The organism is Methylobacterium hispanicum (assembly GCF_022179285.1).
Taxonomy (GTDB): domain Bacteria; phylum Pseudomonadota; class Alphaproteobacteria; order Rhizobiales; family Beijerinckiaceae; genus Methylobacterium; species Methylobacterium hispanicum.
The window spans coordinates 54,508-165,518 of the sequence record NZ_BPQO01000003.1; the positions used below are offsets into that span (position 1 = coordinate 54,508).

Annotated in this window: 108 protein-coding genes, 1 tRNA gene and 2 pseudogenes (1 of these 111 running past the window's edge); 61 read left to right on the plus strand and 50 right to left on the minus strand. The window is 71.4% G+C overall.

Going from position 1 to position 111,011, the window contains the following annotated elements:
- Positions 1 to 209, plus strand: the 3' end of a protein-coding gene (flhB, locus tag MFF56_RS04250; protein ID WP_066921470.1) for a flagellar biosynthesis protein FlhB. 859 nt of this gene lie to the left of the window's left edge; the window shows 209 of its 1,068 coding nt (coding positions 860-1,068); the start codon falls outside the window, past its left edge; it ends in the stop codon at positions 207 to 209.
- A gap of 68 nt (positions 210 to 277) precedes the next feature.
- Here flhB and MFF56_RS04255 read toward each other — a convergent pair whose 3' ends face one another.
- From MFF56_RS04255 to MFF56_RS04270, 4 genes are read right to left on the minus strand one after another with little or no spacing between them, the layout of a single operon-like run.
- The gene (locus tag MFF56_RS04255) at positions 278 to 1,084 is read right to left on the minus strand and encodes a formylmethanofuran dehydrogenase subunit C (RefSeq protein ID WP_066921468.1); all 807 of its coding nucleotides are present in this window, start codon (positions 1,082 to 1,084) and stop codon (positions 278 to 280) included.
- Between the two features lies 1 nt (position 1,085).
- Positions 1,086 to 2,018: a formylmethanofuran--tetrahydromethanopterin N-formyltransferase gene (gene fhcD / locus MFF56_RS04260; RefSeq protein ID WP_066921466.1), complete on the minus strand. Its 933-nt coding sequence runs from the start codon at positions 2,016 to 2,018 to the stop codon at positions 1,086 to 1,088.
- 60 nt (positions 2,019 to 2,078) lie between these two features.
- Positions 2,079 to 3,728: a formylmethanofuran dehydrogenase subunit A gene (locus MFF56_RS04265; protein ID WP_066921464.1), complete on the minus strand. Its 1,650-nt coding sequence runs from the start codon at positions 3,726 to 3,728 to the stop codon at positions 2,079 to 2,081.
- Positions 3,728 to 4,786: a molybdopterin-binding domain-containing protein gene (locus tag MFF56_RS04270; protein ID WP_066921461.1), complete on the minus strand. Its 1,059-nt coding sequence runs from the start codon at positions 4,784 to 4,786 to the stop codon at positions 3,728 to 3,730. The genes MFF56_RS04265 and MFF56_RS04270 overlap by 1 nt, the downstream gene beginning before the upstream one ends.
- A 410-nt stretch (positions 4,787 to 5,196) precedes the next feature.
- On the opposite strand from MFF56_RS04270, the gene MFF56_RS04275 reads away from it, so the two are divergent.
- From MFF56_RS04275 to fae, 7 genes are all read left to right on the plus strand, one after another.
- Positions 5,197 to 6,210, plus strand: coding sequence for a beta-ribofuranosylaminobenzene 5'-phosphate synthase family protein (locus tag MFF56_RS04275; protein ID WP_238229569.1), 1,014 nt, complete (start codon positions 5,197 to 5,199; stop codon positions 6,208 to 6,210).
- A gap of 65 nt (positions 6,211 to 6,275) precedes the next feature.
- Positions 6,276 to 7,169, plus strand: coding sequence for an NADP-dependent methylenetetrahydromethanopterin/methylenetetrahydrofolate dehydrogenase (locus MFF56_RS04280; RefSeq protein ID WP_066923571.1), 894 nt, complete (start codon positions 6,276 to 6,278; stop codon positions 7,167 to 7,169).
- Positions 7,170 to 7,230: 61 nt separating this feature from the next.
- Entirely contained in the window at positions 7,231 to 8,373 is a 1,143-nt protein-coding gene (locus MFF56_RS04285) for an ATP-grasp domain-containing protein (protein WP_238229570.1), read from the plus strand.
- Positions 8,370 to 9,338 carry a methenyltetrahydromethanopterin cyclohydrolase gene (gene mch, locus MFF56_RS04290; RefSeq protein ID WP_066925581.1) on the plus strand — a complete coding sequence of 323 codons (969 nt, stop codon included), beginning with the start codon at positions 8,370 to 8,372 and terminating at the stop codon, positions 9,336 to 9,338. Before MFF56_RS04285 ends, mch begins: the two co-directional genes overlap by 4 nt.
- Positions 9,339 to 9,577: 239 nt before the next feature.
- Entirely contained in the window at positions 9,578 to 10,486 is a 909-nt protein-coding gene (locus MFF56_RS04295) for an ATP-grasp domain-containing protein (RefSeq protein ID WP_066921710.1), read from the plus strand.
- Positions 10,486 to 11,379 carry a triphosphoribosyl-dephospho-CoA synthase gene (locus MFF56_RS04300; RefSeq protein ID WP_082773004.1) on the plus strand — a complete coding sequence of 298 codons (894 nt, stop codon included), beginning with the start codon at positions 10,486 to 10,488 and terminating at the stop codon, positions 11,377 to 11,379. Before MFF56_RS04295 ends, MFF56_RS04300 begins: the two co-directional genes overlap by 1 nt.
- 249 nt (positions 11,380 to 11,628) lie before the next feature.
- On the plus strand, positions 11,629 to 12,141 hold the full coding sequence (fae, locus tag MFF56_RS04305) for a 5,6,7,8-tetrahydromethanopterin hydro-lyase (RefSeq protein ID WP_066921708.1): 513 nt from the start codon (positions 11,629 to 11,631) through the stop codon (positions 12,139 to 12,141).
- Between the two features lie 165 nt (positions 12,142 to 12,306).
- Here fae and MFF56_RS04310 read toward each other — a convergent pair whose 3' ends face one another.
- Both MFF56_RS04310 and MFF56_RS04315 read right to left on the minus strand, forming a co-directional pair.
- Positions 12,307 to 12,618, minus strand: a complete 312-nt coding sequence (locus tag MFF56_RS04310; protein WP_066921706.1) for a hypothetical protein — start codon at positions 12,616 to 12,618, stop codon at positions 12,307 to 12,309.
- Positions 12,619 to 12,822: 204 nt separating this feature from the next.
- A complete protein-coding gene (locus MFF56_RS04315) occupies positions 12,823 to 13,323 on the minus strand; it encodes a phasin (protein WP_066921704.1) in 501 nt (166 codons plus the stop codon).
- Positions 13,324 to 13,644: 321 nt separating this feature from the next.
- Here MFF56_RS04315 and MFF56_RS04320 point away from each other — a divergent pair, with 321 nt between their 5' ends.
- Positions 13,645 to 16,704, plus strand: coding sequence for an ATP-binding protein (locus tag MFF56_RS04320; RefSeq protein ID WP_238229571.1), 3,060 nt, complete (start codon positions 13,645 to 13,647; stop codon positions 16,702 to 16,704).
- A gap of 31 nt (positions 16,705 to 16,735) precedes the next feature.
- Here the strand turns inward: MFF56_RS04320 and MFF56_RS04325 are convergent, their stop codons facing one another.
- The 6 genes from MFF56_RS04325 to cutA form a co-directional block, all read right to left on the minus strand.
- Entirely contained in the window at positions 16,736 to 17,335 is a 600-nt protein-coding gene (locus tag MFF56_RS04325) for a cysteine hydrolase family protein (protein ID WP_066924776.1), read from the minus strand.
- Positions 17,336 to 17,745: 410 nt separating this feature from the next.
- Positions 17,746 to 17,910 (minus strand): hypothetical protein, encoded by a 165-nt coding sequence (locus MFF56_RS04330; protein ID WP_197430671.1) that lies wholly within the window; start codon positions 17,908 to 17,910, stop codon positions 17,746 to 17,748.
- 121 nt (positions 17,911 to 18,031) lie between these two features.
- Complete coding sequence (locus MFF56_RS04335) at positions 18,032 to 18,229, minus strand: hypothetical protein (RefSeq protein ID WP_066924778.1); 198 nt, start codon at positions 18,227 to 18,229, stop codon at positions 18,032 to 18,034.
- Between the two features lie 43 nt (positions 18,230 to 18,272).
- Positions 18,273 to 18,635 (minus strand): DUF6481 family protein, encoded by a 363-nt coding sequence (locus MFF56_RS04340; RefSeq protein ID WP_238229572.1) that lies wholly within the window; start codon positions 18,633 to 18,635, stop codon positions 18,273 to 18,275.
- Between the two features lie 123 nt (positions 18,636 to 18,758).
- Positions 18,759 to 18,968, minus strand: a complete 210-nt coding sequence (locus tag MFF56_RS04345) for a cold-shock protein (protein WP_066921866.1) — start codon at positions 18,966 to 18,968, stop codon at positions 18,759 to 18,761.
- A gap of 614 nt (positions 18,969 to 19,582) precedes the next feature.
- Positions 19,583 to 19,906 (minus strand): divalent-cation tolerance protein CutA, encoded by a 324-nt coding sequence (gene cutA, locus MFF56_RS04350; RefSeq protein ID WP_066921868.1) that lies wholly within the window; start codon positions 19,904 to 19,906, stop codon positions 19,583 to 19,585.
- A gap of 88 nt (positions 19,907 to 19,994) precedes the next feature.
- Here cutA and MFF56_RS04355 point away from each other — a divergent pair, with 88 nt between their 5' ends.
- The 3 genes from MFF56_RS04355 to MFF56_RS04365 are packed head-to-tail and all read left to right on the plus strand — an operon-like array spanning position 19,995 to position 22,945.
- Positions 19,995 to 20,759: an NAD kinase gene (locus MFF56_RS04355; RefSeq protein WP_066921870.1), complete on the plus strand. Its 765-nt coding sequence runs from the start codon at positions 19,995 to 19,997 to the stop codon at positions 20,757 to 20,759.
- A gap of 56 nt (positions 20,760 to 20,815) precedes the next feature.
- Positions 20,816 to 21,661 (plus strand): class I SAM-dependent methyltransferase, encoded by an 846-nt coding sequence (locus tag MFF56_RS04360; RefSeq protein ID WP_238229573.1) that lies wholly within the window; start codon positions 20,816 to 20,818, stop codon positions 21,659 to 21,661.
- Between the two features lie 12 nt (positions 21,662 to 21,673).
- The gene (locus tag MFF56_RS04365; RefSeq protein ID WP_066921872.1) at positions 21,674 to 22,945 is read left to right on the plus strand and encodes a glycosyltransferase family 4 protein; all 1,272 of its coding nucleotides are present in this window, start codon (positions 21,674 to 21,676) and stop codon (positions 22,943 to 22,945) included.
- A gap of 197 nt (positions 22,946 to 23,142) precedes the next feature.
- Here MFF56_RS04365 and MFF56_RS04370 read toward each other — a convergent pair whose 3' ends face one another.
- Positions 23,143 to 23,496: a DUF3140 domain-containing protein gene (locus MFF56_RS04370; RefSeq protein WP_066919643.1), complete on the minus strand. Its 354-nt coding sequence runs from the start codon at positions 23,494 to 23,496 to the stop codon at positions 23,143 to 23,145.
- A gap of 208 nt (positions 23,497 to 23,704) precedes the next feature.
- Here MFF56_RS04370 and prfB point away from each other — a divergent pair.
- Positions 23,705 to 24,833 (plus strand): peptide chain release factor 2 gene (gene prfB / locus MFF56_RS04375; protein ID WP_156453976.1). Its coding sequence is split into 2 segments (ribosomal slippage): positions 23,705 to 23,773 and positions 23,775 to 24,833, totalling 1,128 coding nucleotides; the frame shifts between segments, so codons are not numbered across the junction.
- A gap of 378 nt (positions 24,834 to 25,211) precedes the next feature.
- On the opposite strand, the gene acnA is transcribed toward prfB, so the two are convergent.
- The 4 genes from acnA to argS all read right to left on the minus strand — a co-directional run bounded on the left by acnA (position 25,212) and on the right by argS (position 32,744).
- Positions 25,212 to 27,911 carry an aconitate hydratase AcnA gene (gene acnA, locus MFF56_RS04380; protein WP_066926645.1) on the minus strand — a complete coding sequence of 900 codons (2,700 nt, stop codon included), beginning with the start codon at positions 27,909 to 27,911 and terminating at the stop codon, positions 25,212 to 25,214.
- Between the two features lie 503 nt (positions 27,912 to 28,414).
- Positions 28,415 to 29,422 carry a beta-N-acetylhexosaminidase gene (nagZ, locus tag MFF56_RS04385; protein ID WP_238229574.1) on the minus strand — a complete coding sequence of 336 codons (1,008 nt, stop codon included), beginning with the start codon at positions 29,420 to 29,422 and terminating at the stop codon, positions 28,415 to 28,417.
- A 217-nt stretch (positions 29,423 to 29,639) separates the two neighbouring features.
- Positions 29,640 to 30,956, minus strand: coding sequence for an SPOR domain-containing protein (locus tag MFF56_RS04390; protein WP_238229575.1), 1,317 nt, complete (start codon positions 30,954 to 30,956; stop codon positions 29,640 to 29,642).
- Positions 30,957 to 30,989: 33 nt separating this feature from the next.
- Positions 30,990 to 32,744 (minus strand): arginine--tRNA ligase, encoded by a 1,755-nt coding sequence (gene argS / locus MFF56_RS04395; protein ID WP_238229576.1) that lies wholly within the window; start codon positions 32,742 to 32,744, stop codon positions 30,990 to 30,992.
- Positions 32,745 to 33,072: 328 nt separating this feature from the next.
- Between argS and MFF56_RS04400 the strand changes: the two genes are divergently transcribed.
- A complete protein-coding gene (locus MFF56_RS04400) occupies positions 33,073 to 33,585 on the plus strand; it encodes a hypothetical protein (protein WP_238229577.1) in 513 nt (170 codons plus the stop codon).
- A gap of 22 nt (positions 33,586 to 33,607) precedes the next feature.
- Here the strand turns inward: MFF56_RS04400 and MFF56_RS04405 are convergent, their stop codons facing one another.
- Positions 33,608 to 34,855, minus strand: coding sequence for a deoxyguanosinetriphosphate triphosphohydrolase (locus tag MFF56_RS04405; RefSeq protein WP_066918343.1), 1,248 nt, complete (start codon positions 34,853 to 34,855; stop codon positions 33,608 to 33,610).
- A 191-nt stretch (positions 34,856 to 35,046) separates the two neighbouring features.
- On the opposite strand from MFF56_RS04405, the gene MFF56_RS04410 reads away from it, so the two are divergent.
- Positions 35,047 to 35,373, plus strand: a complete 327-nt coding sequence (locus tag MFF56_RS04410; protein WP_066918341.1) for a HesB/IscA family protein — start codon at positions 35,047 to 35,049, stop codon at positions 35,371 to 35,373.
- Between the two features lie 169 nt (positions 35,374 to 35,542).
- On the opposite strand, the gene MFF56_RS04415 is transcribed toward MFF56_RS04410, so the two are convergent.
- Entirely contained in the window at positions 35,543 to 39,898 is a 4,356-nt protein-coding gene (locus MFF56_RS04415) for a translocation/assembly module TamB domain-containing protein (protein WP_373324020.1), read from the minus strand.
- The gene (locus MFF56_RS04420; protein ID WP_066927031.1) at positions 39,898 to 41,829 is read right to left on the minus strand and encodes an autotransporter assembly complex protein TamA; all 1,932 of its coding nucleotides are present in this window, start codon (positions 41,827 to 41,829) and stop codon (positions 39,898 to 39,900) included. The genes MFF56_RS04415 and MFF56_RS04420 overlap by 1 nt, the downstream gene beginning before the upstream one ends.
- An 881-nt stretch (positions 41,830 to 42,710) precedes the next feature.
- On the opposite strand from MFF56_RS04420, the gene MFF56_RS04425 reads away from it, so the two are divergent.
- The 3 genes from MFF56_RS04425 (at position 42,711) to MFF56_RS04435 (ending at position 44,159) form a co-directional block, all read left to right on the plus strand.
- Entirely contained in the window at positions 42,711 to 43,091 is a 381-nt protein-coding gene (locus tag MFF56_RS04425) for a DUF6481 family protein (RefSeq protein WP_066927027.1), read from the plus strand.
- A 205-nt stretch (positions 43,092 to 43,296) separates the two neighbouring features.
- Positions 43,297 to 43,587: a hypothetical protein gene (locus MFF56_RS04430; RefSeq protein ID WP_066927026.1), complete on the plus strand. Its 291-nt coding sequence runs from the start codon at positions 43,297 to 43,299 to the stop codon at positions 43,585 to 43,587.
- Between the two features lie 341 nt (positions 43,588 to 43,928).
- Positions 43,929 to 44,159 carry a hypothetical protein gene (locus MFF56_RS04435; RefSeq protein WP_238229579.1) on the plus strand — a complete coding sequence of 77 codons (231 nt, stop codon included), beginning with the start codon at positions 43,929 to 43,931 and terminating at the stop codon, positions 44,157 to 44,159.
- 40 nt (positions 44,160 to 44,199) lie between these two features.
- Here MFF56_RS04435 and MFF56_RS04440 read toward each other — a convergent pair whose 3' ends face one another.
- Positions 44,200 to 44,496, minus strand: coding sequence for a PilZ domain-containing protein (locus MFF56_RS04440; RefSeq protein ID WP_066927025.1), 297 nt, complete (start codon positions 44,494 to 44,496; stop codon positions 44,200 to 44,202).
- 193 nt (positions 44,497 to 44,689) lie between these two features.
- Positions 44,690 to 45,730, minus strand: coding sequence for a glutamine synthetase beta-grasp domain-containing protein (locus MFF56_RS04445; RefSeq protein ID WP_066927023.1), 1,041 nt, complete (start codon positions 45,728 to 45,730; stop codon positions 44,690 to 44,692).
- 449 nt (positions 45,731 to 46,179) lie between these two features.
- Between MFF56_RS04445 and MFF56_RS04450 the strand changes: the two genes are divergently transcribed.
- The gene (locus tag MFF56_RS04450) at positions 46,180 to 46,365 is read left to right on the plus strand and encodes a DUF2735 domain-containing protein (RefSeq protein ID WP_066927022.1); all 186 of its coding nucleotides are present in this window, start codon (positions 46,180 to 46,182) and stop codon (positions 46,363 to 46,365) included.
- Between the two features lie 67 nt (positions 46,366 to 46,432).
- Here the strand turns inward: MFF56_RS04450 and MFF56_RS04455 are convergent, their stop codons facing one another.
- From MFF56_RS04455 to MFF56_RS04475, 5 genes are all read right to left on the minus strand, one after another.
- Positions 46,433 to 47,374 carry a glutaminase gene (locus tag MFF56_RS04455; protein WP_066927020.1) on the minus strand — a complete coding sequence of 314 codons (942 nt, stop codon included), beginning with the start codon at positions 47,372 to 47,374 and terminating at the stop codon, positions 46,433 to 46,435.
- A 24-nt stretch (positions 47,375 to 47,398) separates the two neighbouring features.
- Positions 47,399 to 50,164, minus strand: a complete 2,766-nt coding sequence (locus MFF56_RS04460) for a molybdopterin-dependent oxidoreductase (protein WP_066927018.1) — start codon at positions 50,162 to 50,164, stop codon at positions 47,399 to 47,401.
- On the minus strand, positions 50,164 to 50,985 hold the full coding sequence (locus MFF56_RS04465) for an FAD binding domain-containing protein (RefSeq protein ID WP_238229580.1): 822 nt from the start codon (positions 50,983 to 50,985) through the stop codon (positions 50,164 to 50,166). The genes MFF56_RS04460 and MFF56_RS04465 overlap by 1 nt, the downstream gene beginning before the upstream one ends.
- Positions 50,986 to 51,076: 91 nt before the next feature.
- On the minus strand, positions 51,077 to 51,352 hold the full coding sequence (locus tag MFF56_RS04470) for a YiaA/YiaB family inner membrane protein (protein ID WP_066918500.1): 276 nt from the start codon (positions 51,350 to 51,352) through the stop codon (positions 51,077 to 51,079).
- A gap of 57 nt (positions 51,353 to 51,409) precedes the next feature.
- A complete protein-coding gene (locus MFF56_RS04475; RefSeq protein ID WP_066918498.1) occupies positions 51,410 to 52,117 on the minus strand; it encodes a PspA/IM30 family protein in 708 nt (235 codons plus the stop codon).
- A 117-nt stretch (positions 52,118 to 52,234) separates the two neighbouring features.
- Here MFF56_RS04475 and MFF56_RS04480 point away from each other — a divergent pair, with 117 nt between their 5' ends.
- The 8 genes from MFF56_RS04480 (at position 52,235) to MFF56_RS04515 (ending at position 60,406) form a co-directional block, all read left to right on the plus strand.
- Positions 52,235 to 52,960: a TetR/AcrR family transcriptional regulator gene (locus MFF56_RS04480; RefSeq protein WP_238229581.1), complete on the plus strand. Its 726-nt coding sequence runs from the start codon at positions 52,235 to 52,237 to the stop codon at positions 52,958 to 52,960.
- A gap of 179 nt (positions 52,961 to 53,139) precedes the next feature.
- Positions 53,140 to 54,816, plus strand: coding sequence for a methyl-accepting chemotaxis protein (locus MFF56_RS04485; RefSeq protein ID WP_238229582.1), 1,677 nt, complete (start codon positions 53,140 to 53,142; stop codon positions 54,814 to 54,816).
- Positions 54,817 to 55,219: 403 nt separating this feature from the next.
- Positions 55,220 to 56,011, plus strand: coding sequence for a guanitoxin biosynthesis heme-dependent pre-guanitoxin N-hydroxylase GntA (gntA, locus tag MFF56_RS04490; protein WP_238229620.1), 792 nt, complete (start codon positions 55,220 to 55,222; stop codon positions 56,009 to 56,011).
- Positions 56,008 to 56,952 carry a methyltransferase gene (locus MFF56_RS04495; RefSeq protein ID WP_066924529.1) on the plus strand — a complete coding sequence of 315 codons (945 nt, stop codon included), beginning with the start codon at positions 56,008 to 56,010 and terminating at the stop codon, positions 56,950 to 56,952. Before gntA ends, MFF56_RS04495 begins: the two co-directional genes overlap by 4 nt.
- 3 nt (positions 56,953 to 56,955) lie before the next feature.
- The gene (locus MFF56_RS04500) at positions 56,956 to 57,882 is read left to right on the plus strand and encodes an L-histidine N(alpha)-methyltransferase (RefSeq protein WP_238229583.1); all 927 of its coding nucleotides are present in this window, start codon (positions 56,956 to 56,958) and stop codon (positions 57,880 to 57,882) included.
- 110 nt (positions 57,883 to 57,992) lie between these two features.
- Positions 57,993 to 58,502: a ferritin-like domain-containing protein gene (locus MFF56_RS04505; RefSeq protein WP_066922319.1), complete on the plus strand. Its 510-nt coding sequence runs from the start codon at positions 57,993 to 57,995 to the stop codon at positions 58,500 to 58,502.
- A complete protein-coding gene (locus tag MFF56_RS04510; protein WP_238229584.1) occupies positions 58,499 to 59,530 on the plus strand; it encodes an SDR family oxidoreductase in 1,032 nt (343 codons plus the stop codon). The genes MFF56_RS04505 and MFF56_RS04510 overlap by 4 nt, the downstream gene beginning before the upstream one ends.
- Positions 59,531 to 60,406: an alpha/beta fold hydrolase gene (locus MFF56_RS04515; protein WP_066922321.1), complete on the plus strand. Its 876-nt coding sequence runs from the start codon at positions 59,531 to 59,533 to the stop codon at positions 60,404 to 60,406. It begins immediately after the preceding gene.
- Positions 60,407 to 60,585: 179 nt separating this feature from the next.
- Here the strand turns inward: MFF56_RS04515 and hmpA are convergent, their stop codons facing one another.
- Positions 60,586 to 61,815, minus strand: a complete 1,230-nt coding sequence (hmpA, locus tag MFF56_RS04520) for an NO-inducible flavohemoprotein (protein WP_066922323.1) — start codon at positions 61,813 to 61,815, stop codon at positions 60,586 to 60,588.
- A gap of 106 nt (positions 61,816 to 61,921) precedes the next feature.
- Here hmpA and MFF56_RS04525 point away from each other — a divergent pair, with 106 nt between their 5' ends.
- A complete protein-coding gene (locus MFF56_RS04525; protein ID WP_066922325.1) occupies positions 61,922 to 62,371 on the plus strand; it encodes an Rrf2 family transcriptional regulator in 450 nt (149 codons plus the stop codon).
- 4 nt (positions 62,372 to 62,375) lie between these two features.
- Here the strand turns inward: MFF56_RS04525 and MFF56_RS04530 are convergent, their stop codons facing one another.
- Positions 62,376 to 62,774, minus strand: a complete 399-nt coding sequence (locus MFF56_RS04530) for a hypothetical protein (protein WP_066922327.1) — start codon at positions 62,772 to 62,774, stop codon at positions 62,376 to 62,378.
- A gap of 158 nt (positions 62,775 to 62,932) precedes the next feature.
- Between MFF56_RS04530 and xseA the strand changes: the two genes are divergently transcribed.
- Together xseA and MFF56_RS04540 are read left to right on the plus strand one after the other, a co-directional pair.
- A complete protein-coding gene (gene xseA, locus MFF56_RS04535; protein WP_238229585.1) occupies positions 62,933 to 64,642 on the plus strand; it encodes an exodeoxyribonuclease VII large subunit in 1,710 nt (569 codons plus the stop codon).
- A gap of 43 nt (positions 64,643 to 64,685) precedes the next feature.
- Entirely contained in the window at positions 64,686 to 64,874 is a 189-nt protein-coding gene (locus MFF56_RS04540; RefSeq protein ID WP_066926446.1) for a hypothetical protein, read from the plus strand.
- 13 nt (positions 64,875 to 64,887) lie between these two features.
- Here the strand turns inward: MFF56_RS04540 and MFF56_RS04545 are convergent, their stop codons facing one another.
- Entirely contained in the window at positions 64,888 to 65,673 is a 786-nt protein-coding gene (locus tag MFF56_RS04545) for a GNAT family N-acetyltransferase (protein WP_066926444.1), read from the minus strand.
- 221 nt (positions 65,674 to 65,894) lie between these two features.
- On the opposite strand from MFF56_RS04545, the gene MFF56_RS04550 reads away from it, so the two are divergent.
- Positions 65,895 to 66,122, plus strand: coding sequence for a DUF4170 domain-containing protein (locus MFF56_RS04550; RefSeq protein WP_066926442.1), 228 nt, complete (start codon positions 65,895 to 65,897; stop codon positions 66,120 to 66,122).
- A gap of 188 nt (positions 66,123 to 66,310) precedes the next feature.
- Positions 66,311 to 67,258 (plus strand): ribose-phosphate pyrophosphokinase, encoded by a 948-nt coding sequence (locus MFF56_RS04555; protein ID WP_066926440.1) that lies wholly within the window; start codon positions 66,311 to 66,313, stop codon positions 67,256 to 67,258.
- Positions 67,259 to 67,364: 106 nt separating this feature from the next.
- On the opposite strand, the gene MFF56_RS04560 is transcribed toward MFF56_RS04555, so the two are convergent.
- Entirely contained in the window at positions 67,365 to 68,153 is a 789-nt protein-coding gene (locus tag MFF56_RS04560; RefSeq protein WP_082773301.1) for an aldolase, read from the minus strand.
- Positions 68,154 to 68,456: 303 nt separating this feature from the next.
- Here MFF56_RS04560 and MFF56_RS04565 point away from each other — a divergent pair, with 303 nt between their 5' ends.
- From MFF56_RS04565 to MFF56_RS04600, 8 genes are all read left to right on the plus strand, one after another.
- Positions 68,457 to 69,170, plus strand: a complete 714-nt coding sequence (locus MFF56_RS04565) for a DUF1013 domain-containing protein (RefSeq protein WP_066926133.1) — start codon at positions 68,457 to 68,459, stop codon at positions 69,168 to 69,170.
- A 296-nt stretch (positions 69,171 to 69,466) separates the two neighbouring features.
- Positions 69,467 to 71,179 carry a 30S ribosomal protein S1 gene (gene rpsA, locus MFF56_RS04570; RefSeq protein WP_066926130.1) on the plus strand — a complete coding sequence of 571 codons (1,713 nt, stop codon included), beginning with the start codon at positions 69,467 to 69,469 and terminating at the stop codon, positions 71,177 to 71,179.
- A gap of 333 nt (positions 71,180 to 71,512) precedes the next feature.
- Positions 71,513 to 72,490, plus strand: coding sequence for a signal peptide peptidase SppA (gene sppA / locus MFF56_RS04575; RefSeq protein ID WP_066926127.1), 978 nt, complete (start codon positions 71,513 to 71,515; stop codon positions 72,488 to 72,490).
- Positions 72,491 to 72,555: 65 nt separating this feature from the next.
- Complete coding sequence (locus MFF56_RS04580; protein WP_066926124.1) at positions 72,556 to 72,867, plus strand: integration host factor subunit beta; 312 nt, start codon at positions 72,556 to 72,558, stop codon at positions 72,865 to 72,867.
- Positions 72,868 to 72,919: 52 nt separating this feature from the next.
- Complete coding sequence (locus MFF56_RS04585) at positions 72,920 to 73,282, plus strand: lipopolysaccharide assembly protein LapA domain-containing protein (protein ID WP_238229586.1); 363 nt, start codon at positions 72,920 to 72,922, stop codon at positions 73,280 to 73,282.
- Positions 73,283 to 73,308: 26 nt separating this feature from the next.
- A complete protein-coding gene (locus MFF56_RS04590) occupies positions 73,309 to 73,998 on the plus strand; it encodes a phosphoribosylanthranilate isomerase (protein WP_066924966.1) in 690 nt (229 codons plus the stop codon).
- A 53-nt stretch (positions 73,999 to 74,051) separates the two neighbouring features.
- Positions 74,052 to 75,293: a tryptophan synthase subunit beta gene (trpB, locus tag MFF56_RS04595; protein WP_066924964.1), complete on the plus strand. Its 1,242-nt coding sequence runs from the start codon at positions 74,052 to 74,054 to the stop codon at positions 75,291 to 75,293.
- 101 nt (positions 75,294 to 75,394) lie between these two features.
- Positions 75,395 to 75,471, plus strand: a tRNA-Met gene (locus MFF56_RS04600).
- Positions 75,472 to 75,571: 100 nt separating this feature from the next.
- Here MFF56_RS04600 and MFF56_RS04605 read toward each other — a convergent pair.
- Entirely contained in the window at positions 75,572 to 75,802 is a 231-nt protein-coding gene (locus tag MFF56_RS04605; RefSeq protein WP_066922122.1) for a hypothetical protein, read from the minus strand.
- A 497-nt stretch (positions 75,803 to 76,299) separates the two neighbouring features.
- Here MFF56_RS04605 and MFF56_RS04610 point away from each other — a divergent pair, with 497 nt between their 5' ends.
- Together MFF56_RS04610 and cuyB are read left to right on the plus strand one after the other, a co-directional pair.
- The gene (locus MFF56_RS04610) at positions 76,300 to 77,193 is read left to right on the plus strand and encodes a LysR family transcriptional regulator (RefSeq protein ID WP_066922124.1); all 894 of its coding nucleotides are present in this window, start codon (positions 76,300 to 76,302) and stop codon (positions 77,191 to 77,193) included.
- A 59-nt stretch (positions 77,194 to 77,252) separates the two neighbouring features.
- Complete coding sequence (gene cuyB / locus MFF56_RS04615; RefSeq protein ID WP_066922126.1) at positions 77,253 to 77,963, plus strand: cysteate racemase; 711 nt, start codon at positions 77,253 to 77,255, stop codon at positions 77,961 to 77,963.
- A 470-nt stretch (positions 77,964 to 78,433) separates the two neighbouring features.
- Here cuyB and MFF56_RS04620 read toward each other — a convergent pair whose 3' ends face one another.
- Together MFF56_RS04620 and MFF56_RS04625 are read right to left on the minus strand one after the other, a co-directional pair.
- On the minus strand, positions 78,434 to 78,688 hold the full coding sequence (locus MFF56_RS04620) for a hypothetical protein (protein WP_156453699.1): 255 nt from the start codon (positions 78,686 to 78,688) through the stop codon (positions 78,434 to 78,436).
- Positions 78,689 to 78,942: 254 nt separating this feature from the next.
- The gene (locus MFF56_RS04625) at positions 78,943 to 79,176 is read right to left on the minus strand and encodes a hypothetical protein (RefSeq protein ID WP_066922140.1); all 234 of its coding nucleotides are present in this window, start codon (positions 79,174 to 79,176) and stop codon (positions 78,943 to 78,945) included.
- A 1,667-nt stretch (positions 79,177 to 80,843) separates the two neighbouring features.
- Here MFF56_RS04625 and MFF56_RS04630 point away from each other — a divergent pair.
- Positions 80,844 to 81,062, plus strand: a complete 219-nt coding sequence (locus MFF56_RS04630; RefSeq protein WP_066922142.1) for a hypothetical protein — start codon at positions 80,844 to 80,846, stop codon at positions 81,060 to 81,062.
- A gap of 91 nt (positions 81,063 to 81,153) precedes the next feature.
- Here MFF56_RS04630 and MFF56_RS04635 read toward each other — a convergent pair whose 3' ends face one another.
- Positions 81,154 to 81,732, minus strand: a complete 579-nt coding sequence (locus MFF56_RS04635) for a PAS domain-containing protein (protein WP_238229587.1) — start codon at positions 81,730 to 81,732, stop codon at positions 81,154 to 81,156.
- 328 nt (positions 81,733 to 82,060) lie between these two features.
- On the opposite strand from MFF56_RS04635, the gene MFF56_RS04640 reads away from it, so the two are divergent.
- From MFF56_RS04640 to MFF56_RS04665, 6 genes are all read left to right on the plus strand, one after another.
- Positions 82,061 to 82,330: a hypothetical protein gene (locus MFF56_RS04640; protein WP_238229588.1), complete on the plus strand. Its 270-nt coding sequence runs from the start codon at positions 82,061 to 82,063 to the stop codon at positions 82,328 to 82,330.
- Between the two features lie 140 nt (positions 82,331 to 82,470).
- On the plus strand, positions 82,471 to 82,926 hold the full coding sequence (locus MFF56_RS04645; RefSeq protein WP_066922544.1) for a Ros/MucR family transcriptional regulator: 456 nt from the start codon (positions 82,471 to 82,473) through the stop codon (positions 82,924 to 82,926).
- Between the two features lie 283 nt (positions 82,927 to 83,209).
- Positions 83,210 to 83,584, plus strand: a complete 375-nt coding sequence (locus tag MFF56_RS04650) for a VOC family protein (RefSeq protein ID WP_066922546.1) — start codon at positions 83,210 to 83,212, stop codon at positions 83,582 to 83,584.
- A gap of 213 nt (positions 83,585 to 83,797) precedes the next feature.
- Complete coding sequence (locus MFF56_RS04655) at positions 83,798 to 84,544, plus strand: histidine phosphatase family protein (protein WP_238229589.1); 747 nt, start codon at positions 83,798 to 83,800, stop codon at positions 84,542 to 84,544.
- 30 nt (positions 84,545 to 84,574) lie between these two features.
- Positions 84,575 to 85,459, plus strand: coding sequence for an NAD(P)H-hydrate dehydratase (locus MFF56_RS04660; protein WP_066922548.1), 885 nt, complete (start codon positions 84,575 to 84,577; stop codon positions 85,457 to 85,459).
- Between the two features lie 114 nt (positions 85,460 to 85,573).
- Positions 85,574 to 86,578 carry an SDR family oxidoreductase gene (locus tag MFF56_RS04665; RefSeq protein ID WP_066922550.1) on the plus strand — a complete coding sequence of 335 codons (1,005 nt, stop codon included), beginning with the start codon at positions 85,574 to 85,576 and terminating at the stop codon, positions 86,576 to 86,578.
- Between the two features lie 480 nt (positions 86,579 to 87,058).
- On the opposite strand, the gene MFF56_RS04670 is transcribed toward MFF56_RS04665, so the two are convergent.
- Positions 87,059 to 87,484: a response regulator gene (locus MFF56_RS04670; RefSeq protein WP_066922556.1), complete on the minus strand. Its 426-nt coding sequence runs from the start codon at positions 87,482 to 87,484 to the stop codon at positions 87,059 to 87,061.
- A gap of 223 nt (positions 87,485 to 87,707) precedes the next feature.
- Here MFF56_RS04670 and MFF56_RS04675 point away from each other — a divergent pair, with 223 nt between their 5' ends.
- The 3 genes and pseudogenes from MFF56_RS04675 to MFF56_RS04685 all read left to right on the plus strand — a co-directional run bounded on the left by MFF56_RS04675 (position 87,708) and on the right by MFF56_RS04685 (position 89,659).
- Positions 87,708 to 87,929 (plus strand): hypothetical protein, encoded by a 222-nt coding sequence (locus MFF56_RS04675; protein WP_066922552.1) that lies wholly within the window; start codon positions 87,708 to 87,710, stop codon positions 87,927 to 87,929.
- Positions 87,926 to 88,380 (plus strand): annotated as a pseudogene (locus tag MFF56_RS04680) (LexA family protein). Before MFF56_RS04675 ends, MFF56_RS04680 begins: the two are co-directional and overlap by 4 nt.
- Positions 88,377 to 89,659 (plus strand): annotated as a pseudogene (locus MFF56_RS04685) (Y-family DNA polymerase). The pseudogenes MFF56_RS04680 and MFF56_RS04685 overlap by 4 nt, the downstream one beginning before the upstream one ends.
- Positions 89,660 to 89,697: 38 nt before the next feature.
- On the opposite strand, the gene MFF56_RS04690 reads toward MFF56_RS04685, so the two are convergent.
- The 4 genes from MFF56_RS04690 to MFF56_RS04705 form a co-directional block, all read right to left on the minus strand.
- Positions 89,698 to 90,213: a GNAT family N-acetyltransferase gene (locus tag MFF56_RS04690; protein WP_238229590.1), complete on the minus strand. Its 516-nt coding sequence runs from the start codon at positions 90,211 to 90,213 to the stop codon at positions 89,698 to 89,700.
- Between the two features lie 744 nt (positions 90,214 to 90,957).
- Positions 90,958 to 91,221 carry a hypothetical protein gene (locus tag MFF56_RS04695; protein WP_066919045.1) on the minus strand — a complete coding sequence of 88 codons (264 nt, stop codon included), beginning with the start codon at positions 91,219 to 91,221 and terminating at the stop codon, positions 90,958 to 90,960.
- A gap of 443 nt (positions 91,222 to 91,664) precedes the next feature.
- Positions 91,665 to 91,967, minus strand: coding sequence for a hypothetical protein (locus MFF56_RS04700; protein ID WP_066919043.1), 303 nt, complete (start codon positions 91,965 to 91,967; stop codon positions 91,665 to 91,667).
- A gap of 209 nt (positions 91,968 to 92,176) precedes the next feature.
- On the minus strand, positions 92,177 to 92,398 hold the full coding sequence (locus tag MFF56_RS04705) for a hypothetical protein (protein WP_156453510.1): 222 nt from the start codon (positions 92,396 to 92,398) through the stop codon (positions 92,177 to 92,179).
- A 401-nt stretch (positions 92,399 to 92,799) separates the two neighbouring features.
- Between MFF56_RS04705 and MFF56_RS04710 the strand changes: the two genes are divergently transcribed.
- The 8 genes from MFF56_RS04710 to MFF56_RS04740 all read left to right on the plus strand — a co-directional run bounded on the left by MFF56_RS04710 (position 92,800) and on the right by MFF56_RS04740 (position 99,635).
- Positions 92,800 to 93,408, plus strand: coding sequence for a hypothetical protein (locus MFF56_RS04710; protein WP_066919041.1), 609 nt, complete (start codon positions 92,800 to 92,802; stop codon positions 93,406 to 93,408).
- A 79-nt stretch (positions 93,409 to 93,487) separates the two neighbouring features.
- Positions 93,488 to 94,108: a hypothetical protein gene (locus tag MFF56_RS04715; RefSeq protein WP_066919039.1), complete on the plus strand. Its 621-nt coding sequence runs from the start codon at positions 93,488 to 93,490 to the stop codon at positions 94,106 to 94,108.
- Between the two features lie 527 nt (positions 94,109 to 94,635).
- Positions 94,636 to 95,952 carry an oxalate/formate MFS antiporter gene (gene oxlT / locus MFF56_RS04720; RefSeq protein WP_066919037.1) on the plus strand — a complete coding sequence of 439 codons (1,317 nt, stop codon included), beginning with the start codon at positions 94,636 to 94,638 and terminating at the stop codon, positions 95,950 to 95,952.
- 726 nt (positions 95,953 to 96,678) lie between these two features.
- Positions 96,679 to 96,888: a MerR family transcriptional regulator gene (locus MFF56_RS32260; RefSeq protein ID WP_373324026.1), complete on the plus strand. Its 210-nt coding sequence runs from the start codon at positions 96,679 to 96,681 to the stop codon at positions 96,886 to 96,888.
- A gap of 445 nt (positions 96,889 to 97,333) precedes the next feature.
- Positions 97,334 to 98,509, plus strand: a complete 1,176-nt coding sequence (locus MFF56_RS04725; protein ID WP_066919035.1) for a hypothetical protein — start codon at positions 97,334 to 97,336, stop codon at positions 98,507 to 98,509.
- A gap of 475 nt (positions 98,510 to 98,984) precedes the next feature.
- Positions 98,985 to 99,152 (plus strand): hypothetical protein, encoded by a 168-nt coding sequence (locus tag MFF56_RS04730; RefSeq protein WP_197430444.1) that lies wholly within the window; start codon positions 98,985 to 98,987, stop codon positions 99,150 to 99,152.
- Positions 99,112 to 99,375: a hypothetical protein gene (locus tag MFF56_RS04735; RefSeq protein WP_238229591.1), complete on the plus strand. Its 264-nt coding sequence runs from the start codon at positions 99,112 to 99,114 to the stop codon at positions 99,373 to 99,375. The genes MFF56_RS04730 and MFF56_RS04735 overlap by 41 nt, the downstream gene beginning before the upstream one ends.
- Positions 99,376 to 99,470: 95 nt before the next feature.
- Positions 99,471 to 99,635, plus strand: coding sequence for a hypothetical protein (locus MFF56_RS04740; RefSeq protein ID WP_156453524.1), 165 nt, complete (start codon positions 99,471 to 99,473; stop codon positions 99,633 to 99,635).
- Positions 99,636 to 99,669: 34 nt separating this feature from the next.
- Here the strand turns inward: MFF56_RS04740 and MFF56_RS04745 are convergent, their stop codons facing one another.
- From MFF56_RS04745 to MFF56_RS04765, 5 genes are all read right to left on the minus strand, one after another.
- On the minus strand, positions 99,670 to 100,818 hold the full coding sequence (locus MFF56_RS04745; protein WP_066919293.1) for an alpha/beta fold hydrolase: 1,149 nt from the start codon (positions 100,816 to 100,818) through the stop codon (positions 99,670 to 99,672).
- 265 nt (positions 100,819 to 101,083) lie between these two features.
- On the minus strand, positions 101,084 to 103,651 hold the full coding sequence (locus MFF56_RS04750) for a TonB-dependent receptor (RefSeq protein WP_238229592.1): 2,568 nt from the start codon (positions 103,649 to 103,651) through the stop codon (positions 101,084 to 101,086).
- Between the two features lie 121 nt (positions 103,652 to 103,772).
- Positions 103,773 to 104,717, minus strand: a complete 945-nt coding sequence (locus MFF56_RS04755) for a FecR family protein (RefSeq protein WP_066919297.1) — start codon at positions 104,715 to 104,717, stop codon at positions 103,773 to 103,775.
- A 100-nt stretch (positions 104,718 to 104,817) separates the two neighbouring features.
- Complete coding sequence (locus tag MFF56_RS04760; RefSeq protein ID WP_066919320.1) at positions 104,818 to 105,327, minus strand: RNA polymerase sigma factor; 510 nt, start codon at positions 105,325 to 105,327, stop codon at positions 104,818 to 104,820.
- A gap of 244 nt (positions 105,328 to 105,571) precedes the next feature.
- A complete protein-coding gene (locus MFF56_RS04765; protein ID WP_156453525.1) occupies positions 105,572 to 105,832 on the minus strand; it encodes a hypothetical protein in 261 nt (86 codons plus the stop codon).
- Positions 105,833 to 105,880: 48 nt separating this feature from the next.
- On the opposite strand from MFF56_RS04765, the gene MFF56_RS04770 reads away from it, so the two are divergent.
- Complete coding sequence (locus MFF56_RS04770) at positions 105,881 to 107,131, plus strand: flavin-containing monooxygenase (RefSeq protein WP_066919299.1); 1,251 nt, start codon at positions 105,881 to 105,883, stop codon at positions 107,129 to 107,131.
- Between the two features lie 240 nt (positions 107,132 to 107,371).
- Here the strand turns inward: MFF56_RS04770 and MFF56_RS04775 are convergent, their stop codons facing one another.
- The 5 genes from MFF56_RS04775 to MFF56_RS04795 form a co-directional block, all read right to left on the minus strand.
- A complete protein-coding gene (locus MFF56_RS04775; RefSeq protein WP_066919301.1) occupies positions 107,372 to 108,304 on the minus strand; it encodes a 2-hydroxyacid dehydrogenase in 933 nt (310 codons plus the stop codon).
- Positions 108,301 to 108,756: a type II 3-dehydroquinate dehydratase gene (locus MFF56_RS04780; RefSeq protein WP_066919303.1), complete on the minus strand. Its 456-nt coding sequence runs from the start codon at positions 108,754 to 108,756 to the stop codon at positions 108,301 to 108,303. Before MFF56_RS04780 ends, MFF56_RS04775 begins: the two co-directional genes overlap by 4 nt.
- A 63-nt stretch (positions 108,757 to 108,819) precedes the next feature.
- Positions 108,820 to 109,767, minus strand: a complete 948-nt coding sequence (locus tag MFF56_RS04785; RefSeq protein WP_066919305.1) for a LysR family transcriptional regulator — start codon at positions 109,765 to 109,767, stop codon at positions 108,820 to 108,822.
- 71 nt (positions 109,768 to 109,838) lie between these two features.
- Complete coding sequence (locus MFF56_RS04790; protein WP_066919308.1) at positions 109,839 to 110,513, minus strand: DUF1028 domain-containing protein; 675 nt, start codon at positions 110,511 to 110,513, stop codon at positions 109,839 to 109,841.
- Complete coding sequence (locus tag MFF56_RS04795; protein ID WP_066919310.1) at positions 110,510 to 110,932, minus strand: RidA family protein; 423 nt, start codon at positions 110,930 to 110,932, stop codon at positions 110,510 to 110,512. Before MFF56_RS04795 ends, MFF56_RS04790 begins: the two co-directional genes overlap by 4 nt.
- Between the last annotated feature and the right edge of the window lie 79 nt (positions 110,933 to 111,011).

Genomic DNA, 111,011 nt, shown 5'->3' on the forward strand with positions numbered 1-111,011 from the left:
CGGTCTGCGTCGCCAAGGGCGTCGATGCCCTGGCCCTGCGCATCCGCAAGGTCGCGGCCGAGCACGACGTGCCGGTGCTGGAGAACCCGCCGCTGGCCCGCGCGCTCCACGCCACCGTCGAGATCGACCAGGAGATCCCGGCCGAGCACTACCGGGCGGTGGCCGAGGTGATCGGCTTCGTGATGCGCCTGCGCCGCCGGGCGGCGTGAGGCGGCCTTCCGCCCGTCCGGGGAAATGGAGGGCGGGAGCGCGGCGGCTTAAGGCCGCCGCGTCGCGACTACGCCGCGACCCAGAGCTCGCCCTTGCCGATCGTGGCGAGGTCGCCCGAGTAGCGCTTGGGCACACCATTGGGCGCATTGGCGAGCAGGTCGGCGTGGCGGGCGCTCACCGGGCGGAGCGACTTGGCGAGCAGCCGCAGGTAGACGAGATCGAGCGCCCCGGTCTCGACGAAGGTCGGCATCAGGCTGCCGTGGCCGCCCACCACCAGGGTGCCGCGGCGCATGCCGTAGCCCGGATGGTCGCCGACCGTGCCCGCCGCGATCGTGCCGGCGATCATCCGCGCGCCGGCAAAAGCGCCCGCCCGCTCGACCACGATCAGGCCGCGGCGCATGCTGTCGCCGAGGTAGTCCCCGGCGCTGCCGCGGATCACCAGGGTGGCGCCGTCGAGGCCGACCTTGGCGGCGTGGACCGCCCCGCCCGCATGGTCGCCGGCATCGCCCTCGATCACGATGGTGCCGCCGGTGGCGCCCGAGCCCGCGAAGGGCCCGGCATTGCCGGTGACGGTGAGGCTGCCGCCCGCCATGCCGGCGCCGAGGCGCTGGCCGACATCGCCCTCGACGCGGATCGCGCCCTCGGACATCGCGGCGCCGACCCGGTCGAGCCGCTCGTGGCCGCCCGCGATGGTCAGCGTGTCGGAGCCGTCGAGCGCGACCGTGAAGCAGTCGCCGAGCACCAGCCCGCGCCGGGTGGTGCCGACGACGAGGCGCTCGGCATCGCCCTGGCTCAGGCCCGAGAGCGCCAGCGGGTTGACGGCGAGGAAGTCGAGGCGCTCGGGGGGCGCCTCCCGGAGGGTGAGGACGGGCATCTCAGGCCTCCTTCGCGAGCAGGTCGCGCAAGTGGTAATGGTGGCGCCCGAGATTGCCGCCGTAATTGCCGGCCGTGACCGCCACGAGGCCGTGGGCGGCCCCGACCTCGGTCGCCGCGTGGAGCGCCGCCCGCATCGAGTCGGAGACCCCTTGCGAGGTCAGCGCGTCGATCACGATCTCCAGGACCACGTTGCACTCGGGCGGCAGCCGCGAGCCGGCCCGACCTTTCAGCGTCGGGCAGTAGGCGTCGTTGGTCGAGGCCATCATCCCCTTGGTGCGCCCGCCGACCTTGGAGCCCGAGCGCACGATGCCGCCCGGGAAGGGCAGGATCGCGCCGGGCACGGCGGCGGCCGCCTCGACGGCGATCTCGGCGACCTTCAGCGTGTCGGCATGCTTCCGGCCGAGGAACAGGAGGTTGCCGCCGCCGACCGCGCCATCGACCGCCCGCACGAAGTCCTCGCACAGGAACTCGCCGTCCATGACCGGGATGCGCCAGTAGCGGCGCAGCTTGCCGGTCTCGTCGGGCAGGCGCTTGGCGACCGCGAAGCCGTCGCCGAAATAGCGGATCGCGCCGCCGAGCTTGATCTTGGTCGGCCCGTCGACGCCCGCGTAGGCCGCGGTGCCCGGGCAGGTCAGGATGCACTGGCCGACGCGCTTGATCAGCTGGTCCTTCAGCCCGTTCGGCTCGAAGCCGAACAGCAGGATGCGCACGCCGGGGCGCCCGTCCGGCGTCTCCTCGGGGGAGAGCTCGGCGTCGATCCCGGCCTCGGCGCCGCAGCCGATCACCGAGGTGGCGAAGCCCGTCATCACGGTGGCGGCGATCATCGCCCAGCGGGCGGTGTCGTTCGTCACGATGAGCGCGGTCCCGGCGACGTCGAAGGCCTCCGCGAAGGTGTCCTCGACCGGGATGCCGTTGAGGGTGAGGTGCGTCATCTCAGCCATGGTTCGAAAGCCGCATCGGCCCCTCGGATCCGCGGAGCATCCGCGACAGCGTCACGTCCGGCATGCCACGTCCTCGAACACGGGCTTGTCCGTCGCGAACGCCGCCTCCGGCACCGCGAAGCTGTCGAGGCCCTGGCCGTAGCGGTCCTGCAGGTAGGTCTCGGTGCGCCGCTCCATCGCCCGGTCGGACTCGACGGTGAGCGCGAGGGACCGGCCCGCGCGCCAGTCCACGACCTGCCCGTCCTCGACGATGACGTGGCCGTCCTTGAGCACGAACTTCGCCGCGGTGAACATCGCGGTCCGGTCCGGGTCGTCGCGGTAGATCGCGATGTCGGCGCGGCCCCCGGCGCGCAGATGCCCGCGGTCGTCGAGCCCGAGGAGCTTGGCCGGTCCCGAGCGGGTGAGCTGGGCGATCTCCGAGAAGGTGTACTCGCGCTCGATCGTGGCGATCTCCGAGCGCTCCTTCACGATCCCCGGCAGCGTCGCGATCTCGCGGTCGCGCGCCTCCTTGTCCATCAGCAGGTGGATGATGCGCGGGTACTGGGTGAAGGGACCGCCGTTCGGGTGGTCGGTGGTGAGGATCGTGCGCTCGGGGTCGCCCGACAGCAGCATGATCTCAAGGCCGATCGCCCATTGCAGCGAGCTCGTCGGACCCTTCGGCCGGTAGAGGAACGGCACCACGCCGCCGCCCTCCGCGTCGCCCGCGTTCAGCACCCACTTCTTGGGCTTGGCGCCCTTGCGGCCGCCGAACTGGCGCAGGATGTCGAGCGAGACGGTGACCGTCTGGCCGAACACCACCTGCCCGATGTCGAGGCTCGCCTGCGGGTTCGTCATCATGGCGTCCACGATGCGCCTTGCCGCCGAGCGGAAGCCGCCGGTCATCGGGTTCTCGGGATCCGAGACGCCGTAGGCGTAGAACTGGGCGTGCGCGAAGTGGATCCGCCGCCCCTCCGCCGCGTCGAGCGTCGCGACGAGCGAGTCGTCGGCGCCGGGAAGCCCCAGGTTGTTGCAGTGGACGTGCAGCGGGTGCGGCACGCCGATCTCCTCGACCGCGTCGAGGAGCGCGCCCATGATCTTGCGGGTGGACAACCCGTAGCAGGGGATCTCGTCGTCGAGGCTGAGCTTGAGCGCGCCGTCCTTGAAGGCCGAGGCGCCGCCCGCGTTGATGCACTTGACCCCTAAGCCCCGCGAGGTCGCGACGTTCAAGGCCACGAGGTCGCGCACGGCCGCCCTGCCCTCGCCGTCCCGCAGGATCTGCAGGAGGTGGTCGTCGTTGCCGAGCACGGTGAGCGCGCCGCGGTCGAGCAGCGGGATGTCGGCGAGTTCGAGCTGGGTCGCGAGCGCGTGGACCGGCGGCATCGCCGGCTCGACGGCCGTGGTGTAGCCCATCCGCGCGTAGGTGGCGCCGATCCAGCCGGCCGCACCCCCCGCGTGCGCGAAGGGATGGCCCTCGGGCGCCGCCTCGCTGACGTAGAGCTCAGGCAGCAGCAGGCGCGAGGTGACGACGTTGCCGCCCGCGATGTGCGAGTGCACCTCGACGCCACCCGCCATCACCACGCAGCCGGCGGCGTCGAGGGTCTGGTCGGGTTTGCGGTCGCTCGGCGGCGCGACGATGCGGCCGTCCTCGACCCAGACGTCGCCCACCGCGTCGCGGCCGGCGGTCGGATCGACGACCCGGCCGCCCTGGATCCGGATCAGCATCAGGCGTCCTCACTGTTCGCGACGGCGCTCCGGCCGGCGACGGCGCCGCGGCCGGCGACGGCCGCCGCGATGCGCGCGATGATGTCGGCGGCGGTGGGCAGGTCTGCGCCCTGCTCGGGGGCGCGGTAGCTCAGGCCGGCGCGGCCCTCGTTCCAGAGCACGCCGCCGGTCTCCCGGCCGGGCTCGCCCACCCGGATCACCACCTCGGCGAGGTCGGGCGCGGCGTCCGCGCCGACCAGCGCCACGGTGGGCAGGGTCTTCAGCCACGTGGGCCGCGGGGTCGGCAGGCTGGCGAGCCAGAGCGCGGCGTCGGCCTCGCCGGCCCGCGCCTGCCGGTCGGCGTCGAAGCGCCAGGGATCCTGCTCCGGCACGCGCCGGCCGAAGCCGACGCGGGTGGCCTGCCCCGTGGTCCAGGCCGCGACCTGGAGGGCGGCGCGGTCCTGGGTGCCGTCGCTGACCGAGAGCGCGAAGCAGCGGGTGGACTCGTTGAGGTCCATCGCCAGCCCCTGCAGCATCTCGATGCCGAGCGTGCCGAGCTCGCCCGGATCGTACAGCACGGCGCCGTAGAGCGCGGAGGCCATCGCCCGGGCGGTCTCCGCCATCCCGGCGTCGGAGGTCATGTGGCCGCGGGCATGCGCCCGCAGATGCGCGATCTGGACCGCGAGATCCTGGTTGCTCCGGAGATGGTGGATGCTGCGCTCCGCGCCCGCGGCGCGCCCGCGGACCGGCTTCGTCCCGCGCAGCCGCTCGACGAGCGGGCTCTTGAGGGGAGCCTCGCCCACCACGAGCACCGCGTCGGCGCGGCCCGCCACCTCGGCGGGCGGCGCCTGCATCGCGCCGACCCGGGCCAGCGCGCCGAGATCGGCGTAGGTCGCGTCCCCGCCCGCGGTGTCGACCGATGCGCCGATGCGTCCGGCGAGATCGTAGGCGGCGCGGATCGCCGCCACCTCGGCGTTGAGGCCGGCGAAGACCGGCGCGTGCGCGGACGACAGGAGCCGTGCCGCCGCCATCACGGCGGCGTCGGCGTCGGTCGCCCCACCCTTGACCCAGGCTGCCATCCACCCTCGCGTGTTTTATCGTTGGGCCGCGCGCATCGCAGGCTGTCGCTGCGCGGGGGCGGTCGCCTAAGACCGATGCCGCCGGGCCGCGCGGTCGGGCCCGGCGTGCCGGAATGGCCTGCCCGCCGGACGGGCCGCGCCCCTGGTCAGACCACGGCGCAACCTCTGGCGGACGGCATCCGGGCCGCCTCGCGGTCAGGTTTGCATCGCGCGGCCCCGGCAGGCAAGGCCCCAGCGCGCCGAATCGCATCGCGAGGCCCGCCGGTTGCCCGGCGGGCGCCCGCATGGGAGAAGCCGGCGCCCGCCGATCGGGGCCTGTCTTCGGAACCCGTCCACGGAACCCGTCCACGGAACCGCCGGGCGGCGCGGGCGCTCTAGCCAGACCACGCGACGAGCCGAGGAGAGACCGGGTGCCCGAACTGCCGAGCCGGAGCGAGCCCGCGGCGGGACCGGCGACCGCCGTCACGGTCGAGGCCCCGGCCCGGCTGCATTTCGGCTTCCTCGACCTGCACGGGGGCCTCGGGCGCCGCTTCGGCAGCATCGGGCTCGCCATCGACGCGCCCGCCCTCAGGCTCACCGCCGAGCCCGCGCCCGAGCCATGCGCCGAGGGGCCGGAGGCGGAGCGGGTTCTCGGCTACATCCGGGCGGCCGCCGCCCATCTCGGGGTGGGCGCGGGCGTGCGGATCCGGGTCGCGGAGGCGATTCCCGCCCATGCGGGCTTCGGCTCGGGCACGCAGCTCGCGCTCGCGGTCGCCGCGGGCCTGGCCCGGCTGCACGGCCGGCCTTTCGCGCCGGAAGACTTTTCCAACGCCCTCGACCGCGGCAACCGCTCGGGCGTGGGCCTGTGCGCCTTCACGGAGGGCGGGCTGATCGTCGATGGCGGCCGCGACGCGACCGGCGCCCCGCCCCCGGTCGTCGCCCGCCTGCCCTACCCCGAGGCGTGGCGGGTGGTGCTGATCCTCGACGCGGGGATGACCGGCGTGCACGGCGCCCGCGAGGTCGAGGCGTTTCGCGATCTCCCGCGCTTCCCCGAAGCCCAGGCCGCCGAGATCTGCCGGATCGTGCTGATGCAGGTGCTGCCGGCCGCCGTCACCGCCGAGCCCGAGGCCTTCGGCGCGGGCATCACGACGATCCAGCGGCTCGTCGGCGACCATTTCGCCCCCCACCAGGGCGGCCGCTTCGCCAGCCCCGCGGTGGCGCGGGCGCTGGCCCGGGTGGCCGAGGCCGGGGTGGCCGGCTACGGGCAATCCTCCTGGGGTCCGACCGGCTTCGCGCTGGTGCCGAGCGAGGGGCAGGCGCGGGCGCTGGTGGCCGACCTGGAGGCGGCGCTGCCGGGCGCGGGGCTGCGCTACGTCGTGGCCCGGGGACGGAATACGGGCGCGACGGTGACGGGCGGGGAGGGCCCCGCTCCTCTCCGGGCTTGACCCGGCCCCCGCCTTCGGTCTTCGCAAGGCAGGCGCACGCGCCCACCAAGAACGAGGAGACGACCATGGCCCGCTCGATCCTGCACATGCTCACGCCGCTCAAGCACATGAGCCCCTTCGACGTGAACATGGCGATCGATGCGGGCTTCGAGACCATCGTCACCTACACGGACGTGACGCTGCCGGACGTCGTCTCGCTGACCCAGGACTCGATCTTCTCCCGCGCCCCCGAGGACGGCGTGCGCACGGGCTTGTTCATCGGCGGCAAGAACGCCGAGGACGCCCTCGACATGGTGGACCGGGCGAAGAAAGCCTTCGTGCCCCCCTTCGCCAACCACATCTTCGCCGACCCCGCCGGCTCCTTCACCACGGGCGCCGCGATGGTGGCGCAGGTGGCGCGCGCGCTCCGCCAGCGGCACGGCACCGATCTCAAGGGCAAGCGCATCGTGATCTTCGGCGGCGCCGGCGTCGTCGCCTACGTAGCGGCGGTGATCGGGGCGCTCGAAGGGGCCAAGACCGTGCTCGTCGGCCACGACGGCGAGGAGCGCGTCTCGAAGATCGCCTTCACCATGAAGTGGCGCTTCGGCATCGAGGTCGGCGCCGTCGACGGCACCGCGCCGGAGGACCGGCGCCGGGCGATTGCCGATGCCGACGTGATCCTCTCGGCCGGGCCCGCCGGCATCCCGATCCTCTCGGCGGAGGATCTCGAATCCGCGCCCAAGCTCCTCGTCGCCTCCGACGTCAACGCGGTGCCGCCGGCCGGCATCGCGGGCATCGACGTGAACGCGGTCGATGTGCCCCTGCCGACGGGCAAGGGGATCGGCATCGGCGCGCTCGCGGTCGGCAACGTGAAGTACCAGACCCAGTGCCGCCTGTTCCGCCGCATGCTCCAGGCCGACCAACCGCTCTGCCTGGATTTCCGCGACGCCTACGAACTCGCCGTCGAGGTGACGGGCTGAGCGGGGACGACCGAGCGACGATCTCCCTCCCCCCTCCGCGGGGGGAGGGAGGATCACGCCCGTGACCGACGCCATCCTGATCGCCGCCCAGTCCGGACGGGCGCTGGCCGAGGCTGCCCGGCGTGCGGGCCTGCGCCCGCTCGTGGCCGACCTGTTCGGGGACGCCGATACCCTCGCGCTGGCCGAGGCCTACCGCCCCCTGCCCGGCCGCTTCGGCGCGGGACGGCTCGGCGGGACGGTGCTCCTCGACGCCCTCGACGATCTCGCGGCGGCGGCCGGTACCCGGCCCATCGGCGCCGTGCTCGGCAGCGGCTTCGAGGACGCGCCCGACCTGATGGCGGCGATCCACGCGCGCCACGGCCTGCTCGGCGCCGCGCCCGACGCGGTCGCCGCCCTGAAGGATCCGTTCCGCCTCGCCGCGCTCTGCGCGGAGCTCGCCGTCCCGCACCCGGCGGTCGCGGTGGAGCCGCGGCCCGACCCGGCGAACTGGCTGGTCAAGCGCGTCGGCGGCTCGGGCGGCAGCCATATCCGCCGGGCGGGGCGGGGCCGGGCCCCGCCGGGCGCCTATTTCCAGGCCCGGGTGCCGGGCCGGCCGCACGCCCTGAACGTCCTCGGCGACGGGCGCGGGATCCGCGTGCTGGCGCTGACCGAGCAGTGGTGCGCCCCCTCCCCGCTCCGCCCGTTCCGCTACGGCGGCGCGCTCGCCCGCGGCGCGGCCGAGCCCTCGTCCGTCCCCCCGGACATCGCCGCGGAGATCGCGGGCGCCGTCGCCCGGCTCGTCGCCCGCACGGGCCTGCGCGGGCTGGCCAGCGCCGACTGCCTCGTCGCCGCGGAGGGCTGGTGGCTCACCGAGATCAACCCGCGCCCCGGCGCCACCCTCGACGTGCTCGACCGGCGCGCGACCCCGCTCATCCTCGCCCATCTCGCGGCGAGCCGCGGAGGCATGCCGCCGCCCGATTCGCAACCGGCAGATGCGGCAGCCGCCGAGATCTGTTACGCGGACCGGGACCTCGCGCCCGTGCCGGCCCACGCCTGGCCGGACCACGTGCGCGACCGCCCCCGCGCCGGCACCACGGTGCGGCGGGACGCGCCGCTCTGCACCGTGCTCGCCACGGGCGCGGACGCGGCGGAGACCAGAGAAACGCTGCGGGCGCGGGCGACGGCGTTGCGGACCGCGCTCGCGCAGGAGGAAGCCCCCGGATGAGCACCCAGTACCCGAGCCTCAACGCGCTGAGCGCCCCCCTGGTCGAGCGCTTCGTCGCCGACGCGGGCCTGCTCCGGCTCGACGTCCGCCAGGAGCCCGGCGGCGCCCGCATGGTCGATGCCGGCGCCAGCGCCCGGGGCTCGATCGAGGCGGGCCGGCGCATCGCCGAGATCTGCCTGGGGGGCCTCGGCACCGTGAGCATCAGCCCGACCGGGCCGATCGCCGCCTGGCCGAACTCGGTGGTGGTGCACGCCGCCGACCCCGTGCTCGCCTGCCTCGGCAGCCAGTACGCGGGCTGGAGCCTCGCGGACGAGACGGGCGATTCCGGTTTCTTCGCCCTCGGCTCGGGGCCCGGCCGCGCGGTCGCGACCGTCGAGGAGCTCTACACCGAGCTCGGCTACAAGGATTCGGCCACGCACACCGCCCTGGTGCTGGAGGCCGCGGGCGGTCCCCCGGCGAGCGTCGTCGCCAAGGTGGCGGAGGCCACGGGCGTCGATCCTCAGAACCTCACCTTCATCTTCGCACCGACGCAGTCGCTCGCCGGCGCCACCCAGGTGGTGGCCCGCGTGCTGGAGGTGGCGCTCCACAAGGCCCACACGGTCGGTTTCGACCTGCACGCCATCGTGGACGGCATCGGCACCGCCCCGCTCTCGCCGCAGCACCCGGACTTCATCAAGGCGATGGGGCGCACCAACGACGCCATCATCTACGGCGGCCGGGTCCAGCTCTTCGTGGACGCGGACGACGCCGACGCCCGGCAGCTCGCCGAGCAGCTGCCGTCCACCACCTCGGCCGACCACGGCGCGCCGTTCGCCGACATCTTCTCCCGGGTGAACGGCGACTTCTACAAGATCGACGGCGCCCTGTTCTCGCCCGCCGAGGCCATCGTCACCTCGGTGCGCACCGGCGCCACCTTCCGGGGCGGGCGCCTGGAGCCGACGCTCGTCGAGGCCTCGTTCGCGTAAGCGCGCACGCGGTTCCCAGCCGTCGGGCCGGAACCGCACCGCGCCCCCTCTCCCGTGCGGGAGAGGGTTGGGGTGAGGGACGAGAACTCTACGGACAAGGCGCAACGCCGCCGCGGCCAGGGCCAGCCCCATCCGGACAGTTCTCATCCCTCACCCTGTCCCTCTCCCGCTCGGGAGAGGGGACCCGCGCCCCGTTCGGCAAGCGGACGCGGGTCGATGTCCCGAATTTCGGACCCTTCATGCGCATCGGGCTCGCGGCCGACAACGGCACCTGGCACAAGAACCGCCTGCTCGGCGCCTTGCGCGCGCTCGGCGTCGAGCCGGTGCTGTTCTCGCTCGCCGACGTGGCGGTGGTGACCGGCGCCGCCGAGCCGCTGCGCGTGCCGGGCTTTCCCGACGCCCTGCCGGACGGCGTCCTGCTGCGCACCATCGCGGGCGGCACCTTCGAGGCCACCACGATGCGGCTCGGCGTGCTGCACGCGCTGGTGGCCTCCGGCGTCACTGTCTGGAACCACCCGGTCGCGATCGAGCGCTCCGTCGACAAGGCGGCGACCTCGCTCCTCGTCGCGCGGGCCGGCCTGCCGACCCCCGAGACCTGGGTGTTCTCCCGCCGCGAGGCCGCCGCCGACCTCGTCGCCCGCGAGGCGCGGCCGGGCCGGCCCCTGGTGCTCAAGCCCCTGTTCGGCTCGCAGGGCGAGGGGCTGATGCTCGTCGAGCGCCCGGAGGACCTGCCCGACGAGGAGGCCGTGTCCCGGGTCTACTACCTGCAGCGCTACGTGCCGCGCGCCGACGGGCTCTGGCGCGACTACCGGGTCTTCGTCTGCGAGGGCCGGGCGGTGGCCGGGATGATCCGCGAGGGCGACGGCTGGATCACCAACGTGCACCGGGGCGGCCGGCCGCTCGCCTGGGCGATGCCCGCCCGCGCGGCCGAGCTCGCCGAGGCCGCGGCGGCGGCCGTCGGCGTCGACTACACCGGCATCGACCTCGTCGAGGACGGGGCCGGCGGCTACCTCGTGCTGGAGGTGAACTCGATGCCCGCCTGGTCCGGCCTGCAGCAGGTCTGCGAGGCCGACATCGCGACGGCGGTCTGCCGCGGCTTCCTCTCGGCGGTGCGGGGCGCGCACCGCCCGGCGCGGGTGGTCGCCTGATGGGGCTCGCCCCCGCCCTGGTCGCCGCGCTCTACCGGTCGGCCTGCCTCGCCGAACTCGACGCGCTGAAGCCCGGCAACGTCCACGCCTACGCTGCGGGCCACCGCATGGCGGTGGCCGACTTCGTCACGAGCGCCGAGGTCTCGGCCCCCCCGCTCGCCGCCGCGGGCGCCCGGGTCGGGGCCCGGGTGCTCGGCGCCGTCGCCGCCACCATGGAGGCGGTCGGCCAGAACACGAATCTCGGCATCCTGCTGCTCTGCGCCCCCCTCGCCCGCGCGGCCGAGCGGGCGACGAGCGTCGCCGCGGTGCTCGCCGACCTCGACGCGCGCGATTCGCAGGACGTCTTCGCGGCGATCCGCCGGGCCGGTCCCGGCGGCCTCGGGCAGGCCGGGCGCCACGACGTCGCCGAGGCGGCGCCCGCCTCCCTGCTCGACGCCATGGCGGAGGCAGCCCCCCGGGACGCGATCGCCCGCGCCTACGTCACGGATCTCGCCGACATCGACGCGGTCGGGCTGCCGGCGCTCGCCGCCGCGCGGGCGGCGGGGCTCGCGCCGACCTGGTGCACCACCGCCGTCCACCTCGCCTACCTCGCCGCGGTGGAGGACAGCCACGTCCGCCGCAAGCACGGGCCCGCGGTCGCCGCCGCGGTGCGGGCGGAGGCCGAGGCGCTCCGGGCCGGGCTCGATCTCGGCGCCGCGCCGGTCGCGGCGCTCCTCGCCTTCGACCGCGACCTGAAGGAGCGCGGCATCAATCCGGGCACCAGCGCCGACTTCACGGTCGCGACCCTGTTCGCCGACGCCCTGCGCACGGCGCGCGCAGGGGGGCACGCAGGGCTGCACGCAGGAGCGCGAGAGGGCATCCCGGCGGCCCGCGATAACGCGGATGGGACTTGACGGCGCGCCCCGTTTGTCCCTGGCAATCCGTGCCCGGCGGCCCCGGCCGGCCCGCGCAAAGATTTATCGATTTCAGCGCCTTGCGCAGGGTTGTGACAGGCAGGGCCCCGCTGTAGGGTCCGCGCCGCTATCCGGGCAAACCGGTGCGGCCCCACGAGGCGCCGCGCGTCGCAAACAAGGATGGCTCCCCGGCTGCGGCACTGCCCCAGGCCGCGGCCTTAAACTTGGATTTCCAGGGAGAGACCCCGAATGGCGAAGATCACCAAGGTTCAGGTCGGCGAGGCTCTCGTCGGCGACGGCAACGAGGTCGCCCACATCGACCTCATCATCGGACCGCGCGGCTCGCCGGCCGAGACCGCCTTCTGCAACGGCCTCGTGAACAACAAGCACGGCTTCACCAGCCTGCTCGCGGTCATCGCGCCGAACCTGCCGTGCAAGCCGAACACGCTGATGTTCAACAAGGTCACCATCAACGACGCCCGTCAGGCCGTCCAGATGTTCGGCCCCGCCCAGCACGGCGTCGCCAAGGCCGTGCAGGACTGCGTCGCCGAGGGCATCATCCCCGCCGACGAGGCCGACGACCTCTACATCCTGGTCGGCGTGTTCATCCACTGGGAGGCGGCCGACGACGCCAAGATCCAGCAGTACAACTACGAGGCCACCAAGCTCTCGATCCAGCGCGCCGTGAACGGCGAGCCGAAGGCTTCGACGGTGACCGAGCAGCGCAACTCGGCGTCGCACCCCTTCGCCGCGAACGCTTAGATCGGGGACAGTCCTGGGCAGAGCGCGCCTCCGCCCGCACCGCGGGGCCTGCTCCAGCGACTGGCATCCATCTTCCTCGGCCGCTAGGGCGAGGCCTCGAAACGGGACGGCGGGAGCCGTCCCGTTTTTCGTTTCCGCGGGCCCTCTCGGGCTGTCCCGCGCGGGTCAGGGCACCACGCGGCCGACCGCGGTCTGGGGTGCGCTGAGCGGGGCGAGCGGCAGGTCGCAGAAGCAGCGGGCGCCCAGCGGGCGCGGGCCCGGCAGCGGGCAGGAGAAGGGCTGCGGGCCGCTCAGGCCGCGCTGGACCGCGTCGCAATTGTATCCCACGGCCCGGCGCGGCGGTGGCGGCGCGTAGGGGCGCTCCTCGTAGTAGCCCCGCCGCGGCGGCCCGTCATAATATTGCGCCTGCGCGCTCCCGGCCGCCAGAAGTCCGGCGAGCACGCCCGCCGCCAGCCTCAATCCGCGGATCTGCCGCATGGCTCTCTCTTGCTCCTGCACCGGCGGGATCGCCGAGTCCGGGACCCGTCTTCGCGGCAATGCGGGCGAAAGTGCGGGCGCAGGTGCGCGCGGACGGGGGGGCCGACGCGGAACGGCCCGCCGCGGAGGACCGGGCGGGCCGTCGATGGCGGGCGCTCGCGCCCGAACCGGTCGGAAGGGCCGCGCGGGGCACGGCCTCCGGGCTCAGTAGCCCGACTTCTCGGCGGTGTTCTGGGCGGCGTGCTGCGCGTCCTGGGCAGTCTGCTGCGCGGCGCTGGCACCCTGCTCCATGGCCTTGCGGGCCTGATCGGCGCCCTCCTGCATGGCGCTCTTGGCGCGCTCGGCGCCCTGCTGCATCGCGCTCTGGGCGAGGCCGCTGAACTCCTTGGCCTGCGACTGGATCGCCGCGAACTGGCTGCGGACGAACTCGGCCTGGTGCTGCATCGCCTCCTGCAGGTCGCGCGAGCGCACGAGCTTCTGGGCGAGGTCGAAGGCGGCGTTCACGTTCTGCTCGGCGTACTCGAAGCCGCGGGCGGAGACGTCCTGCGCGTTGGTCCGGGCGAGCTCGGCCGAACCCTGCACGCTGTCGGCGGTGCGGCGGGCCGCGCCGATGAAGCTGTCGAAGGCCTTGCGCGCCTGCTCGACGCTCTTCTCGGCGAAGTCGCGCATCTCGGCGGGCACTTCGTAGGTCGGGTTGGTGTTCATGTCGTCTCCTCTCGTTCGCGCCCGCAGGACGCCCTGCAAGGACGCATTGTGCAGTGCACAAATAGCACGTGCGGCGCCGAATGCCAGCCCCCGACGCCACCTTGTCGGCGCCATTAAGGTTGACATGGCCTAAACGTGTGACGCGACATTGAAGTGTCCAGCGGGCGGCCCGCCCGCGGCGCTAAGAAAGACTGCCGACGTCAGGCTTTTGCCGTTAAACGGGTCCGGATGGCCGGGGGCGCAGGGTTGAACGACAGGGAAAGCAGCGGCTCCGGGTCGGCATCCGCGCCGGAGGACGGCGATTCGGGCACGATCCGGGACATGAACTGGGACGTGGGTTCGGACATGGGCTCGGACTTGGGTTCGGACGCGGCCCGGAACGGCGCGGCGGGCCCCGCCGACATCCGCCTCGTGCTCGCGGAGGATGGTGCGCGGGTGCTGCACGCGACGCCGGGCGCGGGCGCGCTGCTGCGCGCGCTCGCGCCGGCGGGCACGCTCCCGTCCGCCCTCGCCCGGCAGATCCGGTCCGGGAGCGGTGCGGGCGCTCGGATGCTGCGCCTGCGGCTCGACCCGCGCGGGATCGCCCCGCCGACCCTCTGCCGCACCCTGCCCGGACGGAGCCCGGACGGGCGCGCTCTGATCCTGCTCGCCGTGATCGGACCGCTTCCGGCCCTGCGCACCGCGCCCGCGCCGAGCGACCGCCCGGCTGAACCGCTGGCCGAACCCCCGGCCGCCCCCGAAGGTCCGGCCGACCCGCGCGACGCGGATCGCGACCCCGCACCCGTCGCGCGGGCCGCCCCCGACCCCGATGTGCCGGCCGACCCCGCATCGGCTGCGCCGCGCCCGGGCGACCGGATCCTCTGGCGCAGCGACGCCGCGGGCGCGCTCACGCAGCTCTCCGGCGGCGGCGCGCTCGCCGGCCTCGTCGGCGCGTCCTGGGACGCTCTCGCCGCGTCGGGCCGGCTCGGCGAGGCGGGGTCCTTCCTCGACGCGCTGGCGCGGCGCCGGACCTTCCGCGGGCTCGGGGTGGTGCTCGTGCTCGACGGCGTCTCGGTCGCCGCAGACCTGTCGGGCGCGCCCCTCGGCCGGGCGGGGCAGGCCTTCCAGGGCTACGGCGGCTTCGGCATCGTGCGCGCCGTCGAGGCGCGGGAGGTCGGCCGCCCCGCTGAGACCGGCGTCGATGCGGCCCTGACCGGGACCTGCGCGCTTCCGGAGGCCGGATCCTCCGAGGCCGGAGGCGCGGCGGAGGCTCCGGATCCGGCCGATGCCCGCCCCGAATCCGCGCTCGCCGGGGCGCCCGCATCCCCCGCAACCGCGCCGCCGCAGGCCGCTCCCCTCGCCCCGCCCTACCCGCTGGCGCCGCCCTTCGGGCGCGGCCTGGGCGCGGATCCGGTCACGATGGCCACGATGGCCGCGCCGCTCCTCGCCGCATGGCTCCAGCAGGACTGGTTCGGTCCGCCCGCCCGGCCGGCCGCGCGGGCGCCCGCCCCCGGACCCGAGGCTTTGCCCGACGCTTTCCCCGCGGCGGGCGTCCCGCCCGAGCCCGAAGGCGTGCTGGAGCAGGATGTCGCGCCCGAGCCGGAGTTCCCGTCCGAGCATGCGCCCGGGCCGGACCTCGTCTCGGAAGCGGACCCGGCCCCGGAAGCGGAAGCGGATTCCGTGCCGGAGCCGGATCTCGCGCCGGAGCCCGAGGCCCCCGCATCCGCCCTCACGGTCAGCGAGCACGACGCCTTCCGGGAGATCGCGCGGGCGCTCGGCGTGCGCTACGCGGGCGACGCGGCGGACGACGCGGCCGAGGCGGCGTCCGCCGACCCGGCCGGGCGGGGCGCGGTGGTGCCCTTCTCGTTCGCCGCGGCCCGGTCCGAGCCGGAGCCTTCGGCGCTGCTCGACGGGGTGCCGGGACCGCTCCTGCTCCACCGCGGGCCCGAGATCCTGGCGGCCAACCGGGCCTTCCTCGACCTCGCGGGCTATCCGGACCTCGCCGCGCTCCGGACGGCGGGCCTCGCGCGGCTGTTCCCCGATCCGCTGCCGGAGCCGGGCCGGACGCCGCCCCCGGAGGGCGCGGTGCGTATCCTGGAGACCCGCGGCGGCACCCGGCGGACGGTCGCGCTCGCGCGGGGCGCGATGCCGTGGTCCGGCGGTCCCGCGGACAGCCTCCTGCTCCGCCCGCTCGCGGATGACGCCGAGGGAGCGCCCGGGGGAGCGCCCGGGGGAGCGCCCGGGGGAGCGCCCGAGGCGGCGCCCGTGCCGGCATCCGCGATGGTGTCCGGAACGGCGGTCCGCCCGCCTGCCCCGGTGCCCGACCGGGACGTCGAGCCCGACGCGGACGCGCTGCGCGCCGTGCTCGACGCGGTGGCGGAGGGCGTCGTCGTGGCCGACGCGGCGAGCCGGGTCCTGGCGCTCAACCGGGCCGCCGCGGACCTCCTCGACCGCGACCCGCGCGCGGCGCTGGGCGCGGCGCTGGACGACCTCGTCCCGCCTGATCTGGCAGGTGCCCTCGCAGGTGCCCTCGCCAGCGCCCTGGCGGAGCCGGACGGGCGCTCCGTCGCGATCGCGGAGCGCGGCCTCGCCGTGCGGGCCGCGGTCCTGGGCGGCGGGCGGCGGGCGCTGCTGCTGCGGCCCGCGCCGGAGGCGCCGCGGTCCGAGGGGCCGGGCTTCGTGGCGCGTTTCCTCACCCAGCTCGACCGCGAGATCCGTGCCCCGCTCACCGGCATCCTGGGCTTTGCCGACGTGATGCTGAAGGAGCCCTACGGGCCGCTGGGCCATGCCCGCTACCGCTCCTACCTCAACGACGTGCGCTCCTCGGGCGAGCAGGTGCTGGGGCTGGTCGCCGACCTCGTCGATCTCGCCACCGTCGAGACCGGAGGGCTGCCCCTGAGCCGGCGCCCGCTCCCGCTCAACGACCTCGTCGCGGCCTGCGTCGCCGAGATGCAGGCCGAGGCCGCCCGCGGCCGCATCGTGCTGCGCACGAGCTTCGCCGAGGATCTGGCGCCGCTGGAGGCCGACGAGCCGTCGCTGGCACGTGCCGCGCGCCTCGTCATCGGCAACGCGATCCGGCTCACCGGCGCGGGCGGGCAGGTCATCGTCTCGACGAACCCGGCCGAGCGCGGTGCCGTGGCGCTGCGCGTGCGCGACACCGGGACGGGGATGAGCCCGGAGGAGATCGCCTTCGCGCTGGAGCCGTTCCGCGGCGGCCGTCCCGAGTCCGGCGGCCCCGACGGGGCCCCTGCGGCCGGCGGCGGGGCCGGGGGCGGTCTCGGCCTGCCGCTGAGCAAGGCGCTGGTCGAGGCCAACGACGGCCGCCTCTCCATCTCCAGCCGCAAGGACGAGGGCACCCTGGTCGAGATCCTCCTGCCGGGCCGCGCGGCCCGGCGGGCCTGAGGGGCGGCCGCCCGGGCCGCCCGGTCCCGGCTCAGCCCCGGATGTCGGCCTGCCGCGCTGCGACCACGGCGAAGAGGTCGGCGAGGGCGGCCAGGCTCGCCGCCTGGACCTGTCCGGCCGGGACGACCGACCCGTCCGGCGCGGGCAGGTCGCGGGTGGCGGTCGCCGAGGCGACCACGGTCGGGCGGAAGCCCAGGCTGAAGGCGCTGCGCGCGGTGGAGTTGATGCACATGTGCGTCATGAAGCCTGCCAGCACCACGTCCTTCACGCCCGCCGCCTCCAGCCGCGCCTGAAGGTCGGTGCCGACGAAGGCGCTCGGGTAGGCCTTCGTGATCACCGGCTCGCCGGCCCGCGGGGCGACCTCGTCGCTGATCCGGCCGATCGGCGCCCCGACGTCGTAGGGCGAGCCCGGCCCGGCATCGTGCTGGATGTGGAGGACGGGGATGCCGGCCTCGCGCGCCCGCGCCAGCAGGGCGGCGGCCTCGCGGAGCGCGGGCTCGACGCCGTCGAGCCGCATCACGCCCTCGCGGTAGGTGTTCTGCAGGTCGACCATCACGAGGGCGGAGCCCCCGAGCGGTGCGGGCTCCGGGTCGAGGCCGGAGAGGCCCCGCAGGGTGACGAGATCCGACATGCCGCTTCTCCCTTCGCGACCGATGCGTTCGCTCGGGCACCGGTGTCGGGGCGGGACCCTATCACCGGCCGCCCGGACGACATCCTGACCATAGGTGCAACGGGGCGCCAGGGCTTCGTTCCGGCGCGCGCATGCGCCCCGTCCGCTTCCGGCACGGGGGCGGACTCGGCAGGCGCGAATTTGGCAGGCGCGAGTTTAGCAGGGGCGGACTTGGCGCTCTGGAGGAACGAGGCGCCGTACAGGGCGAGGGCGGCGATGAGGACGAGCGAGAGCGTCAGGCGCATGGAAGCCTTTTCGAGCCGGGCTTCGGGTGGCACGCGCGGGCCCCATCGTCCCGCTGGACCGGCCTCAGCCGCGGCGGACGACGCTCCGGCCGGCCGCGCGCGACGACTGGGACCGGGCGGGTCCGCTCACGCCGACGGCTTCGGACCGGGCTTCGGACGGCGCGGCGCGCTCCTGCGGTGGTCGTCGGCCTTGCGCGGGTCCGGCTTGTTGGCGAGGAGCCGCTTCACGCGCTCGTTGAAGTCGTCCGTCGAGACGGATGTCGCCCGGCCTGTACTGGGTGTGCGTGCCATGTCCGGCCTCCATCGGCGCCCAAGGCACAGGATTGCGCGGAGGGAACGATTGTAGGTGGTCGCATGGACTCGGCTTTACGAGGCCGGGTCCGTAATAAAACCGTCTGAAACATGCGTTTCATCAGGATGCGAGGGTGATCTCACCTTCGCGCATCACGCGCTCGCCGGCCGCGGACTTGACGCGGTACGAGACCTCGCCCGTGCGATCCTCCGGCATCAGGCGCACCACGACGAAGAGGGCGCCCGGGACGCTCGCGGGCTCCGCGTAGCCGATCCGGGACTGCCTGACGTGCTGACCGACCTTGAACTTATGGGACATCGGACCTCCTCGAGGATCTCGGTTGAAGAGGCGCCAGGCCCCTTCAGCGGCGGGCCTTGGCCTTCCGGGCGGCGAAGCGCGCGTCGCGGGCGGCCTTCTGGGCGGCGGCGAGCTGCGCCTGCTGCTCGGCGCGCTCGGCGGCCAGGCGTGCGACTTCGGCGGCCTGGCGCTCCAGCGCGGCGGCTTCCTCGGCCGCGCGGCGGGCCTCGGCTGCCTGGCGCGCCGCCTCCCGCTCCGCCATCCGGACCTCGCGGGCCTGAACGACCGACCGGCGGGCCGCCTGCCGCGCGAGGACGGCCGGGTCGTCGGCCCCGGGCCGGGCCCGGAGACGGGCGATGGTCGCCTCACGCGCCTTGGCGGCTGCGGCGAGACGATCGACGAGCTGGTTCTCTTTGAATTGACCCATGTGGACTCCCTGGACGGGCCGCACCCGCGGCGGATGGGAAAGCCGGGGAGGCCGCTCCGGTCGAAGCGGCCTCCCCGGCGTCGGTCCCGCCGAGACGAGGCTCGGGCGGAACGCGGGCCTGCCTCAGGCGGCCTTCAGGTTTCCGGCCGACTGCTTGCCGGTGCGGCGGTCTGTCTCCATCTCGAAGGAGATCCGCTGGCCCTCGCTGAGGGTCTGCATGCCCGACCGCTCGACGGCCGAGATGTGCACGAAGACGTCCTTGCTGCCGTCCTCGGGCTGGATGAAGCCGAAGCCCTTGGTGCCGTTGAACCACTTCACGGTGCCGATGTTCATGGGAATGCCTCTGGTCTGGATGTTGGTCTGGGTGTCTGGTCGGATCGTCGATGCGCTCCGGCGACCGTAGGGTCAGCCGATGGCGGCCAGCACGATCCTGCGCAGTTCTTCGCGGGTCAGGCCGCAGGATTGGGGGCTCCACGGCGCGGGGCCGAAGACGGGCCGCACGGCAGCCTGCGGACGGAGCTGTGCCGTCGCGGGCTTCGGATCAGGAATGGGATGCATGCATGTCCATGGGCCGTGTCGGCTCTGGGCGCGGCACGGCGGGCGTATTTCGGAGCGTTGCACGACGCGGCGTGCAGCGGGCGCGCTGCGGTTCGTGCAGCGATCAAACGTCGATGAAAGCGGAAAACCGGACTCGGCGCTCGATCAAGAGCAAGAGAGCGGGCCGACAGGATCTGGTCCGATGCATCGATACGTACAGATCTGCGGCCGAATTATCAAGCGAAATTTCAGAAACACGCCGCCTTTTATTTGTTTTTCGCCATTGGAGCCGGCCGAATTTCAGCGGTTTCCGCGTTGGAAATCAGGCGCGTGGGCCCATCCATCGGTTCGGATCCGACAGCCCTCGTCCTCCCGCATTGTCCGCAGCGGGGTCGTGTGGGGGCTGCCGGTCAGGCCGCGCCCGTCTCGGCCAGGATCCAGGCGAGCGTGCCGGGATCGGCCGCCTCCACGGGCAGGTGCAGGATGATCGGCGTCTCGTAGGGGTGGCGCGCCTTGAGCGCCGCCGCGAGTTCCGGCCCCAACCCCTCCCGGCTCTTCACCAGGGCGACGACCTCCGCGCCCCGCTCGACCGCGCCCTTCCAGGCGTAGACCGAGCGCATCCCCGGCAGGACGTTGACGCAGGCGGCGAGCCTGTCGCGCACGAGGCTCTCGCCGATGTCGAGCGCCGTCTCGGCATCGGCGAACGTGGTATAGACGAGGAGCGCGCGCTCCATGCTATGGCTCTCCGCAGAGGATGGAGCCGGGATTGAGGCGAGCCGGCGCGCCGGCGTCAACCCGGGGATGAGGGTGGATCCGACGCGCATGCGCTTCCAGAAGATCGCCTTCATCGCGAGCCCGACCCCGGATGCGCGCGAGGCCGCCGACACCCTGATGCGGCGCTACGACAACGTGCCCCCCGAGGAGGCCGACGTGGTGGTGGCGCTCGGCGGCGACGGCCTGATGCTGCAGGCGCTGCACCGGTTCATGGACGGCGCCAAGCCGATCTACGGGATGAACCGCGGCACGGTCGGCTTCCTGATGAACGAGTACCGGCGCGACGACCTCTTGGAGCGCCTGGAGGCGGCCCACCGCAGCGTGATCCATCCCCTGCTGATGGAGGCGCACGACACCGAGGGGCGCAGCCACACCGCGCGGGCGATCAACGAGGTCTACCTGCTGCGCCAGACCCACCAGACCGCCAAGCTGAAGATCGCGATCGACGGCCATGTCCGGCTGGAGGAACTGATCGCCGACGGCGTGCTCTGCGCCACCGCCGCGGGCTCGACCGCCTACAATTTCTCCGTCGGCGGCCCGATCCTGCCACTCAACGCCAAGCTGCTCGCGCTGACCCCGATCTCGGCCTTCCGCCCCCGGCGCTGGCGCGGCGCGCTCCTGCCCGACTACGCCCGCATCCGGGTCGACGTGCTCGACGCCGCCCACCGTCCCGTGGCGGCGGTGGCCGACCACACCGAGTTCCGCCGGGTCTGCACCGTCGAGACCTGGCTCGACCGGGGAACCGAGCTCGTCCTGCTGCACGATCCCGGCCACAGCCTCGACGAGCGCATCCTGCGCGAGCAGTTCGGCTGACATCGTCGCGATCGGGTCTCGTTAACCCTCGATCTTTGCGGAGTGTTGAGCCGCCCGTGGCCAGTCTCGGCGACCAGACGCCGAAGGCCGCGCCCATGAACATGCACATGAACATGCATCCGACCTTCCTCGACCCCCAGCCGACCGCGTCCGCGCCTGCCGGCCTGCGGGCGGTCGCCGACGGGCTCGGCTACGCCTCGGACTGGAACTGGGCCTGGGAGAACTACAAGCCGATGGTGCTGGCGCTGGCGAAGGCCCACGGCCTGCGCCGCCACCTCGAGATCGGCGGCGGGCGCGACCCGCTCTTCACGCCGGACGAACTCGGGGCTCACGGTCTCGCGGTCACGCTCAACGACATCTCCGAGCACGAATTGATGCTGGCGCCCCCGGCCTTCGCCAAGCTCTGCTGCGACATCGCCGCCCCCGACACGGTGGCGACGGTGGGGCGCGAGCGCTTCGACTTCGCCTATTGCCGCATGGTGATGGAGCACGTGCCGGACGTGGCCCGGATGTGGCGCAACGTCCACGACATCCTGACTCCGGGCGGCGTCGCGCTGAGCTTCTTCCCGACCCTGTTCGCGCCGCCCTTCGTGCTCAACGAGCTGATGCCCGAGCGCCTCTCCCGCGCGATCGTCCACACCCTCTTCCCGGACCGGCACGACGACGGCGACAACCCGAAATTCCTGGCCCATTACAACCTCTGCCGCGGCTCCGAGGCACCGCTGGTGCCGCTGCTCCGCGAGATCGGGTTCCGCGAGGTGATCGTGCTGCCGTTCTACGGCTACAGCTACTTCTGGAAGATCCCGGTGGTGAAACAGGTCGACGCCGCCTTCACCCGCCTCGCCCGCGCCCGCGACTGGCGCACCTTCACGAGCTTCGCCTACGTGGTGGCGCGCAAGTAGGAGGCTGGCCCCGTGCAGATCGTGCTGGTGGCCGACCACGCCTACATCAACGGCGGTCAGGCCAAGGTCGTGGTGGAGAGCGCGCTGGGGCTGGCCGCCCGCGGGCACGCCGTGACCGTCTTCGCCGCGGTGGGGCCGGCCGACCCCAGGCTCGCGGAAGCCGGCGTGGCGGTGGTGCTCACCGACCAGGCCGACGTGATGAGCACGCACTCGCTCACCCGGTTCGGCGCGCAATGGCTCTGGAACCGCACGGCGGCCGAGCGCCTGCGGGCGTTGCTCTCCGGGCTCGACCCGCGCGCGAGCGTCGTCCACGTCCACGGCTGGGCCAAGGCGCTCTCGCCCTCCGTCGGGCCGGTGCTGCTGGGCTGCGGCCTGCCGGTGGTGTTCACCCTGCACGAGTACTACCTCGCCTGCCCGAACGGCGGCTTCTACGACTATCCCGTCTCGGCCCCCTGCCATCGGACGCCCGGCGCCCCGGCCTGCCTCGCGCACAATTGCGACTCGCGCAGCTACGCCCGCAAGCTGATGCGGGTCGGTCGGCACTGGCTGATGCAGGGCACGGGGCTCACCCGGAGCGCCGACGCCATCATCACGATCAGCCACCTGCAGCGGGCCGCGATGGCGCCCTACCTGCCCGCCGACACCCGCTTCGCCGAAGTCGGCAACCCGGTCGACGTGCCCCCGCTCGGACGCCGGTCGGGCGCGCCCGGCGGCTTCGTCTTCGTCGGTCGGATCTCGCCCGAGAAGGGCCCGCTCCTGTTCGCCGAGGCGGCGCGGCGCGCTGGCGTCGCCGCGACCTTCGTGGGCGACGGGCCGCAGGCCGACGAGATCCGGGCGCTCTACCCGGAGGCCCGCATCCTCGGCTGGCGGGCGCCCGCCGAGGTGCACGCCCTGATGCGCGAGGCCCGTGCCCTGGTCTTTCCCTCCGTCTGGTACGAGGGCCAGCCGCTCACCGTGCTGGAGGCGCAGGCGCTGGGCCTGCCCGTCATCGTCAGCGACGTCTGCGCCGGCCGCGAGGCGGTGGCGGACGGGGTGACCGGGCTGTGGTTCCGCTCGGGCGATGCCGACGCGCTCGCCAGAGCCATGCGGCGCCTCGCCGACGACGCCCTGGCGCGGGCGATGTCGGAGGCGGCCTACGACCGCTTCTGGGCCGACCCACTGACCCTCGACCGCCATCTCGACGGGCTGGATCGGGTCTACGCGGAGGTGCTGCGCCGGCCGGTTCCCGCACGGCAGCCGAGCGCGGCGCGGGTCCCCTCTCCCATAGGGAGAGGGACAGGGTGAGGGGTATGAGGCTGCCAGAGGAGGTGCGGTGCTGAACGCGCGTCGATGGCGTGCTCAGGTCTGCAAAGTTATACCCCTCACCCCAACCCTCTCCCTACAGGAGAGGGGGCACGTCGCGGTCCGCGTGCAATCCGGGGAAGATTGACCCGGCCTATGCAATCGCCCTGCCCTTTGGGGGGAGGGAGATTACGCCGCCCTCAATCCTTCTGCGGGTCGTGGCCCCAGTTCATCAGCGACATGCGCCAGGCCGAATCCGGGTCGTTGCGGGCCTTGCCGCCCTGCTTGAGGTGCCGGTGGACGTAGCCCACCACCTTGCGCATCGCCGCGTAGTCGTCGTCCGAGAGGTCGGCCTTCTTCTTGTCCTTGATCTCCAGGATGCGCCGGCCCATCGCGTGGCCGGTCGACTCGTCCCCGTCCGACTTCTGGCCGACCTCCCGGCTGTCCTCGCTGTCGAGGTGTTTTCTCAGTGCGGCCGGCGTCATGTTCACCGCCTCGTTGAACGCGGTCCAGGTCTCGGCGTGGTCTGTCTCGGCGTGGTCGGTCTCGGCCATCGGGCGGCTCCGTGGTGGTCCTTCGTGTCGCGCCACCAACGCGCTACGCCCCGGCCCCGCCGCGCCCGTCCGTGCGGTGCGGCGACGCAGGGCGGGGATGGGCGGGGATGGGCGGGGCCGCCGCGATCCTTTACGGCGGCGGCGGTGGCCGGTATCACCCCGGACCGGTCCCGTGCGGGGACCGCCGCCAGAACAAGCGAAACACAAGATGCGCGCCGAGATCGAGCAAGCCTCGGATGCCGCCAAGCAGTCTATAGGGCTGCTGAGGAGGCATCTTTGACTGGGACACCGTCGATAAACGCCTCGCGGAGCTGAACGCCGCTTCCGAGGACCCCGACCTCTGGAACGATCCGGAGGCCGCCCAGAAGGTCATGCGCGAGCGCCAGCAGCTCGACGAGGCCGTCTCGGCGATCCGGAAGCTGGAGCGCGACCTTGAGGACGGCGCCACGCTGATCGAGCTCGGCGAGATGGAGGGTGATCAATCCTCGATCAATGAGGGCGAGGCCGCCATCCGGGCCGTCGAGAAGGAGGCCGCGAGCCGGCAGGTCGAGACCCTGCTCTCGGGCGAGGCCGACGGCTTCGACACCTACCTCGAGGTCCATGCGGGTGCGGGCGGCACCGAGAGCCAGGACTGGGCCAACATGCTCCAGCGCATGTACGCCCGCTGGGCCGAGCGCCGGAAGTTCAAGGTTGATGTGGTCGAGATGACCGACGGCGACGAGGCCGGGATCAAGGGCGCCACGCTCCTGATCAAGGGCCACAACGCCTATGGCTGGCTCAAGACCGAGTCCGGCGTGCACCGGCTGGTGCGCATCTCTCCGTACGATTCCAACGCGCGCCGCCACACCAGCTTCGCGTCCGTCTGGGTCTATCCCGTGATCGACGACCGGATCGAGATCGAGATCAAGGAATCGGACTGCCGCATCGACACCTACCGCTCGTCGGGCGCGGGCGGGCAGCACGTCAACACCACCGACTCGGCCGTGCGCATCACGCACAACCCGACCGGCATCGTGGTGGCCTGCCAGCAGGAGCGCTCGCAGCACAAGAACCGGGCGACCGCCTGGAACATGCTGCGCGCGCGCCTCTACGAGGCCGAGCTGAAGAAGCGCGAGGAGAAGGCCAACGCCGAGGCCGCCGCCAAGACGGATATCGGCTGGGGCCACCAGATCCGGAGCTACGTGCTGCAGCCCTACCAGCTGGTGAAGGACCTGCGCACCGGCACGCAGTCGACCGACCCGGACGAGGTGCTCGACGGCGACCTCGACCCGTTCATGGAAGCCTCGCTCGCCCAGCGCGTCTACGGCGGCGCCGAGGCGGTCGAGGACATCGACTGACGGACGAGCCCGGCCCCTAGGATGGGGGCCGGATCCGCCGGCCGGAACCCAAGGCGGTGCGTCGAGAGAGGGCCGGAACCGCGACGCGCCCCCTCTCCCGTGCGGGAGAGGGTTGGGGTGAGGGATGAGAACTCACCGGATCAGGCTCACCATCGCCGCGGAACCGTGGCGCCCTCTCCTGACGGCTCCGGTCCCCTTACCCTGTCCCTCTCCCGCACGGGAGAGGGGACCCGCGCCTCCTCCGGTGAGAGTTCGCTCTACGGCATCGGAACGGCGGCGCGCCCTGGGGGATCAGACAATTCTTCCTCTTCCCGAACGCGCGAGGGCCGCGCCGGATGATCCGGCGCGGCCCTCGTAACAGCGCGGTCTGCTTCCGTCTTACGCCGCGAGCGAGCGCAGCACGTAAGGCAGGATGCCGCCGTTGCGGAAGTATTCCAGCTCGTCGAGCGTATCGATCCGGCAGGTCAGCGGGACTTGCCTGACCGAGCCGTCGGCGGAGGTGATCTCCGCGGTCAGCGTCTGGCGCGGCTTCAGCTCGCCGGAGAGACCCTTGATCGTGACGGTCTCGTCGCCCTTCAGGCCGAGCGACTGCCAGCTCGTGTCGCCCTGGAAGACCAGCGGCACCACGCCCATGCCGACGAGGTTCGAGCGGTGGATGCGCTCGAAGCTCTCGGCCACCACGGCGCGGACGCCGAGCAGCTTCGTGCCCTTGGCCGCCCAGTCGCGCGACGAGCCGGTGCCGTACTCCTTGCCGGCGAAGATCACCAGCGGGGTACCGGCCTCGGCATATTTCTGCGCCGCGTCGTAGATGAACATCTTCTCGCCGGTCGGCTGGAAGTGTGTCCACCCGCCCTCGACCACGTTGCCGGCGGCGTCCTTCACCATCTGGTTCTTGATGCGGATGTTGGCGAACGTGCCCCGCATCATCACCTCGTGGTTGCCGCGCCGCGTGCCGTACTGGTTGAAGTCCTGCACCCGCACCTGGTGCGCCTGCAGGTACTCGCCGGCCGGCGAGGCCGCCCGGATGTTGCCCGCGGGCGAGATGTGGTCGGTGGTGATCGAGTCGAGGAAGAGGCCGAGGATCCGGGCACCCTCGATGTCGGTGACGGGCTTCGGCTCCTTCTCCATGCCCACGAAGTAGGGCGGGTTCTGCACGTAGGTCGAGCCGCCGTTCCAGGCGAAGGTCTCGGCCTCGGTGACCTCGACGCCCTTCCAGTTCTGGTCGCCGCCGAACACGTCGGCGTAGCGGCTCTTGAACAGCTCCGAGGTGATGTTCTGCTCGATGAACTCCGCGACTTCCGCCGAGGACGGCCAGATGTCCTTCAGGTAGACGGGCTGGCCGTCCGAGCCCTTGCCGAGCGGCTCCTTGGTGAGGTCCACCTGGAGCGAGCCGGCGAGGGCGTAGGCGACGACCAGCGGCGGCGAGGCGAGGTAGTTCGCCCGCACGTCCGGGTTCACGCGACCCTCGAAGTTGCGGTTGCCCGAGAGCACGGCCGCCGCGACCACGTCGTTGTCGTTGATCGCCTTCGAGATCGGGGCCGGGAGCGGGCCCGAATTGCCGATGCAGGTGGTGCAGCCGAAGCCCACCAGATTGAAGCCGAGCTGGTCGAGCGGCTTCTGCAGGCCGGCCTTCTCCAGGTACTCGGCGACGACCTGGGATCCGGGCGCCAGCGAGGTCTTCACCCAGGGCTTCGAGGTCAGGCCCTTGGCGACCGCGTTGCGGGCGAGAAGCCCGGCGCCGATCATCACGCTCGGGTTCGAGGTGTTGGTGCAGCTCGTGATCGCGGCGATCACCACGTCGCCGTGGCCGATGTCGTAGTTCGTGCCCTCGACGGCGTAGCGGCTGGCGATGTCGGCGGCGCGCTTGAACTCGCTCTCCATCGAGGCGGCGAAGCCCGTCTTGGCCTCAGTGAGCAGCACCCGGTCCTGCGGGCGCTTCGGGCCGGCGAGCGAGGGCTGCACGTCGCCCATGTCGAGCGCGAGCGTGTCGGTGAAGACCGGGTCCGGCGTGTCGGCGTCGCGCCACATGCCCTGCGCCTTGGCGTAGGCCTCGACGAGCGCGATGCGGTCGTCGGCGCGGCCGGTGACCTTCAGGAAGTCGATGGTCTTCTGGTCGACGGGGAAGAAGCCGCAGGTCGCGCCGTACTCGGGCGCCATGTTGGAGATGGTGGCGCGGTCGGCGACCGGCATGTCGTCGAGGCCGGGGCCGTAGAACTCCACGAACTTGCCGACCACGCCCTTCTTGCGCAGCATCTGCGTGACGGTGAGCACGAGGTCGGTGGCGGTCGTGCCCTCGGGCAGCTTGCCGGAGAGCTTGAAGCCGACGACCTCGGGGATCAGCATCGAGAGCGGCTGGCCGAGCATGGCGGCCTCGGCCTCGATGCCGCCGACGCCCCAGCCGAGCACGGCCAGGCCGTTGACCATCGTGGTGTGCGAATCGGTGCCGACGAGGCTGTCCGGATAGGCGACCTCCGCGCCGTCCTCGCTCTTCGTCCAGACGGTCTGGGACAGGTATTCGAGGTTGACCTGGTGGCAGATGCCGGTACCCGGCGGCACCACCGAGAAGTTGTCGAAGGCCGACTGGCCCCACTTCAGGAAGGTGTAGCGCTCGCCGTTGCGGGCGTATTCGAGCGCGACGTTCTCGTCGAGCGCCTTCGGGGTGCCGAATTCGTCCACGATCACCGAGTGGTCGATGACGAGATCGACCGGAACGAGCGGGTTGATCTTCTGCGGGTCGCCGCCGAGCGCCACCATCGCGTCGCGCATGGCGGCCAGATCCACCACGGCCGGCACGCCGGTGAAGTCCTGCATCAGCACGCGCGAGGGGCGGAAGGCGATCTCGGTCTCGGTCTTGCCGCGGTTGGAGAGCCACGCCACGGCGGCCTCGACGTCCGCCTTGCGGACCGAGCGGTCGTCCTCGAAGCGCAGCAGGTTCTCCAGGAGCACCTTCATGGAGAAGGGCAGCGCGGCGGCGTCCGCGAGGCCGTTCTTCTGGGCCTCGGGGATCGAGTAATAGGTGTAGGTCTTGCCCCCGGCCTCCAGGGTCTGGCGGGACTTGAAGCTGTCGATGGATGCCACGGCTAGAGTCTTCCTCGCTGGCGATTGTCGAACACGCGCAGGCATTTCCCGCGCCACGAAGACTGTGTTCGGCCGGACTGCGCTCCCGGGAGCGCGCGCCGCCTCGGGTGTGCCCGAGCAGGAGGTGCGCGAGGGTCGAATTGGACGACCCGGGATCGCGCGGCGCAGCCTGGCGCCCGTATAGAACGTTTCGAATCTGCCCGCTACCGGGCGGGTGGTAACACTCCCGCGCGGGTGTGAGGGGCGGGGATAGGGTGGCCGGGTGATTGCCATGCGGTGCCCGCTGGTCCCCTTCTCCCCGCGCGCGGGGAGAAGGCCGCGACGACCCTGTCGTCGGCGCGGCAAGCCGGCAGGCGAGGATGAGGGGCGTTTCAGGGATCGCCTCGTCCGGAGCCGCCCCCTCACCTTCGCGTCCGCTCGCCCCATGCACGACAAGGTGCATGGGGCCCTCTCCCCGCGCGCGGGGAGAGGGGATCCGCGGGCCGCTCAGCCCATGTCCCGAATCAGGCGGCCAGACCCAGGGCCGCGGCGAAGCGGGCGCGGGCCTCGGGCAGGTCGAGCCCCTCCCCGGTGCCGGCGAGACGGGCGAGCGCCGCCTCGGCGCGGCGGGCGGCCTCGCCCGCCAGCAGCGGCGCGCCCTCGGCCACCGCCTCCATCTCGGCGCGCTCGCCGTTGCAGTGGAGCGCCACGTCGATGCCGGCCGCGAAGGCCGCCTCGGCGCGGGCCCGGAACGGGCCCCGAAGCGCGCGCATCGAGAGGTCGTCGGTCATCAGCAGACCGTCGAAGCCGATCGTGCCGCGGACCACCCGCTCGATCACCGCGGCGGACTGCGTCGCGGGCCGCTCCGGGTCGATGGCCCGGAAGACCACGTGGGCGCTCATCGCCATCGGCAGGTCGGCGAGCGCCCGGAAGGGCACGAAATCCTGTGCCTCCAGCGTGGCGAGATCGGTCTCGACAACCGGCAGGCCGTGGTGGCTGTCGCAGGCCGCGCGGCCGTGGCCGGGAATGTGCTTCATCACGGGCAGCACGCCGCCGGCCATCAGCCCGTCGGCCATCGCGCGGCCGATCTCGGCCACCGCCGCCGGCGTGGTGCCGTAGGCGCGGTCGCCGATGATGTCGTGGGCGCCGGCTACCGGAACGTCGAGCACCGGCGCGCAATCGACGTTGATGCCGACATCCTTGAGGTCGTGCGCCATCAGCCGGGCGCCGAGCCGGGCGAGCGCGGCCGCCGCCCCGTCGAAGCGCGCGTAGGCCCGGCCCGCCGGGTAGGCCGGCCAGTGCGGCGGGCCCATCCGCTGCACCCGGCCGCCCTCCTGGTCGATCAGGATCGGCGCGTCGGCCCGGCCGACCGTGTCGCGGAGCGCGGCGGTCAGCGCGCGCACCTCGTCGGGCGTGCCGATGTTGCGCTTGAACAGGATGAAGCCCCAGGGCCGCACGTCCCGGAAGAAGGCGGCCTCCTCCGGCGCGAGGGTCCGGCCGGCGCAGCCGAGGATCAGGGCACGGGAGGACATCGGGACGGGCTCGCGCGGGGTGGACGGGACCGGATCGGGATCCGGGGTCGAGGAGGATCCGCCGGAGGAACCCCGCCCGCAAGGCGAAAGCGGGGCAGCCCTCGCCCGCGGGCGATGCCGCCCGGCGGGTGTTGCGTTCCGGACTCGGAGGAGAGGCCGTCGGCGCGCTAGGCGCCGCGGTTCAGGACGCAGCTCAGGTCCTGGCTCAGGTTCTGGCTCAGTTCTTGGCCACGAAGCACTGGCCGCCCGCGCCCTGCAGCGCGCTGCACAGGCTCGTCGCCTCGGCCTTGGCGAGCGGCCCGACGCGCACGCGGTAGATGGTCTTGCCGTTGACCTCGGCCTGGCGGATCAGCTCGGGCTTGCCGGCGAGCTGGCTGTACTTGCGCTGCATCTCGCGGAGCGCCGTCTGGGCGTCGCCCGCGCTGCCGCGCACGCCGAGCTGCACCGAGAAGCCGCCGACCGCGGCGGTGCTCAGAGCCGGCGCGTCGGCCGCGGCCGTGGTGGTGGGCTCGGCCGGGATGCCGGCCTCCGGCGACGCGGAGGCGAGGCGCTGGGGGGCCTTGCGGATCGAGGGCACGGGGCGCGGCTGCTCGGCGACGGCCTCCGGCGCGGCTGGCGCGGCCGCCTGGACCGGGGCCTGCGGCGTCGCGGCGGCGAGGCGCGCGGGCCGGGCGCGCGGGGCCGGCTCCTCGGTCGGCATCGTCATGGTGGGGATCGGCGAGGCGGGCGCCGCCTCGGCCTCGCGCTCGGGGGCGGGGGCCGTGGCCGGCGGGGTGTCGGGCTTCACCGCCACGGTGCGGACGCGGCGGGGCTCGCCGAAGGCGTCGAGCGGGGCGCTGCCCGGGGTCACGGTGCCGGTCTGGGCCGCGCGGGCGGCCTGGCCGATGTCGATCGGCTGCTCCTCGCGGTTGACGATGCGGATCTGGCTGTCCTTCGCCTTCGGCTCGTAGATCTGCCGGTTCTGGTCCGGGATCTCGACGCCGTCGGCGACCTTCGGGGCAACCTTGAGCGGCGCGGTGTCGGCCTGGATCACCGGCACGCCGCCGGAATGGCCGCCGCCGAGGCCCTTGTAGGCGAGCGCGCCGGTCACCGCGACGGCGACGACGGCCACGCCCGCGCCCAAGGAGGCGAGCCGGCGGCGGGGCCGCACGCGCTTCAGGCCGCGCTGGTCGGCGACCACGGGCTCCTCGCCGTAGCTCTCCGGCGGCGCCTGCTCGACGGAGGCGAGGTACTGGTCGAAGGCGTCGGCCGGGGTGGGGCGATGCGATTCGGGGGCGAAGCTCGGCTCGACGCGGCCCTGCCAGGACGGGTCCGTCGCGGTCGGCTGGGCGCCCTGCGCTGCGCGGTCCTGCACGTCGCGCCGCTCGTCGCGGGCGGCGAGCAGGGCGCGGAAGGGGTCGTCCTGCCCGACGATGCGGGCCAGCTCGGCGAGCGGATCCTTGCCCGCCGGGGCGCCCGGCTTGGCCATGGTCTGCTGCCGAAGCTCGCGCGCGAAGGCTTCGAGGTCGAGCTGGGCGCGCGCGGCATTCGTCATGGCAGCAATCTCCCTCTAACGCCGATCCGGGCGTCAGCGCATCTCGTCGGGTGCGGTGACGCCCAGCACTGCGAGACCGGAAGCGAGCGTGTTCCGCACGGCCTCGACGAGGGCCAGCCTCGCCTCGGTCGACTTTCGGTCCGTTGCATTAACAAACCGTAATTGCGGCAAGTCTTTGCCCTTGTTCCAGAAACTATGCAGCGAACTCGCGACTTCGTAGAGATGGAAGGCGATGCGGTGCGGCTCGTGCGCGACGGCGGCCGCCTCCAGCACCCGGGGGTACTGCGCGACGAGGCGCATCATCTCGATCTCCCCCGAATCGGCGAGCATGCCGAGATCGGCCCCCGCGAGCGCCGCGGCGTCCGAGAAATCCGTGTCGGGATAGGCCTCGCGGGCCTGCCGCTGCACCGAGCGGGCGCGGGCATGGGCGTACTGCACGTAGAAGACCGGGTTATCCTTCGACTGCTCGACCACCTTGGCGAGGTCGAAATCGAGGGTGGCGTCGTTCTTCCGGTAGAGCATCATGAAGCGGATCGCGTCGCGCCCGACCTCGTCGATGACCTCGCGCAAGGTCACGAACTCGCCCGCGCGCTTGCTCATCTTCACGGGCTCGCCCGCGCGCAGCAGCCGCACGAGCTGGCAGAGCTTCACGTCGAGGGTGGCCTCACCCTCCGAGACCGCCTTCACGGCCGCCTGCATGCGCTTGACGTAGCCGCCGTGGTCGGCGCCCAGCACGTCGATCATCTCGCGGGCACCGCGCAGGAACTTGTCGCGGTGGTAGGCGATGTCGGCCGCGAAGTAGGTGTAGGTGCCGTCCGACTTCAGCAGCGGTCGGTCGGTATCGTCGCCGAACTCGCGCGTGCGGAACAGCGTCTGCTCGCGGTCCTCCCAATCCTCGGGCAGCTGGCCCTTGGGCGGGGGCAGGCGCCCCTCGTAGACGAGGCCGCGCGCCCGCAGCGCGTCGAGCAATTCGCCCACCGCGCCGCTGTCCTGCAGCGCGCGCTCGGAGAAGAACACGTCGTGGCGGATGCCGATCGCCGCGAGGTCGTCGCGGATCATGTCCATCATGGCGGCGAGCGCTGCGTCGCGCACGGTCGGCAACCACTCGGATTCCGGCTTGTCGGCGAGGCTGTCGCCGTACTCCGCCGCGAGCCTCTGGCCCACCGGGATCAGGTAGTCGCCCGGATAGAGCCCCTCCCCCACCACGGCGTCGCTGCGGCCCAGCGCCTGGAGGTAGCGGATGTGGGCCGAGCGGGCCAGCACCACGACCTGGGCGCCCGCGTCGTTGATGTAGTACTCGCGCACGACCTCGCGGCCCGCCGCGACGAGGAGGTTCGCCAGCGCGTCGCCGAAGACCGCGCCGCGGCCGTGGCCGACATGCATCGGCCCCGTCGGGTTGGCCGAGACGTACTCGATGTTGACCGGCCCGCCCGCCATCGTCGCGCTGCCGAAGCCCGCCGGGTCGGCGAGCGCGGCGCGCACCACGTCGTGCAGGACGCCTGGCACCAGCCGCAGGTTGATGAAGCCCGGGCCCGCCACGGCGGCCTCGGTGACGCGCGGGTCGGCGCGCAGCTCCGCGGCCAGCGCCTCGCCGAGCGCCTTCGGGTTGGACCGCGCCTCCTTGGCCAGCACCAGGGCGGCGTTGGTGGCCAGATCCCCGTGGCTGGGGTCGCGCGGCGGCTCGACCACCACGCGGGAGAGGTCGAGCCCCTCGGGCAGGGTTCCGGAACGGGTCAGCGCTTCGAGGGCCTCGCGCACGCGCGCCTCGAACAGGGCGAAGATGTTCATGATCGTGTCGTCGGATCCGTCGCAGGGGCCGCCCGGAACGGACGGGGGCGGCGCGTGCCGTGATGCCCGCGCATAGCAAGGGGGACGGTCCAAGTCACGGTAGCAAGTCACGGCAGCAAGTCACGGCAGCAAGTCACGGCAGCACTGACGGCAGGGCGTCGGCGCGGGCGTCGGGGCCCGCGGCCGGGGGCGCGTCGCCCCGCCGGGCATGAGGACTGTGTTGTCCACCGGGATGGGAATATCTGCGTAGATATCCGGCTTGAACCGGCACGGCCAAGTTTGCGTTGACTTGCGTGTCGCGCCGCTTTCGCGCGCTGGAGAACACGAGATGAAGGCCCTTGTTCTGGCTGGCGCGGCGCTCGGCGCCGGCCTGGTGATGACGCCCGCGGGCGCTGAGGCCGGCCCCTACGGCTACGGCGGACATCGCGGCGGCTACGGCGGCGGTTACGGCGGGGGCTTCGCGGGTCACCGCGGCTTCTACGGCGGCCGGAGCTTCGGCTATCGCGGCTACGCCGGCCGCGGCTTCGGCTACGGTGGGGGTTATGGCGGGCGCGGCTTCGGCTACCGGGCGGCCGGCTACGGCTATCGCGGCGGATTCTACGGCGGCCGGGGCTATTACGGCGGGCGCGGCTACGGCCGGGGTCTCGGCCTCGGGCTCGCCGGCGCGGGGATCGGCCTCGCGGCGGGCACGCTCGCGGCCGGCAGCTACGGCTACGGCGCGCCCTATTACGGCACGAACGGCTACGGCTCCTACGGCTACGCCCCGGTCGGCTACAGCTACCCGTCCTACGGCTACGCCGCCCCCGCCTACGGCTACAGCGCCGGCTGCGGCTGCTGGTAGGCGCGCACCCGCTCGCCCGGCCTCAGGGCTCGGCGAGCGGCAGGCCGCGGCTCGGCGGGGACCAGTGCAGGTCCGGCGTCGAGCGGAAGAGGCTCCGGTGGGCGAGCACCGCGTAGGTGTCGGTCATGCCGGCGATGTAGTCGCTGATCCGCCGCGCCACCCGGGCCTCGGAGGCGTCGCTCAGCCCCGCGCTCCACTCCTCGGGCATCCGGGCCGGGTCGGCCGAGAAGGCCGCGAACAGGTCGGCCACGATGGCGTTCGCCTTGGCGCGCACCGCCATCACCCCGGGATGGCGGTACATCCGCGCGTAGAGGAAGCGCTTGATGTCGGCATCCGCCGCCGCGATCGCCGGCGAGAAGGCGATGACCGGCGCGCCCGCCGCGCGGATGTCCTCCACGCTCGCGGGCGCCAGCGCCGCGATGCGCCGCTCTCCCTGCCCGATCAGGTCCTCGACGAAGCGGGTGATCACCCGCCGGGCCAGTTCGTGGATCTTGCGCGAGGTCTCGAGGTTCGGGTGGAGCCCGTCGATCTCGTCGAGGAGATCCTTGAGGAAGGGTACCGCCGCCAGATCGGCGAGGTCGAAGAGGCCGGCCCGCAGGCCGTCGTCGAGGTCGTGGCTGTCGTAGGCGATGTCGTCGGCGAGCGCCGCGACCTGCGCCTCCGGCCCGGCATGGTTGGCGAGTTCCAGCGGGTAGAGCGCGTCGAATTCGAGGATCGCTGCCGGGATGCCGGCTTGCCTGTAGCGCGGCGTCGGGGTGCCGTCGGCCTCCAGCAGCGGGCCGTTGTGCTTGACCAGACCCTCCAGCGTCTCCCAGGCGAGGTTGAGACCGTCGAAGCCGGCGTAGCGCCGCTCCAGCCGCGTCACGATGCGCAGCGCCTGGGCGTTGTGGTCGAACCCGCCGTAGGGCGCCATGCAGGCGTCGAGCGCGTCCTCGCCCGTGTGGCCGAAGCAGGTGTGGCCGAGGTCGTGGGAGAGCGCCAACGCCTCGGCCAGATCCTCGTCGAGGCCGAGCGCCCGGGCGAGCGCCCGGGCGATCTGGCTGACCTCCAGGGTGTGGGTGAGGCGCGTGCGGTAATGGTCGCCCTCGTGGTGCACGAAGACCTGGGTCTTGTGCTTGAGCCGCCGGAAGGCGGTGGCGTGCACGATGCGGTCGCGGTCGCGCTGGAAGGCGCTGCGGGTCGGCGAGGCCGGCTCGGGGATCAGCCGACCGCGCGTGCAGGCCGGATCGGTGGCGTAGGGCGCGCGCCAGCGCTCACCGGGTGGCCGCACGCACCGTCCTCCGCCGCGATACCCGCCTCCGCCGCGATACCCGCATGACGCCTCTTCCGAGCTCCCCTGCCCTGCCGCCGCGTTGCGGGGCCCGTCCGTCGCCCATATCTTGTGGGCCGGAGGGCGCCCGGCAATCGTCGGCCGCCCGCTTACCCACAAGGCCTTCCGGTAGATCCATGTCCGATGCATCCATGGCCGAGATCACCCTGACCCCCCGCGCCGCCCGGCGCATCAACGAGATCATGGGCGCCGAGCCGGCCGGCTCCGTGCTGCGCATCAGCGTCAACGGCGGCGGCTGCTCGGGCTTCTCCTACGCCTTCGACATCGCCCGCGACCGCGTCGACCAGGACGTGGCGGTGGAGCGCGACGGCGCGACCGTGGTGATCGATCCGGTCTCGCTCGAGTACATGAGTGGCTCGACCATCGATTTCGTGAACGACCTGATCGGCCAGTCCTTCAAGATCGTGAACCCGCAGGCCACGGCCTCCTGCGGCTGCGGCACGTCGTTCTCGATCTAAGGTCCGGGGATCCCCAAGGGCCTCAGGCCCTTGGGCGGGGTCCCGGGGCGCGCAGCCCCGGATTGGTCTCCTCCCCCGGCAGAGCCGGGGGAGGAGACCAACAGCAGGGCTCTGCCCTGCACCCGCCAAAGGTCTCGACCTTTGGAATCCGGGATTTCGGCCCGGTGCCCTACCACTCCCACTCGGCGCCGACGCCGAGGCTGGTGCGGCCGTCGCTGCCGGCCTCGCCCTGGACCTTCACCCGGCGCGTCACGTCGTAGTTGATCACCGCGCCCGTGTCGGCGGGCTTGGCGCCGGCCTTCACGCCGACGCTGAGCCGGTCCGAGAGGTAGCGCGAGGCGCCGACCGCCGGGCCGCCGCTGGTGCCGGTCGAGACGTCGAGGCTGTCGAGGCCGAGCCCCTTGCGGGCCGCCTCGAACACGTCCGGGCCCCCCGCCCCGCCGGAGAGCTGCGACACGGCCTGGGCCAGCTGCAGCGCCTGGAACGGCGACAGGCTGCCCGAGGCCTTCTTGAAGAGGAGCCGCGACAGCACCTCGTCCTGCGGCAGGGTCGGGTCCGACGAGATCTCGAAGGCGGGCTGGTTGGCCGGGCCCGTCACCGCGATGCGGGCCGTGATGTCGGTGGCCTTGGTCTCGGCCAGGAAGTCGAGGTCCGGCCGGGTCAATTCGCCCCCGAAGGTCAGGCGCCCGCGGGTGAAGTCGAGGCGCTGGCCGATGATCTGCAGCCGCCCGCGGCGCATCTCGAAGGCGCCGGTCGCCCCTGGATCCCGCGAGGAGCCGGTGACGCGCAAGCTCCCGCCGAGCTCGGCGTCGATGCCGCGGCCCCGCACGAAGATGCGGTTCGGCGCCTCCACGCGCACGTCGAGGGTGGCGTCGAAGGGCGCCGCGGCCCGGCCCCGCTTGCCCGCGGCGGGCTGGCGCACCTGCGGCCGGCTGGCGAGGCGGGCCCGCACCTCCGGCGTGGTGTTGACCCGCCGCGTGCCCGGCAGCGGCTTCACGGTCGCGGGGAGGCGGTCGGGCACCGAGACCTCGACCGAGGCGAGATCGACCCGGCCGGTGATGGTCGGCCGCTGCGCCAGCGGTCCGCTCAAGGAGAGGTCGAGCCCCGCCACCGCGGTGACGAGGGGGCTCGATACCAGCTCGGCGTTGCGCCCGGCGATGCGAAGGCTGCCCGGGAAGCCCCGGGCCGGCTCCAGCGCGACGCGGCCCTCGGCGCTGAGCGTGCCGCCGTTGCGGGTCGCGGCAGTCAGGCGTTCCAGCACGATCGTGTCGCCGCGCCCGACCGCCCGACCCTGGATGTCGGTGAGACGGATGCCCTGGAGCGGGTCGGTGAAGCTGCCGCCCGAGAGCGTCGCCGCGCCCTCGGCCCGGGGCGCGGCCGGCGTGCCGCCGACCCGGGCATCGATCGCCACGCGCCCGCCGACCCGCTGCCCGGTGGCGCTGAGCAGGCTGTTGGCGAGCGCCGCGTCGAGGGTGCCGCGGGCGGTGAGCGCCAGGGCCTCGTCGGGATCGACCGGCAGCGAGCCGCCGAGCGCGAGGTCCGCGCCGCGGCCCGCGCTGACCCGGCCGTCAATGCCGATCCGGCCGTCACTGAGGGTGCCGGAGGCGCGCGCCTCGACCGGCGGCAGGCCGGCCCGGCGGGTCTCGGGCGTCACCACCCGGGCGAGGTTCAGGCTGTAGCGGCCGCTCGGCCGCTCCGGCGTGCCGGCGAGGTCGGCCTCGCCGTCGAGGGTGCCGGAGATCTGGAGCTTCGGGCTGGCGATCCGGGCGAGCGCCAGCGGCAGGGCCTTGATGCCAACCTTCAGGTCGAGGGCGTCGCGGCCCGCCCGGCCGGCGAGCGAGAGGCGACCCGAGCCCGCCGCCACCGCGAGGCTGTCCACCGCGACCGCGCCGTCCGCGAAGGTGAGCGTGGCGGGCACGGCGAGCGCCAGCCGGTCGGCCCCGCGCGCCGCGCTGAAGCGGGCGAGCGCGAGCCGCAGCGGCGGGCCCGGCATCAGCCGGGCGGCGCCGTCGAGGTCGAAGCCGCGGGCCTTGGCCGCGAGCACGAGGTCGGTCGCCTGGGGCCCGCCGGTCGCGGTCAGGCGGACCGTGTCGAGGCTCTCGCCCGCCGCGGTCAGCCGGTCCGCCTCGAGCCGCCCGTCGAGGCGCGGCGCGGCACGCAGGTCCGAGCCCGCGAGGTCGGCGTCGAGCCGGGCGAGGCCGATCTCCCCGGCGCGGATCTGCGCCGCGCGCGCCTTCAGCGCCGCGTCCTGGCGGCCACCCGCGCGGGAGAGCGCGACGTCGGCCTCCAGGCTGCCGCCGAGGCGGGTCAGCGCCAGGGCCGAGAGGTCGTCGAGGTCGCCGGCCTTCAGCGCGAGCTTGCCGTCCGCCAGCCAGGAATCCGCGGCGAGCCGGCCCTGCCCTGCGACGCTCACCGAGCCGAGGCCGAGATCGAGCCGGTCGAGCTGCCAGTCGGCGCCCGCCCGGGCGAGGTGGAGGCCGCCCGCGAGCGGCTTGCCGCCGACGCTGCCGGCGAGCTTGAGGTTGGCGTCCGCCTGGCCCAGCGCGTCCGTGACGGTGGCGTCGGCGCGCAAGGCCCGGATCGGGCGCCCGAGCGCGCTCGCCTCCGGGGCCTCGATCACGGCGGCGAGGTTCGGGCGCTCCAGGGTGCCGGTGAGCCGGCCCGACAGGGTGGCCCGGCCGCCGAGCCGCTCGTCGAGCCCGGAGAGGTCCTTCAGGTCGATGTCGGCCCGCGCGTCGGCGAGCCGCGCGGTGGCGCGGCCCTCCAGCCGGGCGATCAGGCGCGCGCCTTCGAGCCGCACCGCCTCGAAGCCGTAGCCGTCGTAGACGGTCGAGAGCCGGCCGGTGAAGCGGGGCGTCTCGCCGATCAGCCGGTCGAGCACCGGCTCGCCCAGCGCAAGGTCGCCCGCGCGCAGGTCCACGTCGGCCGAGACCGCCCGGCGGGCCGGGTCGCCGCCGAGCTTGGCCGTGCCCGCGAGGCTGCCCGCGAGGCGCCGCCCGGCGATCCCTGAGAAGGCCGAGACGTCGCCGAGCCGTCCCTCCGCCATGCCCGAGAGCGTGTTGCGGCCGATCCGCCCCGCATAGGTCGCGGCGAGCGTCGGCGCCTCCAGGGCGAGGCGCGAGACGGTGAGCACGTTGTCGGGGTCGAGGCTGCCGGCGAAATCGAGGGCGGCCCGTCCGCCGATCGCCCGCTGCAGGGCCGGGTCGGCGAGCGCCAAGCCCTCCACCCGCGCGTCGGCGGAGAGCGCGAAGCGCTGCGCGTCGGCGGGCTCGGCCCGGATGTTCGCCTCGACCCGGTCGAGCGCGCTGTCCTCCGCGCGCAGGCCCGCGGCGCGCAGCGTACCCAGCACCTTCGGCCGGCCGAGCGGGCCCTTGAGGCTCGCGTCGAGCACCAGCGTGCGGATCTCGGCCCGCTCGGTCCTGGTGACGTCGCCCTCGGTCGGCACCGCGCGGGCCTGGAGCAGGAAGTCGGCGTTGCGCGCCGCGTCCAGGCTGCCGCGGGCCTCCAGCCGCGCGGTGCGGGAGGCGAGTTCGAGCCGGTCGATCCGCAGCGCCCCGCTGTCGGCGAAGCCGATGGCCCCGTCGAGCTTCGTCGTGCCGGCGAAGACCGCCGCGGCCGGTCCGGGCAGCAGGCCCTCGACCCGGGCGGCGAGGTCGAGGCCGAGGCGCCGCTCCGCCCCGACCCGGGAGATCCGGGCGCCGCCCTTGGCGCCGATGCCCTCGCCCGCGTCGAAGTTCAGGCGGGCGTTCCAGGCGTCGAGGGTGCCGCGCCCGTCGAGGTCGAGCGCGACCGGCGGCTCGCCCGGCACGTTCAGGCCCCGCGAGAGCAGGCCGCCCGCGGGCTCGCTCAGCACGGTCTTGATCTCCAGCCGCTCGCCCTGCGGCACGAAGAGCAGGCGGGCCGCGAAGCTGCCGCCCGCGTCGAGCCGGTTGACGCTGAGATCCAGGTCGAGCCCCTCGGCCGGGTTGCCGAGACGGACCTTGCCGCTCGCCGCGAGCCGGGCGTTCTGGCCGGCGACGGGTTCGGCCAGGGCCAGCTCGTCGAGGCGAAACCCCTTCACCTCGATCTTCACGGGCAGGTCCGGCAGCAGGGTGCCGTCGGGTTCCTCGGTCGGCGGGTGGGCGGCGGGGATCGGGCGGCGCAGCACCGCGATCTTCCCGATCTCCAGGCTGTCCACCTCCAGGCGGCCCGACAGCAGGGCGAGCCGCCGCCAGACGATGCGGGCGCGGTCGAGCCGCAGCCAGACGCCGTCGCGGTCGCTGATCGCCACGTCGCGGATGGTGGCATCCGAGGAGAGCGCCCCATCGACCGCGCCGATCGCGACCCGGGAGGACGGGGTGGAGAGGGCCTTGGAGAGGAGGCCGCCGAGGACAGATTTCTCGCCCTCGTCGGCCGCGCGGGTGGGCGTGACGGGGCCGGAGAGAGTCAGGACCAGAAGGCCCGCGACGGCGACCACCCACACCCTCCCCCGCAGAGGGGGGAGGGAGAGCCGCGGGGGCCGTCCGAAAGACCTCGAAAGCACCATCAGAACGCCTGTCCCAGGCTGATGTAGAGGGCGGCCGGGGGCTCGTGGTATCCCTTGATCCGGTCGAGCGGGAAGGCGACGTCGACACGGATCGGGCCGATGCCGGTGTAGTAGCGAAGCCCCAGGCCCACCGACGTGCGGATGCGCTCGTCGAAGTTGGGCAGCGAGCCGGCGAACGCCGTGCCGGCGTCGAAGAACGGCACCACGCCGATCGTGTCCGTGACCTTGATGCGGGCCTCGAGCGAGGCCTCCAGCAGGCTCTTGCCGCCGACCGGCAGGCCGAAGGGACCGCGCGGCCCGAGCGTGCGATAGGGAAAGCCGCGCACCGAGCCGCCGCCGCCCGCGAAGAAACGGATGTTGGCCGGGATCTCCTCCAGCGAGGCCCCGGAGATCGAGCCGAAGCCGAGGCGGCCGGCGAGCACGTAGCGGGCATCCTCGTCGAGCGCCCAGTAGGTCGCCCCTTGAGCCTTCGCCACGAAGATCGACGGATCGGAGCCGAGGAAGCCCGCGTAGGGGGTGGCGGAGGCCGTGAGCCGCACGCCCCGGGTCGGGTCGAGCAGGCTGTCGGTCGAGTCGTAGGCGACCGAGGCGCCGACCCCCACCAGCCGGTAATCGACCTTGCCGAGCGCGTCCTGCGAGCGGCCGGCCTGCCCCTCGATGCCGAGTTGCGCGAAGAACGTGTCGGAGAAGCGCTGGCGCAGGCCCACCGTACCGCCGCCCGCATCGACCACGTAGCTCTGCTGCGCCTCGCGGCCCGCGAAGGCGCTCATCACGAGGTCGGTGCGCGAGCCCCAGAGCGCGGGCTTCACGAAGGTCGCGCCGAGCCGCCCGCCGAGGCCGTTGGAGTCGATCCCCGCGAGCTTGCGCTGGCGCGCGTAGAGGTCGTTGCCGAGGTAGTAGACGTCGGCGTCGAGCCGCAGCGTCTCGCCCCCGCCGAACAGGTTGCGGTTGGTGTAGGTCGCCCGCACGCCGGGCCCGTCGACGGTCGAGTAGCGGGCCGACACGCCGACGAGGTTCCGCGGCCGCTCGGTGAGATCCACGAAGATCGGCAGGTTGCCCTCGGCATCGAGCGCCTCGCCCTCGCGTACCCGGACCGAGCCCAGAGCCTCGATCTTCGCGAGTGATCGGCGCATGTCGGCGAGCGCCTTGGGCGAATAGGGGTCGCCCGGCTCGGTGTAGATGAAGGAGCGGATGACCGCCGGATCGACGCCCTCGGCGCCCCGCACCGCGACCGGCCCGAGCCCCGCCTTCGGGCCGGCATCGAGCGTCAGCGTCACGTCCATCGCGCGCGCGGCGTCGTCCACCACGGGGTCGCGCCGGACCACCTTGGCGAAGGGGTGGCCGAGCCCGCGCAGGCGATCGACGACCGCCGCCTCGCGGGCGAGCACCGTGGCCGAGCGGGCCGGGGTGTCGGGATCGACCCGGGTCAGGCGCTCGGGGATCAGCTCGGCGGGCAGCGGCCGGCCCGCCGGATCCAGCACCGCGACACGGCGCAGGTGGTAGAGCGGGCCCGGATCGACCGCGATCTTCACCGGCACGAGCGCCCGGCCGCGCTCGATCTCCGCCGCGCGGGCGGCCCGGTCCAGCGAGGCCTCGCCGGAGAGCGTGACGTCGCCGACCCGCACCGCGGCCCGGCCCGCGTAGTAGCCGTAGCCCTCCAGCACCTCGGGGAGCTTGCGCAGGTCCGCCTCGCCGCGGCGCGCCAGCCCCTCCCCGTCCGGGGGCGGCTCGCGGCGGAGCTTGTACAGGCTGGAGGCGTCCTGCAGGGCGGTGACGAGGGCGTCGTCGTCCGCGCCGCGCACCTTCACGTCGTAGGGCAGCGCCGTGGCGGAGGGTTGGAGCGGCGCCTCGCTATCGCCGAACAGCCCGAACAGGTCGAAGGCGGCTGCCGGTGCCGGGCCGCCGAGGGCGGCCGCCAGCCCGGCCCACAGGCCCGCCCGCGCGAGCCACGCGCCGGCCTGCCCGCCGGCCGAGGCCCGGGGATCGCACGGGGGTGGGCGGCTCCTCACGCGGGGCGCGACCGCGTGCCTCCCGGCGCGCGCGCGGTCGCGCGGCGCGGTGCGTTCGAGACGCGTCCGAACGGGCCGGAACCCGGCGATGCGGTCGTCATGGTTGAAGCCCCCCGCTTCAGGTGCCGGCCCGGCACGGCGGCTCCGGGCGAGCGGGACCGCGGACGGGCCGCGACCGGGAGACCGGAGGGGGCGGGCGCGAGCCCCACCGATCCCCCCGCAGGCCCCCACCCGCGAATGGGCAAGCCTAGCCGCACGGGCCCGGCCCGGCAACCTCAAGGGTCCCGGCACGGTGTCGCGGGGCGCGCCGGGGCCGTTCGCGCGTCTCGTCGCGCAGGGGTTCGCCACGCATTCCGCACAGGGTCGTCCACAGGCTGGCGCGCCGCCCGGCACGCGGCGGAGGGATGCCTGGGCTGCACCGGAGGGCGCGCCGCGACCTTGCCGGATCGGGTACGACACCCTACCTCAGGCAGCGTCCGGATCGACGGCCCGACGCGCGAGCCTGGCTCCGCGGTCCGGGCCGGAGCGGCTCTCACGCGCCGCGATGACCGGCCCGGTTGAGGTATTTCGGCATCCGTCACGAAAACTTTCGTCGGAAGGACGACAAATGTTACCGAAGCGGGCCCTTGCGGGCGCCGACGTCGGTTGCATCGGGCGGACGCATCGGTCATTGGCGGTCCGTCCCAATCCGAGAACGGCCCGAGCCCGAGGCTCGCGGTCCGCACCCGTCGTCCAGCCCGACCGAACCGGTCCGGTGGGGCTGGACGGAAGCACGACATCGAACACCGAACGAGAAAGGCCAGATGAGCGCATTCGACTACAGGAACTTCGACGACCGCCGCCAGAACTCCGCCAACGCCAAGGCCGCCCTGCTGGCCAAGTTCAAGGCCCGCCCGCCGGCCGACGACCCGGAGGTCCGGGCCAAGGCCGAGGCCCGCGCCGCGGTCACGCGCGCCCGTGAGGAGCGCACCCGCGAGCGCGAGGCTGCCCGCGTCGCCGCCGAGTTGAAGGCCGCGGAGGAGAAGCGCGCCCGCGAGGAGGCGGAACTCGCCGCCCAGATCGCCCGCGAGCAGGCCGAGGCGCAGGCCCTGCAGGAGCGCAAGGCCGCCGAGCTCAACGCCAAGAAGGAAGCGCGTGACGCCCGCTACGCCGCCCGCAAGGCCAAGGCGAAGGTGAAGCGCTGAGACGGCGCGGCCCTCGGGCCGCCGCCCCGGTACCGGATCGACGATCCATCGACGCCGTCCGCGCCCCCGGCGCGGGCGGCGTCGCCATGTCGGGCCTCCGCCGGCCGGCTCCCCTGGCGCAGGGATCCCCTTGGCGCAGGGATCCCCTTGGCGCGCGGCCGGCGCGTTCCATGTGCTCGTCTCCCGACCCACGCGGAATCGAGCGATGCGCCGCCTGCTCCCTACGCTTCCGATGCTCCTCGTCGCGCTCCCGGCCATGGCCCAGGGGCCGGCCGGCGCGGTTCCGGCCTGCGAGAACCTCGTGGCCCTGCGCCAGCTCGCCGCACGCGCGGGCGAGGACCGGGTGCGCGCCGCGGCGCAGGTCTCCAGTCAGCCCGGCTGCCGTCTGGTCCCGCGCGACGCGGTCGGGGCGGTCGAGCACCGCGCGATGGTGGGCGGCGCGCCCTACGAATGCCTCGCTCTGGCGACGGGCGGCTGCCTGTGGGTGATGCCCTGAGGGGGCGCCCTCCACCGGTTCGGAGCCTCCGGACTGGGCGGTCAGCGCGAAAAAATCCAGAGACCGCACGGTTTTCAATGGGTTGCGGAGCTTTGCTGGTGCGCGGCCTCAGGATTCGCTCGACGGGTGAAAAGGCGTTCCTATACCAAGGGATGGCGCGGATCGTTGATGCGGCGCATGATCTGGTGCGCGATCGTCGCGGAGGTCGTCGAGCCGGGGCACGGCGCCGTCGCTCGCGCGCGAGGTCTCAGGATCGGGCCGGCTCCGCTTCCTCCGAGGCCGGGGCGCACTATTGTTCCGGGCATCGGCCCGCACGGGGCCGCAGGGAGGTGATCCGTACGATGGCCAGCACGCGCGCGATGATCGGGGCCTGTCTCGGGATGACGCTGGCGGCGCTCGCCGCGGACGGGGCGCGGGCGGAGCCGCCGATCCGCGGGCCGCAGGACGCCGCCTGCCGCAACGAGGCCCGGGGCCGGGTGTTCTCGGCGCCCAATCCGCGCGGCCTGGAGCCCGAGGCGCTGGGCCGGCAGATCTACCACGCCTGCATGCGCCGGGCGAAGCACCGCCGCTAGGGCATCGTCCGATATCCGGGCCCCGCCGCGCGGCCCGCGCTCAGGCCCGCGCGCGACGGGCGCCGGCGAGATCGATCAGGTTGGACGGCCGGGGCAGGAAGGCGACGCCGAGGCAATCGTCCCGCCGCCAGACCACCCGGACGCGCCGCACCTCGTCGCGCAGCGGAATCGCGAGATCGATCTCGTCGGGGAGCGGCACGGCACCGCTGAAATCCAGGCGCGCGCCCTCGGCGCTGAGGTTGCGGATGCGGCAGGACAGCGTCTGCGCACCGTGGTTGAAGGTGATCGCGCCGCCGAGGAATGTCCGGCTCCGCCCCTGCCGTCGCCGCTCGCTCATGTCATCTCCTTCCGTGTCCGACGATCATCTCAGGTCGGAACGCGCCTGGGAAGGAATTCGCAGTCCGATCTGCCGTTAAAGCGCGGTTAGGCTTAACGCGGCGGGGTTCCGGACGTGCGAAGGGGCCGGCGATCCTCTCGGATCGCCGGCCCCTCGGGACCGTCGGGGTGCGGCGGGGAGGCCGCCGCGTGGATCAGGCTGCGGCCGCGGCGGCCGCGCCGGTCGGAACCTCGGAGATCGTCTTCAGCACCTGGCTGGCGATCTGGTAGGGGTCGCCCATCGAGTTCGGGCGGCGATCCTCGAGATAGCCCTTGTAGTCGTTCTTCACGAAGGAGTGCGGCACGCGGACCGAGGCGCCGCGGTCGGCCACGCCGTAGGAAAACTTGTTCCAGGGCGCCGTCTCGTGCTTGCCGGTCAGGCGCTTGTCGTTGTCCGGGCCGTAGACGGCGATGTGATCGTGCAGGTTCTTCTCGAAGGCCGCCATCAGGGCCTCGAAATAGGCCTTGCCGCCGACCTCCCGCAGGTGGGCGGTCGAGAAGTTGCAGTGCATGCCCGAGCCGTTCCAGTCGGTGTCGCCGAGCGGCTTGCAATGGTACTCGATGTCGATCTCGTACTGCTCGCAGAGGCGCTGGAGCAGGTAGCGGGCCATCCACATCTCGTCGGCGGCCTTCTTGGAGCCCTTGCCGAAGATCTGGAACTCCCACTGGCCCTTGGCCACCTCGGCGTTGATGCCCTCGTGGTTGATGCCGGCGGCGAGGCAGAGGTCGAGATGCTCCTCGACGATCTTGCGCGCCACGGGGCCGACGTTCGAGGCGCCGACGCCGCAATAGTACGGGCCCTGCGGGGCCGGGTAGCCGCTCTCGGGGAAGCCGAGCGGGCGGCCGTTCTGGTAGAGGAAGTACTCCTGCTCGAAGCCGAACCACGCGCCCTCGTCGTCGAGGATGGTGGCGCGCTTGTTCGACTCGTGCGGGGTGACGCCGTCCGGCATCATCACCTCGCAGAGCACCAGTACGCCGTTGGTGCGGGCCGGGTCGGGGAAGTGGCGGATCGGCTTCAGCATGCAGTCGGAGGAGCCGCCCTCGGCCTGCTTGGTCGAGGAGCCGTCGAAGCCCCACATCGGCAACTGCTCGAGGGTCGGGAACTCGGAGAATTCCTTGATCTGGGTCTTGCCGCGCAGGTTTGGGACCGGCGTGTAGCCGTCGAGCCAGATGTATTCGAGCTTGTACTTCGTCATCGTGATTCTCTCGTCAAACCCTGGCAAAAGCCTTGGCGAACGCGGACCCTGCACGCCGGCCTCGCGCGCCGGCGACGGCTCGGCGGCCCCCTTGCACGGCCCGTGCCACACGCGAGGGCGAGCCGCGACGCGGAATGCGGGTCGGCGATGGAACCGGAGGGAGGGCGCGCGGCTTGTCTCGCTCCCGCCGCGCCCTCCTCTGCCGGCTCCGGGTTAATGCCCGCCTTCTGGGCAGTGCCGGGCGGGCCTCGAAATCGCACAGCGAACAGGCAGCGATCTTCGGAATCGTGAGCGATCAGGCGGCAAAGGATTCCGCAAGGGGCTGTGTGCGCAAATTGCCGGCAAAAGCTGATTTATGGAGTGCAGAACGCGCAAAGAGTAGGCATCTTCCCGTCGACAGCGCCGCCGATGCGTTGAGACCCCATCGCTGACAGGGAGCGTCGCGCCCCATGAACACGGACCTTCACCGCCCCACCGCCAAGATCTACACGTTCCCGGTGGGCGGCCGCGCCGGCCAGGGGGCCCGCCCGGCCGCGCCCGCCGCCGCCCCGCAGGTCTGCGCCGTCGACGGCGGCTACCACGAGGCCGCCATCCAGGAGGAGGCCGAGCGCAACCGGACCCCGCGGGGCCGGTGAGGGCGGCTGGCCGCCCTGAGCGGCCGACGGCGCCTCTCCCGCCCCGCGGCGCGGGACCCGTGCCGCCTCACACCCCGAAGATCGACCAGCCCATGCGCCGGGTCAGGGTTTCCAGCGCGATGCGGCCGAGATGCGAGTTGCCGGCGGCGTCCAGCCCCGGCGACCAGACCGCGATCGAGGCCCGGCCCGGCGCCACCGCCAGGATGCCGCCCCCCACTCCGCTCTTGCCGGGCAGGCCGACCCGGTAGGCGAAATCGCCCGAGCCGTCGTAGTGGCCGCAGGTCAGCATGATCGCGTTGATGCGGCGCGCCCGCTCGGCGGAGATCACGGTGTGGCCCGTGACCGGGTTGCGGCCCGCATGGGCCAGGAACTGCCCGGCCGTGGCGAGCTGGCGGCAGGACATCGCGATGGCGCAGTGGTGGAAGTAGACGCCCAGCGTGTAGACGACCGGATTGTCGAGCACGCCGAAGGATTTCATGTAGTTGGCCAGCGCCGCGTTGCGGAATCCCGTGCGCTGCTCGGATGCCGCCACCGCCTCGTCGATGACGATCGAACTATCCTGCGCCAGGAACTGCAGGAAGCGCAGGATCTCGCCGAGCGCCTCCCGCGGCTGGTGGCCGGACAGGATCACGTCGGTGACCGCGATCGCGCCCGCGTTGATGAAGGGGTTGCGCGGGATGCCGCGCTCGCGCTCCAGCTGCACGATCGAGTTGAAGGGGCTGCCCGAGGGCTCCCGCCCGACCCGGCGCCAGAGCCGGTCGCCGACCATGCCGAGCGCCAGCGTCAGGGTGAAGACCTTCGAGATGCTCTGGATCGAGAAGGGCGCGTCCGCGTCGCCCCCGGTCGCGACGCGGCCCTGCGTGTCGATCACCGCGATGCCGAAGCGGCGCGGATCGACGGTGGCGAGTTCCGGGATGTAGTCGGCGACCGCGCCGCGGTCGGGCCGCTCGCGCATCTCCTCGGCGATCTCGCGGACGGCCTGTTCGAGTTCGGCGGCCGTGTGGCTCATGCGGGCGGGCTCATGCGGGCGGACTCATGCGGGCGGACTCATGGCTTGCGTGTTCCGGCGGGAGGCCGCCGACACGCCGCGAAAGATCCGGTCGGGGGCGAAGGGGGTTGCGGTCGGGCGGTGGCCGGTGGCGTCGCGGATCGCGCTGGCCAGCGCGGCGGCGACCGGGTTGAACGGGCTCTCGCTCATCGACTTGGCGCCGAGCGGGCCGACCGTGTCGTGGGTCTCGGCGAACAGCACCCGCGTGCGCGGCACGTCCGCGAAGGCCGGGACGTGGTAGTCGCGAAAGCTGCGGGTGACGACCCGGCCGTCGTCGAGCCGCATGTCCTCGTAGAGCGCGGCGCCGATCGCCTGCGCCACCCCGCCCTCGATCTGGCCGCGGCACTGCATCGGGTTGATCACCCGGCCCGCATCGGCCGCGTGGATGCTGTCGAGGATGCGCACCGCGCCCGTGCCCTCGTGCACCGCGACCCGGAAGGCCTGCACGTTGAAGGCGACCGAGCGGGGCGTGCCGGTGGCGTGCCCCTCGGCCTCCAGGCCGGCGAGGTCGGCGAGCGGCACCTGCCCCTCCGGAAAGGTCAGGCCGTCGGCCTCCGGGCGCCCCGTCCCCGGGTCGGCCCCGAGCCGCGCGGCCGCCGCCGTCCGCAGCGCCTCGGCCAGCGCGCACGCGGCCCTGTGGGTCGCCTGGCCCGCGACCACGATGCCGGTGCTGCCGTAGGCGCCGGTGTCGAAGCCGACCGCGTCGGTGTCGCCCGCCTCCAGGCGGATCCGGTCGAGGCTCGTGCCCAGAGCCGCGGCCGCGAGCTGGGCGTGCACGGTGGCGGTGCCGTTGCCGAACTCGGCGGTGCCGACCCGGAGCGTGTAGCGGCCGTCCGCGCCGAGCCGGATCCGCGCTTCGGCGAGATGGCCCCGGGGCGGGATCGTGTCGATCATGCCGAGCGCCATCCCCTGCCCTACGCGCCAGCCGGGTTCGGTCTCCGGTTCCGGCAGAGCCCGCAGGGCGCCCTCGACGAGGTCGAGGCACTGGTCGAGGCCGTAGCTGCCGTACCGCACGTCGTGCGGCTCCAGGCTCGTCGAGACCATCGGGTCGCCCGGCCGCACCGCGTTGCGGCGGCGCAGCGCGAACGGGTCGATGCCGAGGGCGCGGGCCAGTTCGTCCATCGCCGATTCCATCGCGAAGATGGTCTGGCTCAGGCCGTAGCCGCGAAACGCCCCGGCGGGCAGGGTGTTGGTGTAGGCGCTGTACCCGTCGACCCGCTTGTTCGGGCAGCGATAGACCGCGATCACCTCGTTGCAGCCGTGGTGCAGCACGCCGCCCGCGTGGTTGCCGTAGGCGCCGGTCTCGGCGAGCACCTCGAGCGCGATGGCGGTGAGCGTGCCGCAGGCCTTCGCGCCGAGGCGCACCCGCACCCGCATCGGGTGGCGGGTGGCGGTGGCCGCGAACTGCTCCTCGCGGGTGAGTTCCCAGACCACGGGGCGCTTCAGCCTCAGCACGGCCAGTGCGACCAGGTCCTCGGTCAACATCTCCTGCTTGCCGCCGAAGCCGCCGCCGACCCGGCCGCAGACGACGCGCACCCGCTCGCGCGGCAGGTCGTAGAGCGCGCAGAGCGCGTCGCGGGTGAGGAAGGGGACCTGGGTCGAGGCGCGGATGACGAGGCGCCCGTCCGCGTCGAGCCAGCCCATCGCCGCGTGGGTCTCCAGATGCGCGTGCTGCACCCGCTGCGAGACGTAGGTGCCCTCGTGCACCGCGTCGGCCTCGGCCAAGCCGGCCTCGACGTCGCCGATCCGCCCGTGCGCCTCGGCCGCGAGGTTCGGGTGGCTGTGCCGCGGGGGCGCGTCGGCGCCGGGCTCCGGGGCGGGGCGGTCGGCGGGGTCGTGCACGAGCGGCGCGCCGGGCGCCAGCGCCGCCTCCGGGTCGAGCACCGCCGGGCGGATCTCGTAATCGACGGCGATCAGGCGGATCGCGGCTTCGGCCACCGCCTCGCTCTCCGCCACCACCGCGGCGACGCGCTGGCCGATGAACCGGATCACCGGATCGAGCACGCGGGTGTCGGCGGCGTCGTCGCGCGGGTCGTGGTGGCGGGCGGTCGAGAAGGGGCGCTCCGGCGCGTCCGCGTGGGTGAGCACCGCGACGACACCGGGCAGGGCGCGCGCCGCCCCCGCGTCGATCGCGCGGATGCGGGCGCTCGCGTGGGGCGCGCGCAGCACCTTGATGTGCAGCAGGCCCGGCGGCGCGAGATCGAGCGTGTAGGCGGCGCGCCCCGTCACGACGGCGGGTCCCGCCGGCGCCGGCAGGCAGCGCCCGACCGGGTCGGCGCCGGGCTCCGGCGTCTCGGCCCGCGCGAGCCCGTCGAGCGCGTCGGCGACCGCGCCGTAGCCGGTGCAGCGGCAGAGGTTGCCCTTCAGCGCGGCGTCGAGGTCCCGGCGACGGCCCTGGTCGAGGGCGGCGGCCGTCATCACCAGGCCGGGGGTGCAGAAGCCGCACTGGAAGCCCTGCGCGGCCAGGAAGGCCGCCTGCATCGGGTGGAGGTCCGCGGGCACGGGCGCGCCCGGCGCGCAGGGGCCGGCGAGGCCCTCGATCGTGGTGACGGCCCGCCCCGCCGCCCGGAAGGCCGGGGTGATGCAGGCGTGGACGGGCTCGCCGTCGAGGTGGACCGTGCAGGCGCCGCAATCGCCCGCGTCGCAGCCCTTCTTGACGCCGAACCAGCCGAGGCCGCGCAGGTAGGTGCGCAGGCACTGGCCGGGGCGGGCGTCGGCCGCCTGCGCCTGCCCGTTGACGGTGAGCCGCATCACGCCCCCTCCCCCGCGAGCTCGTCCCGGATCTCCGCGGCGAGCAGCCCCGTGACGTGGCGGCGCCAGTCCGGCGCGCCGTGCACGTCGTCGTGCCAGATGTCCTCCGGGATCGCCGCGAGCGCGTCTTCGAGCGCGGGCGCGTCCGGCACGGCGGCGAAGCGGACCTGCAGCGGCCGGCGGGTCGCGGCCGTCACCGTGAGGGCGAAGGCTCCCGCCCCGTCCCGCGTGCCGATCAGCAGCGCGCCGGAGCGGCCGTTCGGGCTCAGGGAAATGCGCCGGAACGCGCTGCGGCGGCGCAGCGCCTCGGCCGGCAGGTCGATCCGGCGCAGCACCTCGCCGGGGCGCAGCGCCGTCGCGCGCGGCCCGAGCACGAGGTCGAGCACGGGGAGACGCCGCTCCGCCCCCTCCGGCGTCCAGATCAGGCCGGTGCCGTCGAGGGCGCAGGCGAGCGCGATCATCGGCCCGGCCGGCAGGGCGAGGCAGAGGTTGCCGCCGACGGTCGCCGCGTTCCAGACCTTGAACGAGCCGAGCAGCGCCCGGCAGCACTGCCCGACGAGCGGGCGCGCCGCCCAGTCCGCGGGCAGGTCGAGCCGCTCCAGGGCCGCGATGGTGCAGGTGGCGGCGAGTTCGAGGCCCGCCGCCGAGATCGCGTGCGGCGCCCAGCCGAGGCCCGCGAGATCGACGAGGCGGGCGAGCTGCGGCTGCGGCTCGGAGAACAGCCAGGTCCCGCCGGCGAGCCACGCATCGCCCGGCCGCCAGGGCGGCAGGGCCTCCCGGCCGCGGGGCGCCAGCACGCTCTCGATCGTGTTGAGGTCCATGCGGAGCGCCCTCGCAAGACTCCGTCCATCTCCCTCCGCGGGTATCGCGGATGCGGGGCCGGGCTCAAGCGGGGCGCGCTCCGCCCAGCCGCTACTCCTTGCCCGCCGTCATCAGCAGGCGCTCGGTGCGGGCGTCCTCGATGCGGTTGACCATGCGGCGCGATTCGTGGACGTCGCGCACCGTCTTGGTCATCGTCACGCAGGACTGGATCAGCATCACCGTGCCCATGGCGAAGTAGCCCTTGAGCCAGATGTCGATCGGCATGAACACGATGCCGAGCGCCACCATCGCGACGGAGCCGGCGAACGAGGCGTAGGTGAAGCTCACCCAGCCGGAGGAGTGCTGCTGCGACGGGTCGTGGGTCATGCGCGTGTCTCCTGATAATCGGGACGAGGGGATGCGTCGAAGGGATCGGGCGATGGATCAGGCGGTCGCGGCGGCCGCGGCCGGCTCGGCGGCGCGTCGGCGCAGGCGCTCCAGCACGGCGCCGCCGGTCGGCGTCCCGGAGGATCCCTCCGCCGGGCCGAAGCCGGCCCGCTCCAGGCGCGCGCCGATGTCCCGGCCGGGCTCGGCCTCGGCCAGCGCCGCCTCCGTGTCGGCGGCCTCGGCCTGGAGCGCGCGGAGCCGCGCCAGCGTCGCCTCGGCCTCGCGCAAGGTGGCGGCGTCCTGCCGGGCGGCGCCCGCGCCGAGGCGGCGGACCGCCTCCTGCGCGGCGGCGACGCGCCGGCCCCGCTCCAGCTCGGCCTGCCGCCGCGTCGCCTCGGCGACGCGCTCCCGGATGCGCCCGATCTCGGCGGCGAAGCGGGCCCGCGCCGCCGTGAGCGCGTCGCGCTCGGCCTCGAGGTCGGCGATGGCCCCGGCCGCCTCTCCGGCGAGGTCCTCGCGCCCGCCCCGGAGGGCGGCCACCGCCTGCGCCTCCAGTGCGGCGATGCGCGCCTCCGCCTCCTCCAGGCGCCGCGCCTCCGCCCGGTCGCCCGCCACCGCCACGGCGAGCGCCTGCCGGCCCCGCTCCAGCCCGGCGCGGGTCTCGCGGATCTGCTGGTCCAGAATCAGCAGCGCGTTACGATCGAAGATCTCCTCGGCGGCCCGCGCCGCCTGGCCACGCAACAGGGTCTCGAACAGCTTGAACATGGGCTCGCTCCGCTCCGTGAACGATGTTCATGAGAAGCTTGGTCGCACGGTCATGAACAGTGTTCAGTGCGTTTCGGCACCTGCGGCGCCGCGTCCGCGGCGCGACGGAGCGGGCGCGTGAGCGCCGGCGACCGCCCCGGCGGCGCGCCGGAGGACGCGCGCGAGGACCGTCGCGAGGACCGTCGCGAGGACGCGCGCGAGGGCCGTCGCGAGGACGCGCGCGAGGACCGTCGCGAGGAGCGCCGGGCGGCCCTGCGGGAGGCCCTGGTGAGCGCCGCCGAGCGCACCGTCGCGGCCCAGGGGCTCTCCGGGCTCCGGGCGCGGGATCTGGCGCGGGAGGCGGGCTGCGCGGTCGGGGCGATCTACACCGTGTTTCCCGATCTCGACGCCCTGGCGCTCGCGGTGAACCTGCGCACCCTCAACCTGTTCGACGCGGCGCTCGGACCCGTCGGGCGGCCGGGCGGGGCGATCGCCGGCCCGGGCGCGGCCGCCGACGAGCTTGTGCGGCTCGGCCTGGCCTACCTGGCCTTCGCAGAGGCGCATCCGCTGCGCTGGGACGCGCTGTTCCGGCACCGGCCGCCGCCCGGGCAGCGGGCGCCGGACTGGTACGTGGCCGAGCAGGCGCGCCTGTTCAGCCGCATCGAGCGCCCCCTGGGCGCGCTCCGCCCCGACCTGCCGGAGCCGGAGCGCCGGCTGCTCGCCCGCAGCCTGTTCTCGGCCACCCACGGCATCGTCGCCCTGGGGCTCGACGAGCAGCGCATGGCGCTGCCCGCCGCGACGCTCGGAGTACAGCTCGAGACGCTGGTCCGGGCCATGGCGGCAGGTCTGGCTCGCCGGGACTAAGTCCGATCGTCGGTCAAGAAAAAATTCGCATCTGCGATGAGGCGGAAGTCAACCTTCGCTTCATGGCACGACAGGTTACGCAGATGTTTCAATCAAGTCGCGGCCTTTATATGATCGTTAATGATGTGTGACTAACGGGAGGACTGTTGACGACGATCTAGGACGATAAGGATACGGCGATGGCGCTCAACCTCAAGCAATGGTTGGCAGGGTTGTTCGGGTTGATGCTCGTCCTGGCGCTGGCGCAGGGCGGCTTGGCGCTCGTCAAGCTCGACGCGGTTGCGGCCCGGACGACGCTGCTGCTCGACGACACGATCCCGTCGGTCAATGCCGCGCACGGCATCAACGCCACCATCATCCGCACGCGGCTCTGGCAGTTCCGCTACGTCACGGCCGAGAGCGACACCGCGCGGGCCGAGAGCCTGGCCAAGGTCGCCGAGTTCGCGAACGACCGGAACGGGCAGATCGAGCTCTATCGCGCGCGCGTCAGCTCGGCGGCGGAGCAGAAGGTCTACGACGACCTCCTCGCCAAGCTCGCCCTGCTGAAGCCGGACTGGGACCGGCTGCGCGCCTTCCCGGCCGAGCGCCACGACGAGGCCATGGCCTTCTTCCGCGGGCCGATGAACGCGAACTACCTCGCGGTCTCCGGCGCGGCGCGCGCCCTCGTGGACGTCAACCTCGCGGCGGCCAGGACCGCCGACGCGGAGGTCCGTGCCGAGCAGGCCTCGGCCACCCGCGCGACGCTGCTGATGCTCGGCGTCGCCGTGCTGATCGCGCTCGGCGCAATGGCCTTCTGCTTCCTCGGCGTGTCGCGCCCGATCGAGCGCATGACCGGGGCGATGCGGCGCCTCGCTGGCGGGGACACGGACTCCGAGATTCCCTATGGCGGGCGCCGCGACGAGATCGGCGCGATGGCGGGCGCCGTGCAAGTGTTCCGCGAGAACCTCGTCCGGACCCGCGCGCTGGAGGCGGAGACGGCCCTCGCCCGCGCCTCCGCCGAGGAGCAGCGCCGGGCCGGCATGCGCCAGCTGGCCGACGGCTTCGAGCAGGCGGTCGGCGGCATCGTCGGCATGGTCTCGTCCGCGGCGAGCGAATTGCAGGCCACCGCCCAGGGCATGAGCGCCACCGCGGGCCAGACGGCGGGTCAGTCCAGCAGCGTCGCGGCGGCCGCCGCCCAGGCGGCCTCCAACGTCAACACCGTTGCGGCGGCGGCGGAGGAACTCGGCTCGTCGGTGGCCGAGATCGGCCGGCAGGTCTCTGGCTCGGCCGACCTCGCCCAGGCCGCGGTGGCGGAGGCCGACGCCACGGCCGGCCTCGTGCAGGATCTGGCCCAGGCCGCCAGCCGCATCGGCGACGTGGTGGCGCTGATCTCGCAGATCGCCGGCCAGACCAACCTCTTGGCGCTCAACGCCACGATCGAGGCGGCGCGCGCCGGCGAGGCGGGGCGCGGCTTCGCGGTGGTGGCCGCCGAGGTGAAGGAGCTCGCCGCCCAGACGGCGCGGGCGACGGAGGAGATCTCAACGCAGATCGGCCGGATCCAGGGCTCGACGGATCAGGCGGTCGGCGCCATCGGCGGGATCGGCACGCGCATCCGCGAGATCTCGGGCGTGGCGGCCCAGATCGCGGCGGCGGTGGAGGAGCAGGGCGCGGCGACCCAGGAGATCGTGCGCAACGTCGCCCAGGCCTCGACGGGGACCAGCGAGGTGACGGTGAACATCGCGGGGGTGGCGGGGGCGGCCGAGGAGACGGGCGCGGCCGCCGCCCAGGTGCTGGCCTCGGCCTCCGAGCTGTCGCGCCAGTCCGAGCATCTCTCGGCGGAGGTGCAGCGCTTCCTCGCCACCGTGCGCGCCGCCTGAGGCCCGCCTCCGCGCCGCCGCTCGCGAGCGGCGGCGCGGGTCTCCCTCAGGATCTGCCGACAGGCAGGTCGGTTATCCACCGGTCTTTTCTTAACTTGGATCAGGTAGGGCCAACATAGGTCAGGATCATCGGCGTATTTGATCCGATACGATAAGCATATGTCGCACCGTTCGGGATGCCATTTGCGGAACCATTGAGCACCGCTCCGGTTCTCCGCACCAGATCGACGGCGCAAGCGCGGCCGTTCGACTTCCTCGTGTCCGGTCCGGACTGAGCCGTAACTGCAGGGCGTTGCCGCAGCCGCGTGGCGCGAACGCGCCCGTGCGACAGCGACAGGTGCCCATGCAACAGGTAGCCCACCCGCGTCAGGTTCCCCGGCATGCCGGCCTCCCGCAGGGGCCGCTGCCCCTTCCCGGGGACGATGCGACCCATCCCCTGGCCGAGCGGTTTCGCGATTTCATCCGAAACCCGCCCTTCCCCTGCGTCGGGGCCAAGTCCGCCCTCACCCGCGGGCGCCTGCGCATCGCGGTCGCGCGCGACATCACGGGCGGCCAGGACGACGCGCGCCTCTACGGGGCGCTCCTCGCCTTCCTGGGCCGCTACAAGGCGCGGCCCGACCTGTTCCAGAGCTTCGCCGTGGTGTTCGAGGGCCCGCACGACCTCTCGGAGGAGACCTTCGAGGGCGCGCTCTGGGCCCGCGCCCAGGCGCTCGCCGACCAGGATTGCCGCATCGGCCACGCCGCCGACCCCCGCGTCGCCGACGATCCGGACGACCCGCACTTCTCCTTGAGTCTCGCGGGCGAGGCCTTCTTCATCGTCGGCCTGCACCCGCGGGCGAGCCGGCTCGCCCGCCGCTTCGAGGCGCCCGTCCTCGTCTTCAACCTGCACGACCAGTTCGAGCGGCTGCGCGCGGAAGGGCGCTACGAGCGCCTGCGCGAGACGATCCTGGCCCGCGACGTCGATCTGGCGGGCTCCGTCAACCCGATGCTCGCCCGCCACGGCGAGCGCTCGGAGGCGGTGCAGTACAGCGGCCGCGCGGTGCCGGCCGACTGGGCCTGCCCGTTCCGGCGCGGCGCGCCCGAGCCCGCCGACTGGGCGGCGGTGGCCCGGGATCTCGGCGCGGGCGCCTTCGACGCGCGCCGTCTCGCCGAGGCTGCGGGCCCGGATGCCGAAGGCGAGGGTCAGAAGCCGTGAGCGCGCCCTGGACCTCGGACGACGCCCTCGTGGCGCTGGTGGCCGCCCTGCGCGCCCGGGACTACGCCTTCACCACGGTGACGCCCGCCACCCACGCGCACGTCGCCCGCCGCATGGGCGACGCGCCCGCCCGGTCGCTGCGCGACGTGTTCGGCTGGAGCCGGCCCTTCGCCGAGGATCTCGTGCCGCCGGACCTCTTCGGGCTGATGCGCGAGGCCGGGATCCTCGCGCGGGCGGGCGACCTCTGGCGCGCCACGATCCGCCTGTCGAGCCTCGATGGGGAACTCTTCGTGCACGCGGCCTACCCGCCCACCGCCCAGGACGCCGTGTTCTTCGGGCCCGACACGATGCGCTTCGTGGCGTCCGTGACCCAGTATCTCGCGGGGCGCGAGGCACCGGTGCGGCGGGCGGTCGATGTCGGCTGCGGCAGCGGGGCGGCGGGCATCGCGGTCGCCAAGCGGGCGCCCGGCGCCGAGGTGCTCCTCGTCGACGTCAACCCGAACGCGCTCGCCGCTGCGGCGCTCAACGCCCGGCTCGCGGGCGTCACCGGCACGGTGCCGGTGTCGAGCGACCTCCTCTCGGGTACCGAGGGCCGCTTCGACCTCGTGGTCTCGAACCCGCCCTTCATGCTCGACGCGCAAGGGCGCACCTACCGGCACGGCGGCGGCGCGTTCGGCGAGGGCCTGTCGCTCGCGGTCGTCGAGGCGGCGGCCGAGCGCCTGAACCCGCGCGGCGCCCTGGTCCTGTTCACGGGCTCGGTCATCGTCGAGGGCGAGGATCCGTTCCGCGAGGCGGCGCTGACGGCCTGTGCCCGCGCTGGCCTCTCCGCCCAGTACCGGGAATACGATCCGGACGCCTACGGCGAGGAACTGGCGGACCCGGCCTACGCGCGGGCCGACCGCATCGCGCTGGCCGTCCTCGTCGCGACCCGGGAGGGCTGAGGCGTGGCGGACGCGGCTCGCGAGGCCTTCGCCCGGGCCGTGCGCGCGGGGCTCTCGGCCCGGCCGCGGACGCTGCCCGGCACCTGGCTCTGGGACGAGGCCGGCTCGGTCCTGTTCGACCGGATCTGCGACAGCCCCGACTACCACCCGACCGGCCGCGAGACCGCGCTCCTGCCGGCGGTGGCGTTCGAGGTCGCCGGGCTCGTCGGTCCCCGCGCCAGCGTGGTCGAGTACGGCAGCGGGGCGAGCCGCAAGGTGCGCACCCTGCTCGACGCCCTCGACCGGCCGGCCCGCTACCTCGCCCTCGACATCTCCCGCGACTACCTCGCGGCCTCGGTCGCCCGGCTGGCACCGGACTATCCCGCGGTCGCGATGACGCCGGTCTGCGCCGATTACGGCGGCCCGGTGCGCCTGCCCGTCAGGCTCGACGACGGGCCGGTGCTGGGCTTCTTTCCCGGCACCAGCATCGGCAACTTCGCGCCCGATGCAGCGCAGGGTCTGCTCGCCCGCATCCGCGACACGCTCGGGCCCTCGCGCCTCCTCGTCGGAGTCGACCCGACCCGGGACGAGGCCCGGCTCTACCGGAGCTACGGCGGCGACCTGATGGCCGCGTTCCACCGCAACATCCTGGTGCGGATGCGGCGCGAACTCGGCGCGGATCTCGACCCGGAGGGCTTCGCCCACGCGGTGCGGGTCGAGCCCGAGCCGTTCCGGGTCGAGGCGCGCCTCGTCGCCCGGGGTGCGCAGACGATCCGGCTGGACGAGGACGCATTCGTCTTCGCGGACGGCGAGAGCGTCCGCACCGACACCTCGCACAAATACCCGCCCGACGCCTTCCGGGCGCTCGCCGAACGGGCCGGCTGGCGGCCGGAGCGCGTCTGGCTCGACCCGGACGGGCTGTTCAGCCTGCACCTGCTGCGGACCGAATGACGCAACCCTTGCGTGCATCGCTTCGGAAACTTGGCCGCACCGCGAAGCGCTGACTTCCGGACGACCCCTTCGTGCCGGTCCCGGCACGCCACCCCGAGGAGACACCAGCGATGGCTCTCGACACCCGCGCGATCTACATCACCGCGCTCAAGAACACCCACGCCCTGGAGATGCAGGCGCTTCAGATCATGGAGCGGCAGATCGAGCGGCTGGAGCGCTACCCCGAGATGGCCGACGCGCTGCGCCGCCACGTCGAGGAGACCCACGGCCAGCGCCAGCGGCTGGAGGAGGCGCTGGGCAGCCTGTCGGAGAGCCCCTCCACCATCAAGGAGGGCATCCTCGGCTTCGTCGGCAACATGATGGCGCTCGGCCACACCCCGGCCCAGGACGAGATCCTGAAGAACACCTACGCCAACCACGCCTTCGAGAACTTCGAGATCGCGGCCTACACCTCGCTCCTCACCATCGCGGACGCCGCCGGCCAGGGCGCGCACAACGCCGGCTTCCAGCAATCGCTGCGCGAGGAGCAGGCGATGGCCCAGCGGGTGAACGAGCTGATCCAGCCGACGACGCTGCGCTACATCGAGCTGACCACTGCGGGCGAGAAGGCCGACCGGTGAGCGTGCTCGGGGGGACCACGCGGCGGCCGCCGCTGGCGCGGCAGGTCGTCGTCGTCACCGGCGCGTCGAGCGGCATCGGGCTCGCCACCGCCCGGATGGCGGCGGCGCGGGGCGCGCGGGTGGTGCTCGCCGCCCGCAGCGCCGACGCGCTCGCCGAGATCCGCGCCGGGATCGAGGCCGCCGGGGGACAGGCGATCGACGTGCCGGCCGATGTCGGCGTGCGGGAGGATGTGGAGCGGATCGCGGCCCGCGCGGTCGAGGCCTTCGGCGGCTTCGACACCTGGGTCAACGTCGCGGGGCTGACGATCTACGGGCCGCTGGGCGCGGTCAGCGACGCCGACCACGAGCGCCTGCTCCGGACCAACCTCTGGGGCACGGTGCTGGGCTCGCTGGTCGCCGTCGATCATTTCCGCAGCCGCGGCGGGGGCGGGCTGATCAATCTCGGCAGCGTCGCCTCCGACCTGCCCTTCCCGTTCCAGGGCATGTACGTGGCGAGCAAGCATGCGGTGAAGGGCTTCACCGACGCGCTGCGCATGGAACTGCTGCAGGAGGGGCTGCCAATCTCCGTCACCCTGGTGAAGCCGGCCTCGGTCGACACCCCCCTGCCCCAGCGCGCCCGCAACTACATGGAGCGCGAGCCGACCCTGCCGCCACCGGTCTACGCGCCGGAGGTGGTGGCCCGCGCCATCCTGCACGCGGCCGTGCATCCGCAGCGGGACATCTATATCGGCGGCGCCGCCAAGCTGATGGCCGCCACCAAGGAGTTCGCACCCGGCGCCTTCGACTACCTCGCCCCCGCGATCACCGCCTTCCAGAAGCGATCGCGGCCGCCGGAGCATCCGGAAGGCGCCCTGCACGCGCCCGTCCGGGCCGGGGAGGTGCGCGGCGGGCAAGGGGCTCTGGTGCTGAACTCCAGCGCCTACACCCGGGCGAGCCTGCACCCGCTGGCACTCACCGGGCTCGCGGCGGCGGGGCTCGCGCTCGGCGCCGCGACACTGCTGGGGGCCCGTCCGCGGCGGCGGCGCTGAATGGCGGCCGATCCCGCGCCGGCGCCCGACCCATTCGGCGCTCCCGCCCCGCGCCGCTTCCTCGACCTGCCGGGCTTCCCGCGCATCGCCTACGCGGAGGCCGGCGCCGGGCCGCCGCTGATCCTCGTGCACGGCGCCCTGGTGACGCTCGACGACATGTGGCTCGGGCCGATGGCCGCGCTCGCCCGGCACTTCCGGGTCGTGGCGATCGACCGGCCCGGCCACGGCGAGAGCGGGCACGGCCGGCCCGCGGACGCCTCGCTCTGGCGGCAGGCCGACCTCGTTCTGGCCGTCGCCGACGCGCTCTCGCTGGAGCGCCCGGTCGTGGCCGGGCACTCCTTCGGCGGGGCGGTGGCGCTCGCCTGCGGGCTCGCAGCGCCCGAGCGGATCCGCGGCGTCGTGGCGATCGCGCCGATCGCCTTCCCGGAGCCCAGGCTGGAGCAGGTGCTGTTCGGGCCGCGCGCGGTGCCCGTCGTCGGACCGCCGCTCTCGCGGGCGCTCGCCCCGGCGGACGCGGTGCTGCTGCCGCTGCTCTGGCGGGCCCTGTTCCTGCCCCGCGCCATGCCGGAGACCTTCGCGCGTCGCTTCCCATTCGCCCTCGCGGGCCGGCCGGACCGGCTGGTCGCGGACGGCGAGAACGCCAACCTGCTCTGGACCGACCTCGCCCGCAGCGCGGCGCTCTACCCGCTCTGCCGGGCGCCGGTCCACATCCTGTCGGGCAGCGGCGACATCGTCACCAACCAGACGCTGCACGGGCGCGGCGCCGCCCTGCTGATCCCGGGCGCGCGCCTGCACTGGCTGCGGGGCGAGGGCCACATGCTCCACCATTTCCGACAGGACGCGGTGGTAGAGGCGGCGCTGGCGATCGCCGCATAGGGTCCTGGGATCCCAAAGGGCCCGAGGCCCTTTCGGCGCCTCAAGGCGCTGCAGGCGGGGTCCGGGGCGCGCAGCCCCGGGATCGGCTTCTCCGACCCGGCAAAGCCGGGTCGGAGAAGCCGAATGCAGGGTTCCACCCTGCACCCGCGAAAGGCCTCGGGCCTTTCGAAACCGGGACTTCACGCCGCTTCCAACGCGGGCGTCTCCAAATCGTCGGCCGGGCCGAAGAACTCGTAGCGGATCCGCTCCGCCGGGACGCCGCGGGCGGCGAGTCCGTGCGTCAGGGCCGCCAGGAAGGGCTTCGGCCCGCACAGGTAGAAGGTCGCCCCCGCGGGCGCGGCCTCGGCGAGCCAGCCGGCCGTGATCAGCCCCCGGTGCTCGTCGGCCCCGAGCGGCGCATCAGCCGCCAGACCCTCGTAGAAGGTCGCGAGCGTGAGGCCCGGCGCCCGCTCGACCAGGGCCCGCAGCTCCGCCGCGAAGGCGTGGCTGCCGCGGTCCCGGGTGCCGTGCGCCCAGAGGACCGGGCGCGCGGGGGTCTCCGCGGCCAGCGTCTCGGCCATGCTCAGCAGCGGGGTCAGGCCGACGCCGCCGCTCGCCAGCACCACCGGGCCCTCGCCCTCCAGCACGAACTCGCCCGCGGGCGCTGCCACCGCCAGCACCGTGCCGGTCCCCGCCTCGGCATGCAGCCAGTTCGAGACGATGCCCTCCGGCAGGCCCGTCCGACGCTCGCGCTTCACGCTGATCCGGTAGGCCCGCGCGTTCGGCGCGCAGGAGATCGAGTAGTTGCGCGTCAGGGTGGGCCCGCCCGGCAGCGCGACGCGGAAGCCCAGATACTGCCCCGGCCGGTGCGGCATCACCGGCCCGCCATCCGCCGGCACCAGCCAGAACGAGCGCACCTCCGCGCTCTCGTCGCGCACGGATTCCACCCGGAAGGCCCGCCAGCCGGTCCAGCCGCCAGGCGCCGCCGCGTGCGCCCGGTAGAGTGCCGCCTCGCGCCCGATCAGGATCTCGGCCAGGCACCAGTAGGCCTCGCCCCAGGCGGCGCAGATCTCGGGCGTCGCCGCCTCGCCCAGCACGTCGCGGATCGCCGCCAGCAGCGCGTCGGCGACGTGCGGATAGTGCTCGGGCAGGATGTTGAGCGCGACGTGCTTCTGGGCGATGCGCTCGACCGCTCCACCCAGTACGCCGAGGTCGTCGATGTGGCGCGCGTAGGCCAGCACGGCCTGGGCGAGCGCCTTCGGCTGCGAGCCGGTCTCGCCGTGATGCGACTGGTTGAACAGGTCGCGGATCTCGGGATTCTCGAACAGGCGCTCGTACATGCGGCGGGTGATGGCGAGGCCGTGGGCCTCCAGGGCCGGCACGGTGGCCTTGATCAGCGCGACGGTGGCGGGTTCGAGGGGCTCGGGCATGGTCGCCTCAGAAGGTGCATCGACGATGCATCTTTAAGGACCGCGTCAGGGGCGTGCAAGACAAAGGTGTACCGATGATGTATCTTTTCGGCGTCCGGATCCCCGCATGCGCCTGACCCGCTACACCGACTACGCCCTGCGCACCCTGATCTATCTCGGGCTGAACGAGCCGCGGCAGAGCTCGATCGGCGAGATCGCGCGCGCCTACGGCATCTCGGAGAACCACCTGACCAAGGTGGTGCACCAGCTCGGCCGGCTCGGGCTGGTCCGCACGATCCGGGGCCGGGGCGGGGGCCTGAGGCTGGCGCTCGACCCCGCCGAGATCGTGGTCGGCGCGGTGGTGCGGCAGACCGAGGAGGATCTGGCGCTGGTCGCGTGCTTCGCGGGCGGCGCCTGCGCGATCACGCCGTCCTGCCGGCTGCGGCGGGCGCTGGGCGAGGCGCTGGCCGCCTTCCTCGCCGTGCTCGACGGCTACACCCTGGCCGACCTCCTGGGGGGCGGCGACGGGGCGGCGGTCGCACTGATGCTGGGATTGGCACCGCCGGAGCCGGTGTGATCCGCTAATCGAGGCAGAGCCGGAAATAGAGCTGTCGCACCCGCTCCATGGCCTCCCGGTCCTCGCCCCGGGCGGGGCTCAGAAGCTCCGGGCCATCGGGCACGCGGCCGAAGGAGGCCCCGGCGAGATCGGCCACGAAGCCGCGCGGCCCTCCGTAGAGCCCCTGCCGGTTCCTGACGTCGACCGAGCCGCAGATTGCCCCGCCCTCGGCCCGGCGCAGCTCGGTGACCCGCGCCTCCGGGCTGTTCAGGTTCCGCCCGACCAGATCGAGCACCGCGCGGGTGTCCGCGGGCCCGATCCGGGCTCCGGAGCCGTCCTCGACGGTCTGGCCGCGGGCGGTCGCGGGCAAGCCGAGACCCGCGCTCAAGACGAGCAGCGTGACGGCGAGTGCGGCGCGCTTCATCGTGATCCTCCCCGTTCGGCCGGATTCTCGGCGAGCACCTCGGCATCCGCAAGCCGCGGGCGGCATCGTGTCCCCGGCGCCCCGCCGGCCCCGAAAGCGGTGGCCGCTGCCGGCCCCGGGCTCGACCCCATCGGCGCCAGGGACTAGCCTCCGGCCCCATGCCCCTCGTGCCCCCGCCCCCGCGCGCCGCCTCGCGCCCGCCGGAACCCACCGCCACCGACGTGCCCTCCGCGCGGGTGCTCGCCGCCAACCAGCCCGAATGGTCGGTCGGCGACCTCGCCGCGGCGCTCAAGCGCACCCTGGAGGACGCCTTCGGCCATGTCCGCCTGCGCGGCGAGATCTCGGGCTATCGCGGCCAGCACGGCTCGGGCCATGCCTACTTCTCCCTCAAGGACGGGCAGGCGCGCATCGACGCGGTGGTCTGGAAGGGCGTGTTCGGGCGCCTGCGCCAGAAGCCGCAGGAGGGGCTGGAGGTGGTCGCCACCGGGCGCATCACCACCTTTGCCGGCAAGTCGTCGTACCAGATCGTGGTCGAGAGCCTGGAGCCGGCGGGCCTGGGCGCCTGGATGGCGCTCCTGGAGGAGCGCAAGCGGGTTCTGGCGGCCGAAGGGCTGTTCGACCCCGCGCACAGGAAGCCGATCCCCTACCTCCCCCGGGTCGTCGGTGTCGTCACCTCGCCGACCGGCGCCGTGATCCGCGACATCCTGCACCGGCTGGCGGACCGCTTCCCCCGCCCCGTGCTGGTCTGGCCGGTGCGGGTGCAGGGCGAGGGCGCGGCCGAGGAGGTCGCGGCCGCGATCCGCGGCTTCAACGCGCTGGCGCCCAATGGTCCGATCCCGCGGCCCGACGTGCTGATCGTCGCCCGCGGCGGCGGCTCGATCGAGGATCTCTGGTCCTTCAACGAGGAATGCGTGGTCCGCGCCGCCCACGAGAGCCGGATCCCGCTGATCTCGGCGGTCGGCCACGAGACCGACACCACGCTGATCGACTACGTCTCCGACCGCCGCGCACCGACGCCCACGGGGGCGGCCGAGATGGCGGTGCCGATGCGCGCAGAGCTCGTCGCGACCGTGCACGATCTCGGCGGGCGCAACCACGGCGCTGTGCTGCGCCGGCTCGACCGCGACCGCGCGGACCTCCGGGCGGCGGCCCGCGCGATTCCCCCCGCCGACGCCTTCCTGGCGGGCAAGCGCCAGCGCCTCGACCTCGCCGAGGCCCGCCTCGCGCCGGCGCTGGCCGCGGGCGCGCGCGGCCACCGCCAGCGCCTGCAGGCGCTGCTCGACCGGCTGGCGCGGCGCTCGCCCGACGTGGCGCTCGCCAACGCCCGCGCGCGCCTCGCCCGCATCGACCACCGGCCGCGGACGGCCGTGCGCAACGACCTGCTGCGCAAGGGCGAGCATCTCGGTCAGCTCGGCCGCCGCCTCGTCGTCGCCCGCGAGGCCACGATCGAGCGGGCCCGGGCACTTGAGGCGCGCCGGGCGGACCGGCTCGCCGCGGTTCTGGCCCGGCTCACCCAAGCCGGCGCCCGCACGGTCGAGCGCCGCCGCGACCGGCTCGCCGCGCTGGGCGGGCTCCTCGGCTCGCTGAGCTACCGGGCGGTGCTGGAGCGCGGCTACGTGCTGGTGCGCGACGCGGACGGTGCGCCCCTGCGCCGCGCCGCGGACGCCGCCCGCGCGCCCGGCCTCAGCCTGCAATTCGCGGACGGCACCGTGCGGGCGCGGCCGGAGGGCGCGGAGGCCGGGCCCCCTGCCCCATTCTCCGTCCTGCCCGAGCCCGACAAGGCCCCGCGCCGCGCGCCGCGCCGGGCCGCGGCCCGCGGCAAGCCCGCCGAGCCGGAGGCGCAGCAGGCCTCGCTGTTCGAGGCGTGAGGGCCGTAACGGCGGATTCACCGGCGCCCGTCAGACTCAGGGCATGACCACCGTCGCCGCGCAGGCCACCCAGATGCTCGCCGCCGCCTTCTCCCAGCAGATGGGGGTGGCGGTGGCGCGCCAGCAGATCACGGCCGATCGCGCGGTGGCCGAGCTGGTCGCCGGCGCGATCCAGTCCGCCGCGCCCCCTGCCCCGCCCGGCCAGGGCCGTGTCGTCGATACCCGCGTCTAGGCCGTCGCGACCCTCACGCCCTCCTCCGGCTGCCCGCTTCGGAGGCCGCGTCGGCCCTCGGCGCGCGTCGATAATGGTAGCGTGATACCTCCCGGTCGAAGCCGAGTCCCGCGTAGAGCGCCCGGGCCGGCGGGTTGTCGGCCACCACCTGAAGGCAGGCGGCGGTCGCACCCCGGGACCGGCCCCAGCGCATCAGCGCCGACACGACGCGCCGGCCGTATCCCCGCCCGCGGCAGGCCTCTTCCGTCGCCACCGACTCGATCACCACCAGATCCCCGTCGAGCACGCCGTAGGCCTGCGCGGCGATCGCCCCGTCCAGCCGCAGGGCCGCGCAGGCGCGCGGCAGCAGGATCGCGGCGTGCATCGCCCGGTAGACGCGCTCCGCCTCCGGATCGGACCGGTTGATCGCGGCGCGGAAGGCCAGCCACGCCGCGTCCGGCGCCTCGGCGAGGCTCACCCGATCCGCGCTCTCGGCGAGCCCCGCGAGGTCGGCCACGAGCGTCAGCGAGGCGCCCTCGGCCGCGTAGCCCCGGCGGGCCAACTCGGGGTCGAGTTCCGGCGCGAGCGAGACGATCCGGAACAGGGCCGGCCGGCCCAGCCCGCGGAAGACCGCCTCGCAGGCCGCGATTGCCGCCGCCGGGGCCGCGCGGGGGCCGCGCAGCGGGTTGACCGCGTTCGTCCGTCGGGTCGGGCCGCCGGCCGCCCGCAGCAGCCAGCCCTCGAGATGCGCCTCGCGCGGCGCCGGCCACGCGTTGCGGCAGGCCTCCTCCACGCGCCAGGCCAGATCCGCCTCGTCCATCGCCGCCCCCCTCCGTCCCGTTCCGCCGCCCGACGCCGTGACCGTCCCCGCCGCCGAAGCCCGATCCGATCCGGCCGCCGCACCCGCTTACCCGTGCCGGCCACGCCATCGGGGTTGACGCGCGTGCCGCGGTTTGCGACCGCCTGCCGCGGCACGCCTCATGCCTCACGCCGTGCGCGGCGGGCGCGGCCCCAGGCAGGTGCCCCCGAGCAGGAGCCCCCATGACCACCACGATCGACAGCGACCAGAAGCTCCACCTCGTCTTCGGCGGCGAGCTGTCGGAGCTCGAAGGCGTCCGCTTCAAGGACGTGAAGGGCCTCGACATCGTCGGCATCTTCCCCGACTACGCCTCCGCCCAGGTCGCCTGGAAGGCCAAGGCCCAGGCCACCGTCGACAGCGCGCAGACCCGCTACTTCATCGTCCACCTGCACCGCCTGCTGGAGCCGTAGGACGTATTCCATGCGTCAGGCGCATGCGGTGAACGAGAACGTTGTGACGGCAGCACGCCGCTGGTAAGAGCCGAGCCGTTCCGGCCGGGGCTCGCGCCCGTCCGGCGAGCGTCGTGTCGGGCGGCGGGTCAGGTATTCGCGAAGGCGTCCCGGAGGGATGCGCGGTGGACGCAAGTGAGGCTACGGACATGAAGTCCTCGATCAAGATCATCGCCGGCAACGCGAGCCGGCCCTTGGCCGAGGCGATCGCCGCCTACCTCGAACTGCCGCTGGCCAAGTGCATGGTCCGGCGCTTCGCCGACATGGAGATCTTCGTCGAGCTGCAGGAGAACGTGCGCGGCGAGGACGTGTTCATCGTCCAATCGACCGCCTTCCCGGCCAACGACCACCTGATGGAACTGCTGATCATGATCGACGCCGCGCGCCGGTCCTCGGCCCGGCGCATCACGGCGGTGATCCCCTATTTCGGCTACGCCCGGCAGGATCGGCGCACCTCGGGCCGCACGCCGATCTCGGCCAAGCTCGTGGCCAACCTGATCACCCGGGCCGGCGCCGACCGCGTGCTGACGCTCGACCTCCATGCCGGCCAGATCCAGGGCTTCTTCGACATCCCGACCGACAACCTGTTCGCCGCCCCCGTGATGGTGCGCGACATCAAGGAGCGGGCGGGCTCGATCCACGAGCGCATGGTGGTCTCGCCCGACGTCGGCGGCGTGGTGCGGGCCCGCGCCATCGCCAAGCGCATCGACGCCTCGCTCGCCATCGTCGACAAGCGCCGCGAGCGCGCGGGCGAGTCGGAGGTGATGAACATCATCGGCGACGTCGAGGGCCGTTCCTGCATCCTCGTGGACGACATCGTCGATTCCGGCGGCACGCTGGTCAACGCGGCGGAAGCGCTGCTCAACGCCGGCGCCAAGGAGGTCTCGGCCTACATCACGCACGGGGTGCTCTCGGGCGGCGCGGTCTCGCGCATCGCCGCCTCGCGGATGAAGGAACTCGTCATCACCGACTCGATCCAGCCGACGCAAGCCGTCAAGCTCGCCCGCAACATCCGCGTGGTGACGATCGCCCCGCTGCTCGGCGAGGCGATCGGGCGCACGGCGACCGAGTCGAGCGTGTCGAGCCTGTTCGACTAGCGGGGCGCCGCTGCCCTTGAGCCGTTCCCGATCGCGAACGGCTCAAGGTCTTCGGCTTGGCGCGCTCTCTTACGCCGAACCGGCGTCCACTTCGGCAGCGTGCGTTCTAGTGCGAAAAGTCCGGCTCCTCGCGGGCGAGGCGCCGCCGGATGCTCTCCAGGTGCAGGCGCGCGCTCTCGGCGTCGCCCGCGCGCATCTGCGCGGCGGTGCGGGCGGCGATGTCGGGCGGCACCGGCACCAGCGGGCGCCCGCTGCCCATCGCCTTCAGCTGCACCTCGGCGGCGCGCTCCAGGTAGTAGAGGTCGTCCCAGGCTTCGGCCACCGTCGGGCCGGTGACGACGACCCCGTGGTTGCGCAGGAACACCACGTCGGCCTCCCCGAGCGTCGCGGCGATGCGGTCGCCCTCGCTGTCGTCCAGGGCGAGGCCGTTATAGGCCTCGTCCACCGCGACCCGGCCGTAGAACTTCAGCGCGGTCTGGCCGGCGAAGGCCAGGGGCTCACCCGCGACCATGCTGAGCGCGGTGGCGTTCGGCATGTGGGTGTGGAAGGCGGCGCGCGCCCGCGGCAGGCGGGCGTGCAGCCGGGCGTGGATGAAGAAGGCTGTGGCCTCCGGCCGCCCCTCCCCCTCCAGCACGTGCCCGTCGAGGGAGCAGACGAGCAGGTCCGAGGCGCGGATCTCCGCGAAGGCGAGGCCGTAGGGGTTGACCACGAACAGGTCGTCGCGTCCCGGCACCACGGCCGAGAAGTGGTTGCAGATCCCCTCCTCCAGCCCGTAGCGGGCCGCCATCCGGAAGCAGGCGGCGAGGTCGGTCCGGGTCCGCGCCAGCCCGGCGCGGTCGATGCCGTCGAGGCCGGGACGGGCGGTGGCGCCGAGCGCGCGCAGTTCGTGGGCCACGGCGATGTCTCCTCGATCCCGGCTCGCTGGCCGTGCGGGCGCGCGTGCGATGCCGCGCGCCGCGGAGGAAACAGGCCTTCGGGGCTTCGCGCAAGCGGCCCGCCCCGCGCCCGGCGATTTCCGGTGCCGACGACCACGAATCGTCCGCGCGCGGCGATTGCGCCGCTCCGGCTCCCCGCCTATACTGTGGGCATCCCCCAATTTGTGGCGTGTGACGGGACGTCCGGACGATCGAGCCGGAGCCCGCGGACCGGTGCCCCCCGTCTCGGGCCGTTCCCGCGCCCGTGAACGTGGAGCTGCCCGATGTCCCAGGGTCCGCTGATGCCCAAGGCCACCGCCGTCTGGCTGGTGGAGAACACCTCCCTCGCCTTCGAGCAGATCGCCGACTTCTGCAAGCTGCACCCGCTGGAGGTGAAGGGCATCGCCGACGGCGAGGTCGCGGCCGGCATCAAGGGGCTCGACCCGATCACCACGGGCCAGCTCACCCGCGACGAGATCGAGAAGGCCCAGAAGGCGCCGCACTACCGGCTCAAGCAGGCGGTCTCGAAGGTGAAGCTGCCGGAGGTGAAGCGCACCACCAAGGGCCCGCGCTACACCCCCCTGTCGCGCCGCCAGGACCGCCCGAACGCCATCCTCTGGCTGGTGCGCAACCACCCCGAGCTGAAGGACGCGCAGATCATCCGGTTGGTCGGCACCACCAAGTCCACCATCCAGCAGATCCGCGAGCGCACCCACTGGAACTCGGCCTCGCTCCAGCCGATGGACCCGGTGACGCTCGGCCTGTGCACCCAGATCGACCTCGACTTCGAGGTTCAGCGTGCTGCCGCCGACCGCCCGGCCCATGTCCAGGCCGATGCCGGCGCCTCGCTGCTGCCGGCCGAGGTCTCGACCGCGCAGGGCTACGAGGCGGAGGACGACCATCGCCCCGGCCGCGGCGACGAGCGTCTCGATGCCGATTCGGTCTTCGCCAAGCTCAAGGGCCGGCGCAGCGAGGACGAGGACGACGAGGCGTACTGATCCGTCGTGCTCCCTCCCCCGCAGAGGGGGGAGGGTTTGTACGCCGCGATTGTCTCCAAAGCCCTTTTGCTGTAAGGAGCGCGCGTCCTCTCGGTAGGATCGCGCGCTTTTTCTATTCTGCGCGCCTCCGCGACAGCCGGCAGGACCGCCCTCGGACAGCGCATCACTGCGTCGGCAAGCCGCTCCCTCGGGATCGGTCGCCCCTCCCGTAAATCCCGGGAGCGGCCGCGGTGGACGGGGACGCATCGCAGCACGAGCCGCCGACGCCGGGCCCCGCGGGGCCCTCAGGAGACAGAATGACCGCTGGTACCGCCCTGCAGCAGAACGCCTATCGCGACGACTTCGCGGCGCTGCTCGAGGAGAGCTTCCTCCAACACGAGATCACCGAGGGGTCCGTCGTCAAGGGTCGCGTCGTCGCGATCGAGAAGGACGTGGCCGTCATCGATATCGGCGCCAAGACGGAAGGGCGCGTCGCCCTGAAGGAGTTCACCGGCCCCGGCCGCGAGGGTGAGCTCAGCGTCGGCGACGAGGTCGAGGTCTACGTCGATCGCATCGAGAACGCGCTGGGCGAGGCCGTCATCTCGCGCGACAAGGCTCGTCGCGAGGAGAGCTGGGTCAAGCTCGAGAAGGCTTTCGAAGCCAACGAGCGCGTCACCGGCACGATCTTCAACCAGGTCAAGGGCGGCTACACCGTCGATCTCGACGGCGCCGTGGCGTTCCTGCCGCGCTCCCAGGTCGATATCCGTCCGGTGCGCGACGTCACGCCGCTCCTGGGCACGCCCCAGCCCTTCCAGATCCTCAAGATGGATCGCCGCCGCGGCAACATCGTCGTGTCGCGCCGCACCGTGCTCGAGGAGAGCCGCGCCGAGCAGCGCTCGGAGCTGGTGGCCAACCTTGAGGAAGGTCAGGTCATCGACGGCGTCGTCAAGAACATCACCGAGTACGGCGCCTTCGTCGATCTCGGCGGCATCGACGGCCTGCTGCACGTCACCGACATGGCGTGGCGCCGCGTGAACCACCCGTCCGAGGTCGTGCAGATCGGCCAGACGGTGAAGGTCAAGATCATCAAGATCAACCACGAGACGCACCGCATCTCGCTCGGCATCAAGCAGCTGCTCGCCGATCCGTGGGAGGGCATCCAGGCCCGCTACCCGGTCGATGCCAAGCTCAAGGGCCGGGTCACCAACATCACCGATTACGGCGCCTTCGTGGAGCTGGAGCCGGGGATCGAGGGCCTGATCCACGTCTCCGAGATGAGCTGGACCAAGAAGAACGTCCATCCGGGCAAGATCGTCTCCACCTCCCAGGAGGTCGAGGTGCAGATCCTGGAGGTCGATCCGGTCAAGCGCCGCATCTCGCTCGGCCTTAAGCAGACCCTGCAGAACCCCTGGGAGGCCTTCTCCGAGAAGCACCCGGTCGGTTCCGAGGTCGAGGGCGAGGTCAAGAACAAGACCGAGTTCGGCCTGTTCATCGGCCTCGAGGGCGACGTCGACGGCATGGTCCACCTGTCGGATCTCGACTGGAACCGTCCCGGCGAGCAGGTCATCGAGGAGTACAAGAAGGGCGACGTGGTGCGCGCCCAGGTTCTCGACGTCGATGTCGAGAAGGAGCGCATCTCGCTGGGCGTGAAGCAGCTCGGCGGCGACCCCTTCGCCGAGGCCGGCGAGATCAAGAAGGGTCAGATCGTCACCTGCGAGGTGGTCGAGGTGAAGGATGCCGGCGTCGAGGTGAAGATCGCCGACACCGACATGCAGACCTTCGTGCGCCGCGCCGAGCTCGCCCGCGACCGCGGCGACCAGCGTCCCGAGCGTTTCGCCCCCGGCGAGAAGTTCGACGCCCGCGTCGTGCAGTTCGACCGCAAGGCCCGCCGCGTGCAGGTCTCGATCAAGGCCCTGGAGATGGCCGAGGAGAAGGAGGCGATGGCCCAGTTCGGCTCGGCCGATTCGGGTGCCTCGCTCGGCGACATCCTGGGCGCCGCCTTCAACAAGAAGCGCACCGACGAGGACTAGTCCTCGCCGCCCGCCGCCCGGCTCCGCCGGGCGGCCTCGCGCACGCCGAGCCCGTCCGGGATCCGTCCCGGGCGGGCTTCGGCGTTCCGAGGGGATCACACCCGCGACGGGTTCCGGTGCGACCCGGCGCCGGCCACGCCGTGCAACCTGCCCCGCCGACCCGCCAATCTCGGTCAAGCCTCTGGACCCAACCAAAGTTTGGGTGCAAACCGGCGCCGCTTGTGACAGCTTCGACCTGTCGGCGCCCCGACCGCGCGGTCGGGCCCGGGTGGTCGCCGAGCAGCAATCCGAAGCCGGCCCGCGGGCCTGGCGCGCGAGGGAGAGCACCATCGCATGGCCGCCGACGCCGAACTCCTGATCGACCGCAGGCGCCTGCGCCGCAAGCTCTCGCTCTGGCGGGTGCTGGGCATCGGCGGCCTCGTGGTCGCGGTCGGGGCCGTCGGCCTGCGCGCCCGCTCCGGCACGGACGGACTCGGCTTCGGCGCCGTGCGTCCGCAGATCGCCCGGGTCTCCGTCTCCGGGTTCATCGCGGGCAGCGAGGCCACCGCCAAGCTCCTGAAGCGGGTGGGCGAGGCCTCCGCCGTGCAGGGCGTGGTGGTGTCGATCAACTCGCCGGGCGGCTCGACCACGGGCTCGGAAGAGCTCTACCGCAACCTGCGCCAGCTCGCCGAGAAGAAGCCGGTCGTGGCCTTCGTGGACGGCACCGCGGCCTCGGGCGCCTACATCACGGCGCTCGCCGCCGACCACATCGTGGCGCGCGAGACCTCGCTCGTCGGCTCGATCGGCGTGCTGTTCCAGTATCCCGAGGTGTCGGGCCTGCTCGACAAGGTCGGCGTGAAGGTCGAGGCCATCAAGTCCTCGCCCCTCAAGGCCGAGCCCTCCGGCTTCGCGCCGACCTCGCCCGAGGCGCGGGCGGCGCTGGCCGCGGTCGTCGGCGACACCTACGCCTGGTTCAAGGGACTGGTGGCCGAGCGGCGCGGGATGAGCGACCAGCAGCTCGCCGCGGTCTCGGACGGGCGCGTGTTCAGCGGGCGCCAGAGCATCCCCCTCAGGCTCGTGGACGAACTCGGCAGCGAGCGGCAGGCGGTGGCGTGGCTGGAGAGCGAGCGCAAGGTGGCCAAGGGGCTGCCGGTGACGGACTGGAAGCCCCGCTCCGACTCGGATTTTGGCCTGTGGTCGGCGCTGGGCACGGGCGCGGACCTGCTCGGGCTCGGCGGCCTCGCCGGCCGGCTGCACGGGCTGGAGACCGAGACGCGGGCGCTGACCGAGGGCGGCCTGCTCGTCCTCTGGCGCCCCGCCGGCACGCCCTGAGCGCGCCGCCCAAGCCCCTCGTTCCCTCGACAAGCCCCTCGCTCCCTCGAGAAGACCGCCGCACGATGATCAAGTCGGAGCTCGTCCTCAGAATCGCCGAGCGCAATCCCCATCTCTACCAGCGCGACGTCGAGATCCTGGTCAACGCGATCCTCGACACGATCGCGGACGCTCTGGCGCGCGGGGACCGGGTGGAACTGCGCGGCTTCGGGGCGTTCTCGGTGAAGCGCCGCGAAGCGCGCAAGGGGCGCAACCCGCGCACGGGCGCGGCCGTTGCCGTGTCGGAGAAGGCCATCCCCGTGTTCAAGACCGGCAAGGAGATGCGCCAGCGCCTCAACGCCGCCGGCATCGGCGACGGCCCGGCAGAGGCCGAGTGAGGCGTATCGTGAGCCGCGTTCCCGGGGGCCGGCCCGCGGTCTGGAGAAGACGATGATCCGTTTCCTGAAAGGTCTGGTGCTGCTGCCCGTCGCCGTCCTGGTGATCCTGTTCGCGGTGGCCAACCGCGAGCCGGTGCGGCTCTCCCTCGATCCGTTCTCGCAGGTGCCGGCCTTCAGCGCGAGCGTGCCGCTCTACGCGGTGCTGTTCGCCGCGGTCGCGGTCGGCATCGTGGTCGGCGGCATCTTCGCCTGGCTCGGCCAGGGCAGCGTCCGCCGCACCGCGCGCCGGCGCGGGCGCGAGGTGCGGCGCCTGGAGGGCGAGACCGCGCGCCTGCGCACCTACGCGCCCGAGCCCGGCGCGACCGTCCCCGCGGGCGGCCTCCCCGCCCGCACCGCCCTGCCCGCGCCGCGCTGAGCGGCCCCCTCGGCCGGACCCGTCCGTTGAGCGCGCGCGTCAAAATCTGCGGGCTCTCCACCGGCGATACGCTGGCGGCGGCGCTCGATGCGGGCGCCGACCTCGTGGGCTTCGTGCATTTCCCGAAGAGTCCGCGCCATCTCGGCTGGGCGGAGGCGCGGGTGCTCGCCGCCGCCGTGCGCGGCCGTGCCGAGCGCGTGGTGCTGCTGGTCGATCCCGACGACGCCGCGCTGGCGGCGGCGGTCGAGAGCGTCGCCCCCGACCTGATCCAGCTCCACGGGCGCGAGAGCCCGGAGCGCGTCGCCGCGATCCGGCGCCTGACCGGGCGCCCGGTGATGAAGGCGCTCGGCATCGGCGAGGCCGCCGACCTCGCGCGCGTGGCGGACTACGCCGCGGCCGACCGCCTGCTGCTCGACGCCAAGCCGCCGCGCGGCGGAGACCTGCCCGGCGGCAACGGGCTCGCCTTCGACTGGTCGCTCCTCTCGGGCACCGCCCTGCCCCGGGGCTGGATGCTCTCCGGCGGGCTCCGCCCCAGCACGGTCGCGGAGGCGCTCGCCCGTACGCGGGCGCCCGCCGTCGATGTCTCCTCCGGCGTCGAGACGGCGCCCGGCGTGAAGGACCCGGGCCTGATCGCGGCCTTCATCCGCGCGGTGCGGGCGGGTGACGCGCCCGGGGACGTCGCGGCCGGCTTGGCGTCCGCACCCCGAGGGGTCTAAAGCAGGCGCAAACGGGTACACGTTTGCCCGACACGCGCCCGAGGACTAGCCCCGTGACCGTCGCACCCGCCCCGAACTCCTTCCGCACCGGCCCCGACGAGCGCGGGCGCTTCGGCATCTTCGGCGGCCGCTTCGTGGCCGAGACCCTGATGCCGCTGATCCTCGACCTGGAGAAGGCCTACACCGAGGCCAAGGCGGACCCGGAGTTCCGGGCCGACATGGAGTCCTACGGCACGCACTACATCGGCCGGCCGAGCCCGCTCTACTACGCCGAGCGCCTGACCGAGCACCTGCGCGCCAAGGCGCCCGCGGGACAGGGCGCGAAGATCTACTTCAAGCGCGAGGAACTGAACCACACCGGCTCCCACAAGGTGAACAACGTGTTGGGCCAGATCCTGCTGGCTCGCCGCATGGGCAAGCCGCGCATCATCGCCGAGACGGGGGCGGGCCAGCACGGCGTGGCCACCGCCACGCTCTGCGCGCGCTTCGGCCTCAAATGCGTGGTCTACATGGGCGCGGTCGACGTGGCCCGCCAAGCCCCGAACGTCTTCCGCATGAAGATGCTGGGCGCCGAGGTGGTGCCGGTCGAATCCGGCACCAAGACCCTCAAGGACGCGATGAACGAGGCGCTGCGCGACTGGGTGACCAACGTCGCCGACACCTTCTACTGCATCGGCACGGTCGCGGGCCCGCATCCCTACCCGGCGATGGTGCGCGACTTCCAGTCGGTGATCGGCATCGAGACCAAGCAGCAGATGCTGGCGCTGGAGGGGCGGCTGCCCGACTCGCTCGTCGCCTGCATCGGCGGCGGCTCGAACGCGATGGGCCTGTTCCACCCCTTCCTCGACGACCGCGAGGTCGAGATCTTCGGGGTGGAGGCGGCGGGCCACGGCGTCCAGAGCGGCCTGCACGCGGCCTCGCTCACGGGGGGCAAGCCCGGCGTGCTGCACGGCAACCGCACCTACCTGCTGATGGACGGCGACGGCCAGATCGCGGACGCGCACTCGATCTCGGCGGGCCTCGACTACCCGGGCATCGGCCCCGAGCACGCATGGCTGCACGAGATGGGCCGCGTGACCTACCTGTCGGCGACCGATGCGGAGACGCTGGAGGCGTTCAAGCTCTGCTCGATGCTGGAGGGCATCATCCCGGCGCTCGAGCCCGCCCACGCCCTGTCCAAGATCCTCGAGCTGGCACCCCAGCGCCCGGCCGAGCACCTGATGGTGCTGAACCTCTCGGGGCGGGGCGACAAGGACATCCCGCAGGTGGCCGAGATTTTCGGGACGAAGCTCTGAGACGCGGCTGGATGGGAAACGAGGGCGTTGACACCGCAGCGTCCCTCTTTCTATATCCAGCCACCGACACGGGCGGCCCGACAGGGCTGACGGCGGTTTGGGGCGGGGTAGCTCAGCTGGTTAGAGCAGAGGAATCATAATCCTTGTGTCGGGGGTTCAAATCCCTCCCTCGCTACCAATCACACCTAGCAAATACAGATACTTAGGCGCGGGCCCCGAAAAGGATTTCGGGGCTTTTGCTTTTCCGGGGCGGAACTGGGGCGGCGGGTGCCCTCCCGCTACGCCCAGCGGCCGCCCTGGGCGCCGCCCCAGGACGTGCCTGTGGACAACCTCGCCCGCCGGTCCCGCCCCAGCGCCCGCGCCAGATCCGCCGGCCGGTCGGCCTGCACGAATCCGCGCCCGCCGCGGCGGCGCCCGGCGGCCTCCTCCATATCCTCGGCCACGGACCGCCACAGGGCGTCCCGCTCCTCGCCGGCGGCCGCGGCCGCGATGTCGTCCAGGCTTAGCATTGACCGTCTCTCCATTGAGAACAGATAGGGAACATGCGGGGCGGGTCAACGGGCAAGGATGAGATGCACGAACCTCGGACGTTGGGCGAATTCCCCTACCGGCGGGTGCGGGTGAGCTGCGTGTGGTGCCCCCGGCGGCGCGGGGAGTACGACACGGAGCGCATGGTTGCGCGGCTCGGGGCCGGGGCCAGCCTGGAGGAGGTCCTGCTGTTGGTGACGCGGTCGGGCCCGAGGCCTAAGGGATGGCTTGTCAGGGGCCGTCGCAGTACGTGCCCTGGTGCCGGGCCGTCCTCGACGACCTCTGGCACGGGCGCCCGCCGGACCGTCGTAGGCTCAAATCTACCACTTGGTACTCATCCACGAGGTCCGTAGAGGGTGGGGAGCGGGCTTTGGCATCCGTCCCCGAAGCGGTCGTTCGTGCGATGGCGATCTTCATAAGCCTCTGGCAAGACAGGAGGTTGGTCACAGCCCCGCTACCGCGCTAGTCTCGACCCATCATGGAACTGAAATGGCTCGAGGACTTCGTCAGCCTCGCCCGCACCGGCAACTTCTCGCGTTCAGCCGAGGAGCGCCACGTCACCCAATCCGCCTTTAGCCGCCGGATCCAGGCTCTGGAGATCTGGCTCGGTGTGGCCCTCATCGACCGCAGCACCTATCCGACCTCGCTGACGCCGGCCGGCCGGGAGTTCCGCGAGACGGCCGAGGAAGCCGTGCGTATGCTCCACGGCAGCCGCGCCGCTTTGCAGGCCAGCGCCCAGCCGAACAAGCAGACCGTCGCGGTCGCGGCGCTTCACACCCTGGCTCTGAGCTTCTTCCCGGGCTGGTTCCGCCAGATCGAGGCCCGGACTGGTCCCCTGAGTAGCCGCCTGCTGCCCGACGACTTCCACACCTGCATCCAGGCCGTTGTAGAAGGCGGGTACGACTTCCTGTTGACCTTCAACCATCCGAGCGTGCCGATCTTGCTCGACCCGGTGCAGTTCCCACACTGGGTGGTGGGGGCCGACAGCCTTGTGGCCGTACGGAGCCCGACGCCGACGGACGCGCCATTGCCGCTCCTGAGCTACGCGCAGAACTCCTTCCTGGGCCGCGTGGCGACGTTCGCACAGGCGCAGGCCGGCGGGCCGCCCGCGGCGGTCGCCCACACGAACGAAAACGCGATGGCCGAGGCGCTGAAATTCATGGCCCTGGAGGGCCATGGGCTGGCATGGCTACCGCGCAGCCTCGTCGGGCACGAGCTGACCGAAGGCAGGCTGATCGCGTTGGGCGAGGCAATGCCTCTTGAGGTGCGCCTCTACAGGAATGCCGGTCATCGCCGCGCCGCTGTGTCAGCCGTCTGGGAGGCTGCAGAAGCCGTCGCCGCAATTATGCAAGATCGGAATAGGTCGGACTGAGACGGCATTGGACCCGCCGGTGCAGGCCACGCATCCTGCCCTCACAGCAGGAGGTCACGATGCTCGGTGTGCTAGGTGGGATGGGTCCGATGGCGACCGTCGATTTCATGGCGAAGGTCGTCCGCAACACCCCGGCTGCTTGCGACCAAGACCATATCCCAATGGTTGTGTGCTCCGCCTCGGACATCCCAGACCGCAACGCCGCACTCCGTGGGGAGGGAGCCGATCCGCTTCCTGCTATGCGTGACGCCCTGCGGCGGCTTGAGGCTGCAGGTGCGACCTGCATCGCCATACCCTGCAACACCGCCCACATGTGGCACTGCGCCCTCCAGTATGCGACGCCTGTCCTCATCCTGCACATCGTGGACGCCGTGACCTTCGAGCTGACCGCGCGGAAGGGTGATTGCATCGGCGTCCTGGGCACGACCAGCACCATCGAAGGCCGCCTCTACCAGGAGCGGCTTTCCTACAAGGGTCTGTCCTGCCGGGCTCCCGACGCGGCCGGACAGGAGGAGGTGATGCGGGCGATCCGGCTGGTGAAGGCCGGCCAGCTCGCCGAGGCGACGGAGATCCTGCAGGCGCAGGCCGAGGCGCTGGTCGCCGCAGGTTGTAGCCAGGTTGTAATGGCCTGTACCGAGATCCCAGTGGCACTCGCTTCGGTCGAAGGAACGTTGCGTACGAAGCTTGTGGACGCGACAGAGGCGCTCGCCCGTGCTTGCGTGCGCGCCTGCAAGACAGACGCAGCATCCGAGATTGCCTTCGCGGCCTGATATCAATCCGCCTCGTCGGCCGCGTTTTGACCCCGCTCCGCCGCTCGCTGCGGCACGCTTTCTATCCGTACTCGGAAGCAAGCCGACGAAAATTCACCCGAACTGATCGCAATCGCTGTCCAACTCGGCAGCCTCCAAGCGGACCTTCCCAGGGGCCGCTCAGGGTCGATTTTGCTGAAAAACTCGGGATCGGCCGAAGCAGCACTCCTAGCCGCGGTTTCTGGAGAAGATCCTACTTCCGGATAGCTCAGGATGCGCGGCCATCGTGGCATCTCATCGCGAACAAGAGGAAAACATACTCCGACGACTCGGACTGGGCGCCGCTTGGGGCGATAACCCGGAGTTTTTCAACAAAATCGGTCGGAAGCGGCCTTTCGTGACGGGTACCAAGCGTCAGATTTCGCCACTAGCCAAGACGGTAACTCGGTGCGCTAGCCCCTGGTAACAGGGCCATGACAGCAGCCTTGCCCTCATGCGCGGTCCTCAAAGCAGGGGAGCAGGGCGGCGCCGATCTGGTTCATGGCCTGCTGCGAGGCCTGAATGGCGGGCGGGATGTGCTGCTGAACGAAGGGCACCACGGCAGGGTGGTGCTGGATCAGGTAGCGCATCCGCTCGGCCTTCATGGGCGCTGGGCAGACAGTGCACTCGATGCTGTCGGCGTACCCCTGAGCGTACTGCTGGGGCAGGGCGAGGGCGTGCCGCTCGATGTAGGTGATGCCTAGCACGAGCGGCCAAGGCGTCCTACCGGTTCGCAGCTCGGTCCGGTCCCCGCGCCACGCCAGCGCGAACAAGAAGCAGTTGAGCACGGTCGCTGTGGCGACCGGCGGCAAGAGCGCGGCGAGGGTCATAGCGTGGCTGATGTGGTGAGACCGTTGCTTCTCAGCAATCAGCCCACCCAAAGAGGCACCCACAGGACCGACCTATTGGTCAGCCCATCCAGCCGACGACAGGCTCCGGCCGATAGTCGAGCCGCAATAACTTAGCGGGTCAGCGCACCCGCCTCAGCGACAACACGCCGAGCTGCCGGGGCGGCGGCAGTCGGGGTCGGGGTCGGGGTCGTGGTCAACTCGGACGCTGGCCGCACGGCCGCGGTGACGCGAGCCTGCTCACGGTAGAGCGGCGGCGTCAGGTTGATGCGGTCCTCAGCCATTGTGGTGCCAGCAGTGGCAGCAGAAGCGAGGGCAGCAAGGGCGAGAAGCTGAATGGTGCGCATGGTTTGTCTCCGGCGTGGTCGACCTTTGAAGCGACCGTTGAAGACATTGAACCACGGATTTGTGCGGCGCGGTCTGCGCATTATGCATCGCACCATAGTGCACAACCCATAAGTAGCGCGACGTATATTGCTATTCCCTGAGGGGGGCACACCCGGCCCCCAATAGAAGAGCCATGCACTCAGCGCCTGAATAGAAATTCTTGTGTTCGACTCAAATTTTCTTGCTGTGAGGAATAGTGCAGCGCCCTCCGAATTTTCCTGCCCGAACGGAGATTACGACCACCTCATGATCCCGCACGCCGCACAGGGCGAAGCGATCTAGACCGCTCAGGCCCCTAGCCAGGTCACGAAGAACAGCCCAGCAAAGAACATGGCCGATGTGGCTGCCACGGCAGCGACTTCACGGTGGTTGAGCAGCAGGTGGTTGGCGGCGTGCGACATGGCGCGGAACTTGGGAAGCGGATGCGAACTCCATAATCGGCTGTCCTGACCACGGGGTGAGGAAAGAGCCTCAACCGGAGATGAAGCCGGGCTGTGCCGCGCGCCTGCAACGCACAAGGAGACGGAAGCGAGAGGGGCGGCCATCAGTGCCCCTCAACCTGGCCCGTTCAACGGCACCCAATGCGAGCGTGCGTGCTCAGGGGGCGGCGTGACGAGGGTGCCACCTTCCGCGAGCGTCCCGATCATCCGCAGAAGCTCTTGGTGTTCGGGGGCGTCCCCACCTGTCACCAAGAAGGAGCCGATTTAGCTCTGGCGCGGCAGCCCGCCTGAGGCTGCGTTCGGCTCGTGCAGGATGTATGGGCGATCCGACCCCGTATCCCACGCGAGGAACCACCTGTCACCGCTTGAACTCGTGTAGAGCTCTCGCCGCCAGAGCATCGCTGGCCTCCTGGCCCAGCATTGCCCCTGAACCAACGCGAGCCCGAGGCTAGGCGCTCCACGGCCAGAGCCCGAATGTAAGGAGAGTTCACCGGATCGGTTAAGCCGCGGCCCGGAGGCCGAAGGCGACGAGCTGGGGCACGAGGCCGTCCAGCGTAGCGCGTAACCCAGCTTAGAACGGCAAAGCCCGCCGCGGAGAACCGGGCGGGCTGCATCACTTTGGCCGCGCGAGGCGGCTCTGCCGTGGATCAGGCGAGGGTCGGGACCGGGCCGGAGAAGCCGGCAGCAGTGCGGTCACCGTCCATGTAGTGGGCCAGTGCGATCACGAGCGAAACTTGGACACCAGCAGCGACAGGAAGGAGGGCGAGAGCGGCAAGTAAGGTCATCAGCGTGGTCCTGAGCGGGTGTCTTCGATGGCCGCTATATCGCGTCGCACCATCTGGCATGCCACATACGAAAACGTATGAGAGGCATGCGCTCATTGTATGCCAAGCCATCGCCAAAGGTTAAGGGCCGCTTCAGGCGAATGCCGGCTGTGCCGCTCAACTGGGCCCTAAGGGCCGAACAACGCCCGTGCGTACGTTGCACCCTGCGAGAAATCCTTAGAGCTTCGCGGGGCCAGATCGGCGCCGAAAAGGGACCCACCTACGACCCTCTGGCGCGCAGAAAGATCATTGATGGCATCGATACGACTTATCGATAGCATCTGTTGGAATGATGGGGCGGCGCAGCGCACATTCCCTCTCGAAACAGGGCATCAGCCCCGAAATCCCGGAGGGACCAAACCCATGACCGTTCGCACCTTCATCCTCGCCGCTCTCGCTTCCGCCACCGTGGCGGGTGCCGCGATTGCCGACGAGCGCACCAACATCACGCCTACGCTCTACCGCGATCAGGCTCGCGTTACGGCGGCTGTACGGCCGGCGTCTGAGCTGACCACTGCGCCCCGCCTGGTGCCCGTTGCTCCGGTCGCTCCACGGATCGTCGTTGAAGCGACCGCTCGCTAACGAGCTACGCATGAACGCAGAAGGCCCGCCACTGAGGGACAGCGGCGGGCCTGACACGCAGCGACACCAGCGGGGCCGCGCCTTGCCCTGGTCAGTGCATGTCCCTCCACTTCTCGGACAACTCGCGCTGTGCCAACTGCCGTCCGAGCTCCAGGAGGAGCTGTTGCGTCAGTGTTCGCAGCCGTGGAGAGCTTAGCTCCTTGGCAAGGCCGTGCAGCCGGATGCCCAGATCCGCGGCCTCGTTCATCGCATCGGTGATTTCGTCCTGCGCCCGCGCAGCGAAGGCTCGGGTGCTCAGGTCCGCGTCAGTGATGTCGATGACGACACCACGCCCCTCGGCCGGGCGTCCCTGTTCGTCGAGGAAGAAGCGGCCGCGCGAGAGGATCCAGCGGACACGGCCACCGGGCGAGATGACCCTGTACTCGGCCAGGTAGGAGCTGCCTGCTTGAACGCAGCCCCAGATGATGCTGCTGATCTGCTCACGATCCTCAGGGTGGATGGCCTGCGCAATCACCTCGAACGGCACGCCGCTGCGGGATTGTGCTGGGCTAAGGTTGAACAGCAGCGCGACGACGGGATCGGCGTAGGCCCGATCCTCCGCGACATTCCACTCCCATGCTCCCATGCCGCCTGAGGCATCGATGGCTGCCTGTAGGGCAGCCTCGGACACGATCGTGTCCGGGTGCGCTTTCCGTGCCACCGCCAACCCCTCGCGCGTGCGACTCAGGGTGGTAATTGTCAGAACGTGGCGTCTGCTGCCACCTCTCGTTCGAATGGCGCATCCCGCATCAGACACATAACGGTTAGGGGCTAACCCACGTCGTCTGCTGCGGTTGTTAGCGAGGTGGGCGCAGCTGGAAAGCTGGTGGATTTCGTTCCCTCATGGGACGTGCGTCCTGGCACGTCGCGTCGGCAAAGGGCTCCCCATCTGAAGGCCACGCAAGACGATGCGGACCGGATCGGCCGGCCGCCAGCGTGATCAGGAGATGAAGACCCTCATGAAGACCCGTGTCGCCGCCGCTGTCGCCGCCCTCGTGCTCGGCGTTGCTGCCCCGGCCTCGTCTGCCCTGGCCTTCCCCTACGACGCGCCGCGCGGCCACTATACCGGCACCCTGCCCTACGAGCCGCAGACCACCGGCTCGATCGGCCTCTACGGCAGCCGCAACCCGGCCACCTGCCCGATGAGCTCGGCGGCCGAGGGCAACGCCAACCAGCAGAACTTCCCGGTCAAGCAGTATGGCCAGACCTCTGGCGGCAACCGCTGCTAAGGGGCGCGCCGGATGAAGAAGGCGATGAAGTTGTTCTCGTACGCCATGATTGGCGCGTTCGTGGTCGGGCTGGGCCTCACGCTCTGGGGCTCGGCCGGCATCCTCACCGGCTTCTAAGCCACAGGAAGATATGATTTACCCTGGGCCAGACTGCCGGTATCGTGGCAGCCTACGTGTCCAACACTCATGTGCAGGTCGGTGAGCTGCCAGGTCTGATCGCCGGCACGCACGCTGCCCTTGTCGGCCTCGGACAGCCCACAGCACCCGCAGAGCCAGAGGTCGAGAAGCCCAGCGCCGCCCAGATCCGCAAGTCGGTTACCGACGAGGGCCTGATCAGCTTCATTGGTGGCAAGTCCTACAAGACGCTCAAGCGCCACCTGACCGGCCACGGCCTGGATCCCCGCGCCTATCGTGAGCGGTACGGCCTGCCCGCCGATTACCCGATGGTTGCACCGGCCTACGCCGCGCAGCGCTCAACGCTGGCGCGCAGCATCGGCCTGGGCCGCAAGGCTGCGGTTGACGTAGAGCCCGAACCAAAGGCCCCGGCCGAGCCGGCAAAGCCCCGCGGGCGTCCAAAGAAGGCAGCAACCGCGTAAGACGGCACTGAGACACTGGCCCCGTCATAAGCTCGGCCATACGCCTGCTGGATCCCGCACGGGCGTCCAGCAGGCCTCTCCATGCCGATCCGGCGCGAGCACCGCTTTTTCTATCTTTCGATCGGCCGCAGCCTCCAGCCGTGATCCCCTTTCCGGCGCGAGGAGCTTACTGTGAACCAGGGGCTAGAAGCTTGGCTTTTCGGACCGATTGCGCGGATTGTTGCGCGGTGCCGGCCATGAGGCCGCCTGTCGGCCGGCCTCCGAAGCTGGATGGGGAGGAAGCATGTTCACGCACGTCATGATCGGCAGCAACGACTTGGAGCGGGCCAGGGGCTTCTATGACGCCACGTTCGCCGCGTTGGGCGGCAAGGCTGGCAGGATGGATGAGCGGGGCAGGCTGATCTATGCCTACGCGGGCGGCCGGCTGATGATCACGAAGCCGATCGACGGCAATCCAGCGACTGCAGCCAACGGCGGGACCATCGGTATCGTCGCTGCGAGCCGCGATCATGTCCTCGCGTGGCACGCGGCCGGCACTGCGAACGGGGGGACCGCGATTGAGAGCCCACCCTCGGAGCGCCCGAATGGGGCCTTCGTTGCCTACCTGCGCGATCCGGACGGCAACAAGCTCACCGCAAGGACCCAGCCGGCGCAGTGAGCCGAGCGGCCGGCGCTCAGACGCTCGCTTTCGGCCAGATCGCGCAGCGGCATGTTGAGGCCAGGCCGCCGGGAATACCGCAGCAGCGAGCCGTCGTGGCTCCGGTCGGTCCAGCGCATGCGGTTGGGCCCAGCGGAACGAGCTTCAGACCGGAGCGTTGCGCACGCTGAATTGGACCGCACTTCGGAGGTGTCCGTGCCGCGCAGATACCCGTTGCACCTCTGGGTCGTGCGGCATGGCGAGAGTTCCGGCAACGTCGCACGCGATGCGGCCCACGCGGCGGGTGCAGCACGGATCGACATTCCTGAACGCGACGTAGACGTCCCGTTGAGCACTCTCGGTCACCGGCAGGGCGATGCGCTCGGTCGGTGGTTTGCTAGCTTGCCCGAGGCCGAGCGTCCGGAACTCGCACTTGCCTCGCCCTATCGCAGGGCGGTCGAGACGGCTGAGGCCATTAGAGCGGCTGGTGGACTCGCGCCAGACGCCCCGGCCCTTCTCGTGGACGAGCGTCTGCGCGAGAAGGAGTTCGGGATCCTGGACCGGCTGACGCGGATCGGGATCGAGCAGCTTCACCCCGAACAGGCGGATCTGCGGCGCGATCTCGGCAAGTTTTACCATCGGCCCCCCGGCGGGGAGAGTTGGTGCGACGTCGTCCTGCGCCTGCGCAGCGCATTGGATACGGTCGCGCTCCACCACGACGGCAGACGCATTCTCATCGTCGCCCATCAGGTGGTCGTGCTCTGCCTGCGGTATCTTCTTGAGGAGATGACAGAGGCCGAGATACTGGCTGTCGATGCCGAAGGCGACGTCGCGAATTGCGGTGTGACCGAGTACGTCTTCTCGCCAGATGCGGGTCCAGATGGGGGGCTTGCGCTGATCCGCTACAACTTCGTCGCACCACTTGAGGAGCAGGGTACCCCCGTTACCTCCGAGACGGACGCCGACGCGGTCGCGCAATAATTGTTCGGCGACCGGCGAGAGGGACATGCCATGGCCGCTGTCACGCCTGTCACCGAGCATCTGCTGCGGAGCCGGAGGCTGCCGGATCCGGACTGCGACAGCAAGGACGATCGCGGGCGCTTGCTGATCGTTGCCGGTTGCACGGCCCTGCCGGGTGCCGTTCTGCTGGCAGCGCACACCGCTATGCGCGCTGGTGCGGGCAAGCTGAAACTCGCGGTCTGCAAGGACATAGCGATACCGATCGGCATCGCTGTGCCCGAGGCGATGGTGATCGGCCTGCCGCAGACATCTGCCGGTGGGATTGATCATTCGGCCGCGGACGTTCTGACGTCGCAGATCGAGGGGAGCGATGCTGTCCTACTTGGACCCGGCATGGTCGAAGACGACGATACCGAGCGCCTCGTTGCTGCCCTCGTCCGCAAGGCTCGCGATTGCAAGCTCGTGCTGGACGCTGGCGCCTTCGCGGCGCTTCGGGTCGAGCCCGATCTGGCACGAACCGCTCCGAACGCCGCGGTGATCACCCCGCATGCTGGCGAGATGGCAAAGCTTTTGGATGTCGAGCGCGCGGAAATCGAGGCCAACCCTCTCTCGGCAGCAAGAACTGCTGCGGAGCAGTTCGGCACCGTCACGGTGATGAAAGGTGGGCAGACATTCGTCGTCGCTCCGGATGGCCAAGCATGGTGCTACGAAGCTGGCCATGTCGGGCTTGCAACATCGGGTTCAGGTGACACCTTGGCAGGTCTCATCGTGGGGCTGCTCGCACGTGGCGCTGACCCTGCGACGGCGGCCTTGTGGAGTGTCTATGTCCACGGTGAGGCCGGGCGACGACTCGCGCGACGCTACGGGGGCATTGGTTTCCTTGCCCGCGAGATCCCTGCCGAGGTGCCCTGCATTCTCGCAGAGGTGCTGACGTAGCGGAAAGTAGGAACTTCTCGCCGAAGTCTCAGAACCTTTGGCTGTGACGCTTCGCCGTGCCGCGCAACCGTGCCCCCGCCCACCCGTTCACGCGGAAGGATTGAGGAGGCGAATATGCCACGCGTCGCGGTAGTGACCGGAGGAACAGCCGGGATCGGGCTGGCAACAGCGCAACTGTTCGCGGCCCGTGGGTGGAGCGTCGCGGTGATCGCCCGGGATGAGACGCGATTGCGCCAGGCTGAGAAACTGCTGACCGCGCATGGCCGTCCAGTGCTGGCGATCTCCGCAGACGTCGCGGACGCGGAGGCGGTGGACGCCGCGGCGGCGCAGATCGAGGCCGAGCTCGGGCCGATCCAGGCTTGGGTCAACAATGCTATGTCGACCGTTGTCAGCCCTGCCGATCAGATCAGCCCGGAGGAGTACCGGCGCGTCACCGAGACCACCTACCTGAGTCAGGTCTACGGCACGCTCGCCGCGCTCCGGCATATGAAGCCGCGCAACCGCGGCGCCATCATTCAGGTCTCGTCCGGCCTCGGCATCCGGGCCGCACCGCTGCAGGCGGCCTACTGCGGCGCGAAGTTCGCGGTCTCAGGCTTCACCGACGCTCTGCGCTGTGAGCTGATCCACGATCGCGTGGCGGTGTCCGTGAGCGTCGTCTACCTGCCTGCCGTGAACACCCCGCAGTTCGGTTGGTCCCGAACGCGCACTGGCCGCGGGCAGTACGCGCCGGACCCGGTGTTCGATCCCCGACTCTGTGCCGAGGCAATACTCTACGCGGTCGAGCATCCGCAGCGGGAGGTGTGGGTCGGGCGGACCTCCCTCATGATGGCAGCCGCCCAGGCGATCGCGCCGGGGCTTGCCGACCGGAAGGCGGCCTCGATGTGGGACGCGCAGCTCGAGGATACGGAGAAGCCGGATCGGACTGGCAACCTGTTCAAGCCGGCGCCAGGGGAAGCTGCGGTGGATGGGAGGTTCTCGTCTCGCACGCGCACGAGCCGGCATGAGTTCTGGACGAGTCGCGAACGTGACCTGCTGGTGGCGGGCATGGCTGGCGCTGCGCTTCTTGGGCTCGCGAGCGCTGCGGCTCTGGCTCCCCGGCGGCTCCTCAGACGGCTGTAAGGGCCGGCCTGGGCGGCGGTCGGCTCTGCGCTTTCGCATCCGCCGCCGTCCCGGGTGGTAAGCTTTGCAGTCCGCCTCAGTGCGCGGGACCCTGAAATGATCTCGGTTCGGGCAGAAAGCCGCAGTTCAGGGCCCATCGACGCCTACTGTGGCCGAAACCTCGACCTGGCCAGCGGTCGCTTGTTCGCTTCGAGCAGGCCAGGGCGGAAAGGGCATCCAGTCCGTGAAAGCATCCGACGCATAGCCGTGGTCGCAAGAAGCGACCCGCCAGGGCTCGCTCTCGCCAAAGCTCCCCGGATCCCAGCGGATGACGGCTCGGCGGTCTGGCTCGCGCCGATTGATGGCGATGATCCAGCGGCCGTCACGGGGCGCCCGATCCATGAGCCGCCAGCTCCACATTGCTTGATCCTTGGATCTTCAGGCCTAGGGACCCCTAACGCTGGATCAGGTCAGATCGTTCGGTTTGCTTGATTTAAGTTTTCAATCCGTCATCGATCCATCCGGGGCGAGGCGTCCAGCGTCTCTCGCCTCAACTAAACTACGGACGGCATCGACCAGCGCCTCCGGCTCAAAGGGCTTCTGCAGGAAGCGAGCACCTGCTGGCATGGCGTCTGTCTCGGGCATGATCACTCCCGAGATGATCAGCACGGCCAAATCCGGCCAGCGAGCCGCCACGGCCTTCGCCAGCATCAGCCCCGTAAGCGGCTCGCCGTCTAGATCGATGTCGGCGACAATCACCCGCAATTCGGTATCAGCGCCGAGCGCCGAGGTCGCCGCCTCGACCGTCGGCGCCTCGATGACCCGAAGGCCGGCATCCCGAAGGGCACTGGCGGCTGCCATCATCTGAACCGGCACGTCCTCAACCAAGAGCACTGCAAACGTGCTTGGCGCGTAACCGCCTTCCATGATCACCCCGCATTCGTCTCGGCTCATCCTGAACGCGGGCGGTGCGGCTTCCGCCCCATCACGGATTGCGGCGCGGTCCACACGAGCCAGCCTCTACCGTTCCAAGGCTCGCCCGATCTGCCCGCTATCCACAGACGCGCCGATCGTCGCGGCCACGCTGGTTGAACCCTGCCGCCCGGTGATGCTTGTTCCGCAAACGTTCTGGTTTTGCGGAGGCGCTCGGATGCACTGCAACCCTGTCGAGGTCGTGCCATCCGAGGCTAAGCGGATCGCCTACGCCTACCAGCTGGCGGCCGATGGGGACGCTCGGGCCGCGCTCGTCCACGCGATCGACGACGCCCTCACCGACCTTGCTGAGGCCGAGCGGCGCTCCTTGCGCAGCGATCGGCTGATCTCTCGAGGGTTCGACTGGGGCGGCGTCCCCCTTACCGGCCCCAAGGCATGAGCCTCCGTCAGGTTTCTGAGCTGTCCCTTAGGGGCACAGCCACGATCCGCATCCGTTGCTCGGGCAGGCGCTCTGCGCCGGCTTCCCCTCGCCCGCCGACGACTTCCTGGAGGGCGCGCTCGAGCTGCCGCGTTGGCTCGTGCCGAACCCGCCAGCCACCTTCCTCTGGCAGATCAGCGGCGAGAGCATGCGCGGCGCCGGCATCTTCGACCGGGATCTCGCCTGCGTCGACCGGAGCCTGACGGCGGGACGCGATAGCATCGTGGTCGCGGTGGTCGGCGGGCAGATGTCTATCAAGCGGCTCGTCATCGGGGGCAACCGCGCGCGGCTTGCCTTCGACAACCCGGACCTGCCCGCCTTCGCCGTCGAGGATCTCGAGGAGGCGGCGATCTGGGGTGTGGTGCGCTTCACGATCCGCTGGCACCTCGTCCGCGAGCGGCTCGGCCGATGAGCCGGGCGCTGGCCTTGATCGACGGTAACAGCGTCTACTGCTCGTGCGAGCGCGTGTTCGACCCCAAGCTCGCGGGCGTGCCGGTCATCGTGCTCTCGAACAACGACGGGTGCGCCATCGTGCGGACCGCCGAGGCGAAGGCGCTCGGCATCCGCATGGGCGAGCCCTTCTTCAAGATCCGGGAGATGTGTCGCAGCCAGGGCGTGCGGGTGTTCTCGTCGAACTACACCCTCTACGGCGACATGAGCGCGCGTACCAACGCGGTCTACCGGGACTTCTCACCCCGGGTGGAGATCTACTCGATCGACGAAAGCTTCCTCGACCTATCCGACGTGCGAGCGGACCGGCGTGTCGAGCTCGCCCGCGACCTGCGGGCGACCGTGCGCGCCTGGACCGGCATCCCGACCTGCGTCGGCATCGGCCCGACCAAGACGCTCGCCAACCACATCGCCAAGAGCGTACCAGACCTCGACGGCGTCTGCGATCTGACCGACCCGGTGGCCTACGACCACTGGCTCTGCCGGATCTCGGTCTCGGAGGTCTGCGGCATCGGCCGCGCCTCGCTCGCGAAGCTTGAGGCGCTCGGCGTCGACACGGTAGCGGACCTACGCCACCTCGACCCGCGGCCGGTGCGCAAGGCGATGACGGTGGTGGGCGAGCGCATCATTCACGAACTGCGGGGGCTCGCCTGCCTGCCCCTCGAGCTGATGCCGGTCCAGCGCAGGGGCTGCGCGGTCACCCGCTCCTTCTCGTCTCGCGCATCACGGATCGGGCGACGCTGGAGCAGGCGGTCTCCGCGCACGCGACGCGCCTCGGCGAGAAGCTGCGGCGCGGTGGACTCGCCACCAACCATGTCAGTGTCTTCTACCACACCAGCGAGCACGACCGGGCCGACCCGATGCGCGCGGTCTCCACGACTGTCATGCTGCCGGAGGCGACGAGCGACACGCTCGCGCTGATCAAAGCGGCGCTGCTCGGCGTCGCCAAGACCTGGCGCGAGCCCGGCGAGCGGCCGTGGCGCTACAGCAAGGCCGGCGTGATCACCACCGACCTGATGCGGCTGGAGGACAGCCCGCGGGCGTTGATCGGGCAGATGGACCGCGAGCGCTCGGGCCCGCTGATGGCGGGGATCGACGCCTGCAACGCGCGTTGGGGCGCTGGTGCCGTCGTGCCGGCGCGCGCGGGCGTGCTGGAGAAGCGGGACTGGAGCACGAAGTTCGAGATGCGGACGCCGCGCTACACGACGCAGGTGAGTGAGCTACCGGTGGCGCTGGCTTAGACTGAGAGGAAGCCGATTTATTGTACACCGAAGCGGGCTTAGCGGACGCCCAATCCTACCGCGACCGCCTTCTGCAGGAGCGATGATCGGCTGTGTACCCAGATTGGACCTGCTAGAACAACGTTCTGGCTTAGACCACGCTTGAATTCGTACACGCCGCGATTTGCGGCGGGATCGATGCCGCCATGATCGAATACCTTGCACCCCGCGGCAGAGGCGCGTTCAATTAGCCGCCAGATTGCCAGCGTCGCCGCACCACTTGCCCGCGCCCGATCGGTAGAGGCCGTGAAGAAATCAGTACAACGCTCCGCCGTGAGATGAGCTATGCGGATCAGGACGAGCTCGCCCCGATCTCGCACCTCAACAAAGAGGTGACGAGGATCGCGCGCCGCGAGGTCCCGATAAGCTGCGCAGTCAAAGGAGTTGGAAAAGCCACGCTGCTTTTTCAGCTCGGAGTAGAGAACACTGAAGGCGTCGAAGCAGGCAAGCCGCTCCTCCACATCCTCAACAAAGCGTGCGGACAAACTCGGCGTCCGCTCGACGCGACGGAGCACCTTTCTCCAACGCGACTCCATTTGCCCTTCGATGCCCCTCAGGCCGACAGTCAGATCAACGTCAATTGTGTGCCGAATCGGCGTAACTACGGGAGTGAAGCCCTGTGCTAGAACAGCACTCGTAGCGGCTGAGCACTGAGAACGCTCGAAGTCGATTAGCACGACGTCGAAGCGGCTCAGCCTGAGATGGCTGAAGCAGGCTTGCAGGCATCGTTCGGCGCGTCGCGCGCCTTTATGAGTTAGCAGTGGTCCACCCTGTATCCGCACAATTCGGACCGGACCGCGCGTCCGCTCATGGTACTGGGCCAAAGCGAGAATATCGTCGGCTCCGTCGAGTATGGCAAGTCTGTGGACCTTCCAGCCTGTACGGCTCTTGTATTCGCCCCAGAGCCACGAAGCGAATATATTGCCGCGCGGGTGCGCCCAAATCGCAGCGTCCCATTCGCCGCTGTCGGTGATCGTCCGAACGCTTATTCCAGATCGAACGTGATCAAGGGACGTCTCAATTGCTCGAATTCCCCACAAATCCCGGCTCAAAAGGCCAGTCGGAGCCTGTGTCCTCGGGAGCATGTCTGGCCTTGCAGCTGGCGATTTGGAGCGAGTGAGATTGCGCTGTCCGACCGTCGTCCAAGAGGGCACTGAGTCGTCAGGTATTACACCCGCATAGCTCCAAGACTATGCGGAAGGCCACCGGCGGCAATAATCCTTCTGAGCTACCGCCTATGTGTCTGGCTCCGATCTGAGTTATTCGATCCTCATTGGTCGGCCCATCAAGATCGCGGTCCGCGCCATGGTACGCCGCCAGCGGGGCTTGGCTTCCGGATCGGCCAGAGGCTTCGCGGAGGGCTCGTGCGCCTCGACCGCCGCGGCGAGGTCGAGCAGGTAGCCGCCGATCGGGTAGGAGGCGGTCTTCGGCTTCGCGAGCACCGCATCGACCGCGGCGTTGATCTCGTCGTCGGTAATTTCGGCGGCCTTGCGGAGGGTGCCCGTGGTCTTCTGGTCAGCCATGGCGTGAGGATAGCGCCTTCTCTCGGTAATGGCCCGTGCTTCCTGGCTCTAATCCGCAAACCGGCCAGCCCAACCGCAAGTGAATTACATTAACATTCGCTATGAGCGGGGCCGCTCGTCATACGATGATGAAATATCGAGTGCGGCGACGTATTGTGTTTGACAGAGTCGCGTGGGCGTGATGAGGCAATTTCGGGGGGGCGATGAAGGCGGATTGAGACTTGCTGTACCCCTGGGCGGATACGCTAGGCGCTGATCCGGGGAGCAATCGTGGTAAAAAGCAAAATCTCACTCACACCAGCCGAATTGGCGGCACTTAAATCCGTATTGAGGCACGGTGAAGAGCCGCTCGAATTCGTCACAACGGCTATCAACCTCGAAATTGCACGCCGGGAAAGCCGGCCTCGACGCGGTCTCAGAGCCACAAAGATCTTGGTGACGCCTCAGCATGAGGTGCCGGAAGAGCTGAACGAGATCGAGATCATTGCCAGCGTTGGAGCTAGCGAATGAGCCCGTTCACCCCTTGAACGCCCAGATCGGAATGCCGCGCAGGCGCGGGTGGGGGGGCCGACCTGCATCCAGACCTGCATCCAGTAGTAGGTGAGGTTCCCGAACCCGATGCGGTCGGCGCCGATGGTCTCGGCCGGCCGAGCGGTGATCACCAGTGCGCCGCAGTAGTCCGAGCGGATCGTGCCGTGCTGGGCGTGCACGCTGAACAGGTCGAGGTCGGTCCGACCGAGATCCACCGCCTAGGCCCCGAACCGCTCCAGGAAGTCGAGCATGTTGGCGTGCGCCTTCTGCCACTGCTCGCCGTAGAGGCCGGGGCAGGGACTCTTCGTTGGGCTAAGGCGTTCGACGCCGGAACGCCAAGTGTAGAGGTCGGAGGTCGGAGGTCGGGAGAGGGGCGAGGTGCGCTGACATGCCGGCCTTGTGGCGCGGCTCGGTTGCTTCGACCTTAAACGGCAGCAGATACGTACCGCAGCAGACCTATCAGCGCTGCACCGCAGGCCAGGGAAAAGACGAGCTGGCCGATCGGCGTCAGGTCATCGATTGGCCCGAACAGAAAGATTGACAAAGCCGCGACAGCGCCGATGGCGAGCACGCGCTCTCCTACCCATCGTTTGAGGGGCACAGTGTCGTCCTCGTCCAAAGGCAGGCTGCTTACGTTGCCGTTCAAGGCGCCACCTTCTGAGTCAGTTTCTGCAGGGCTTCGTTGCCGCTCTTAATTTTATGCTCGAGAGTGATATAAACCCTGCTGTTCAAGAAGAAACGATCAACCGCCCAAAAGCAGCCTACAACGACGAGCACTTGAGCTGCCCACAGGATAACGGCCAGGTCCCTTTTCTTCTGTTTTCTCGGACTGTCTGTGTCCTGCGTAGCAGGGGCCCGGACGGTGCCGCGGGGATTGAGGACGCGCGATGCTGCCCGATTGCTCAGAACTAAGTTGTCGAGGTCGGTCTTATTCGGCCGCGGCATGGTGTGGCTGTCCGTCCAGTGATCCGACGGAGCATAGACGTGGCAGGTTAATCGCTCGCGGACCGCATAGCCGGATGTTGGGATGGGGCGAGGTGCGCGGACATGCTGGCCTTGTGGGCCGGTTCGGTCGCCGAAGCGCGCCTGGCCGGTACGCATGTCGATCTCCAGGCTGAACATTCGCGGCGCCGTGCCGGGATCGCCCTTGCAGCGCGGCGGCCGATGCCGCTCGCGCACATCGAATACGACGAGGTGGCCCGCCGAGTGGTCGCTCTTCATGATGAAGATGTGGACCGCGCCGTCAGCATTGGCACCGTGAGTGCCGCCCGTCTCGCTCGGCGCCACCTGCGCGAGATCTTCGCTCGTACAGGAGCGGCCCAGCCGAGTGGCCGCCTGCCGCCTCCGCTGGTCCCCGCCGCCGAGCCAATCTTTGCCGCGATCGCGGCGGTCCGTTCTACCGAGCGCGCGTTCACGGCCTCGCTTAAGGGCCTGGACGAGAACGACACGGAGGCTGTTCGGCGCGCTGACAAGGCTGGCGAGACGAACGATCGCGCCGTGGCCGCGCTCTACGCCTTGATCCCAACGATGGTTGCCGGCCTTCAGGCGCTGATCCGGCACTACGCCGAGGATGCTGAGGCTTTTGAGCCCGGCACGGCCGGCACGCTGAACCTCGCGCATCTCGCCCGGATCGTGGTGAGCAACGCCCCGAGCTAGGCGCCCCGCGGCCCGCACACCGCCAGTCCCTCCCCTCCCCGCCATTCCCGACCCAACGAGCCCTCACGGAGCCCGAACGATGATCCATGTCCAGATGCCTGCGGAGGATCCGATCCACGCGGCCATTGCGCGGCATCGCGCTGCCTACGACGCCTTTCAGGTCGCCCCTGAAGGCACGCCGAGCGTCGAGGCCAGCAACGAGTACGACGCTGCCTCCGATGCCCTCGTGTCGACCGCGTGCGCCACACGGTTCGGCGCTCTCGCTCTGCTGACGCACCTGCGCTGGTGGCTCGCGGACGAGGCCGAGTTCAAGGCTGGGCATCAGCCCGCCTACGGTCTTGCCGAGGCCCGCGCCGCCGACCTGACGCTGTTCCTTGGCACGCCCCTATCGCCAGCCATGCGGCCCAACGGCGATGTCTTGGCGGGCTTCCTGCCGCAGGCCGCGCCTGCTGGGTGCCTCGGCCGGGCACTGCCGGCCTGTGATCGGCGCCGGCATGGCGCTGCTCGTGCCGCACCGAGCGAACCGCTTCCCGGCGAAGGGGCGGAGGCGGCGCTGATCGTCTCGGCCCGGCCGGACACCGCGCACGTCCGCGCCCCGCGGCTGCTGACCCTCTCCGGCGAAATCCTCGCCAGCTTCCTCCTCAGCCGCGACAAAACCGTTCTACCTGAGTGTGGCAGATCGGGGCGAAGGCATGCGTAGTGAATGCCGGCACGTCGCTCGTAGCGGATGGCAAGACGGCGGACGCCGGATGGTTTCAAGGCCTGAACAGTTTGGGGGGGAATGTCATCCCCAGCCGATGGAGGGGCAGCGATCCGGTGGCCTCCAGAAGCGTGACCAAAGCGGCATCATAGTGCTGACAGCGTGGTGCGTCCTGAGTGCGCATGCTGCCTAAGCCCATGCCCCTTAAATTTAATCCCCGACGGATGCAAAAAAATGCACGATGCCCTTGACGCAGGCCTCGGCACAGGTGATCTTGGTATACAATATATGGGCTAAGGGCGAGACTAGCTTCGGCAGCAACTCGGCTTGAGCATCGCGTGCCGCGCTGCTCTCGATCGTCCGTGCCCGGCCAGTCCTCCCGGCCGACAGGCGGTCAACTATACTTTGATATACTTCGCATCGGGCGAAAGCTCGAATGCGAACGCGCACTCTTTGTCCGCAGCGCCTCGAAGATGCGTTCGCGGGCATGAAAAAAGCACATAAATAACATAGGTGAGGAGATATCTATGGCAACGCGAGAATTGTTGCAGCCGAAGAGGGTGTCAGATAGCTATCGCTGGATGCAGCTTATCCTCGGCGTCATCTGCATGGTGATGATCGCTAACCTGCAGTACGGCTGGACCTTCTTCGTTCCGGAAATTCAGAAGACGTTCGGCTTCGATCGAGCTGCCATCCAGTGGGCATTCACCCTCTTTGTGCTGTTTGAGACTTGGCTCGTGCCGGTCGAGGGCTGGTTCGTTGATAAGTACGGTCCAAAGATCGTCGTCCTCTTCGGCGGCGTGCTTTGCGGCTTGGGCTGGGTGATCAATGCCTACGCCTCAACCCTGAACATGTTCTATCTCGGTCAAGTCATCGCCGGCCTCGGCGCAGGCGCCGTCTACGGCACTTGCGTGGGCAATGCGCTGAAGTGGTTTCCTGACAAGCGTGGTCTTGCCGCCGGTATCACCGCTGCGGGCTTTGGGGCCGGATCTGCCCTCACTGTCGCGCCCATCCAGTGGATGATCGCCGACAAGGGCTTCCAGGCTGCCTTCCTCAACTTCGGCATCGGCCAAGGTGTGATCGTGGCCGCACTGGCCTTCTTCCTTGCCGCTCCGCGCAAGGGGCAGGTCCCGGAGGTTATCGCCAACTCGGCCAACGTCCAGTCGCGGCGCAACTACACCCCCCCCGAGGTGGTGCGGCAGCCGATTTTCTGGCTGATGTACTTCATGTTCGTCATCGTTGGCGCCGGTGGGTTGATGATCACGGCCAACCTGAAGCCAATCGCCGCTGATATTGGCGTCGACAAGGTGCCAGTGACTCTGCTGGGCGTGACGATGGTGGCCATCACCTTTGCGGCCACGATCGACCGAGTGCTGAACGGGCTGACTCGACCCTTCTTCGGCTGGGTCTCGGACAAGATCGGGCGTGAGAACACGATGTTCATCGCGTTCGCCATGGAAGGTTTCGGCATCTACATGCTGTACCTCTGGGGCCATGATCCGCTGTGGTTCGTTCTCCTGTCGGGCTTCGTGTTCTTCGCATGGGGAGAGATTTACTCGCTTTTCCCTTCGACCTGCACCGATACATTCGGCTCCAAGTTCGCCGCTACCAACGCTGGGCTACTCTACACGGCCAAGGGAACCGCGGCGCTTTTGGTGCCGATCGCCAACTATCTTCAACAGAGCACGGGGAACTGGGACGGCGTGTTCTTGGCTGCTGCTGGAGCCAACATCCTGGCCTCGGTTCTGGCGATTGGTGTGTTGAAGCCTTGGCGCAAGCGGGTCGTTGCCAATGCTCAGGCTGAGGTGAGCGTCAAGGCCGATGCACAGATCGCGGTAGCCTAGCGGCTCGAGCCAGCGATAGAGCAACCACGGAAGAAAGGGTTTGGAGGTATGTCTCCAAACCCTTTCTTCAATGACCGTCTTGCACGGTCTTCCGCCGCCGGATCGTATCTATTCTTCGCAATCTGGAGATCAGCCTTCATTTTGAGTTCAACGCTGGAAGGCCAGCCTCTGGCTCAGCGCGCTCTCTCGTGCGGCTGGTAGAATAGAAGCGCCTGGACGCGGCTTCTTCGCATGAGCTGGCACAGCCAAGGCAGTTGCGAGGACCAGTTAGGAGGCTGCCGGGGACAGAAATCCAATGGGTCGGGATTAGCCTGGCCTCTGCTAACGTTCGCCTTCGGAGATCGAAGCGGGAACCCCCCCCGAGGAGGGGCGAGTTTCTTGAGCTTGAGTGGATAGGCGACTTCTATGCCGATCAGCCTTTTCACCGCACTCTTACTCGTTGCCGGCTTTTCCCTTGGCTGTGTCGGCATACATATCGCGCGTCGACACGCAGACGTTGTGACGATCGGACTGGTGCTGTTGCTAGGGCTTACGGCTTCATTATACGTGGGCCGTCTCAGCAGTAGCCGAGGGCAGCACATCGCTGAACAAGCCGGACCGGGGCGCGTCTGGACACCAATCCTTGCGCATCCGAGCATGTAAAAGGTAGGGGCAAAACCGATTGGCCTGAGCTTGGTAGATGAAATTGTCGGACGTAGCCGAGCGGTAAGTTGTTAGAAGAACCACATCCGCAAGCTGGTTGAGAGCGGTGAGCTTCGAGCCTTCCGGGTAGAGAAGCTCTGGCGGATCCGGGCCGAGGCCGTTGATGAGTTTGAAGCGCGCCCGGCTGTGCCAACACCGCTGCCGCGGCCAGCGGCAAAGGAGGATCGGAACCTGGCGCTCACCCGTCTCCGGCTGCGCAACCTGCGTAGGCTCAAGGGATCATCCTCAGCCTGAGAACGGTACGCTTCGGAGAATGGCGCAATGTCTCGGATGACACGCCAGCCTATCCGCTTCGATGATCTCCCGCTCTTCGTTGCGAAGGACAGGGACCTTGCAAAGGCCGTCGTTGGGCCCGAGCCCAAACAGAAGCAGGTCTGGCTCGCAAGCCTGCCAGATTTGGAGGCTCGCGGCTTCCCACGCCATACGCCTGGGCACGGTCGCTGCCGACCGGCCGTGAAGGCCTTCTATGACAGGCTCTTCGGTCTAGATGCAGATACCAGACTGGGCTGACCGGCCCCACGCCGCCCGCATCATCCCGTTCTATCGGAACGCGCTACGGGATTACCTCTTGGCCAAGTTACGCAAGACCGGCGAGACGCCGCAGTGGAGCCTCCTTTAGAGAGACCTGTTGGAGCAAACGCACCAAGAAGGTGGCTTGTGCTCGGTGAGGGGGATGCCAATGAGGGCCGGTTCATTCTGGAGCGCAAGCCTGGTCTCGGTGGCCCTGCTGCTCGCAGGGGATGCTTGGGCGACTGGTGGGCGCTCCTTCCTGCTCGTGGGCCTCGACGGGAAGACGTTCTTCCGGCCCGAAGGCTCAGTGAACGGGCCGAATGGGAGCGACGGCCTCGGCGTCATCGACATCTCGGAACCGGCCCGGCCGCGCCTCGCCCACGTGCTAAGGCTCGACACCTCCGTCTACGGGCCGCCGACCAACCTGCAGATCACGCCAGACGGCCGCCTCGGTCTCGTCACCAGCCCCGTGACCATGAGGCAGGAGGGCAAGAACTGGTGGGCGCAGCCGGATGATCGCCTACACGTGATCGATCTCGTGGCCGAGCCGCCGGCCGTAATCGAGACGATCCGGGTCGGGCGGCAGCCCTCTGGTCTCGCGATCTCCCGGGTCGGAGACGTCGCGCTGGTGGCCAACCGCGAGAGCCGCAGCGTGTCGGTCGTGAGGATCCGGGGGCGGAGCGTGCAAGTCGTGGCCGAGGTCGATGTCGGGACTGAGGCTGCCGCGGTAGCCATCGCGCCGGATGGGCGCCGGGCATACGTTGCCAAGAACAAGGCCGGCACGGTCGGCGTGATGACCTACGCGGACGGGCAGTGGCGCCACGATCCCGGCCTCGACATGCCGGTTGGACCGGGCACCTACGGCCTGGAGGTGACGCCGGACGGTGCCTTCGCTCTCTCAGGCAATACCGGCCCCACGCCGAGCGACGGCCATGCCGACTCGGTCACGCTTATTCGGGCTGGGACCGCGCGCCCGGTGGTGGTCGACCACGTCGGGGTCGGCGATACCGCCGAGACTCTGGCGATCAGCCCTGATGGGCGCCGGGCAGCGATCGCTGTCGTGAAGGGCTCCGCCGCGCCCCATGCGAGCCCCGCCTACACCGCCGAGAGCGCCGCCGTGCTGGTGGCGATCCTGCCCGAGGGACGGCTGCGCTACCTCGGCGAGGCTCCGGCCGGGGCCGTCGTCCAAGGCATCGCCTTCGATCCAAGCGGTGAGTACGTCTACATCGGCAACTACGCTGACCGGAACCTCGGCGTGTACCGGATCGTCGGTGACGCGATCCAGGATACGGGCTTCCGCCTCCCGCTGCCGGGTCAGCCTTCATCCTTGCGCGGTCGGCCCTGAGGGGCCGGCGAGGCGGTCCGGCAAGAGGTTGGCGAACTTCCTGCCCGGTCGTGTCCTGCGCCGGGTAGCCTGCATCAAGCCACCTTCGAACGGTAGGTGAACGAGAGGCCCGGCGTAGTGGGTGACGCTCGATAGCGGTCCCTGGCTACCATCATTTCCGCCCGCCCGGTCAACGACTTGGCGGGTTTTTTGATGCCCGTTCCCCTAACCCTGTCGGCTTGCAACACGTTGCAGCACGGTTCGTGATCTTCCAATGGGTTACGGCGAGCGGTTGGCGGCTCCGCGCAACGCGGACGGAACACGCTTGGATCGGTCGCCGGGCGCGTTTCAGGGCGGATGGATGCCGTGCACGCATGCCTTTGCCCCATCGACATGCCTCGCGCTTCCCGGGCAGGATGCCTTGACGCCGAAGTCTCTGGGCCGAGCCTACGGAAGGCGTCCATCGATCCAGGGGCCTCGCACGGGAGGGCATCGCATGCGCGTTCTGCTCGTGGGCTATGAGCCGGAGGTGGTCGACTTCTCCGACCCGGCATTGCCGCCCGGCCTCGACGCCGAGAAGATCCGCCATGGGATCCGGGTGGCTCTGGAGGATATGCGCGGCCGTGGCTGGACGGCCGAGCATTGCCTCGTCCGGCCCCGATGATCAGGCCGGCCAAGCCGTGCGGGAGAAGCTCGCCGCCGCCCCGTACGATTGCCTCGTGATCGGCGCAGGCATCCGCTCCTGGCCGCGCCACCTGCCGGTGTTCGAGGCCATCCTCAACGCGGCCCGGGAGGCCGCGCCGGCAACCGCCATCGCCTTCAACACGCGCCCGCAGGACAGCGCGGCGGCTGTCGAGCGCGTGTGCCGCGAAGCCCCGCGAAGCTGATCGCGGGAGGCGCCATGCCGAGCGCACCGGCTCCTCCTGACAGCACCGAGCCGTCCGGCTTGTCTGCCGGCGGCCGGGAGCTCTGCCATGGGCTCATGGGCCCAGAGCGTGGCATTGAGGCCGCGGTCCGCGAGATCCGCGCCCAGGCGCTCCGAGAGGCGGCCGTGATCATCCGCGCCCGCGCGCGGCCGGTGCTGGAGATCCACCAGAGCCGGGGCTTGCGCCGCACCGAGCGGCCCGAGAGAAGCCCCAGCCGATGACGGATCCGCGCTCCTGCCGCCTGCACCGCTGACTCTACGAGCGGGACCCGCGGCTCATCGACGACACGGATCCGCCCGCCATCGCCGCGTCGATCGCCCGCTCGACCTTCGCACGGGCGCTGTAATGCGTCATGTGGCCGATGCCGGGCAGCAGCTTGAGAGTGCTGCCGGGGATCGTCGTGTGCAGCCGCACCGAGTGCGCGGTCGCGTCCACGACGGCGTCCGCGTCGCCGGTCAGGATCGTGACAGGCAGGGTCAGGCCGGCGTAGCGGGCCTGGAGCCGGGCGACGGTGGCGTTCATCGAGGCCGCGTCCTCCGAGACCGCGCGCAGCTGCGTCGCCGCCGACGCGATCTCGACGGGGAAGCGCGCCGTGAAGCGGGCCGGCACCGGCTGGGGCCGGAACACCTGGCGGTAGGCCTGCTCCGCGAGCGCCCGGTTGACCGCGGCGGGCACCAGCGCGCGCGCCGTATCGCCGAGCCCCGGCACGGCGAGCGGCGCGGCCAGGACGGCGTCCGCGCGGTGCTGCGGGAAGAAGTAGCCCGACAGCAGGACGAGGCCGCGCAGCTCGCGCCGCACCTCCGCGGCGAGCGCGAGAGAGACGATCGTGCCCCACGAATGCCCGACGACGAGCGGGCGCTCGGCCTTGAGCGCGTCGAGGATCCGGTCGAGGAGTGCCGCCTGGGCGGCGGCTGTCCAGACCCGGTGGCGCGGCCGGGCCGTGTAGCCGAAGCCGGGCCGGTCGAGGGCGATGACGCGGTAGCGCGTGGCCAGCCGCTCGATCAGCCCGCAGATCGCGAAGTCCTCGGCCATGGTCCCGTTGCCGTGCACCAGCACGACGGGCCGCCCGCGGCCGCGCACGATGACGTGGACGGGCAGGCCGTCGATCGTCACGAACCGGCCCGACGGGCGCCGGACCACCTCCGGCCCGCGCGGGCCCTGCGCGGCCCGCATCGCGGTCTCGGCCTGCCGCACCGTCCGCTTTACGGAGCGGGCCGCCTGCCTGCGCGCATCGTGGATCGCCTGCTCGGCCGACCGGGTCACCGCTTCGGTGGCGGCCTTCGTCGCGGCCTTCGTCGCGGCCTTGGTCGCCGCTTCGACGGACCGGGCGATCTGCCGCGTCGTGCGGGTGAGGCTGCGGCGCACGAGACGCTGGGTGCGGCGGGACGGGGTGAAGGGAAACACGGCGACCTCGCGGGATGCCCGAGCGATGCGATCGTCGGGATTGCTAATCCCGGGCCACGCCCGGAACCTCCGATCCTCGCGACGGGCGCGGTGTTGGGGGCGGCGGCGTCTGGGAGTGCTGCGGCTGCAGGGGCGGTCCGGGTTGGCGGGCGCCGCACGGGCAGTGTGTCGGCCACCGCAACATCACCGAGCCGTGCGGCTCGAAGGAGGCAAAGGCGGCCGGATAGTGCCCCGGGATCCGGAGCGGCGCAGCGCGGCCGCGCCTCTAGAAGTCGAGCTGGGCCGAGAGGATGAACGTTCGCGGCGCGCCGAGCGCGAGATAGCCGCGGGCCGCCGAGGCCCAGTACGAATCGTCGAGCAGGTTCTGGACGGTGGCCCGCACCACGACGGGCTTGCCGTTCACGCCCTCGAAGGCGTAGCGCAGGCCGGCATCGAAGCGCGTCCAGTCGGGGACCGACTGCGTGTTGGCCTGGTCGTAGAACATCCGGCTCGTGTAGATCGCCCGGCCGGTCAGGGTCAGGCCGGGGGCGAGCCACGGCGGCAGATCGACCTCGCCGTAGAGGCTGAACGCCGTGTCGGGAACGCCGGGCGCCGTGTTGCCGTCGAACTGGCGGTTGGGCGTGCTGACCAGCTTCGCGTCGATGACGGTCACGCCGCCGACGAGCCGCACGCCCGGGACGGGCTCGCCGAACACGTTGAGTTCGAGGCCGCGGTTGCGCTGGAGCCCGCTGAGCGTGAAGCGGTTCGTGGCGGTGTCGGTGAAGGCGTTCGGCTGCTCGATCTCGAAGAGCGAGGCGGTGAGCGCCACGGTGCCGAAATCGTACTTGGCGCCGACCTCCTTCTGCCGGCTGACGACGGGGGCGAAGACCTCGCTGGCGTTGACCACCGTCGCGGGCGCGCTCGGGCCCGCATCGAGCGACTCGATGTAGTTGCCGTAGAAGGCGAGGTTCTCGGTGGGGCGGACCACCAGGGCGTAGGCGGGGCTGAACCGGCTCTCCGCGTAGCGCGTGGCGCGTTGGCCCTGCGTCGGGCCCGGGCGCGTGGCGTAGCTCTGCAGGTCGATCTCCTGGAAGCGCCCGCCGAGCGTCAGCAGGAAGCGGTCGTCGCCGAGCGACAGGGTGTCGGCGATGGCGACGCTGCGGGCGTAGAGTTCCGTGAAGAGCGGCTGCCGGTTGGAGCGCGGGACGTTGAGCGTCGGGACGGAGCCGAACGGCAGGTAGACGGGGTCGTAGATATTGGTCGTGTAGGTCGGCAGGGCGAAGGGCACGAAGCCGCGCGAGTGGTTCTTGTTCACGGCCTCGGCCGCGGCGAGGTTGAACTGGTGGCCGACGAGGCCGGTGTGGAAGCGTGAGCGCAATCCGACCTCGCCGCTGAAGCCCTCCAGCTCGAGCGGCTGGATGGCGAGCGCGTTCGACGCCTGCCCCGTCACGCCCGTGACCCGGTAGTTCGAGGTCAGGAAGTCCTCGTTGTAGCGGCTGAGGCCGCCGGCCGCGTAGAGCGTCGTCTCCGGCAGCAGGTCGTACTCGACCCGGCCCGCGGCCATGTTGTAGCGGCTGTCGTTGTACTCGAACGGGTTCGCGGTGTTGCGCCGCGCGTTCGGCGCGCGCGGAACCGGGATGGTGGGCGCCACCGCGTTGAACAGCGAGGTCGGCGCCGTCACGTTCTGCGTGGAATGGTTCAGGTCGATCGAGGCGCGGAAGCGGTCGCCGCGATAGTCGAGGCCGAGCGCCGCGACGCCGACCTCGATCGCGTTGTTGTCGAGCGGCGTGGCGCCGTTGCGGTAGGCGCCGTTGAAGCGCACGCCCCACTCGTTGAAGGCGCCGAAGCGGCGGCCGATGTCGGCGTGCGTCCAGATCTGTGCGTCGCCGATATAGGTCGTCGTGAGCCGGGTGAGCGGCTCGTCGAAGGCCCGCTTCGGGATCAGGTTGATTGTGCCGCCGACGCGGCCCGTGCCGCCGCTGAGCAGCGCCGTGGGTCCGAGCAGGATCTCGACCCGCTCCAGCCCTTCCGTGAAGGTGCGGCGCGGGTTGGCGAGGTAGAACAGGCCGTCGAAGGCGGTGTCGAGGTTCGTGACCGAGAACCCGCGGATGAAGTACGAGTCGCGCTCGCTGAAGGGCGGGGCGTCGTTGCGGACGGAGGGGTTGTTCAGCACCACGTCGGAGAGCGAGCGCGCCTGCTGGTCGTTGATCAGCTTCTCCGTGTAGCCCGTCACGTTGAAGGGCGTGCGCAGGACGGAGCGGTTGCCCAGGAAGCCGACGCGCGTCCCCGATCCGACCTGACCGCCCGCGTAGGGCACCGGCGGCTGCCCCACCGTGCCGCTGGCCGGCGGCAGGCCCGCGGGCGTTCCCTCGCCCTGCCGCTGCCCCTCGACGCTCAACTCGTCGAGGGTGATCGCCTGGGACGCGCCGAGCTGGACGTAGCGCGGGTTCACGAGCGTGATCGTGGACGGGCCGACCGCGCGGTAGGTCAGGCCCGTGCCGTCGAGGATCCTGCCGAGGGCCTCGAGGGGCCGGAACGCCCCCGCGACGCCCGGTGTCGTCAGCCGTTCCGTCAGCTCGGTCGCGTAGACCAGCTTGACGCTGGCCTGCTCGGTGAAGGCCACGAGCGCCGGTTCGAGCGAGCCCTGCGGGATCGAGAGGACGACCGGCGCCGCGCCCTGCGCCACCCCGGGCTCCGGCGCGATCGCGATGATGCCCGGCCCGCGCGCCGGGCCCGCCGGGGCACGGCCCGCCTCGCGGCCCTGGGCGGCCGGGCCGACCGCCAGCATCGACACACCGGCCAGGAGGCTCCCGGCCCGCCGCACGCCGCCAAACCCACGTCCCCGCAACACCATGCAGCGCCCCATCCGTCCGCTCGAGGGGGCGGCGCGCTTCGCGCTCTCTCGTCCCCACCCCTTGAGATCGGCGAGGCGGCGTTCTCCTGACGTCGGCGGGCGAGGTTTTTTCCGGGAATCCTCAGAGCGGCGATCCGACCAGGACGAGGAAGGGGGTCAGGCGGGTGACGCGCACGCCCATCGTCGCCGCGATCACCTCCAGCGCCTCGTCCGTGTCGCGCGGGTCGAACACGCCCGTGACCCGGCGCTCGCCCGCCTTCCCGTCGAGCAGGACGATGCCGCCGCGGCGGTAGCGCCCCAGCTCCGCCAGGACCCCGGACAGCCGCTCGCCCGAGACGAGCAGGCGGCCCTGCCGCCAGGCCGTCGCCCGGCCCACATCCGCCGCGACGACGGCGGGGGCCGCTCCATCCTGGAGGCGGACCGCCTCGCCGGCCGCGACCTGGACGCGCCGGCCGGACGCGGTCACCTCGACGCGCCCCTCGGCGACGTCCACGGGCCTGTCGGCGCCGTCCACACGGACGGAGAAGCGCGTGCCCAGAGCCCGGACGCTCAGGCCGTTGCCGCGCACCACGAAGGGCCGCCGGGGGTCGGGGGCGACGTCGAAGAAGGCCTCGCCGCGCAGAAGCTCGACCTCGCGCCCGGCCGCGGTGAGGCGTAGGGCGAGGGCCGTGTCGGTGTTGAGGTCGATGTGGCTGCCGTCGGCCAGGGTCTCGTGCGCGATCTCGCCGACCCCGGTCCAGACGTCGGCCCGCATCCGATCGACGAGACCGAGCTCGTAGGCGAGCGCGCCGCCGAGCAGGGCCGCGGCGGCGATGCCGGCAAGGCCCCGCGACGGCCGGCGGCGCCGCCGCGGATCGGGCACTTGGCCGAGCCGGCGCCAGAGCGCGTCCATCTCGGCATAGGCCTTCGCGTGGGCCGGATCGGCCCGGTGCCACGCCTCGAACGTCCTGCGGTCCGTCTCCGTCGCATCGGGCGAGGAGAGGCGCGCGACCCAACCCGCGGCGATCTCGCGGACCGGATCCTCGCCGTCTTCCTCGGTTGCGCCGGACGCCTCGCTCCCGGTCACGAACGGCTCCCCGCCAACCTCGACAGGGCTCGCGCAGCCAGCCTGTGCGTCCCCATAGGCCCGGCAGCGCCGGGACGCCGATCTCCTGACCGCCCTTCCCTCACGGATGGTCGCCGAACCGGCGTCGGCACTGCAGCATGGCCCTGATCAGATGCTTCTCGACCATGTTCCGGCTGATGCCGAGCCGGGCCGCAGCCTCGCCGTTCGGCAGGCCGTCGATGCGCACGAGCAGGAAGACCTCGCGGCACCGGGGCGGCAACGCGTCCACCGCCGCGGCGAGCCGCCGCAACTCCTGCCGGGCGACGACCTGACGTTCCGGCAGGGCGTAGCCGTCGACGATGTCCCCGAGATCCGCCGCGCTCACGGGCTGGAACAGCGTGCCCTCGAACCGCCGCCGGTTCCGCATCCGCAGGGCGACACGATGGGCGATCTGGAACAGGAAGGCCGAGGGCTGTTCGATCTGCGTGCGCGAGAGCGCCGCAAGCATGCGCAGGTACGTTTCCTGGTGGGCGTCGGCCGCGTCGGTCGAATTGCCGAGCAGGCGCAGCAGGAAGCGGCGGAGCTTGGCGTTTTCGCTACGATGCAGCGCATCGATCGATATCGGCTGCATGATGCCGGCTCCGCTCACCTCCGGGTTCTCGCGGCGAAAGATCACTTGATCGACGGCCCATCAAGCCGCTCGCGGCACTAAAAAGAGGCAATCGTTTCGTAATTATTCTAAATAAGATCGGAAAATACGTAGCAAGTCATTGTATCGTAGGCAGTAAAGTCCGACTTTATTATCGATCGAGTGAGGACGGCGGCTGCCGATAGCGCGATGCGCGACCGGGATGTTGTATCACGGCCACACCACGTCACGAGTGCGTCGTGCGCGGCCCGGAGCCCTGCGGCCCGGTCGAAGGGCGCGTCCGGAGCGGTGCCGTCGCGGCCGGGGCGCGGTGCGCCTGCGCCTTGCTGCTCGAGCGGACGCTGGCCGGGGCCGACAGTTCGCATTTTCCGAAGCGCACCATAAAAAATTCGTTCTTCTCTTCGCTGGCCGCTTCAAGCAGACCTGAATCCAGAAGCAACATCGCCGACCCCGTGCGTAACAGATCGAATTTCGCCGGCTCTGACACGTCCGCCGATTTCGAGTCTGAAGGGTCTGCAAGATTTCGGGAGCCAAAATGGCAGTCGAGACCACCGACACTCTGGTCGTGGGAGCTGGCCAATCGGGCATCGCGATGAGCGAGCATCTCAGCGCACTGAAGATTCCGCACATCGTCCTGGAGCGCAGCCGTATCGCCGAGAACTGGAGTTCGATGCGCTGGGATTCGCTGGTCGCCAACGGCCCGGCGTGGCACGACCGCTTTCCGAACCTGACATTCGAGGACGTGCATCCGGACGCCTTCCCGGCGAAGGATCGCGTCGCCCGATATTTCAATGACTACGCCGCGATGATCAAGGCGCCGATCCGGACGGGCGTGGAGGTCCGGCGCGTCAAGCACAACCAGGGTCGTCCCGGCTACACGGTGACGACCTCCGACGGCGTCTACGAGGCCCGGCGGGTCGTGGCGGCGACGGGGCCGTTCCAGGTTCCATCGTTTCCCGACATCGTCCCCGCCGAGGCGGAGGTCGATCAGCTGCATTCCTCGACCTACAAGAACCCCGGGCAGCTGGCGGACGGCGCCGTGCTGGTCGTCGGATGCGGCGCCTCGGGCTCGCAGATCGCCGAAGAGCTCTGCAAGGCGGGGCGCGACGTCTACCTGTCGGTGGGCGAGCATTACCGCCCGCCGCGGGCCTATCGCCAGCGCGACTATTGCTGGTGGCTCGGCGCGCTCGGCCTGTGGGACGAGGTCAAGTCGAAGCGCAAGAAGCGGCACGTCGCCTTCGCGGTGAGCGGCTACGAGGGCGGGCGGACCGTCGATTTCCGGCGGCTCGCGCATCTGGGCGTCACGCTGGTCGGCGTGACCCGTGATTACGCGGACGGCACGCTCCACTTCGCGGACGACCTCGTGCGCAACATCGCCGAGGGCGACGAGGCCTATTTCGACGTCCTGCGGGATGCCGACGCCTACATCGCGCGCAAGGGCCTGGATCTGCCGCCCGAGCCGGAGGCTTGGCAGCGCTACGAGGATCCGGACTGCCTCAAGCAGCCGATCCTCAGCCTCGACCTGAAGACGTCCGGCATCCGCACCATCCTGTGGGCGACCGGCTTCAAGTACGATTTCAGCTGGCTCGACGTCGATGCGTTCGACGAGCAGGGCCTGCCCCTGCACAAGCGCGGCGTCTCGGCGGAGAACGGCATCTACTTCCTCGGCCTGCCCGACCTGACCAACCGCGCCTCGGCCTTCATCTACGGCTGCTGGCAGGACGCGAAGCACATCGCCGACCACATCGTGATCCAGCGCAACTACGACGCCTACACGCGGGCCTGACGAGTCCGGAAGGCTTCCCCACCCCTTTTCTCGGACACCTGGAGCGTCAGCAGAGGGTGATCCGGGATCCAGCAGGAGAAGTGCCGCGGAAGCGGCTCGATCTCCAGCCCCGTCGCAGGATCAGGACGCTTCGCGCCTTGTCTCGGCTGGGTCCCGGATCGCCCTCCGCTGATGCTTCGGGCGTCCGGGAGAAGGGGTGGTTCACGCTCGGCAGGTGCTGCGACGCGATCAAGCAGGCTCTCAATACCCGCGCGTCAGGTCCACGCGGTGCTCGGGTGCGTGTCCCGCGCGCACCCGGCGGATGTTCTCGGCGATCTGCCGGGCGGCGGAGGCGGGGATCGCCACCGAGGCGAGGTGGGGCGTGACGAGGACGTTCTCCATCGTCCAGAGCGGATGACCCTCCGCGAGCGGCTCGGTCTCGAACACGTCGAGCGTCGCGCCCCCGAGATGGCCGGAGGCCAGGGCCGCCACGAGCGCCGCCTCGTCGATCACCGCCCCGCGCGAGACGTTGACGAGCTTGGCCCCCCGCGGCAGCGCGGCGATCGCGTCCGCCCCGATCAGGCGCCGGGTCTCGGGCGTCAGCGGCAGCATCACCACCAGGATCTCGCTGCGGGCGAGGAACGGGACCAGCGCGTCGGGTCCGGCGTGGCAGTCGATCCCGGGAAGCGCCTTCGGCGTGCGCGACCAGCCGGCGACGGAGAAGCCCTGGCGGGCGAGTTCGAGCGCCGCCGCGCCGCCGAGTTCGCCCAGACCCAGCACGCCGACGCGGATCTCCCGGGCCTCGCGCGGGTGGACGTAGTGCCAGCGGCCGGCGCGCTGGGCCGCCTCGAAGGCCGGGATGTCGCGGGCGTAGCGCAGCACCGCGAACAGCACGTAGTGCGTCATCATCCTGGCCATCTCGGGGTCGGACAGGCGCGCGACCGGCACATCGGGCAGGTCGTCCCGGCCGACGAGGGCGTCGGCGCCCGCGCCCAGGATGGTGACGAGCCGCAAGGCCGGATGCCGGGCGAAGAAGCCGGCGGGCGGCTTCCAGACCAGCGCGTAGCGGACGTCGTCCCCCGGCCCGATCTCCTCCGGGGTCCGGACCCGCACGTCCGGCAGCAGCGCCTCGAGCGCGGCGCGCCAGGGCTCGACCGGATCGACGGCGCTCGCGAAGACGAGGGTCTCGGTCACGCGCGGGCCTCCCGCACCAGGGTGGCGAGGGCGGTGATCGCGAGTTCGTAGCCGAGGCCGCCGAGCCCCGCGACCACGCCGGTCGCCGCCCGCGAGACGTAGGAATGGTGCCGGAAGGGCTCGCGCTTCCAGATGTTGCTCATGTGCACCTCCACGATGGGCCCGGGAAAGGCCTGCAGCGCGTCGAGGATCGCCACGGAGGTGTAGGTCAGCCCGGCCGCGTTGATGGCCAGGCCCGCGGCCGTCCCTCGGCCCTCCTGGATCCAGTCCACGAGCACGCCCTCGTGGTTCGACTGCCGGAAATCGAGGGCGACGCCGACGGATCCGGCATGCCGCTCGCAGCGCGCCTTGAGCGTGGGGAAGCTCTCCGTGCCGTAGGTGCCGCTCGGGTCGAGCCCGTACAGGTTGGCGTTCGGACCGTTCAGGAAAAGGATCGGGATCGGCGCGGTCATGGTGTGTTCCTCGGGGCGTTCCTTGGAGCGTTCCTCGGGGGCTTCCTGCCCCGGTTGGGCGCTCTAGCGCGGGACCCGCCGCTCGATGGCGGGCGCGACCATGCCGGGGATGTAGGCGTCGGAGATGAAGGCCCGGCAGTGCGTCTCGAAGGCCTCCACGAGGCGCGAGCGGTTGAGCTGCTTCAGGCGCGCGAGGCCGATGCGCATCGGGCGGTGCGTGCCCGCGAGCCGCACCCGCTTCAGCCGCTTCCCGTCGAGGGCGAGGTCGGAGCGCGGGCGCACGTTGAACAGGGTGTAGCCGTGGCCGTTGGCCACCATCGTGCGCACCACCTCCTGGTGGGCGGAGCGCGCGCCGATCCGCGGCTGCAGGCCCTCGGCCATGAAGAGGGCGAGGAAGTATTCGCGGCTCAGCGGCAGGTCGAGCAGGATCATCGGCTCGTCCACGACGTCGGCCAGCGCGACCGCTGCCTGCTCCGCGAACGGGTGCCCCTCCGCCACCAGGACGTGCGGCGGCAGATCGACGAGCGGGGTGAAGTGGATGTCGTCCGGCACGTGCAGGTCGTAGGTCAGCGCGACCTCGGTCTCGGAGCGGCGCAGACCCGTGATGAGCTGTTCCTGGTCGCCCTCGACGTAGCGGATCTGCGTGGCCGGATAGGCGGTGGTGAAGGCGTGGGCGAGTTCGGGCACGAGCATCGGCGCGAGCGTCACCATGCAGCCGAGCGAGAGGGGGCCCCGCACCTGCCCGCCGGCCTCGGAGGCCAGGGTGTAGAGCCCCTCGGCCTGCTCCACGAGGGCCTTGGCCTCGCGCAGCACCTCGCGGCCGATCGGCGTCAGCGTGAGCCCCTGCGCGTGGTGGCGGACGAAGAGCTGCACGGAGAGTTCCCGCTCCAGGTGCGCGATGGCCGTCGAGATCGAGGGCTGCGAGATGTGGATGCGCTCGGAGGCGAGTGTGATGCTGCCGGTCTGGCCGGCGGCGATGAAGTATTCGAGCTGGCGCAGGGTGAACCGCATTCGCCGCCTTCAGCGAGCGCAGAGGACGACCAGTGGGCCGACCGGAAGACCGCCTCGCGTCCTGTCCTCGATCATAGGTCGCCCGGCACTCCGTAGCTCGGCGCGGCGACCGGGTCGAGGGCGCGGGTGACGTAGGCGTCGAGCTGCGGCCGGTAGAGGTCCCAGAGCGCGGCGAGGCCCGCGATCGGGCAATCCTCGGTCCAGTCGACGCGCAGGTCCGCGACGGGCCAGGCGACCTCGCGCACCAGCATGAGCCCGGCCGAGTGCACGGGGCCCGCCTCACCGCCGGCCGCGAGCGCCGCCCGCATCGCGACGAGGAGGCGATCGCCCAGATGCCCGGACGCGCCCAGGAAGGCCTCGACCATGGCCCCGGGCACGCCCGCGTCGGCGAGCAGGTTGCCGCCGCAGGCGACGTCCCGGTCGCGCGCCTCGGCCCAGGTTCCGAGCGCCCTGGGGCCGGAATGGATCGCCGTGCCGCCGGCCGCGTCCACCGCGAGCACCTGCCGATAGTCCATCGGGCCGCCGGTCCGCCGCAGCACGGCGACGGCCTCGGCGGCGTCGGCGCCGAGCGCCATCAGGTCGAGGGCCCGGCGCCCGAGCCTCGGGTCCGTCACGTTCTGGCTCGCGACCGCGCCGACCCCCGCGCGGGCATGGGCGCAGCGCGCGGCGACGGCGGGCGAGGAGGACGAGACGGCGACGCCGAACATGCCGGTCGCCGCGCAGCGCGCCACGATCGAGAAGGTCATGCGCCCTCCGGGATCACCGCGATGGCGTCGATCTCGACGAGCCATTCGGGCCGGGCGAGCGCGGAGACCACGATCCCGGTCGAGACCGGATGGACGCCCTTCAGCCAGCGGCCGACCGTGCGGTAGACCGGCTCGCGGTAGCGCGGATCGACGAGGTAGATCGTGATCTTGCAGATGTGCTCGAGCTTGGAGCCGGCCTCCTCCAGCAGCATCGCGATGTTGGCCATCGCCTTCTCGGCCTGACCGGCGGCGTCGCCGATCGCGACGCTCTCGGAGCTGTCGAGGTCCTGGCCGATCTGCCCGCGCACGAAGACCATCTGCCCCCGCGCCACCACGGTCTGGCAGAGGTCGTTGTCGAGCTGCTGCTCCGGATAGGTGTCGCGGGTGTTGAAGGGACGGATCCGCTTGTGGACGGTCATCGGGTCGTTCCTACCTCGGGCAAGAGCGAAGGCGGGCTGCGGCTCGCGCCGCCCGGCCCGGGAGACGAGCGCCCGTGCG

Bases quoted from the DNA above. Each gene is read 5' to 3' on its own strand.
- MFF56_RS04255 (WP_066921468.1), bottom strand. From the start codon at position 1,084: ATGCCCGTCCTCACCCTCCGGGAGGCGCCCCCCGAGCGCCTCGACTTC.
- fhcD (WP_066921466.1), bottom strand. From the start codon at position 2,018: ATGACGCACCTCACCCTCAACGGCATCCCGGTCGAGGACACCTTCGCG.
- MFF56_RS04265 (WP_066921464.1), bottom strand. From the start codon at position 3,728: ATGCTGATCCGGATCCAGGGCGGCCGGGTCGTCGATCCGACCGCCGGC.
- MFF56_RS04270 (WP_066921461.1), bottom strand. From the start codon at position 4,786: ATGGCAGCCTGGGTCAAGGGTGGGGCGACCGACGCCGACGCCGCCGTG.
- MFF56_RS04280 (WP_066923571.1), top strand. From the start codon at position 6,276: ATGGCCCGCTCGATCCTGCACATGCTCACGCCGCTCAAGCACATGAGC.
- mch (WP_066925581.1), top strand. From the start codon at position 8,370: ATGAGCACCCAGTACCCGAGCCTCAACGCGCTGAGCGCCCCCCTGGTC.
- MFF56_RS04295 (WP_066921710.1), top strand. From the start codon at position 9,578: ATGCGCATCGGGCTCGCGGCCGACAACGGCACCTGGCACAAGAACCGC.
- MFF56_RS04300 (WP_082773004.1), top strand. From the start codon at position 10,486: ATGGGGCTCGCCCCCGCCCTGGTCGCCGCGCTCTACCGGTCGGCCTGC.
- fae (WP_066921708.1), top strand. From the start codon at position 11,629: ATGGCGAAGATCACCAAGGTTCAGGTCGGCGAGGCTCTCGTCGGCGAC.
- MFF56_RS04310 (WP_066921706.1), bottom strand. From the start codon at position 12,618: ATGCGGCAGATCCGCGGATTGAGGCTGGCGGCGGGCGTGCTCGCCGGA.
- MFF56_RS04315 (WP_066921704.1), bottom strand. From the start codon at position 13,323: ATGAACACCAACCCGACCTACGAAGTGCCCGCCGAGATGCGCGACTTC.
- MFF56_RS04320 (WP_238229571.1), top strand. From the start codon at position 13,645: ATGAACTGGGACGTGGGTTCGGACATGGGCTCGGACTTGGGTTCGGAC.
- MFF56_RS04325 (WP_066924776.1), bottom strand. From the start codon at position 17,335: ATGTCGGATCTCGTCACCCTGCGGGGCCTCTCCGGCCTCGACCCGGAG.
- MFF56_RS04330 (WP_197430671.1), bottom strand. From the start codon at position 17,910: ATGGCACGCACACCCAGTACAGGCCGGGCGACATCCGTCTCGACGGAC.
- MFF56_RS04335 (WP_066924778.1), bottom strand. From the start codon at position 18,229: ATGTCCCATAAGTTCAAGGTCGGTCAGCACGTCAGGCAGTCCCGGATC.
- MFF56_RS04340 (WP_238229572.1), bottom strand. From the start codon at position 18,635: ATGGGTCAATTCAAAGAGAACCAGCTCGTCGATCGTCTCGCCGCAGCC.
- MFF56_RS04345 (WP_066921866.1), bottom strand. From the start codon at position 18,968: ATGAACATCGGCACCGTGAAGTGGTTCAACGGCACCAAGGGCTTCGGC.
- cutA (WP_066921868.1), bottom strand. From the start codon at position 19,906: ATGGAGCGCGCGCTCCTCGTCTATACCACGTTCGCCGATGCCGAGACG.
- MFF56_RS04355 (WP_066921870.1), top strand. From the start codon at position 19,995: ATGCGCTTCCAGAAGATCGCCTTCATCGCGAGCCCGACCCCGGATGCG.
- MFF56_RS04370 (WP_066919643.1), bottom strand. From the start codon at position 23,496: ATGGCCGAGACCGACCACGCCGAGACAGACCACGCCGAGACCTGGACC.
- nagZ (WP_238229574.1), bottom strand. From the start codon at position 29,422: ATGTCCTCCCGTGCCCTGATCCTCGGCTGCGCCGGCCGGACCCTCGCG.
- MFF56_RS04390 (WP_238229575.1), bottom strand. From the start codon at position 30,956: ATGACGAATGCCGCGCGCGCCCAGCTCGACCTCGAAGCCTTCGCGCGC.
- argS (WP_238229576.1), bottom strand. From the start codon at position 32,744: ATGAACATCTTCGCCCTGTTCGAGGCGCGCGTGCGCGAGGCCCTCGAA.
- MFF56_RS04400 (WP_238229577.1), top strand. From the start codon at position 33,073: ATGAAGGCCCTTGTTCTGGCTGGCGCGGCGCTCGGCGCCGGCCTGGTG.
- MFF56_RS04410 (WP_066918341.1), top strand. From the start codon at position 35,047: ATGGCCGAGATCACCCTGACCCCCCGCGCCGCCCGGCGCATCAACGAG.
- MFF56_RS04415 (WP_373324020.1), bottom strand. From the start codon at position 39,898: ATGGTGCTTTCGAGGTCTTTCGGACGGCCCCCGCGGCTCTCCCTCCCC.
- MFF56_RS04425 (WP_066927027.1), top strand. From the start codon at position 42,711: ATGAGCGCATTCGACTACAGGAACTTCGACGACCGCCGCCAGAACTCC.
- MFF56_RS04430 (WP_066927026.1), top strand. From the start codon at position 43,297: ATGCGCCGCCTGCTCCCTACGCTTCCGATGCTCCTCGTCGCGCTCCCG.
- MFF56_RS04435 (WP_238229579.1), top strand. From the start codon at position 43,929: ATGGCCAGCACGCGCGCGATGATCGGGGCCTGTCTCGGGATGACGCTG.
- MFF56_RS04440 (WP_066927025.1), bottom strand. From the start codon at position 44,496: ATGAGCGAGCGGCGACGGCAGGGGCGGAGCCGGACATTCCTCGGCGGC.
- MFF56_RS04445 (WP_066927023.1), bottom strand. From the start codon at position 45,730: ATGACGAAGTACAAGCTCGAATACATCTGGCTCGACGGCTACACGCCG.
- MFF56_RS04450 (WP_066927022.1), top strand. From the start codon at position 46,180: ATGAACACGGACCTTCACCGCCCCACCGCCAAGATCTACACGTTCCCG.
- MFF56_RS04455 (WP_066927020.1), bottom strand. From the start codon at position 47,374: ATGAGCCACACGGCCGCCGAACTCGAACAGGCCGTCCGCGAGATCGCC.
- MFF56_RS04460 (WP_066927018.1), bottom strand. From the start codon at position 50,164: ATGCGGCTCACCGTCAACGGGCAGGCGCAGGCGGCCGACGCCCGCCCC.
- MFF56_RS04465 (WP_238229580.1), bottom strand. From the start codon at position 50,985: ATGGACCTCAACACGATCGAGAGCGTGCTGGCGCCCCGCGGCCGGGAG.
- MFF56_RS04470 (WP_066918500.1), bottom strand. From the start codon at position 51,352: ATGACCCACGACCCGTCGCAGCAGCACTCCTCCGGCTGGGTGAGCTTC.
- MFF56_RS04475 (WP_066918498.1), bottom strand. From the start codon at position 52,117: ATGTTCAAGCTGTTCGAGACCCTGTTGCGTGGCCAGGCGGCGCGGGCC.
- MFF56_RS04485 (WP_238229582.1), top strand. From the start codon at position 53,140: ATGGCGCTCAACCTCAAGCAATGGTTGGCAGGGTTGTTCGGGTTGATG.
- MFF56_RS04505 (WP_066922319.1), top strand. From the start codon at position 57,993: ATGGCTCTCGACACCCGCGCGATCTACATCACCGCGCTCAAGAACACC.
- MFF56_RS04515 (WP_066922321.1), top strand. From the start codon at position 59,531: ATGGCGGCCGATCCCGCGCCGGCGCCCGACCCATTCGGCGCTCCCGCC.
- hmpA (WP_066922323.1), bottom strand. From the start codon at position 61,815: ATGCCCGAGCCCCTCGAACCCGCCACCGTCGCGCTGATCAAGGCCACC.
- MFF56_RS04525 (WP_066922325.1), top strand. From the start codon at position 61,922: ATGCGCCTGACCCGCTACACCGACTACGCCCTGCGCACCCTGATCTAT.
- MFF56_RS04530 (WP_066922327.1), bottom strand. From the start codon at position 62,774: ATGAAGCGCGCCGCACTCGCCGTCACGCTGCTCGTCTTGAGCGCGGGT.
- xseA (WP_238229585.1), top strand. From the start codon at position 62,933: ATGCCCCTCGTGCCCCCGCCCCCGCGCGCCGCCTCGCGCCCGCCGGAA.
- MFF56_RS04540 (WP_066926446.1), top strand. From the start codon at position 64,686: ATGACCACCGTCGCCGCGCAGGCCACCCAGATGCTCGCCGCCGCCTTC.
- MFF56_RS04545 (WP_066926444.1), bottom strand. From the start codon at position 65,673: ATGGACGAGGCGGATCTGGCCTGGCGCGTGGAGGAGGCCTGCCGCAAC.
- MFF56_RS04550 (WP_066926442.1), top strand. From the start codon at position 65,895: ATGACCACCACGATCGACAGCGACCAGAAGCTCCACCTCGTCTTCGGC.
- MFF56_RS04555 (WP_066926440.1), top strand. From the start codon at position 66,311: ATGAAGTCCTCGATCAAGATCATCGCCGGCAACGCGAGCCGGCCCTTG.
- MFF56_RS04565 (WP_066926133.1), top strand. From the start codon at position 68,457: ATGTCCCAGGGTCCGCTGATGCCCAAGGCCACCGCCGTCTGGCTGGTG.
- rpsA (WP_066926130.1), top strand. From the start codon at position 69,467: ATGACCGCTGGTACCGCCCTGCAGCAGAACGCCTATCGCGACGACTTC.
- sppA (WP_066926127.1), top strand. From the start codon at position 71,513: ATGGCCGCCGACGCCGAACTCCTGATCGACCGCAGGCGCCTGCGCCGC.
- MFF56_RS04580 (WP_066926124.1), top strand. From the start codon at position 72,556: ATGATCAAGTCGGAGCTCGTCCTCAGAATCGCCGAGCGCAATCCCCAT.
- MFF56_RS04585 (WP_238229586.1), top strand. From the start codon at position 72,920: ATGATCCGTTTCCTGAAAGGTCTGGTGCTGCTGCCCGTCGCCGTCCTG.
- MFF56_RS04605 (WP_066922122.1), bottom strand. From the start codon at position 75,802: ATGCTAAGCCTGGACGACATCGCGGCCGCGGCCGCCGGCGAGGAGCGG.
- MFF56_RS04610 (WP_066922124.1), top strand. From the start codon at position 76,300: ATGGAACTGAAATGGCTCGAGGACTTCGTCAGCCTCGCCCGCACCGGC.
- cuyB (WP_066922126.1), top strand. From the start codon at position 77,253: ATGCTCGGTGTGCTAGGTGGGATGGGTCCGATGGCGACCGTCGATTTC.
- MFF56_RS04625 (WP_066922140.1), bottom strand. From the start codon at position 79,176: ATGCGCACCATTCAGCTTCTCGCCCTTGCTGCCCTCGCTTCTGCTGCC.
- MFF56_RS04630 (WP_066922142.1), top strand. From the start codon at position 80,844: ATGACCGTTCGCACCTTCATCCTCGCCGCTCTCGCTTCCGCCACCGTG.
- MFF56_RS04640 (WP_238229588.1), top strand. From the start codon at position 82,061: ATGAAGACCCGTGTCGCCGCCGCTGTCGCCGCCCTCGTGCTCGGCGTT.
- MFF56_RS04650 (WP_066922546.1), top strand. From the start codon at position 83,210: ATGTTCACGCACGTCATGATCGGCAGCAACGACTTGGAGCGGGCCAGG.
- MFF56_RS04660 (WP_066922548.1), top strand. From the start codon at position 84,575: ATGGCCGCTGTCACGCCTGTCACCGAGCATCTGCTGCGGAGCCGGAGG.
- MFF56_RS04665 (WP_066922550.1), top strand. From the start codon at position 85,574: ATGCCACGCGTCGCGGTAGTGACCGGAGGAACAGCCGGGATCGGGCTG.
- MFF56_RS04670 (WP_066922556.1), bottom strand. From the start codon at position 87,484: ATGGAAGGCGGTTACGCGCCAAGCACGTTTGCAGTGCTCTTGGTTGAG.
- MFF56_RS04675 (WP_066922552.1), top strand. From the start codon at position 87,708: ATGCACTGCAACCCTGTCGAGGTCGTGCCATCCGAGGCTAAGCGGATC.
- MFF56_RS04695 (WP_066919045.1), bottom strand. From the start codon at position 91,221: ATGGCTGACCAGAAGACCACGGGCACCCTCCGCAAGGCCGCCGAAATT.
- MFF56_RS04710 (WP_066919041.1), top strand. From the start codon at position 92,800: ATGCTGGCCTTGTGGGCCGGTTCGGTCGCCGAAGCGCGCCTGGCCGGT.
- MFF56_RS04715 (WP_066919039.1), top strand. From the start codon at position 93,488: ATGATCCATGTCCAGATGCCTGCGGAGGATCCGATCCACGCGGCCATT.
- oxlT (WP_066919037.1), top strand. From the start codon at position 94,636: ATGGCAACGCGAGAATTGTTGCAGCCGAAGAGGGTGTCAGATAGCTAT.
- MFF56_RS04725 (WP_066919035.1), top strand. From the start codon at position 97,334: ATGAGGGCCGGTTCATTCTGGAGCGCAAGCCTGGTCTCGGTGGCCCTG.
- MFF56_RS04730 (WP_197430444.1), top strand. From the start codon at position 98,985: ATGCGCGTTCTGCTCGTGGGCTATGAGCCGGAGGTGGTCGACTTCTCC.
- MFF56_RS04740 (WP_156453524.1), top strand. From the start codon at position 99,471: ATGGGCCCAGAGCGTGGCATTGAGGCCGCGGTCCGCGAGATCCGCGCC.
- MFF56_RS04750 (WP_238229592.1), bottom strand. From the start codon at position 103,651: ATGGTGTTGCGGGGACGTGGGTTTGGCGGCGTGCGGCGGGCCGGGAGC.
- MFF56_RS04760 (WP_066919320.1), bottom strand. From the start codon at position 105,327: ATGCAGCCGATATCGATCGATGCGCTGCATCGTAGCGAAAACGCCAAG.
- MFF56_RS04770 (WP_066919299.1), top strand. From the start codon at position 105,881: ATGGCAGTCGAGACCACCGACACTCTGGTCGTGGGAGCTGGCCAATCG.
- MFF56_RS04780 (WP_066919303.1), bottom strand. From the start codon at position 108,756: ATGACCGCGCCGATCCCGATCCTTTTCCTGAACGGTCCGAACGCCAAC.
- MFF56_RS04785 (WP_066919305.1), bottom strand. From the start codon at position 109,767: ATGCGGTTCACCCTGCGCCAGCTCGAATACTTCATCGCCGCCGGCCAG.
- MFF56_RS04790 (WP_066919308.1), bottom strand. From the start codon at position 110,513: ATGACCTTCTCGATCGTGGCGCGCTGCGCGGCGACCGGCATGTTCGGC.
- MFF56_RS04795 (WP_066919310.1), bottom strand. From the start codon at position 110,932: ATGACCGTCCACAAGCGGATCCGTCCCTTCAACACCCGCGACACCTAT.